The sequence below is a fragment of the Streptomyces sp. NPDC001415 genome (assembly GCF_053597395.1).
Window position 1 is genome coordinate 1 of record NZ_JBSFIE010000003.1, and the last position, 113,312, is coordinate 113,312.

Genomic DNA, 113,312 nt, shown 5'->3' on the forward strand with positions numbered 1-113,312 from the left:
GGGGGTACCCCCATCGAGGACCTTCCGGCGCCTTGCGATCGCACGCACCAGACGCCCCGGCCTGATCCGGACGGGGTTTAGACACAGGCTCTCAGTCCAGATCGCGGACTGTGCCTTGCGCACGCCGGGACGTGTGGCAGGATGCTGTTCAAGGTCATGAGTGACAGCGATTTAGGCCCCGGCTCGCTGTCCGGCAACCCTCCGTCCGTGGCGGGGTGCCCCGGGTGAAGACCAGGTCGTAGGCAGCAAGGCCTACGGCAAGCGCGGACCCCTGGACATCGTTGGATGTCACAGCCCTGGGGTCCTGGTCCTCAAGGGAGCAGTCTCGTGAGCAAGCGAATGCGATAGGGCGTACCGCCCCTTCTTCACACCCTCCGCGCACCCTTCTTCGGGCTGCGTGATCGAGGTCAACACCCGTACACGGCAAGGCAGTCGAACCCTCTCGCTCGATGCAGGGTCGCGCCGCCGTACCCGGGGTCCGAAGTCAACTCGCCTTTTCCTGCCGGGAGATACCGCCATGTCCGCACGCCCTGCCGCCACCGCCACCGCCACTGCTTCCGTCGCCGTCGAGTCCGCCGACCCCTGCTGTGCGGCGCCGCTGCCGGTGCTCGGCCGCGACGTCACCGTGCCGCTCGTCACCGGCGGCGAGGTGACCTACGCCGCCCTCGACTACGCCGCGAGCGCGCCCGCCCTCCAGCGGGTCTGGGACGACGTCGCCGCGTACGCCCCCTACTACGGCAGCGTGCACCGCGGGGCCGGCTACCTCTCGCAGCTCTCCACCGACCTGTTCGAGAACAGCCGCGTCACGGTGGCCGAATTCCTCGACTGCCGCCCCGGCGACCAGGTCGTCTTCACCCGCTCCACCACCGACTCGCTGAACCTGCTCGCCCAGGTGATTCCAGCCGACTGCCAGGTCTTCGTCTTCGAGACCGAGCACCACGCCTCACTGCTGCCCTGGCAGGGCGCCCACGTGACGTACCTGAACGCGCCGCGCACCCCCCGGCAGGCCGTCGAGACGCTGGAGCGCGCCCTCGCCGACCGCGACCCCTACGGCCCCGCGCTCGTGTGCGTCACCGGCGCGTCCAACGTCACCGGCGAGCTGTGGCCGGTGAAGGAACTCGCCGCCGCGGCGCACGCCCACGGCGCCCGCATCGTCCTGGACGCGGCCCAGCTCGCGCCCCATCACCCCGTCTCCGTAAGGGAGTTGGACGTCGACTGGATCGCCTTCTCCGGGCACAAGCTGTACGCGCCGTTCGGCTCGGGAGTGCTCGCCGGGCGCGCGGACTGGCTCCAGGAATCCGAGCCCTACCTGGCCGGCGGCGGTGCCTCCAAGAAGGTCGCGCGACGCGCCGACGGTGGCGTGGACGTGGAGTGGCACACCACGGCCGCGCGTCACGAGGCCGGTTCGCCCAACGTCATCGGCGTCTACTCCATCGCCTCCGCCTGCAAGGCGCTGACCGAGGCCGGGTTCGACTCGCTGGTCGAGCGGGAGCGGCACCTGATCGCGAAGGTCCGCGAAGGCCTCGCGGAGGTGCCCGAAGTCCGGGTGCTTTCGCTGTTCGGCGACGACGCGCCCCGGGTCGGCGTCATCTCGTTCGTCGTCGACGGCTGGAACAGCTCGCATTTCGCGGCGGCGCTGTCGGCCGAGTACGGCATCGGGGTGCGCGACGGCCTCTTCTGCGCCCACCCGCTGGTGCGCACGCTGCTCGGCAGCGACCCGCAGGACCCGGGGGAGTGCGGCGCCCCCGAGGCGGAGCCGGGTGAGCGGTCCCTGAACGCGATCCGGGTCAGCTTCGGGGCGGGGACGCCGGACGAGCACGTGGACCGCTTCGTGCGGGCGGTTCGTGAGCTGGTCACGCAGGGGGCGAAGTGGCAGTACCGCACGGAGGCCGGGCGCTGCGTCCCGGCGGTGTAAACCCCGCCGGGCCACGCCTTACCGGGGGCTGTCGCCCACGGAACCCCCGGGGCTTCGCCCCGGACCCCGCTCATCGGTTGCCTGCGGGCTGTCGGTGGCTGGTCGCGCAGTTCCCCGCGCCCCTGTAGGGCACCCAGCGCCGCTGGTCGCGCCCCCAAGACGGGCTGAAGTGCCGGTGCCGGCCCGATCGATGCTGCTAGGGGCGCGGGGAACTGCGCGACCAGCCGGCCACGGTCCGCGGCCGAAAGACGTCAGGGCGGGGGTTCGGGGCAGCGCCCCCGAGCGAAGAAGAGGGTCGTTACGAGTCCAGGCCGATCGCGAAGGCCGCTTCCAGGTCGTGTTGGGAGTACGTGCGGAACGCGACATGCGTATCCGTCCCCTCGACGCCGGGGATCTTGCTGATGCTGCCCGGGATGATGTCCGCGAGGTCGTCGTGGCGAGCCACCCTGACCAGCGCGATCAAGTCGTACGTACCGGTCACCGAGTACACCTCGCTGACGCTGTCGAGCGCCGCGATGGACTCCGCGATCTCGGGAATCCGGTCCACGCTGGTCTTGATGAGCACGATCGCGGTGATCACGGCTGGCTTTCTCCCTCGGTGGCGGCCGGACCCGCGGGCTTCACGGGCTTTCGGCGTTTCACTCTAGCCGCCCCGCGGAAACGGGCCCACGCGTAGAGGAAGCCGAGGCCGAAGCCGACGAGATGGGCCAGGTAGGCCACCCCGGGCCCGGCCGGCGCGCTCCGGATCGCCAGCCACTGCAGGGCGAACCAGAAGACCAGCACGATCCACGCGGGAAGGCGCAGCGGCAGGAACAGCAGGAACGGGAAGATGCTGGTCACCCTGGCTCTGGGGAAGAGGCAGAGGAAGGCGCCGAGCACGGCCGAGATGGCCCCGGACGCCCCCACGAGCGTCTGGTCCGACTCCGCGTGCGCCGCCGCGTACCCGAGCAGCGCCAGATAGCCGGCCGCCAGGTAAAACAGGGCGAACTCCAGCCGGCCCATGCGTTCCTCGGTCATCGCGCCGAAGACGTAGAGGAACAGCATGTTGCCGAGCAGATGCAGCCAGCTGCCGTGCACGAACAGGGCGGTGAACGGGGTGAGCAGGGCGTCCGGCCGCCCCGCCGTCAGCTCGTTCGGGAGGACCCCCCAGCGGGCGAAGTAGTCGCTCTGGGCGCTCAGGATCGCGTCGCCGGTCCCGTAGCCCGGGTTCAGGCCGGACGCCGGGCTGATGACGAAGAGCAGGCAGCAGGCGGTGATCAGCCCGTACGTCATGATCGGGCCGAATACCGCCCCCTTGAGGATCGCCGCCCCCCGCCGCCTGATCATGGGGAGAGAATGGCCTAAAGGGAGCTTTCGGTACAGACCGCCTCGCCGTGCCGGTGGCCGACGGGTAGGCCGTAGGGTTGCGGGCAGTACTCCCGCAGTTCGACGGCGCACCGCGAGATCCTGGACCATGGAAGTGGAAAGAGGACGGCACCACATGACCACCGTTCCCCAGCCGACCGCCGAGACCCGGTGGCGCTGCACGCTCTGCGGAAACCTCACCCGTTTCGATGTCACCCGCTCGTCGAAAGTGATCGAGTACGTGCATCTGGACCTCGCCGGAGAGCCCAAGGTGGAGGAACGCGAGGTGGTCAGTGAGACCATCGAGTCGGTCCGCTGCCGCTGGTGCAACGCGGTGGACCAGATCGAGCTAGTGGACCGGCCGGGTACCGACGCCGCGACCGCCTCCTGAGGGCGGCCGCCCAAGCGGTACGGATGACAGTTGGGGTGACGGATTGTGGAGCATGCAAGCGGTGCTGAACCGGCCGCTTCGGCCGGTGACGGCCCCGCCGAGGTGCTCGACCGCCCGCTGCCCGAAGGGGTGCGGCGCCGGGTCGTCGCCTTCGTCTCGGAGGCGTTCGGCGGCCTGACCGTCGCCGAACTGCCCGGACAACTGCGGCAGTACGCCCGTTTCACCCCGACCCGGCGTGCCAAGTTCGCGGGCAACGCGATGGCCGCCGCGCTGGAGAGCGACCCCGTCTTCCGCCAGCGGATCGGCGAGCGGCTCAAGGAGTCGCAGCCCGAGCTCGCCGGCGCCGTGGAGGCGGGCTCGCCGCCCGCGGCCGCCGACCCCGTGGACGTGGCGGCCGCCGCCTACGTGCTGCGACCCACCGGATGGGTGAAGTTGGTCGCCGCGGCCGGCGAGGAGGCCCAGCGGGCGTTCGCCGAGCGGGCCGACGAGGAGAGCCGGCGCGAGCTGGAGCGGCTGCGCCAGGAACTCGCCGAAGCGCGCGCCCTGGTCAAGTCCGAGAACGAGGCGCTGCGCCTCGAACTGCTCGCGGCCCGCAAGGAAGCGGAATCGCTCCAGCGCAAGCTGCGCAGCGCCCAGAGCGATGTGAAGCGCGGCGAGGCCGCCCTGCGCCGGATCACCTCCGAGATCGACGGCATCAAGTCCGAGGCGGCCGCCCAGGTGGCCGCCGCCGAGAGCGAGACCCGGCGCCTCAAGACACGGCTCGGTGAGGCAGAGGCGGGCCTTGAGGCGAGCCGGCGCGCGGTCCGCGAGGGGCGTTCCGTCGAGGACATGCGGCTGCGGCTGCTGCTCGACACGGTCCTGGAGGGCGCCCAGGGGCTGCGCCGCGAACTGGCGCTGCCGCCCGCCGCGGTGCGCCCCGCCGACACCGTGGACGCGGTCGCGCCGGGCAACATGACGCCCAAGGACATCGCGGCCCGGGCGCTCTCGGAGACCGACCCGGCGCTGCTCGACCAGCTGCTCGCGCTGCCACAGGTGCACCTGGTCGTGGACGGCTACAACGTCACCAAGACCGGCTATCCGACGATGCCGTTGGAGAAGCAGCGCCTGCGGCTGCTCGGCGGTCTGTCCGTGCTCGCCGCGCAGACGGGCGCCGAGGTCACCTGTGTCTTCGACGGCGCGGAGCTGGCGGCCCCGGTGCTGCTCGCGCCGCCCAGGGGCGTACGGGTCCTGTTCTCGAAGCCCGGGGTGACCGCGGACGAGCTGATCCGCCAGCTGGTGCGGGCCGAGCCGTCGGGGCGGGCCGTGGTGGTCGTCTCCACGGACAAGGAAGTCGCGGACGGCGTCGCGAAGGCGGGCGCCCGCCCGGTCGCCTCGCTGCTGCTCCTGAAGCGTCTGTCACGCGTCTGATGTCACGCGTCCGACGCATTCAGGCCGTTTGGCAACTCCTGTGTTCAATGCCCGAATTCGGGTGATGGTCGGCCAGCACTCCGTCAAGTGCCAACTACTGCGCGTGGGATGACAGTAAAGAATCGCCTCGGTCGCGGAGTTTTTTACTATCAGGATTTGAACTGATCACAGGAAGGTCACTAGGGTCGGGCCTCGTACCTTCACGCGGTTGATCACTCGTCCCGGGGTGACCGTGAAGGTCCCGCCGAGTGTGCGCTGTTCGGCGGCTGAGGAAGAAGGAGCTCGCCTTCGTGGGGTCCCACCGTCGTCCCAAGCCCGCGAGCCGCACCCGTGTGACCGTGCTCAGCGCGACCGCCGCCGCTGTCGTCGCCCTCACCTCGCAGGCCGCCCAGGCGGACCCGAAGCCCTCCAAGGACGAGGTCAAGAGCAAGGTCGACAAGCTCTACGACGAGGCCGAGCAGGCGACCGAGGCGGCCAACGGCGCCAAGGAGAAGCAGGCCACGCTGGAGAAGGAGATCGGGCAGATCCAGGACAAGGTCGCCCGCGGCCAGCAGGAGCTCAACACCCTGCGCAGTGGCCTCGGTTCGATGGCCTCGGCGCAGTACCGCTCGGGCGGCATCGACCCCTCGCTCGCGCTCTTCCTCTCCTCCAACCCGGACGACTTCCTGGACAAGGCCTCCGCCCTCGACCAGCTGAGCGCCAATCAGGCCGAGGCGCTGCGGAAGATCCAGGGCAAGCAGCGCACCCTCGCGCAGGAGCGCAAGGAAGCCCAGGACAAGCTGAAGGACCTCGCCGACACCCGCAAGGTGCTCGACGACAAGAAGAAGGAAGTCCAGGGCAAGCTCAGCGACGCGCAGACGCTGCTCAACTCGCTGACCGCGCAGGAGAAGGCCGCGCTCGCCGCCGACGAGGCGCGCGCCAGCCGCTCCACCGAGCGCCCGGAACTCGGCAAGGACGTGCCCGCCTCGCAGGTCGGTGCCGCCGCCCTGAGCGCGGCCCAGACCCAGCTCGGCAAGCCGTACAGCTACGGCGCGACCGGCATGGCGACCTTCGACTGCTCGGGCCTGACGGGCTACGCCTACCGCCAGGCGGGCGTCTCCCTGCCGCGCACCTCGCAGGAGCAGGCCAACGCGGGCACCCGGATCGGCCGCGGTGAACTCAAGCCCGGCGACCTCGTGCTCTTCTTCGGCGACCTGCACCACATCGGTCTGTACGCCGGCAACAACATGGTGCTGCACGCCCCGAGGACGGGCACCGTCGTGCGCTACGAGTCGATGGACAACATGCCGTTCCAGTTCGGCGTGCGCATAGGCTGACACCCCTTTCTCTCCGTCAGCCGCCCACACCGCCCAAACGGGCGAATTACGGCAACTCGCGCTGACGCCACGCCCCGCCGGTGACCTGTGTTCTCCGGTGGGGCGTCACTTTGCGTAGGCGGCGGGGACGTTGGCCGCCCGGTGTGTGCCCGGCTACTGTCCGGCGTGCGGTTCCCCCGGTGACTCGCCGCCCGCCCGGGCGGCAGGGGCCGCACGCAGTGCAAGGGAGTGCGGCATACGTGGCGTCCCATCGCCGGCCTTCGCAGTCGGGCCTGACCCAGAGCGCCCGCGTCACCGTCCTTTCGGCCGCGGCGGCGACGGCCGCGGCAGCCCTCGCGGCACCCGCGGCGAGCGCCGATCCGCGCCCGCCGGCCTCCTCGGGACAGGCCAGGGTCGACCGCCTCTTCGAGGAGGCCGAGCAGGCCACCGAGCGGTACGACAAGGCCGACGAGCACGCCAAGGAGATGCGTGACGAGGTCAAGCGGGCGCAGGACGGCGTCGCACGCGGCCAGGACAGGATCAACCGCATGCGGGGCGCGCTCGGCGCGATCGCCGGGGCGCAGTACCGCTCGGGCGGCATCGACCCCGCGCTCGTGCTGCTCCTCTCCTCGAACCCGGACACGTATCTCGACCGGGCCGCCACCCTCGACCGGCTGAGCGAGCGTCAGACCGGAGCGCTCCAGGACCTCCAGCGCGAGCAGCGGCGCCTGTCGCAGCAGCGCGCCGAGGCCCGCCGCAAGCTGGCCGAGCTGGAGCGCAGCCGCACCGAGGTGGCCCGGCACAAGCGGACCGTCGAGTCGAAGCTGGCCGAGGCGCGCCGGGCCCTGAACGCGCTGCCGGCCGCCGACCGGGCCGCCTTCGACCGGGCCTCCCGTCCCGGCCGCACCGAACTGCCCGCGCTCTCCGACTCGGCGCCCGCCTCCGCGCAGGCCGCGGCGGCGGTGATGGCGGCCCGCGAGGCGATCGGCAAGCCGTACATCTGGGGCGGCAACGGGCCCGCCGGGTTCGACTGTTCGGGCCTGATGCAGTGGTCGTACGCCCAGGCCGGCCTCGGTCTGCCGCGCACCTCGCAGGAGCAGCGGTACGCCGGCCACCACGTGCCGCTCTCCGAGGCGAAGCCCGGCGACCTGATCACGTACCGGCACGACGCCAGCCACATCGCCATGTACATGGGGAACGGCCAGGTGGTGCACGCGCCGTATCCCGGGGCGCCGGTGCGCTACGACCCCGTGGGGATGATGCCCATTTCCTCGGTGACGCGCCTGTGACCGTACGATCGGCGGCGTGGCAGGTCAGGGACGCGGTCGAGGGGTGTGGCGCGGGAGAGCGGCGGGATGCGCGCTCGCCGCGCTGCTGCTCGTGGCCGGCTGCTCGGCGCCCCGGCCGGCGCCCGACGCCACCGCGAGCCGGCTGCAGCAGGTCCTCGACCGGCGCGCCGCCGCGGTCCTGAAGCACGACGAGGCCGGCTACCTGGCCGCCGTCGACCCCGCGGCGACCGGCCTGCGGGTCGCCCAGCGCACCGAGTTCGGCAACCTGGCGCAGATGCCGCTCAGCTCATGGACGTACAAGGTCACCGGGGTGGAGCGGCACGGCGCGACGGCGACCGCCCGGGTGGAGCTGCGCTACCGGATCGAGGGCTACGACACCGCCCCCGTGACCGCCGCCCGCACCCTCACCCTCGACCGGCGCGGCGAGAGCTGGTACGTCACCGGTGACCGGCCCGCACAAGGCGCCGCCCCGCTGCTGTGGCAGCAGGGCCCGGTCACGGTCGTACGGGGCACCCACTGCCTGATCCTCGGGGTGGGCCAGGATGCGGCGAAGCTGCGCGAGATCGCCGCCGTGGAGGACGCGGCGGTGCCCGCGGTGTCGGCGGCGTGGCCGGGAAAATGGGCGGGCCGGGTGGTGGTCATGGTCCCCTCTTCGCTGGACGGCATGGCCGCGCTGCTCGGCGCGCCCGCCGCCTCCTACCGGGGCATCGCGGCGGTGACCACCGGCGAGGCGGGCGGCGCCGCGGCGGCCCCGGCGGACCGGGTGATCGTCAACCCGGAGGCGTACGCGATCCTCGGTGACCTGGGCCGCCGGGTCGTCCTCACCCACGAGACCACCCACGTCGCCACCCGCGCGCACACCTCGCCCGCCACCCCGATGTGGCTCTCGGAGGGCTACGCGGACTGGGTCGGCTACCGCGACACCGGCCGCACCGCCCCCCAGGCCGCCCCCGAACTCCAAAAAGCCGTCCGCGCGGGCGGCCTCCCCGCCGACCTCCCCTCGGACGCCGACTTCGGCTTCGACGGCGGCGCGGACCGCCTGGCGCGAGCGTACGAAGGCGGCTGGCTGGCCTGCCGCCTGATCGCCACCCACTGGGGCGAGGCCGCCCTGGCCCGCTTCTACACGAAGGCCGGCGACCAGCCCCACCGCGAGGGGGCGCCGGAAAAGGCGATGAACGAGGAACTGGGCTTGTCTCCAAGGGAGTTCACGGCGCAGTGGCGGGAGTACGTGCGGGCGCAGCTGGCTTGATCAGGGCTTTTCCAACTGGGTGATCGCCTCGGCCAGCCACTTCTTCTCCTCCGTGCCGGTGGCGCGCGCGATCCGCAGCATGCCCTGGCGGAACAGGTCCGGCGCCTGCTCGGCCGCGACGGGCTCGCCGTCCCGGTAGAAGAAACTCGCCGGCGTTTCGAGGAAGGCCTGCCGCCGCCTGAGGACGGCCGCCTGTTCGGCGGGGTCGGGGAGGTGGCGCAGGAAGGCGAGCAGGGTGAAGAACCGCTGCCCGTCGGTGATTTCGACGTCCTTGGGGTTCCGCAGCCGCTCCAGGAGTCCGGCGCGGCCCGCGTCCGTGAGGGAGAGGATGCGCCGGGGCGCGGCCCCGCTGCCCGGCTCGGTGCGCTGCTCCAAGGCGCCCGCCTTCACCAGGCGGGTGATCGCCGGGTAGAGCGCCCCGTCGCTGACCGGCCGGATGTGTCCGCTGAGTCCCTTGATGCGCTCCTTGAGCTCGTAGCCGTGGAGGGGTTCCTCGTACAGGAATCCCAGGATCGACAGCTCCAGCATGAGCGCCCCTCGTCTTGTCCGGTTGCCGAGCCTCATGGTACCTCTTATCGAGTTACCTCGAATCGAGGTAATGCGATCGGGGTATCGCGAACCGGGGGAGTGGGCAATGGCTGCGACGGGTCCGGCTGTTCATCGGGGAGCGCTGGTGTCGCTCGCGTATCCGGTCTACTTCGAGCTCCTGGCCGGGGTCGCGGCCGGAATCATCAACATGGTCTGGGTGGCCCGGCTCGGCGGGGATCGTGTGGCCGCGGTCGCCGTGGCCACCAACGTCGAGAACGTGCTGCTCGGGGTCATCCTGATGGCCGGGTCGGGCACGACCGTGCTGCTCGCCCGGGCCAGGGGCGCCGGCGATCCGGGCGGGGTGCGGGCGGCGGTGCGGGGCGGGTGGGCGCTGTGGGCGCTGCTCACCCCGGTCGTCGCGGTGGGCGGGTTCCTGTGCCGGGAGCCGCTGGCCCGCCTGATGCTCGGCGCCGACGGCGGCGCTGCCCCGGCCCTGGCCACCGGCTACTTCTCCATCGCGCTGCCCGGCACGGCGGTCTTCTTCGCCACCAACGTCGTGGACGGCATCCTCAAGGGCGCGGGCGACACCCGCACCCCGATGCGCCTCGCGCTGCTCGCCAACGGGCTGATCCTGATCCTCGACCCGCTGCTCATCCTGGGCTGCGGCCTCGGCGTGCGGGGCGCGGCCATCGCGACCGTGGCCGGGCGGGCGGTCGCCCTGGGGTGGGGGCTCGTGGCGCTGCGGCGCAGCGCCGTGCTGCGCGCCGCCGGGCCCTCGCCGCGCACCCTGTCCGCCGATCTGCGTCGCACGGTCCGCACCGGGCTCCCCATGTCCGCCGACTTCGTCGTGCGGATGGGCGGGGCGCTCGCGCTGGTCGCCGTCGTCGCGCGGATCGGCGTCGCCGAGGTTGCCGCGTACGGCATCGCGACCAAGGCGATGTACGGGGCGACCATGGCGTTCTACTCCGTACGCCAAGCCGCCGCGATCCACACCGCGCGGCTGCTCGGGGCCGGGCGGGACGAGCGGCGGGCCGTCGGGCGGGCCGCGGTGGGCGTCTCGGGGGCGGTGGGGGTCGCCGCGCTCCTCGGGCTGGTCGCCGCCGCGCCCTGGATCATGGCGGGGTTCGGCGCGCACGGAGAGGTGGCCGTCGCCGGGGCGCTGTACCTGCGCTGCCTGGGGCCCTACCTGGTGCTGCTCGCCTGCTTCATCGCGCTGGGCGGGGTCTTCGAGGGCAGCGGCGGCAGCCCGTTCCTGGCCAGGATCACCGGATGCGGAGTGGTGCTCCAACTGGCGCTCTGCTACGGCCTGTCGGGTCTCGGCCTGCCCGGCATCTGCCTGGCGATGGCGCTGGCCACAGGCGCCCAGTGCGCGGCTCTGGCAAGGCTCTACCGGCGCATCCCGGAGCGTCAGCGGGTGGGGGACGGCTCGGTGCTGCGGGTGGGCTGAAGGGGGAGCGGCGGGAGGTTGCGGGTGGGGGAGGTCGACCGCCACAGGCGACGGCAGGCGAGGACGGACGCGGTCACCAGGAGGCCGTTGCGCAGGACCAGGAGGAGCACGCCCAGCCAGTCGCTCGCCATCACGTGGGAGAACCAGACCGGGAACTCCAGGAGGGTCACGCCTGTCGCGGCCAGGACCAGCAGGGCCGGGCGGGTCATCGGGGTGCGGCGGAAGGTCACGCACACCGCGGCCAGGCCCACCAGCCACAGCAGGTACTGCGGGCTGATCACCCGGCTCGTGGTCGTGAAGAGCAGTACGGCGGTGAAGGCCGCGTCCGCCAGGGTGCTCGGGCGCAGCGGGCCCGGGGACCTCAGGCGCCACAGCAGCAGCCAGCCGAAGGCGAGCGCGGTCAGGGCGATCGCGAGGGTGGACACCAGCGGCACGTACGGACCCAGGAATTCCACCGAGCCGTAGTTCAGCTGCACCCGCCCCCGCCAGCCGAACTGCCGGGCCGCATGGAAGACAAGCCCGCCGAGCGACTCGACCTCCGTGCCCCGCTCCCGCTGGAAGGTGAGGAAGGCGAGCGCGCCCGGCGCCGCCGCGAGACACGCCCCCAGGATCGCGGCCGCGGCCACCACCGCGGTCGTCCAGGACCGGCGCGGCGCGCGGATCAGCAGGAGCACCGGCCACACCTTCAGCAGCGCCCCGAACGCGGTGAGCGCGCCCAGGATCCGAGGGTGGCGGGCGCCCGCGAGCAGCGCCGCGACCGCGACCGCGGTCACCATCAGGTCGTAGCGGGCGTACGCGGTGGGGCCGAGCAGCGGCACGCCGACCGCCCACATCCAGGCGCCGTTCAGGGACTTGCCGGGGCGGCCCGCCGCGTGCATCAGGAGGGCGAAGACCAGCGCGTCCGCGAGGAAGACGAGCAGGAAGAACGCCGCCGCGTAGTCGAGGAAGGGCAGCGCCAGGGGGGAGAGGACCGCGAGCGCGGCGGCCGGCGGGTACTGCCAGGTCACGTCGTCCAGCGGATACGTGCCGCCGGCGAGGACCTGCGACCAGCCCTGGTAGATGACGTGGACGTCGCTGGTGACGTCCGGGCCCGGCAGGACCAGCACCCCGAAGACGCAGAGCAGCAGCAGATAGCGGGTCGCGACCCAGGCGGCCGCCGCCGCGAACGGGTGCCGGAGGATGCTCATGGTGTCCGTCTCGTCCTCATATAGGGGGCCGGGCCCAGCCATGATGCCGCGCACAGGGGCGCCTCGGCCGTCAGGCGGGGCCGGGTCCTTTCAGGGCCCAAACCCCGCCCGGGCCCGCGCCGCCGCCCAGCGGGCTCCCTTCGGCTCCGCGGCCCGGGTTCGGTACTGTCGGCGGCGATGCACAAGACCTTGATCGTGACCAATGACTTCCCGCCGCGCCCCGGCGGGATCCAGGCGTTCCTTCACAACATGGCGCTGCGCCTCGATCCCGAGCAGATCGTCGTCTACGCCTCGACGTGGAAGCGGAGCCGGGAGGGCATCGAGGCGACCGCCGCGTTCGACGCCGAGCAGCCGTTCACCGTCGTACGCGACCGCACCACGATGCTGCTCCCCACACCCCGGGTCACCCGGCGGGCCGTCTCGCTGCTGCGCGAACACGACTGTTCCTCCGTGTGGTTCGGGGCGGCGGCGCCGCTCGGCCTCATGGGGCCCGCGCTGCGCAGGGCCGGCGCGGAGCGACTGGTCGCGACCACGCACGGGCACGAGGCCGGGTGGGCCCAACTGCCCGCCGCGCGGCGGCTGTTGAGGCGGATCGGCGAGGGCACGGACACCATCACCTATCTCGGTGAATACACCCGCTCCCGGATCGCGAGCGCACTCACCCCGCAGGCCGCGGCCCGCATGGTCCAACTCCCGCCCGGCGTCGACGAGAAGACCTTCCACCCAGGCTCCGGCGGCGACGCCGTACGCGAACGGCTCGGGCTCGCCGACCGGCCCGTCGTGGTCTGCGTCTCGCGGCTCGTCCCGCGCAAGGGCCAGGACACGCTGATCCTCGCCATGCCGGCGATCCTCGCGCAGGTGCCGGAGGCGGTCCTGCTCATCGTCGGCGGCGGGCCTTACGAGGCCGACCTGCGCAAACTAGCCCTGGACACCGGGGTCTCGGCCTCCGTCCGCTTCACCGGAGCGGTGCCCTGGGAGGAACTTCCCGCGCACTACGGGGCGGGCGACGTCTTCGCGATGCCGTGCCGCACCCGGCGCGGCGGCCTGGACGTCGAGGGCCTCGGCATCGTCTACCTGGAGGCCTCGGCGACCGGCCTGCCCGTGGTCGCGGGCGACTCGGGCGGCGCGCCCGACGCGGTCCTCGACGGCGAGACGGGCTGGGTCGTGCGGGGCGGTGTCCCCGAGGACTCGGCGGACCGCATCGTGACCCTGCTCCAGGACGCGGAGCTGCGGCGCAGCATGGGGGAGCGGGGGCGGGAGTGGGTCGAGGAGAGGTGGCGCTGGGATCTCCTGGCGGAGAAGCTGCGGGGGTTGCTTTAGCGGGTACGGCTCCGCCTATTCGACGCTGGGGCCGGTCGGGGGCTGTTTGCGCAGCTCCCCGCGCCCCTGGGCTGTTTTCGGCCTCGGGCCGTGCGTGGTTGCTCGCTCCCCCAAGTTCTCGGCTCCGCTCGAACAGGGGGGACCCCCATCGCGGCGCAGCCGCACATGTCACAGCCCCGCGCCCCTAGCGGGACGGTGCTGGCCGGCACCAGCATCTTTAGCCTGTCCGGCGATTGAGGACGAGCGCCCTTCAGGCGCGAACGGGGTCCGGGGCGGAGCCCCGGGGTCGGGTTCGCCGCGGTCGGCCGTGCGCGGAAGGGGCCACCAGCGGGGCCGGGGGCCCAGCCCCCGAAACCCCGAGGCCGCTGCGGGCTCAGCGGGTGTAGATCGCCTCGATCTCGTCCGCGAAGTCCTTGGCCACAACATTCCGCTTCAGCTTCAGCGAAGGCGTGATGTGCCCCGCCTCCTCGGTGAACTGCGCCCCGAGCACCCGGAACTTCCGTACCGACTCCGCCTTGGAGACCGCCGCGTTGCCGTCGTCCACGGCCCGCTGCACCTCCGCGAGCAGGTCGGCGTCGTCGCGCAGCGCGGCCACCGTCGCCACGGACTTGCCGTGCTCCTCGGCCCAGCGGCCCAGGAACTCCTCGTCCAGGGTGACGAGCGCGCCGACGAACGGCCGTCCGTCGCCGACCACCATGCACTCCGCGACCAGGGCGTGCGCGCGGATGCGGTCCTCGATGACGGCGGGGGCGACGTTCTTGCCGCCCGCCGTCACGATGATCTCCTTCTTGCGGCCGGTGATCGCGAGGTAGCCGTCCTCGTCGAGGGTGCCGATGTCGCCGGTGTGGAACCAGCCGTCGGCCAGCGCCTCGGCGGTCGCGGCCTCGTTGTTCCAGTAGCCCTGGAAGAGGTGCTCGCCGTGCAGCAGCACCTCGCCGTCGTCCGCGATCCGCACGACCGACCCCGGCAGCGGCTGCCCGACCGTGCCGATCTTCGGGCGGTCCCACGGGTTGAACGCGGTCGCGGCACAGGACTCGGTCAGGCCGTAGCCCTCCAGGACCGTGAAGCCGATGCCGCGGAAGAAGTGGCCGAGCCGCTCGCCCAGCGGCGCGCCGCCGGAGATCGCGTACTCGCCGCGCCCGCCGAGCACCGCCCGCAGCTTGCTGAAGACGAGCTTGTCGAAGACCTTGTGCTTGATCTTCAGGCCGACCGAGGGCCCCGCGTCCGTGCTGAGCGCCTTGCTGTAGGCGATCGCGGTGTGCGCGGCCTTGTCGAAGATCTTGCCCTTGCCGTCGGCCTGCGCCTTGGCGCGCGCCGAGTTGTAGACCTTCTCGAAGACGCGCGGCACGCCGAGGATCAGCGTCGGCCGGAACGAGGCGAGTTCATCGGTCAGGTTCTTGATGTCCGGTACGCAGCCGAGCTTGATCGGCGCCATCACCGAGGCCACCTCGACCAGGCGCCCGAAGACGTGGGCCGCGGGCAGGAAGAGCAGCACCGAGCACTCGCCCGTACGGAACAGCGGCTTGAGGCGCTCCACCACGTTGCCGCACTCCGCGAAGAAGGCACGGTGGGTCAGCACGCAGCCCTTGGGGCGGCCGGTGGTGCCGGAGGTGTAGACGATGGTCGCCGGGTCGTCGGCGTGCGCCGAGGACATCCGCTGGTCGAGCAGCTCGTCGGAGACGTCCGCGCCGAGCGCGGTGAGCCGGCCCACCGCGTCCTTGTCGAACTGCCAGCTGCCCTTGAGGGCCGGTAGGGCGCTCTGGACCGAGGCCACCGAGGCCTGGTGCGCCTCGGACTCGACGATGGCGAGCGTCGCGCCGGAGTCGCCGAGGATCCACTGGATCTGCTCGGGCGAACTGGTCTCGTACACCGGGACGGTGACGGCGCCCGCGCTCCAGATCGCGAAGTCGAGCAGCACCCACTCGTACCGCGTCCGGGAGAGCAGGGCCACCCGGTCGCCGGCCTCGACGCCCGAGGCGATCAGGCCTTTGGCGACGGCGCGAACCTCGGTGAGGAACTGGCGGGCGGTGACATCGGCCCAGGCACCCGCGATCTTACGGCCCATGACCGCGACATCGGGATGCTGAGCGGCATTGCGGCGGATCAGATCCGTCAGGTTGCCGTCCGAAGGGACCTCGTACAGGGCCGGAAGGCTGAACTCGCGCAAGACTGCTGCTCCTCATCGGGCGCCGGTGCCACGGCTCTGTGTGACGCACCGGCTGCGGTCCAAGATCGGGCAGGTGCCCGGAGGCTTCCGTGGGGGGCGGAACTCCGAGCACGACTGGACTGCCCGGACGTTACCCATGGGTAGTGGGTTCCCGATAGGGGGTTCTGGCCAGATGTTCGGTGCGTCACACATGTTTGACACTGCTTCGCGCACAGTAGTCCACACCCTTGGGCACCCGGAAGTAACCGCAGGTCCGACGGCCTAAGGTGGCCCTCATGCGAGTTCATGTGGTCAGTGACGTGCACGGGAACACCGAGGGCCTGGCCAAGGCGGGCCATGGGGCGGACGCCCTCGTCTGCCTCGGTGACCTGGTCCTCTTCCTCGACTACGCCGACCACTCGCGCGGCATCTTCCCCGACCTCTTCGGCGTCGAGAACGCCGACCGGATCGTCGCCCTGCGCACCGCCCGGCGCTTCGAGGAGGCCCGCGAGCTGGGACGATCGCTGTGGGCCGGACTCGACCGGGAGGCCGCGATCGAGGCCGCGGTCCGGCGCCAGTACGCCGAGATGTTCGCCGCCTTCCCCACCCCGACGTACGCCACGTACGGCAATGTCGACATGCCGGACCTCTGGCCGCAGTACGCGGGACCGGGCACCACCGTCCTGGACGGCCAGCGGGTCGAGATAGCCGGGCGCGTCTTCGGCTTCGTCGGCGGCGGGCTGCGGACCGCGATGCGAACGCCCTATGAAATCTCCGACGAGGAGTACGCCGCCAAGGTCGAGGCGCTCGGCGAGGTCGACGTGCTCTGCTCGCACATCCCGCCCGAGGTCCCGGAGCTCGTGTACGACACGGTCGCCCGCCGCTTCGAACGCGGCTCGCGCGCCCTGCTCGCGGCCATCCACAGGACCCGGCCCCGCTACTCCCTGTTCGGCCACGTCCACCAGCCGCTGGCCCGGCGGATGCGGATCGGCCGCACCGAGTGCGTGAACGTCGGCCACTTCGCGGCCACCTCCCGGCCGTTCGCCCTGGAGTGGTGATCCGGCCACTGGACCGGGGCCCGGCCCGTACGCGATAGCCTGCACGCACACCTCCCCACCGTCGCCGGCCCTGCCGGGCGGGGGAGACCCACCCACCGGACCGCGCACTGGAGGAGCCACGACGATGGCGGAACACACCAGCTCGTCTATCACCATCGAGGCGGCCCCCGCCGACGTCATGGGAGTGATCGCGGACTTCGCCCGCTATCCCGAGTGGACCGGCGAGGTGAAGGAGGCCGAGGTGCTCTCCACCGACACCGCGGGCCACGCCGAGAAGGTGCGGCTGCTCCTCGACGCGGGCGCCATCAAGGACGACCACACCCTCGCCTACACCTGGAACGGCAACCAGGTCAGCTGGACGCTGGTCAAGTCCCAGATGCTGCGCACCCTCGACGGCTCGTACACCCTGGCCGACGCCCCCGGCGGACGGACCGAGGTCACCTACCAGCTGACCGTCGACGTCAAGATCCCGATGCTCGGCATGATCAAGCGCAAGGCCGAGAAGGTCATCATCGACCGCGCGCTCGCCGGTCTGAAGAAGCGTGTCGAGAGCGGCCCGGGCGAAGCCGAGGCCGGTTCCGCCGACGGGGCCAAGAAGCTCTAGACGTGCGTACGGTCCTCGTCACCGGCCCCGGCGGCGCGGGCCGCACCACCGTCGCGGCGGCGACCGCACTCGCCGCCGCCCGCAGCGGCACCCGGGTCACGCTGCTGACCGCGGACCGGCTCCCCGGCGAACTCGCCGGAGTCACCGTCCGGCGAATCGATTCGGCCGCGCACTTCCGCGCCGAACTCCTCGCCTTCCAGGACCGCGCGGGCGTCGCCCTCGACCTCCTCGGCGCCTCCCGCCTGGACGCCGAGGAACTCACCGAACTCCCCGGCGCCGAACAGCTCGCCCTGCTCAGCGCCCTGCGCGAGGCCGCCGCCGACGGGCCGGACCTGCTCGTCGTCGACCTCCCCCCGACCGAACGAGCACTCGCCGCCCTCGCACTGCCCGAGCAACTGCGCCGCTATCTGCGCCGGCTCCTGCCGCCCGAGCGCCAGGCCGCCCGCTCGCTGCGCCCGGTCCTCGCCCAGCTCGCCGGGGTCCCCATGCCCGCGCAGTGGCTGTACGAGACCGCGGCCCGCTGGGACCTCGAACTGGCCGCCGTCCAGGCCGTGATCGAAGACCCGGGCACGACCGTACGGCTCGTCGCGGAACCCGGCCCGGCCGCAGCCGCTGCCCTGCACACCGCCCGGCTCGGCATCGCCGTCCAGCGCCTCGCGCTCGACGCGGTGGTCGCCAACAGGCTGCTGCCCGCCGAGACCCCCGACCCCTGGCTCGCCGGCCTGGTCGCCCAGCAGCGCAAACACCTGGACGAGCTGGCCGGGGAGTTCCCCGTCGTACGCGAGGTGGCGCACCTCGGGCGCGATCCGCGCGGCGACGACGACCTGGAGCGGCTCGACGCCGGACCCGGGCCGGACGAGCCCGCGGCCGCGGTCCCGCAGTGGAGCATCGAGGACCGGCTCGCCGAGGACAACGTCCTGGTGTGGCGCCTGCCGCTGCCCGGCGCCGTCAAGGACGGCCTCGCGCTGGTGCGGCGCGGCGACGAACTCCTGCTCACCGTCGGCCCGTTCCGGCGCATCGCGGCGCTGCCGTCCGCGCTGCGCCGCTGCACTGTCACCGGGGCCGGGCTGCACGACGGCGTCCTGGAGATCCGGTTCGCGCCCGATCCCGAGCTGTGGCCCCGCGGTCGCTGAACGCGTACCCCCGTTCGGGTAACGTCGAGGGAAACAGCCCTGTAGGAAAACCAGCCGCTGGAGTCCGCCATGAGCGAAGCCACCGAGCGCCCCGCCCCCGACGCGGATGCCTGGGCCGACGCCTGCGCCGAGGACCTGGCCGCCGAGAAGGCGCGCCGCCGCGCCCAGTACGGCCCCCCGCCGGGATCCGCCGCCGAGGAGCTGCGCAAGCTGCTCGACGCGGTCACCGACAAGGTCGCCGGCATCTTCGAAGGCCCCTCCTCGCTGTCCGGCCTGGCGACCCAGGGCGCCGTGCAGCAGCTGATCAGCCAGGCGAAGTCCGCCGTCGAGCCCGTCATCGAGCGCAACCCCGAGGTCTTCGACCACCTCGCCGCGGCGGGCAACGAACTGCTCGCCGCCTACCGCTCGGCCGTCGAGGGCCACGAACGCCGCTGGACGTCGGCCGACGACAGGAAGCGGGACGAGGGCACGGGCCCCACCGAGCACATCGACCTCGACTGAGAGCCTCTGCCCGAACCCATACCGGGACCAGGTGTCAGCAAGGCCCCGGCTCATACCGGGACCAGGCGTCAGCAAGGCACCGGGCCCGCCCTCACACCCGGCGCCAACACGGGCTCGGCACGCTGAGCGGCGCCCCGGCTCGGGTACGGTTGGCCGTAGCGGGGCTCGACCGAACTGAGGGATTCATGGGACTCACCATCGGTGTCGATATCGGCGGCACGAAGATCGCGGCGGGCGTGGTCGACGAGGACGGCAACATCCTCTCCACCCACAAGGTGCCGACTCCCGGCACGCCCGATGCCATCGTGGACGCGATCGCCTCGGCCGTCGACGGCGCGCGCGCCGGACACGAGATCGTGGGCGTGGGGATCGGGGCCGCAGGTTACGTCAACCGCCAGCGGTCCACCGTCTACTTCGCGCCCAATATCGACTGGCGCCAGGAACCGCTGAAGGAGAAGGTCGAGCTGCGTGTCGGCCTCCCGGTCGTCGTCGAGAACGACGCCAACGCGGCCGCCTGGGGCGAGTACCGCTTCGGAGCCGGCAAGGGCCACCGGAACGTCATCTGCATCACGCTCGGCACGGGCCTGGGCGGCGGCATCATCATCGGCAACAAGCTGCGCCGCGGCCACTTCGGCGTGGCCGCCGAGTTCGGCCACATCCGGATGGTTCCGGACGGTCTGCTGTGCGGCTGCGGCAGCCAGGGCTGCTGGGAGCAGTACGCCTCCGGCCGCGCCCTGGTCCGCTACGCCAAGCAGCGCGCCAACGCCACCCCCGAGAACGCCGAGTTCCTGCTCGGGCTCGGCGACGGCACCCCCGAGGGCATCGAGGGCAAGCACATCTCGATGGCCGCCCGCCAGGGCGACCCGGTCGCGGTCGACTCGTACCGCGAACTGGCGCGCTGGGCGGGCGCGGGCCTGGCCGATCTGGCCTCGCTCTTCGACCCGTCGGCGTTCATCGTCGGCGGCGGGCTCTCGGACGAGGGCGAGCTGGTGCTCGACCCGATCCGCAAGTCCTACAAGCGCTGGCTGGTCGGCGGTAACTGGCGCCCGGTCGCCGAGGTGATCGCGGCCCAGCTCGGCAACAAGGCCGGTCTGGTCGGCGCGGCCGACCTCGCGAGGCAGCCCGACCCGATCATGTAAGGCCCGTACCGCCGGTCATGTAAGGCCCGTACCGCCGGTCATGCAAGGCCCGTACCGCCTGCCATGTAAGGCCCGTACCGCCGGTCATGTAAGGCCCGTATCACCGACAGCGCCCGCCGAGTCCGCCCCGGACCGGTGGGCGCTGTCATACGTTGTGGACCATGACGACCCCTGTCGGCCAACTGCCCGCGTCCGCAACGGAGAACGGCTCGGCCGTGATCCGCGTCCTCAGCTACAACATCCGCTCGATGCGCGACGACAACGCGGCGCTTGCCCGGGTGATCCGCGCCTGCGAGCCCGATCTCGTCCTCATCCAGGAGGCGCCCAGATTCTTCCGCTGGCGCAAGGCCGCGGCCCGCCTCGCGGCGGCGACCGACCTGGTGATCCTGAGCGGCGGCGCCACGGCCGCGGGCCCGATGCTGCTCTGCTCGCTGCGGGCCACCGTGGAACGCACCGAGGACGTACTCCTTCCGCTCACTCCCGGCCTTCACCGGCGCGGCTTCGCGACCGCGGTGGTACGGATCGGCGGGGCCAGGATCGGCGTCCTGAGCGCCCACCTCAGCCTTCAGGCGGCCGAACGGTACGAGCAGGCGGGGGCGCTGCTCGACCGGCTCGCCGGGATGGGCGTGGACCACGCGGTCGCGGGCGGCGACCTGAACGAGAGGCCCGGCGGGCCCAGCTTCCGCCGCCTTGCCGGGACTCTCCAGGACTGCTGGGAAGTGGCGCCGTGGGGCGGGGAGCCGACCTTCTCGCCGAAGGACCCGCACCAGCGGATCGACGCGATCTTCGCGACCCGGGGCGTCGAAGTCCTGGGCTGCGGCGTGCCGTGGGGGCTGGCGTCCCCGGCCGACCTGACGGCGGCCACGGACCATCTGCCGGTCCTTGCGGCGCTGCGGGTGCGGGCGGGTTAGAGCTCCCGGGGGCGCTGTCTTCCGAGCGCCCCCATGCCCCGCGCCGCGGATGAGGTCAGACCACCGCGCCGCGCCCCGGATCGTCGTCGTCCTCGTCGTGCTGCATGCGGGCGAAGAGCGTGCCGATGCCGCCCAGGAAGCCGCCCACGCCGAGCGTGGTGAGCCACCACGTCATGTCCCAGCCGAAGATCGCCGCGAGGATCAGCAGCAGCGGGCCGCCCACCACGCCCAGCCAGGCGAACTTCGCCGTGACGTCGGCCTCCGGCAGCGGAGGCGGCTCCGGCGGCACGAAGTGGCCCTCGTCCGAGGCGTCCAGGTCGTCGTCGGACGGCTCGGGCGCCGTGAAGTCGCGCGGGCCGCCCACGCCGGGCGCGAACACCACCGAGCTGCCGAGCGTCGGCTTGTCGGTGCCTTTGCCGGCGCCCTTGTCCAGGCCCTTGTCGGGGCTTTTGCCGGCTCCGGGCGCCGCGCCGCTCTCGTCGCTCGTGCCGCCCTCATCGACCTCGTCCTCGATCAGGGCGAGGTCCTCCACCGATCTGAACGGCCTGCTGCCCGGCGGGTCGGCCGGCTCCTCGCCGTACCCCGCCACGATCGCCGCCCAGGCAGCCTCTTCGTCGATCGGCTGCGGTTCGCGGTCCGCGTCGTGCTCAGCCACCGGTCGTGCTCCCCTTCTTCCCGACGCTAGGAGCGAGGCGGCCGATGAACGAGTAGCTCTCCTCGAAGATCCGCTCCGCATCGTGGTCCAACGTCGCCACGTGGTAGCTCTGTTCCAGCAGGATCTCCTGGACGTCCGTGGAGGACACCCGGCTGAGGATCCGCGCCGAGTCGACCGGCGGCACCACATGGTCCTGCGGGCTGTGCAGGACCACCAACGGCTGTGTCACCTGGGGGAGTTCACCGTCCACGATACGGAAGAAGTCGCGCAGCGAGTTGGCCGCGTGCAGCGGCACCCGGTCGTAGCCGACCTCCTCGGAGCCCTCCTTGGCGATGTCGCTGGCGATGCCCTTCGTGGACCGTACGAAGTGGCGCACGACGGGCAGCGCCCGGGCGGCCGCGCCGTGGACCTTGTTGCCCGGGTTGACGAGCACCAGGCCGCTGATCGCGTCGCCGTGCTTCGCGGCGAGGCGCAGCGACAGGGCGCCGCCCATCGAGAGCCCGAAGACGAACACCTGGGTGCAGCGCTCGGTGAGCTCGCGCAGGGCGCGGTCCACCTCCGCGTACCAGTCCTGCCAGCCCGTGAGCTGCATGTCCTGCCAGCGGGTGCCGTGCCCCGGAAGGAGCGGCAGCGAGACCGTGAGGTCGCGCTCGGCGAGGTAGTCGGCCCAGGGGCGCAGCGACTGCGGGGAACCGGTGAAACCGTGACAGAGGAGGACGCCGACCTCTCCGCCCTCGTGGCGGAACGGCTCGGCTCCAGGGAGGACCGGCACCAGGGGTCTCCTGTTCATGAGCAGGGGCGGGGTTGTGCGGGGGAGTCGTACTTCACGGTACGCGACCGGACCGACACCGACCAGGGCCGTCGCGCGGGAGGCCGGGCCCGGCACGGGTTAAGGTCTGTTCGACAAGCACAGGAAGGCATCCGAGTTGATCTACGGCGCAATGAAGTTCTCCATCGGCGGGTCGCTGAAGCTCGCCTTCAGGCCGTGGGTGGAGGGCCTGGAGAACATTCCCGCCGAGGGTCCGGCGATCCTCGCGAGCAACCACCTCTCCTTCTCGGACTCCTTCTTCCTGCCGGCCGTCCTCGACCGCAAGGTCACCTTCATCGCGAAGTCCGAGTACTTCACCTCCCCCGGGGTCAAGGGCAAGCTGACGGCCGCCTTCTTCAAGGGCGTCGGCCAGCTCCCGGTGGACCGCTCGGGCGCCCGCGGGGCCGGTGAGGCCGCGATCAACGCCGGCATCGACGTCATCAAGAGCGGCGGCCTCTTCGGCATCTACCCGGAGGGCACCCGCTCGCCCGACGGCCGCCTCTACCGCGGCAAGCCGGGCGGTCTTGCCCGGGTCGCCCTTGCCACCGGCGCTCCCGTGATCCCGGTCGCGATGATCGACACCGAGAAGATCCAGCCGCCGGGGAAGGTCGTCCCCAAGCTGATGCGCCCCGGCATCCGGATCGGCAAGCCGCTCGACTTCAGCCGCTACCAGGGCATGGAGGGCGACCGCTTCATCCTGCGCTCGGTGACCGACGAGGTCATGTACGAGATCATGAAGCTCTCCGGCCAGGAGTACGTCGACATCTACGCGACGGCCGCCAAGCGGCAGATCGCGGACGAGGCCAAGCGGATCGCCGACGAGCAGAAGGCCGCCGAGAAGGCGGAGCGGGCCCGCGAGGTGGAGCAGGCCAAGCGGGCGGAACGGCCCGGCGACTAGCCGCGCCCCTCGGAGGGGCCAGGGGTGGGGAACATGGCGAAACGCGAACGAGTCGTACGGATGTCGGTGGAACTGCCCCTGTGGCGGGCCCTGACCGGCTACCGGGTACTCACGACGCTGTACGCGGTGGCGATCTTCGCCAACGGCTACCACAAATTCGAACGGCCTTGGGTGGGCATCGGGTACCTGTCGGTGCTCACCGTGTGGAACTTCGCGACCCTGCCGAGGGTGGCCAACGCGGCCGCCTGCACCAAGCGCTTCCTCGCCGTCGACCTCACCGTGGTGCTCACCGGCATCCTGCTCACGCCCGTCGCCGACGTGGACGCCCAGCATGTCGACGGGCCGACGCTGCCCACGATCGCGGCGGCCGGGGCGGTGCTCGCTTTCGCGATCAAGGGCGGCTGGCGCTGGGCGGGGTTCGCCTCCTCGCTGGTGGCCGTCGCCAACATCGTGGAGCGGGCCCATCCCACCCGGGACACCTTTCACAACGTGATCCTGGTGTGGATCGCCTCCATCGCGATCGGCTACATCGTCGAGGTGGCCCGGGCCAGTGAGGCAACGCTCGCCCGCGCCCTGGAGATCGAGGCGGCCACCCGCGAGCGCGAGCGCCTCGCCCGCGACATCCACGACAGCGTGCTCCAGGTGCTCGCCATGGTGCAGCGCCGCGGCAGCGCCCTGGGCGGCGAGGCCGCCGAGCTCGGCCGGCTGGCCGGCGAGCAGGAAGTCGCCCTGCGCACCCTGGTCTCCAGCGGCCTCGTGCCGCCCACCCGGGCCTCCGAGGACTTCGCGAACGGCGCCGTCGTACGGGCGGTCGAGGTCGACGACGAGCCCGGCGACCCGGGTGAGATCGACCTGCGCGCGCTGCTCGCCCGGCACGCCGGATCGAAGGTCTCCTTCGCGGAACCGGGTGCTCCGGTGCTGCTCGAACCCCCCGCCGCCAGGGAGCTCGCGGCCGCTGTCAGTGCCGCACTGGACAATGTCCGTATGCACGCGGGGGAATCCGCCCAGGCCTGGATCCTGGTCGAGGACTGGGGGGACGAAGTGATCGTGACGGTACGTGACGACGGGCCCGGAATCCCGGCGGGCCGGCTGGAGACGGCCGAGGGGGAGGGACGCATGGGCGTCGCCCTCTCGATCCGGGGCCGGCTGCGCGACCTGGGGGGCACGGCGGAGCTGATCTCCGTGCCGGGCCAGGGTACGGAAGTTGAACTGAAGGTCCCACGGGGGAAGGCAGGACGGCACGGATGACGCAGCAGCAGACGGAGCAGCAGACGGCGCGGGCGGATGCGACGGTGAAGGTGATGGTGGTCGACGACCACCCGATGTGGCGCGACGCGGTCGCCCGCGACCTGGCCGCCGCCGGCTTCGACGTGGTCGCCACGGCCGGCGACGGGCCGCAGGCGGTCCGCAGGGCCCAGGCCGCGGCGCCCGACGTCCTGGTCCTGGACCTCAACCTGCCGGGCATGCCCGGCGCCCAGGTCTGCAAGGAACTCGTCGCCGCCAACCCGGCGTTGAGGGTCCTGGTCCTGTCCGCGTCGGGCGAGCACGCGGACGTACTGGAAGCCGTGAAGTCCGGCGCGCTCGGCTACCTCCTCAAGTCGGCCAGCACCGAGGAACTGACCGACGCGGTGCGCCGCACGGCCGTCGGCGACCCGGTGTTCACCCCGGGCCTGGCCGGCCTCGTCCTCGGCGAGTACCGCAGGCTCGCCAAGGACCCGGCGCCCGCCACCTCCGACGAGCCCAAGGCCCCGCAGCTCACCGAGCGCGAGACCGAGGTGCTGCGCCTGGTCGCCAAGGGCCTGAGCTACAAGCAGATAGCCGAGCGCCTGGTCATCTCGCACCGCACGGTGCAGAACCACGTCCAGAACACCCTGGGCAAGCTCCAGCTGCACAACAGGGTGGAGCTCGTGCGGTACGCGATAGAGCGCGGCCTCGACGACGCCTGAGCGGGCCATCCCCCGTGCGGGTGAACGACGGACCGTCAACTCCCTTACGGATCAAGCGAATTGACCCGTCACCCCATCCCGGGGTGACGTACGTCACCACTAGCGTGGACCGCGTACGTCACTCCCAGGTGAAGGGACCATTCCATGCGGGTCGGAGTACTGACCGGAGGCGGTGACTGCCCCGGACTCAACGCCGTCATCCGGGGCATCGTCCGCAAGGGTGTGCAGGAGTACGGATACGAGTTCACCGGGTTCAAGGACGGCTGGCGCGGCCCCCTGGAGGGCGACACCGTCAAGCTGGACATCCCGGCGGTGCGCGGCATCCTGCCGCGCGGCGGCACCATCCTCGGCTCCTCGCGCACCAACCCCCTCAAGGCGGACAACGGCGTCCGCCGCATCAAGGAGAACCTCGCCAAGTACGAGATCGACGCGGTGATCGCGATCGGCGGCGAGGACACCCTGGGTGTCGCGGCCCGCCTCAGCGACGAGTACGGCATCAACTGCGTCGGCGTGCCCAAGACGATCGACAACGACCTGTCCGCCACCGACTACACCTTCGGCTTCAACACCGCCGTCGGCATCGCGACCGAGGCCATCGACCGGCTGCACACCACGGCCGAATCCCACATGCGGGTCCTGGTCGTCGAGGTCATGGGCCGGCACGCGGGCTGGATCGCCCTGCACTCGGGGCTGGCCGGCGGTGCCAACGTCATCCTCATCCCCGAGCAGCGCTTCGACGTCGACCAGGTCTGTGAGTGGGTCACCTCCCGCTTCAAGGCCTCCTACGCCCCGATCGTCTGCATCGCCGAGGGCGCCATGCCGAAGGACGGCGAAATGGTGCTCAAAGACGGCACGCTCGACTCCTTCGGGCACGTGCGGCTCTCCGGCGTCGGCGAGTGGCTGGCCAAGGAGATCGAGAAGCGCACCGGCAAGGAGGCCAGGACCACCGTCCTCGGCCACGTCCAGCGCGGCGGCACCCCGAGCGCCTTCGACCGGTGGCTCGCGACCCGTTTCGGGCTGCACGCCATCGAGGCCGTGCGCGACGGCGACTTCGGCAAGATGGTCGCGCTGCGCGGCACCGACATCGTGCGGGTGCCGATCTCGGAGGCCACCTCGAAGCTGAAGACCGTGGACCCCGCGCTCTACGCCGAGGTGGGCGTCTTCTTCGGCTGACCCCGGTTGACCCCTCGGCCGACCCCGGCCGGGCGGGTCCGGGCTGTGGGCCGTATATTCGCGATATCCGGCCCATAGCCCTCATAACTGGCCTGAAGCTCATGGAGCGCCCATAAGGGGAACGTCGTGGAAATCCTGGCATTCGGCGTGCAGGCCGACGAGAAGCCGCTGATCGAGAAGGCTTTCGCGGGGCTCCATGGCATCCGCTGTCTGGACGTCTTCCTCACCGAGGACACCGTGCCGATCGCCGCCGGGCACGAAGTGATCTCCACCAGCGTCAACGCCAACCTCAACGCCCAGGTGCTGCAGAGCCTGGCCGTCGGCGGGACGCGGATGATCGCCCAGCGCTCCACGGGCTTCAACAACATCGACCTGGACGTGGCCGCCCGCCTGGGCCTCACCATCGCCCGGGTCTCCTACTACTCGCCGTACTCCGTCGCCGAATTCGCCTGGACCCTGGCGATGGCCGTGAACCGCCGCATCGTGCGGGCCTCCAACCGCACCCGCGACTTCGACTTCCGCCTGGACGGGCTGCTCGGCCGCGACATGCGGGGCCGCACCGTCGGGGTCCTCGGCACCGGCAAGATCGGCGAGGCGTTCACCCGGATCGCCCACGGCTTCGGCATGAACCTGCTCGGCTGGGACGCGGTGCAGAACCAGGCCTGCGTCGAGCTCGGCATGAAGTACGTCGACAAGGAAGAGCTTCTCGCGAACGCGGACCTGATCAGCCTGCACGTGCCGCTGCTGCCCTCGACCCAGCACATCATCGGGCGCAGGGAACTCGCGGCGATGAAGGACGACGCGATCCTGGTCAACTCCAGCCGTGGCGGGCTCATCGACACGGACGCGCTGGTGGGCGAGCTGCGCAAGGGGCGCTTCGCCGGCGTCGGCCTCGATGTGTACGAGGCCGAGGCGGGGCTCTTCTTCCTCGACAAGTCGCTTGAGGCGGTCCAGGACGACATCCTGGCCCGCCTCATGACCTTCCCGAACGTGGTGGTCACCTCGCACCAGGCGTACTACACCCAGGACGCGGTGGGCCAGATCATCGCGGCGACGGTGGACAACGTGGCGGCCTACGTGGCAGGCCGCCACACCGAGAACGTCCTGGTCCCGTCGGCGCCGTAGCCCCGGCTCAGCGCACCGCCGCCACCCCCGCGAGCAGGTCCCGGACCACCTCCGGGCCGCGCAGGGTCAGCACCGACTCCGGGTGGAACTGGATGCCCGCGTACCCGGGGCCGCGCAGCGCGTGGACCTCGTGGGTCACCGGGTCGCGCGAGATCTCCACGCCCGGCAGCTCCCCCTCGCAGCGCGCCGCGAAGCTGTTGTAGAAGCCCACCGTCTCCTCGCGGCCGAACAGGTCGATCCGCACCTGCGCGCCCTGGTGGGGCTCCCGCTTGCGTACGATCTCCAGGCCGAGTTCGGCCGCGATCAGCTCGTGGCCCAGGCACACGCCGAGCAGCCCGTGCCGGTGCGAGCGCACGAGCTCCGCAGCCAGCGGGCGCAGGAGCGCCATCTTCGGGTCGTCCGCGTCCGAGGGGTCGCCCGGACCCGGGCCGAGGATCACCGGACCCTGGTGCCCCAGCACCCGCGCGTGCAGCTCGGGGACGTCGTAGCGCAGCACCGAGACCGCGAGGCCCGCCGAGCGCAGTACGTGCGCGAGCATCGCCGTGAACGTGTCCTCCCCGTCCACCACCAGCGCCGATCCGCTCGGCTCGGCCGGCCGGTCCTGCATCCGCAGCCAGAACGGCGCGAGGTCGGCCCGCCGGGCGTCGAGGGCGGCCCGCACCCGGGGATCGTCGGCGAGCCGGGGCCGTACGGCTTCGGCGGCCGGCCGGCCGGGGCGCACCCCGAGCGCCGCCAGGACCCCGGCCGCCTTCGCGTGCGTCTCGGCGACCTCGCTCGCCGGGTCCGAGTGGCGTACGAGCGTGGCGCCGACCGGGACCCTGAGCCGGCCGTCGGGGGAGATGTCCGCGGTGCGGATCAGGATGGGCGAGTCGAGGGTCTGGGAGCCGCCCGCGTCCCGGCCGAGCAGGGCGAGCGCGCCCGCGTAGTAGCCGCGCCCGCCGTCCTCGTACCGCTCGATGACCCGGCAGGCGTTCTGCACCGGCGAGCCGGTGACCGTCGCCGCGAACATCGTCTCCTTCAGGACCTCGCGGACGTCGAGCGAGGACCGGCCCCTCAACTCGTACTCGGTGTGCGCGAGATGGGCCATCTCCTTCAGGCGGGGGCCGATCACGACGCCGCCCATGTCGCCGACCGTGCACATCATCTTGAGCTCCTCGTCGACGACCATCGACAGCTCGTCGGTCTCCTTGCGGTCGGCGAGGAAGGTCAGCAGGTCCTCGGGCGTGGGGCCGCCCGCCGGATAGCGGTAGGTCCCGCTGATCGGGTTCATGACGACCGTGCCACCGGACATCCGCACATGCACCTCGGGGCTGGCGCCGACCAGCGTCCGGTCGCCCGTGTGCACCACATACGTCCAGTACGCGCCCTGCTCGCCGACGAGAAGACGGCGGAACAGGGCAAGGGCGTCGGCCCGCCCGAAGCCGGGGATCTCACCGGTGAAGGTGCGCCGGATGACGAAGTTGGCGCCCTCGCCGCGGCCGATCTCGTCGTCGATCACCCGCCGCACGATCCCCGCGTACTCCTCGTCGCCGACGTCGAAGCCGCCGCCCTCGACCCGCACCTCGTGCGCGGGCAGCCCGGCGAGGACGTCCGCGAGGGGGAGTTCGTGACTCTCGTCCGCGACAAGCACCGACAGCGGCGTCCCGTCGTCGCGGACGTCGAAGCCGCGTTCCCTGATCTGCCGGAACGGCACCAGGGCGAGGGCCGGCCGGTCGCCGACGGGCAGGTCGGCGAGGTGCTCGGCCTCGTGGACCTCGCCGATCAACAGCTCGACGACGTCGTGGTCGCGGCCCGGGGTGCGCCTGCGCAGCAGCGCGAACGGCGGGCAGTTCTCGTCCAACAGCCTCTGGATGAGCATGAGTTGAGTGGTTCCTTCCGGTGGTGAGCGGGAGGAACAGCCCGGGAAACACTGAAGGCCGCCCCTCGGGGCGGCCTTCGCGAGTCTGTGTAAGCGCAGAAATCAGCGGGCCGCCGGATGAGCGGTCCACCACCAGTTCTGGGTCGAGTGCGCGAACATGCCGGGCACTCTACCCGATGGCACCGCCGAGTAGCGGCGCCATCGGGATCTCCCGATCGGAAGGTCAGAGCAGGGTGTTGTAGATGTTCCAGCCGGTGCCGATCTGGCGGCGGTCGCCGAACGGCTGCACCGAGCCGCCGTTGCCCGGGTAGAACCACAGCTTGCCGTCGGCGTCGCGGCCGGTCAGGTCCGGCTTGCCGTCCCCGTCCAGGTCGCCCGAGCTGACGATCGCGTTGTAGATGTTCCAGCCGGTGCCGATCTGGTGGCGGTCGCCGAACGGCTGCACCGCACTGCCCGTGCCCGGGTAGAACCACAGCTTCCCGGACGGCTCGCGGGCCACGAAGTCGCCCTTGCCGTCGCGGTCGAGGTCGCCGGTGCTCAGGATCTGGTCGTAGATCTGCCAGCTGGTGCCGATCTGCGTGCGGTTGCCGAAGGCGGGGCCGCCCGTGCCCGGGTAGAGCCAGAGCTTGCCGTCGCCGTCCCGGGCGATCAGGTCGGCCCGGCCGTCACCGGTGAGGTCGCCCGCGCCCACCAGGGAGGTGAAGACGCCCCAGCCCGCGCCGAGCCGGACCCGGTCGCCGAACGGGGCCGCCGGGTTGCCGCTGCCCTTGTAGTACCAGGCCACCCCGGATGTGTCGCGGGCGATCAGGTCGCCCTGGCCGTCGGCACGGAAGTCCGACAGGTCCGTCATGGCGTTGTAGATGCCCCAGCCGGTGCCGATCTTGAACCGGGTCAGGAAGGGCTGTGCGATGTCGCCCGAGCCCTGGTACTGCCAGAACCCGCCGTTCGCGTCCCGCGCCAGCAGGTTGTAGCGGTTGTCGGCGCGCACCGGGCCCGCCGGGGTGACCTGCTCGACATCGGCCGTCCTCACCCAGGCGATCCGGTGGTTGTACCGGATCGGGTAGAAGGTCTGGGTGCCCTTGACCAGGGTGCCAAGGGTGGTGCCGCCGAGGTAGTAGTCACCGGCGACCGGGGGACCCGCCGCGACGTAGGCCTGGTCGGCCGGGATGCTGTACTTCGTCAGCGAGGCGGAGTTGTTGTTCTGCACCGGCACCCCGGTGCCCGTGTACGCCGCGTCCTCGGGGTAGGCGCGCCCGTAGACCTGGACCGCGGCGGTGCCCTTGGCCTTCAGGACGACCGGGGTCGAGGGGGCCACGACGGAGGTGTACTGGCCGCCCGGGTTGTAGAACCAGGCCTTCTGGCCGCCGTACCAGATCGCCGTCCAGTCGCCCTGCCAGTCCGCGACGACGTACTGGCCGCCCGCGACGACCTTGTTGGCCCAGTTCGGGCCCTCGGTCGCGACCTGCGTACCCAGGTACGGGTCGGCCAGCGGGGCGCCGCCGGTCGACGGGGTCGCGTACAGGTAGCCGAAGTCGACCGGCTGGTCGAAGGTGGTGCGGATCTTGGTGTCGGGGTCGTAGTACGTCGACGTCTGGGCGCTGAACGGCGGGACGACCTTGACGACCTGGCCGGCCGTGAGCGGCTGGCCCGCACCGCCGACGCCGGTCGGGGCGCCGAGCAGGGACATGTAGTGGTTCCAGTCCCAGAACGGACCCGGGTCCCAGTGCTGCGTGGTGACGTAGTTGTCCAGCGGACCGGGCACCTCGTCGTGGCCGATGATGTGCTCGCGGTCCAGCGGAATGCCGAACCTGCCGGCCAGGTACTTCACCAGCGTCGCGGACGAGTCGTAGAGCGGCTCGCCGTACCAGCTGCCCGTCTTCATGGCGAAGCCCACGTGCTCGATGCCGAGCGCGTGCATGTTCACCGTCTTGTTGCCCGCGTGGTACGACTCGTCCTTCGTCGCCACCATCTGCGTGACGAGGCTGCCGTCGTCCTTGACGATGTAGTGCGCGCTGGCGCTGCTCTTCGGGTCCCTGAAGTGGTCGACGGCGGCCTGGTAGGGGGACTCCGTGTCGTGGATCACGATCTGCCGGATGTCGAAGCCGTTGTCCGGCCGCGTCGCCACGTTGTAGTTGTTCACGTCGGCCGCGATGAAGTCGCAGTTGAGGCCCGACGGGCACTCGGGCGTCGTCGCGTCCGCGGCGACCGCGCTCGTTCCGGCCGCCGGCGGCATCCGCGGCGGACCGACGGGCTTCACCGCCGGGTCCGCGGGCAGCGCCAGGCGCTGGCCGTCCGTGGTGAGCCGGCTCTCGCCGGAGCGCATCGACGCGAAGACGCGGTCGGCGAAGGCGGCGGCGCCCTTGAGGTCGGAGGCCTGGCTGTAGCGAGCCACCGCCGCGTACCAGCCGCCCGGGTCGGCCGGCAGCGAGCCGGTGGCCGCGCGCTGGTACCGGGCGAGCAGCGCCGCGCCCGCCCGGATGCTCTGGGCGGTGTCGGTACGGACCGCGTCCACCGGCTCGCCGATGAGCTTCGCGGCCTCGTCGAGCGTGTGCAGCGCCGGGTCGTCGGTGTCGACGGCGGCCTCGGACGTCGGCGCGTTCTTGGCGTCGAACTTCTTCATGACCGCCGGGTCGCCGCTCATGTTGAGGTGGGCGAGCAGCTCCCGGGCGCTGGGCCGCTCCACGTCACCGGGCATGACCCGGGTCAGGCCCATGACGTTGTACGCGCCCGACGTGCTGGGCTTCCCGTCGTGGTCCTCCCAGCGCGTCTGGCGGTAGGAGACCGCCATCAGGACGCTCTGCGGAACCTTGAACTCCTTGGCCGCTTCGGCGAATTGGGCCTGCAGGGCCGAGCCCGGCCGCCCCTCGCCGTCCTGCGCCGCCCCCACGACGCGCGGCGCCGCCACCGCCGCGGGCCCGAACGCGGTGACGGCCACGGCCCCGGCCACCGAGTACGCGAGGAACTTCTTCGCTACGTGTCTCTGCTGCCTTCTGCTCACGCTTCGGCTCACACCCACCCCTGGTCACTTTGCCCTGTATTCAGTAAGTGGCGTGACATTAACAGGGGGTGACTGGATGAGGGAGGGGCAGGAGCGGCTTCGAGGCGGCCCGCTTCCGGCCGGATCCGCGTGGCCGGTGTCTCATTTGGTGGTCGCTGGGGTGGACGGCTGGGTGGACCCCGTAATGTGGGTCCGGTGACCGTGAACGTAAACACCTGGCGTGACCTTCCCGCGGCGCAGCAGCCCGAGTACCCCGATGCCGAGGCTCTGCGCGATGTGATCGCGGACCTCCAGTCGTATCCGCCGCTCGTCTTCGCGGGCGAGTGCGACCAGCTGCGTGCCCGTCTGGGAGCCGTCGCCCAGGGCGAGGCGTTCCTGCTCCAGGGTGGCGACTGCGCCGAGGCCTTCGACGGCGTCTCGGCCGATCACATCCGGGCCAAGCTCAAGACCCTCCTCCAGATGAGCGCCGTCCTCACCTACGCGGCCTCCGTGCCCGTGGTGAAGGTCGGCCGCATCGCCGGCCAGTACTCCAAGCCCCGCTCCAAGGGCACCGAGACCCGCGACGGCGTGACCCTGCCGACCTACCGCGGCGACTCCGTGAACGGCTTCGCCTTCACGGAGAAGGACCGCGTCCCGGACCCCGAGCGCCTGAAGCGGATGTACAACGCGTCCGCCTCCACGCTCAACCTGGTCCGCGCCTTCACCACCGGCGGCTACGCCGACCTGCGCCAGGTGCACGCCTGGAACCAGGACTTCGTGAAGTCGTCCCCCTCCGGCCAGCGCTACGAGCAGCTCGCCCGCGAGATCGACAACGCGCTGAACTTCATGAAGGCCTGCGGCACCGACCCCGCCGAGTTCAAGGCCGTCGAGTTCTACGCCTCGCACGAGGCGCTGCTGCTCGACTACGAGTCGGCGCTGACCCGCACCGACTCGCGCACCGGCCACCTGTACGACACCTCCGGCCACATGGTCTGGATCGGTGAGCGCACCCGGCAGCTGGACGGCGCGCACATCGAGTTCGCCTCCCGGATCCGCAACCCGATCGGCATCAAGCTCGGCCCGACGACCTCCGTCGACGAGGCGCTCACCTACGTGGACCGCCTCGACCCGGACCGCGAGCCGGGCCGGCTGACCTTCGTCGTCCGCATGGGCGCCGACAAGGTCCGCGACAAGCTGCCCGACCTGGTCGAGAAGGTCACCGCGTCCGGTGCGGTCGTCGCCTGGGTCACCGACCCGATGCACGGCAACACCTTCGAGGCTGCCTCCGGCCACAAGACGCGCCGCTTCGACGACGTCCTGGACGAGGTCAAGGGCTTCTTCGAGGTCCACAAGGCGCTCGGCACGCACCCGGGCGGCATCCACGTCGAGCTCACCGGTGACGACGTCACCGAGTGCGTGGGCGGCGGCGACGAGATCTTCGTCGACGACCTGCACCAGCGCTACGAGACGGCCTGCGACCCGCGCCTGAACCGCAGCCAGTCCCTGGACCTGGCGTTCCTGGTCGCCGAGATGTACCGCGACCAGTAGTTCTTCCCGTAAGCGGAGCAGTGGGGCGCGGATCCGTGTGATCCGCGCCCCACTGGCGTATCCGGGGCTTTTGCGCAACCGGGGCGCCGGGTAAGGTTAGGTTAGCCTCACCGAGGAATCGGGAATCGATCGATCGGGACGGGCCATACCCATCGACCCCGCTCGATCGCTCCGGGAGGTGAACCGCGTGTACGTATGCAACTGCTTCGGTGTCACCGAGGAGCAGGTCAAGAAGCACGCGGACGGCGGTGCCTGCACCCCCCGCCAGATAGCTTCCGCCTGCAAGGCGGGCACCGACTGCGGTTCGTGCGTACGCCGCATCCAGGCGCTGCTCGGACGTGGCTCCTGCCCCCGACGGGAGCTGGTGGAGCAGGGAAAGCCCGCGCTCACAGCCGTCGCCCCGGAGCTCGCCCCAGTCCTGGACGAGGCCGCCTAGCTCTCCGGCTGCTCGATGAGCTGCGCGATGTAGAGCGCCTCGCCGAGCTTGTCGACCAGCTCCAGCTGGGTGTCGAGATAGTCGATGTGGTGCTCCTCGTCGGCCAGGATCGACTCGAAGATGTTCGCGGACGTGATGTCGCCCTTCGCCCGCATGACCTCGATGCCGCGCTTGAGACGGTCGATCGCCTCGACCTCGATCTGCCGGTCCGCCTGGAACATCTCGGTGACCGTCTGCCCGATGCGCACATGGAAGAGGCGCTGGAAGTTCGGCAGGCCGTCCAGGAAGAGGATCCGGTCGGTCAGCACCTCCGCGTGCTTCATCTCGTCGATCGACTCGTGACGCGTGTACTTGGCCAGCTTCGTCCAGCCGAAGTTGGCCTGCATCGCGCTGTGCAGCCAGTACTGGTTGATCGCCGTCAGCTCGGCACTCAGCTGCTCATTCAGGAATTCGATGACCTCGGGGTCGCCCTGCATCGCAGAGGCTCCTTCCAAGCGGTAACTGGGCAGGTTTCGCGCATCCTTGCACCGTGATCAGAGGGCGTCCAGTAAGTGCATGCTTAGTAGGAGTTGCCCGAATCGGGACGTCCCTGGTCATCACCACCCCTCGGGGTCTGTCACCATGGAGTCATGGGTCAGCCGGAGAGCCGGGAGCGGCAGGAAGCAGCGCAGACGGAGCTTCCGCCGGGGCAGCGGCTCCAGCGCGGCTGGCCGGTCACCCACTACGGCCCGGTGCCCAAGTTCAAGCCGGAGCGCTGGGAGTTCCGGGTCTTCGGGGCCACCGCCGACGGCGACAAGCACTGCTGGAACCACGAGGAGTTCTCGGCGCTGCCGTTCGAGACCGTGGTCGCCGACCTGCACTGCGTCACCAAGTTCTCGATGGTCGGGGCCGAATGGGGCGGGGTCAGCACCCGCACGATCGCCGAACTCGCGCCGCCCGCACCCGATGTCACCCATGTGATGGTCTGGGCCGAGTACGGCTTCAGCTCCAACCTGCGCCTGGCCGACTTCCTCAGCGACCGTACGCTCTTCGCCACCCACAACGGCGGCGAGCTGCTCACCGCCGAACACGGCTTCCCGCTGCGCCTGGTCGTCCCGCACCTCTACGCCTGGAAGGGCCCCAAGTGGGTCCGCGGCATCGAGTACATGACGGCGGACCGCCGGGGCTTCTGGGAGGAGCGGGGCTACCACAACATCGGCGACCCCTGGCGCGAGCAGCGCTACTCCTACCAGGAGGAGCCCGGGGACGGCCCCGAGCTCTGAGGCTGAGCGTTACGGCCGCAGGGATTTCAGCAGGGCCACGTCCGCCGCGTGCCCCTCCTTGCCGCCCGGGGTCTCGATGATCAGCGGTACGCCCTCGGTCGCCGGGTGCCCGAGCAGCTCGCGGAACGGCTCCTCGCCGATGTGTCCGGAGCCGATGTTCTCGTGGCGGTCCTTGTGCGCGCCGGCCACGTCCTTGGAGTCATTGGCGTGGATCAGCTTGAGCCGGCCCTCGCCGACGGTGTCCACCAGGAGGTCCAGGGTCTGCTTCATCCCGCCGGGCCCGGCCAGGTCGTGCCCCGCCGCGTAGATGTGGCAGGTGTCCAGGCAGACGCCCAGCCTGGGGTGGGAGTCCAGGGCCTCGAAGTACGGGCCGAAGTCCCAGGTGAGCGAGCACAATGAGGACCCCTGCCCGGCGGTCGACTCCAGGAGCAGGAACGGGTCGTCGTCGTGGGTCAGTTCGTCGAGCAGCGGCAGCAGATGCGTACGGACCTGCGCGAGAGCCTCCGCGCGCGGGCGCCCACCGGTCGCCGAGCCGGTGTGCACGACCACGCCGAGCGCGCCGATCTCACGGCCCCGGCGCAGCGAGTGCCGCAGCGACTCCACCGACTTCTCCACCGTCGCCTCGGTGTGCGAGCCGAAGTTGATCAGGTACGGGGCGTGGACGTACGCCGGGATCGAGGCCTCGGCGCACTCGGCCCGGAACAGCTCGTCCTGGGCCGGGTTCCCGGTGGGGGTGGCCCAGCCGCGCGGGTTGGCGGCGAAGACCTGCACGGTCTCGGCGCCGATGTCGCGCGCGTAGGAGAGCCCGATCGTGGCGAGGCCGCCGGCCACGGGGACGTGGCCGCCGATGGGGTTGCGCATGGGGTGACTACCTACAGTCCCTTGGTGGTGATGGTGATGGTGGAGCCCTCGGGCGCCTGGGACCCGGCCGCGACGGACTGGCCCGACACCTCGTCGCTGAGGAACGGGAACCCGCGGTCGACCTTCACCTTGAAGCCGGCCTTCTCCAGGTCCTTCTGGGCGTCGGCGGCCTTCTCGCCGGTCACCTTCGGGACGGGGACCATCCGGGGCCCCTTGGACACGGTCAGCGTAACGCTGTCGCCCTTGGCGAGCTGTGCGTGCTCGGCGGCAGACTGGGCGGCGACCTTGCCCGCGTCCTGCGGCGAGTTGACCTGGTCGGGCGCGACGGTGACCTTGAGCCCGGCGCCCTGGAGGGCCGCGGTGGCATCGGCCACCGAGTCGCCGACCACGCCCGGTACGTCCACGGGGGCGCCCTTGCTGACGACCATCGAGACGGCCGCGTCCGTGTGGCGCTTGACGCCCGCGGGCGGGTCGGTACGGATCACCGAGCCCTGCGGGACGCTCTCGTTGAACTCGCTGGAGGTGTCCCCGGGCGCGAAGCCCGCCTTCCGCAGCTCGCTCTTCGCCTGGTCGAGCGGCATCCCGTCCAGCGTCGGCACCTGAGCCGTCTCGGGGCCGCGCGAGACGACCAGCGTCACCGAGCCGTTGCCGCGGATGCGGGCGCCGGTGGCCGGATCGGTCGAGATGACCTGGCCCCGCTCCACGGTGTCGCTGAACTGCCGGTCGATCTTCTTGACGCCGAGCCCGGCGCCCGAAAGCTTCTTCTTGGCCGCGTCCTCGCCCTGCCCGATGAGCGCGGGAACCCGGGTGAACTGGCCGGAGTTGATGTACCAGACGCCCGCGCCGACGCCGAGGACCAGCAGCAGCGCGGCCACGAGGGCGATCAGACCGCGCCGGTTGTTCAGGCGCCCGCGCCGCCTGTGGGGGGCGGGCTCCGGCTCGTCCTCGATGCGCTGCGGCATGATCAGCCGGCTGGTGCGGTTGACGGGATCCTCGCGGACGGACTCCGCGGGCAGCGGCCGGGCGGCCGGGGTGACCGGTGTTGTCACGGCCCGCGGGATCACGCTCGTACGGTCGTCGGCGCCGGCGGTCTCCCCGGCCGAGGAGCGCGCGCCCGGCGGGACCGCGTCCAACTGCTCGTCGCCGAGGGCCGCGCGGGCCGTGCGGGCCTGCGCGAGCAGGGCGACCGCGTCGTGCGGGCGGACGTCGGGGTTGCGGGCGGTCGCCGAGGCGACCAGCTCGTCCAGCTCCAGGGCGAGACCGGGCACGGTCGCGGACGGCGCGGGCACCCCCTCGTGGATGTGGGCGTACAGGATCTGGGCGGGGGTGTCCCCGCTGTGCGGCTTGGCGCCGGTGAGCATCTCGTACAGGACGACACCGGACGCGTACACGTCGGCGCGGGTGTCGGCCGTGCCCTGCTCGATCTGCTCGGGGGCGAGGTACGAGACGGTGCCGAGGACGGAGCCGGTGGTGCTGGTGACCGAGTCGACGGCCCTGACCAGGCCGAAGTCGGCGACCTTGACCCGGCCGTCGTCCCCGATCAGGACGTTCTCGGGCTTCATGTCCCGGTGGACGAACCCGGCCCGGTGGGCGGCGCCGAGGGCCGCGAGCACCGGCTCCAGGATGTCGAGGGCCGCCCGCGGCTGGAGCGCGCCGCGCTCGCGCAGCACGTCGCGCAGGGTGCAGCCCGCGATGTACTCCATCGCGAGATAGACGTACTGGCCCTGCGCGCCCTGGTCGAAGACGCCGACCACATTGGGGTGCGCGAGCCGGGCCACCGACTTGGCCTCGCGGATGAAGCGCTCCACGAAGGAGGCGTCCGCGGCGAGGCTCGGATGCATCACCTTGAGGGCGAGGACCCGGTCGAGGCGGGTGTCGACGGCCCGGTAGACCGTGGCCATACCGCCGACGGCGATACGCGCGTCGACGCGGTAGCGGCCGTCGAGCACCTGCCCGACGAGGGGGTCATGAAGGGTCGTATCCACGGGGGAGAGTTTACGAGCGCCTCGCGACCCCCTTGACGCCGCGTACGTACAAGAGCCCGGACTGAAGCCGAGCTGTGACGCGGACGGTCTAATCCGTTGTGAAGGGCGTTCCGGCGGGCAGGCCCTGGAACGCGGGCCGCTCCGGGTCCAGCGCGGCCCGCCCCGCCATCGTCGAGGACGCCTCGGCGAAGTGGCGGCGGGGGATGCGGCCCGCGCGGTGGGCGAGGCGGCCCGCCTCCACCGCGTGCCGCATCGCCTCCGCCATCAGGACCGGCTCCTGGGCCCTGGTCACCGCCGAGGCCAGCATCACCGCCGCACAGCCCAGCTCCATCGCCAGCGCGACGTCGGAGGCGGTGCCCGCGCCCGCGTCGAGGATCACCGGTACGGTCGCCCGGTCCACGATCAGCTCGAAGTTGTGCGGGTTGCGGATACCGAGCCCGGAGCCGATGGGGGAGCCGAGCGGCATGATCGCCGCGCATCCGACGTCCTCCAGCTTGTGCGCGAGGACCGGGTCGTCGTTGGTGTACGGCAGCACCGTGAACCCGTCGTCGACCAGCACCTCGGCGGCGTCGAGCAGTTCGATCGGGTCGGGCAGCAGGGTGCGCTCGTCGGCGACGACCTCCAGCTTCACCCAGTGCGTGCCGAGCGCCTCGCGGGCCAGGCGCGCGGTCAGTACGGCCTCGCCCGCGGTGAAGCAGCCCGCGGTGTTGGGCAGCACCCGGATGCCGAGCCGGTCGAGGACGGACAGGACCGAGCCCTGCACGGTCGGGTCGAGGCGGCGCATCGCGACCGTGGTGAGCTCGGTGCCGGAGACGGCGAGCGCCCGCTCCAGCGTGTCGAGGCTGGGCGCCCCGCCGGTGCCCATGATCAGGCGGGAGTCGAAGGTGGTGTCGGCGATGGTCAGCAGGTCGTCGGCCATGGTTCAGCCCCCCTGTACGGCGGTGAGGACCTCGACGCGGTCGCCGTCGCCGAGCGTGGTCGTGGGCCAGGCGCTGCGCGGCACGACCGCCTCGTTGACGGCGGCGGCGACCCCGGAGCGGCTCGGGGTGAGGGTGGCGACGAGGGCGTCGAGGGTGGTCCCGGAGGCGAGCGCGCGGGGCTCGCCGTTGACGGAGATGGTCATGCGGTCGTCAGCTCCTGCGGTGCGGAGGTGAAGCGTCGGGGGGTGAACGGGCGTGCCTCGTCGGGCAGTTCACCGGTGGTCAGGACGTGCGCCATGACATCGCCGGTGACCGCGGTGAGCAGCACGCCGTTGCGGTAGTGCCCGGTCGCGAGCAGCAGCCCGGGCAGCGCGGTCGGCCCGAGCAGGGGCGCGTTGTCGGGGGAGGCGGGGCGAAGGCCCGCCCGGGTCTCGGTGAGCGGAAGCTCGGTGATCCCCGGCACCAACTCGTGTGCGTCGCGCAGCAGTTGGTAGACGCCGCCCGCGGTGACCGTGGTGTCCCAGCCGAGTTCCTCGCTGGTGGCGCCGACGACGAGCTCGCCGTTCTCACGCGGTACGAGATAGACCTCGCTGCCCCGCACCACCGCCCGCACGGTCCTGGACAGGAAGGGCGCGTAGGCGGGCGGCACGGTCAGTCGCAGCACCTGGCCCTTGACGGGGCGTACGGGAGGCAGGAGCTCTTCCGGTACCCCCGCGAGGCGGCCGCTGAGGCTGCCCGCGGCGAGCACGACCTGGTCGGCGGCCAGCTCGGTGCCGTCCGCCAGGACGACTCCCGCGGCCCGCTCCCGTACGACCGAGAGCCGCTCGGCCCAGCCGTGCGCGAACCGTACCCCGGCCTGTGAGCACGCGCCGACCAGCGCCTTCGCCAGCCTTCTCGGGTCGATCTGGTGGTCGCCGTCGACCCGCAGCCCGCCGCGCACGCCGGGCGCCAGCATGGGTTCCAGACGGCGGCAGTCGCGCCCGGACAGCCACTCGGACTCCAGGCCGCAGCGGACCTGGAGCGCGTGCAGGTCGCGCAGGTGGGCGCGGTCGTCGGAGTCGAGCGCCACGGCGAGGGTGCCGCAGGCGCGGTAGCCGGTGCCGAGGCCGGTGACCTCCGTCAGCTCGGCCGCGAAGGCCGGGTAGCGGCGGGCGGATTCGACGTTGAGGGCGAGCAGGGTCTGCTCGCCGTAGTGGAGTTCGGTGACGGCGGCGAGCATTCCGGCCGCGACCTGGGCGGCCCCGCCGCCCGGCTCGGGGTCGGCGAGCACGACACCGAGGCCGCGCTGGGCGGCCCGCCAGGCGGTGACGAGCCCGATGATGCCGCCCCCGACCACGAGGACGTCGGACCCGTTCCCGGACCCGATTCGTGAAGAACGCATGGGCGTCCAGCCCCTCCCTTCGCCGGCATGACCCGGATCAGGTTCGTACGGTCGGAGGCCGCCAGCCTCCCTCTCAGCCCGGTGCGTCCGGGCTCCCGCGAGTGCTTTACGCCAGCCACCATAGCCCGAGCCCCTGGCCCCGAGTAAGGGAGCGTCCGGGCGACCGGGGGGTGCCCGCGTCGACCGGGCCCCTTACCTGACGAATAGTCAGCTGCTTATGGTGATCGGGTGAGCGAAAAGCAGACGCATTCCGAAGCACGGCACGTGGTCGTCGTCGGCGCGGGCATGGCCGGCGTGCAGACCGCCGTGGCCCTGCGCGAACAGGGCTTCGCCGGAGCCATCACCCTCATCGGCGCCGAACCCCACCAGCCCTACGACCGGCCCCCGCTCTCCAAGGCGGTCCTGCTCGGCAAGGCCGAGGGCTCGGCCTTCGAGGTGGACTTCGAGGCGCTCGGCGTGGACCTGCGCCTGGGCCTCGAAGTCACCGGGGTGCGGCCCGCCGAGCACGTGGTCGTGACCGAGGCGGGCGAGGTCGGCTACGACACCCTCGTCATCGCCACCGGCGCCGAACCGCTCACCCTGCCCGGCAGCGCGGGCGTCCCCGGCGTCCATCTGCTGCGCACCCTCGACGACGCGCGGCGGCTGCGCCCGGTCCTCGACCAGCGGCACCGGATCGTGGTGGTGGGCGCCGGGTGGATCGGCGCGGAGTTCGCGACGGCCGCACGCGAGGCGGGCTGCGAGGTCACCGTCGTGGAGGCCGCCGACCGCCCGCTGGCCGGAGTGCTCCCCGCCGAGGTCGCCGCCTCCATGGCCGACTGGTACGCCGAGTCCGGCGCCGAACTCCTCACCGGCGCCCGGGTCCAGGCGGTCGTGCCGGGCGAGGTGCTGCTCGCCGACGGCCGCCGGCTGCCCGCCGACGCCGTAGTCATCGGCATCGGCGCCCGCCCCGCGACCGGCTGGCTGACCGGCTCGGACATCGCGCTCGGCCCCGAGGGCGCGATCACAGCGGACGCCCGCCTGCGCACCTCGCTCCCCGACGTGTACGCGGTGGGCGACTGCGCCTCGTTCCCCTCGGCCCGCTTCGGCGAACGCCTGCTGGTCCACCACTGGGACAACGCGCTGCAGGGCCCGCGCACGGTGGCCGCCGAGATCGTGGGCGAGGCCGCCGCCGACTACGACCCGGTTCCGTACTTCTGGTCCGAACAGTTCGGCCGCTTCGTCCAGTACGCGGGCCACCACACCGATGCCGATGAACTGGTCTGGCGCGGCGACCCGTCCTCGTCCCCGTGGTCGGTCTGCTGGATCCGGGACGGGGCGCTGGTGGCGGTCCTGGCAGTGGGCCGCCCCAGGGACCTGGCCCAGGGCCGCAAACTGATCGAATCGGCGAAACCCCTGGACAGGGCGAAGGTGGAGGACCCGTCGACCCCGCTGAAAGCGGCAGTGAGCTAAGCGCTCGGCGGAAGCGGAGTGCTTCATCTGCGGCCCGGTGGGGGCTGGTCGCGCAGTTCCCCGCGCCCCTTTGGGGCGCTGGGCCGTGACATCGTGCGGCTCCGCCGCGTGGGCGCGACCAGCCACGAACGGCCCGCAGCCGAACTCAAATCAAGCCCCTCCGGCGTTTGAGGAGAGGGGAGGTCCGGGGCAGGAGCAAGCGCCGACACGCCGCGGAGGGGGCCGGGGGCACAGCCCCCGAGGGACCACCCCGGTACCGACTGTCAGTGCGAGGTGGCACGCTTGTCACCGTGACCGAGATTGACGCAAAGATTGATGCTCTCGTCCCCGCCTGGCTCTACCTCCCCGACATCGCGGAGATGCTGGACGTGGAGGTGACGCGCGTACGGCAGCTGGTCAAGGAGGGCCAGCTCATCGCCGTACGCCGCGGTGAGAACAGGGCGCTGCAGGTGCCGGCCGCCTTCATCGACACCGACAAGGTGGTCAAGGGGCTGGTCGGGACGCTGACGCTCCTGAGGGACGACGGCTTCTCCGACGAAGAGATGCTGGAGTGGCTCTTCACCCCCGACCCGAGCCTGCCCGGCACCCCCGCGCAGGCCCTCAGTGAGAATCGCGGCACGGAGGTGAAGCGCCGCGCCCAGGCGCTCGCCCTCTGAGCCGAGAGCCCACCCGACAGCGCCGACAAGCCCGCGGTGTACGGTCCGGTCCACCCGGCCCGTACACCGCGCGGCCCGGCCGAAGACGAACACAACGGGGGACCTTCCATGCCCACGGCCCGTGAGCAGCTCGCCGACGCCCGCCTCTACCTGTGCACCGACGCGCGCAAGCGCCAGGGCGATCTGCCCGAGTTCCTGGACGCCGTCCTCACGTCGGGTGTGGACATCGTGCAGCTGCGGGACAAGGGCATGGAGGCCGCCGAGGAGCTGGAGCACCTGGCCGTCTTCGCCGACGCCTGCCGCCGGCACGGCAAGCTGCTCGCCGTCAACGACCGGGCCGACGTGGCGCACGCCATCGGCGCCGGCGTGCTGCACCTGGGCCAGGGCGACCTGCCGGTGCCCGCCGCCCGGGCGATCCTGGGCGACGAGGTGCTGATCGGCCGCTCCACGCACGCGGACACGGAGGCCGCCGCGGCCGCCGCCGAGCCGGGCGTGGACTACTTCTGCACGGGCCCCTGCTGGCCCACCCCCACCAAGCCGGGCCGGTACGCGCCGGGCCTCGACCTGGTGCGCTACACCGCCTCGCTCCGCACCGACCGGCCCTGGTTCGCGATCGGCGGCATCGACGCGGGCAACCTGGACGAGGTCCTCGACGCGGGCGCCGACCGGGTCGTCGTCGTACGGGCGATCACCGAGGCCGCCGACCCGGCCGCGGCCACCGCCGACCTCGCCAAGCGGGTCAGGGAGCGGCTCGCGTAGCGCCGGCCGATCGACGGGCTGATCAACAGGCCTCTGGGCCCGGCGTGATCAAAAACCCCGGGTGAGAGGCACGCTGTCCGAGGGGTGGACAGAAGTCCGACAATCGAGACATTTAACCCCCGTTTGGTTGGGGTGCCGACCACCCCTGGCTAACCTGCGACTATGGCCCTTGGCACAGCTTCCACCAGGACTGATCGCGCACGAACGGTGCGCGACATGCTCGCGACCGGCGAGACCACGTACTCCTTCGAGTTCTACGCGCCCAAGACCGAGAAGGGTGAGCGGAACCTCTGGAACGCGCTGCGCCGGGTCGAAGCGGTCGCCCCCGACTTCGTCTCCGTGACGTACGGGGCCGGCGGCTCCACCCGTACCGGAACCGTCGAGGCCACCCAGCAGATCACCGAGGACACCACCCTCACCCCGGTCGCCCACCTCACCGCCGTCGGCCACTCGGTCGCCGAGCTGCGGCACACGGTCGGCCAGTACGCCGACGCGGGGATCCGCAACATCCTCGCCGTGCGCGGCGACCCCAAGGGCGACCCCATGGGCGAATGGGTCAAGCACCCCCAGGGTGTGACATACGCGGCCGAACTCGTCGCGCTCATCCGGGAGTCGGGCGACTTCTGCGTCGGCGTCGCGGCCTTCCCCGAGATGCACCCCCGCTCCACGGACTGGGATTCCGACATCCGGAACTTCGTGGACAAGTGCCGCGCGGGCGCCGACTATGCCATCACCCAGATGTTCTTCGAGCCCGAGAACTATTCGCGGCTGCGCGACCGGGTCTCGGCGGCCGGCTGCGAGACCCCGATCATCCCCGAAGTCATGCCCGTGACCAGCGTGAAGCAGCTGGAACGACTGCCCCAGCTCAGCACCGCGGCCTTCCCGGAAGACCTGCGGGACCGGATGCTTGCCGTCAAGGACGATCCGGCCGCTGTACGCTCCATTGGCATCGAGTTCGCCACGGAGTTCTGCTCGCGGCTGCTCGCCGATGGCGTACCCGGGTTGCACTTCATTACCCTCAACAACTCCACGGCGACGCTCGAAATCTACGAGAATCTCGGCCTGCACCAGCAGGCGTAGCCGGAAACCGGCCCGGGTCAGGGGACAGCTGCACCCGGGACAGGAGAATGAGGGGCGTACATGGGCTGGACGGTCCTCTACATCGCGTTCGGAATCGTCGCACTGTGGCTGCTCGGCGAGGTGCTGCTGCAGTACAAGGCGCGGCTGCGCTGGCGGTTGCTCGCGTTCACCGGATTCCTGGGTGTGGTCCTGGGCGTCCTCATCCCGTCCGTCTTCGTGATCATCCTGGGTGCGCTCGCCTTCGCCGTCGGCCAGGTGTACGTCACGCTCTCCTTCCGGCGCGGCTTCTCCACCGGCTGGGCGCTCGGCGGCAGGCCGGGCGCGAGCCGCCGCCGCAAGTCGAGCCGCGGCAAGAGCACCCCCGCCCCGGAACCGGTCCTCGAAGTCTCGGACCTCCAGTACGAGGACGCGGCCGGCGTCGGCTCCCCGGACGTGAACGGCGAGACGCTGCACGCCGGTTCGGGCCACGCCGATTCGGTGTACGAGCCGCAGCCGATGCCCGACGAGACCGGCCAGTACGGCATCTACAGCCCCGCCGAGCAGTCCGAGGCGCAGCCCCAGTACGGCGCGTACGACCCGCAGCAGCCGTACGCCGACCCCTACGCCCCGCAGTACGACGACGCGGGCGCCGGGCAGCAGCAGTACGCCGCCTACTCGGACCCGTACATCGGCAACGGCAGCCAGGCATACGGCACGTACAGCGGCTACGACAGCTTCGGTGGGCAGCAGTCCTACCCCGACCCGCTCACCGCGCAGTACGCGACGGACACCCCGCCGGGCGGCGTCTGGGTGCCCCAGCAGCGCGACGGGGAGTACGCGCCCTACGAGCAGCAGGGGCCGCAGCAGGGTCAGCAGCCGTACGACCCGAACCACCCGGATCTGCCGAACCACCCCGAGCAGCAGCCCTACCGCTACTGACCGGCCTCCGGGCGGACCACCGGGCCGGGGCTCACTGCGAGCCCCGGAAGTCGTCCCCCTCCACGATCAGCCCGGCCACCAGTGCGCCCGACATCCCGGCGTGCGCGAGCCCGCCGCCGGGGTGCGCCCAGCCGCCCGCCAGGTGGAGCCCCGGCAGAACGGTGGTGTTGGACGGGTGCAGCAGGGTGGCCTCGGCGCCGGCGAGCGAGGGCGCGGGTACTGAACCGCCCCCGGCGCCGGTCGCCTCCGCTATGTGCACCGGTGTGCGGGACTCGTGCCACAGGAGCCGTTCCCGCAGGTCGGGCACGGCCCGCACGGCGGCCGCGATCAGCTCGTCCGTGTACCGCTGGACCAGCTTCGTGTCCGTCCAGTCGACCGGGCCGTGCGGTGCGACCGTCGCCGTCAGCGTCACCGCCTCGTGGTCTTCGTCGGGCCGCACCGCCGGATCGTCGGGGCGCAGCACCGTGACCGTCGGCGGCCCGTCGTGCGTTCCCGTGAAGGCCGCGCGGGCCTCGGCCATGGCGCTGGGGGAGTGGACCACCGTGCGGTGCCCGGCGTTCGAGGGGCGGGCGCCGCGCAGGGCGAGCAGCACCGTGAAGCGGCTCGGCCGGGCCGTGGCGGCGGGCCGGACCGTGCCGGGCACCCACAACTCCCGGCCGGGCAGCATCCGTTCGAGGCCGCGCGGGTCCGCGCCGCACACCACGTGGTCCGCCTCCACGGCCGTACCGCCGGCCAGCTCGACTCCGGCCGCCCGGCCGTCCTTCTCGCGGACCCGCGTCACCTCGGCGTCGAAGACGAACTCGACCTTCCTCGCCCGACAGCGCTCGTACACCGCGCGCGCCAGCTCCCGCATGCCACCGCGGACGTACCAACTGCCGAAGGTCTGCTCCATGTACGGCAGCACGGCCGCCGAGGCGGGCGCCGTGCTCGGGTCCAGGCCGTACTCCAGGGCGTAGCTCTCCAGGAGCGCGCCGAGGTGGCCGCCGCCCAGCTCCCACTCGGCGACCTCGCCGAGCGTGGCCGCCGTCCGGGGCGCGCGGAGCAGCCGGCGCTGCTTCGTCGCGGGATACGGCTCGCGGGCGAGCACCTGCCAGTTGGGCCACAGAGGCTCCTCAAGGAGCGGCCGGCGCGTGCGGTCCCAGGCCTCCCGGGCCCGGATCAGGAAACCGCCCCAGCGCTCACCCGCGCCCGCCCCCAGAGCCGCGTCGAGCGCCGACATCACGCCCGCGCGCGAGGCATTGGGCAGCGACAGTTCCGTACCGTCGGCGAAGAGATGGCGCGAGGCCGGATCCACCGGGGCGAGCTCCACACAGCTCTCCAGGGGCTCCTTGCCGGTCTTCACGAACAGGTCGCGGTAGACGGCGGGCAGCCGCAGCAGACCGGGGCCGGTGTCGAAGACGAACCCGTCCCGCTCGAACCGCCCCAGTGCGCCGCCGTATGTCGACGAGCGCTCGTACACCGTCACCCGGTGGCCTGCCACAGCCAGCCGGGCAGCAGCCGCCATGGCGCCCACACCGGCGCCGATCACCGCAATCCGTGCCATGTCTGCGACTGTATCCGCCGCCACTGACAACTCACTCCGGCGGCCGCTGAACCCCCGCCGCGGCCAGCCGCTTCTCCTCCCGGCGCTGTGCCCTGCGCCGCCGGAAGCGGCGGATCTTCCGCCACAGCACGACCAGTATCACGATGCCGATGAGCAGAAGCGTGCCCGCGATCAAGGCCGCCGCGAGCGGGTGGAAGATCGCGAAACTTATGATCCCGGCGACGCCCAGATCCTCCGCCGTGCTCAGCGCGATGTTGCTGAACGGCTCGGGCGAGGTGTTCACCGCCATCCGCGTCCCGGCCTTCACCAGATGGCTCATCAGCGCCGTCGAACCGCCCACCGCGCCCGCCGCGAGATCCGGCAGCGAACCGTTCTGCCCGGCAAGCAGCGCCCCGACGACCGCGCCCGCGATCGGCCGGATCACCGTGTGCGCGGAGTCCCAGACCGAGTCGACGTACGGGATCTTGTCCGCGACCGCCTCGCAGAGGAACAGGATGCCGGCGGCGATCAGGACGTCGGGCCGCTGGAGCGCGTCGGGCACGTCGTCGGTGAGGCCGGTGGCGCCGAAGATGCCGAGCAGCAGGACCACCGCGTACGCGTTGACCCCGCTCGCCCAGCCGCTGGTGAACACGAGGGGGAGTACGGACACGGTCGCGATGTTAACCAGATTCGGCCGTTCGCGACTGAGGTTGAGCACGGACGTCTGAGTATCCGTACCTAGGGGGTGAGATGAGTACCCGCACGGATGGGCTCCTACCTGCGGGGACGGGAAGGTGGAGCCACGGAAGGGGCGCGGCGCCGGCACCGCCGACACGGGGCGGCGGAACCGGCGCGGCTCCCTGGACGCAACGGGGTACGGGGGATACCCGGGGGGACGTTCGGGGGAAGCGCCGGGCCGGTGCGGTTCATGGGGGATTGAACCGCACCGGCCCGGCGTATTTCCGTTTCCGGAGCAGGGGCTAACGCCCGCTGACTCTGCCGTGCAACAGCCTTGACAGCGCCGCGTGGACGTCGTCCAGGGAGCGCTCGCTCTGGAAGGCCTGCCAGTCGAGCGCGGCCACCAGGACCATGCCGACCAGGGCCGCGGCCGTGAGCGGGATGTCGATCTCCTCGCTCAGCTCGCCCTGCGCCACCGCGTCCCGCAGCACCGTCTCGACGACGGCCACCGCCTCCCGGCGCACCACCAGGAGGGTCGACTGCCAGGCGCGGTTGGTGCGCCACAACTCGGCGACGTACAGCTGGGTGAAGGCCGGGTAGCGGTGGATGAAGTCCAGGCCGGCCCGGATCATCGCGTCAAGCGCCTCGACCTTGGTTCCACCCCGCTCGGCGGTTTCGTCCGCGGCCGCCTGCAAAGACGCGGTCAGCAGACCCACGCCGTGCCGCAGCAGCTCCTCGAAGAGCTCGGTCTTGCTCTTGAAGTTGTAGTAGACCGTGCCCTTGGCGACGCCGGCCCGCTCGGCGATCTCGTCGACCGTGGTGGCCGAGAACCCCTGTTCGGCGATGAGCGTCACGGCGGCCTCGTAGAGCTTCTGCCGGGTCGCCTGCCGTCTGGTGCTGCTGCTGTCCATGGCGTCGATTCTCACAGGCTCAGCTCGGGGTGCAGCCGGTCGAGCGACCACACCTGCTTCTGCCGGGCGGACAGCGCCGTCAGCGCGAGGGCGCCCACGGTGAAGGCAGCCAGGACCGCACAGCCCTGCCACACCACGCCCAGGTCGCCGCCGGTGATCAGCCGGCGCAGCCCGTCCACGACGTAACTCATGGGCAGGTAGGGGTGGATGGCGTTGAAGAACGCCGGGCTCGTCTGGACGGGGTAGGTGCCGCCCGCCGAGGTCAGCTGGAGCATCAGGACGGCGAGCACCAGGATGCGCCCGGCCGCCCCGAACTTGGCGTTCAGCCACTGCACGATCGCCGCGAAGCAGCAGGAGGTCAGCACCAGATAGCCCAGCGTCCCCGCGGTCCGCTGCATTTCGAGGCCGAGCCCGAAGTGCAGCACCGACATCAGCGCGGCGATCTGCAGCACCCCGACGGCCGCCACCGGCAGCCAGCCCGCGAACGCGATCCGCCAGGCCGAGGCTCCGGCGGCCAGGGCGCGCCGGTTGAGCGGCTGGATCAGCATGTACGCGACCATCGCGCCCACCCACAGGGAGAGCGGGATGAAGTACGGCGCGAACCCGGTGCCGTAGTTGGGCGCCTTGTGCATCGCCTGCGAGGCCAGCTTGACCGGGTCGGCCATCACGTCGGTGCGCTGGTCGCGCTGCTGCTTGTCGTAGTCCGGGATCTTGCCGACGCCGTCGTGCAGGCCGGTCGCGAGCTGGACGGAGCCGTCGGAGAGCTTCACGACGCCGCCGTTCAGCTCGCTCGCGCCCTTCTTCAGCTTGCCGACGCCCGTGTCGAGGTCGGTGGAACCCGTCTTGGCGGTGCCCAGACCGGCGTGGATGCCGGCCGCGCCCTTGGCGACGTCGTGCGCGCCCTTGTTGAGCTTGTTGATGTCGGCGATCTTCGTCTCCAGATCGCTGGAGAGGTGCGGCGCCTTCGCGGCCAGGTCCCGGGCCTTGGTCTGGAGGTCTCCGAGGTCCTTGTCGAGCTTCTTGAAGTCACCGCCCTGGTCCTTGACGAGGTTGTTGACGTCCTCGGTAAGGGTCGCGCCGGTGGCCATCGCCTTCTTGGCCTTGTCCAGCGTCGGGCAGACCTGTCCCTCGGTGGACTTGTCCACGCAGAGCCGCTGGTAGAGGGCGTTGAGGTCCTGGGAGGCCCTGCGGGTGCCGGCCGCCGCCTCGGGGGCGCGCTCGATGATCTTCGTGAGGTTGTCGCGCACCGGCGTGATCGAGTCGGCGAGGAGCTTGGCCGAGTCCCCGACGGTCTTGCCGTTGTCCTTGAGGTACGGCCGCGCCTGGCCGGCCACGCCGTTGGCCTCGTCCGCGAGCCGCTGGGTGCCGTCGGCGACCTTCTGGGCGCCGTCGGCCAGGGTGCCCGCACCCGTGTCGAGCTTCGATATGCCGCCGGCCAGCTTGCCGCTGCCGTCCTTGGCGTTGTCGAGCCCGTCGGCCAGCGCCTTGGAGCCGTCCTTGGCCTTGCCGAGCCCGTCCTTGAGGTCGCCCGCTCCCTTGGCCGCCTTCTCGGTGGCGTCGTGGAGATCGCCGAACGAGATGAAGATCTTGTCGAGGAAGGACCGCGAGGCCTTGGTGGAGGCGGCGGCGCGCACCTCGGAGAACACCGTCTTGGAGATCGACCCGACGATGTAGTTGTTCGCGTCGTTGGTCCGCACCTGGAGCGCGCCCGTCTCCGGGGCGTCCCCGGAGCTCGACGCGATCCTCTTACTGAAGTCGGCGGGCACCGTCAGCGACAGGTAGTAGGTGCCCTTCTCCAGGCCCTTGCTCGCCTCGGCGGCGCTGACCTCGTGCCACTCGAAGGTCTTGCTGTCGAGCAGCTTCTCGCTGAGGTCGTCGCCCACGTGGAGCTTCTGCCCGGCGGCGTCGGCCCCCTTGTCGTCGTTGACGAGCGCCACAGGAATCCGGTCGAGCCGGCTGTACGGGTCCCAGAACGAGCACAGGTAGAGCGCGCCGTAGAGCAGCGGCAGCAGGAGCAGCGCGACCAGTGCGGCCCGCGGCAGCTTCCCCCTGCCGAACCGCTTCAGCTCAAGCGCTGCCAGCCGTGGCGAACGCATCCGCCGCCCCCTCCTCGCTCGTGGCCCCGTCCTTGGCGCCAACTTCTGTCGTCACTACGGTGATGTCCGCCTCGGCGGGCGCCTCGCTGCACACCGCGAGCACGGTGGTGCCGGAGTCCGCGACCGAGCGCAACAGCGCCCAGGCGGCGGCGCGTTCGGCGTCCGACAGCTTCAGGTCGGTGTCGTCGACCGCGAGGAGCCGGGGCCGCTGGATCAGCGCCAGCGCGACCGTGAGCCGCAGCGCCTCAAGGCGCTCCACATCGCGTACGGAGGTCTGGTCGCGCTTGGGCAGCGAGGCGAGGTCGAGGCCCGCCGCGGCCAGCGCCGCCTCGATCCGGGCGCCGGACTCGGCCCGGCGCCGGGCGGGGGAGCGCAGCAGCGCCCGCACCGAACCGTCGTAGCGGCGCTGCAGCATCACACGCTCGCGCAGGTGCTCGGCGACGGTGAACGCCGGGTCGAGTTCGCTGACGCCGGGCACATGGCCGAGCGCGCTGATCCGACGTACGGCGGCCATTTTGCGGGGCAGTTGTTCACCGGCCACCCGCGCCCAGCCCTCGGCCGGCTTCATGCGGCCGGTGAGGGCGAGCAGCAGGCAGGTCCGGCCGGAACCGGAGGGCCCGGCTATCGCGACGAGCGAGCCGGGGGCCGCGTCGATGCCGACCCCCCTGAAGGCCCAGCCGCGCGGCCCCTTGAGCCCGAAGCCCTCGGCACGGATCGCCGCGCCGGTCACTTCCGAGTGCGGGCTGTCCACATTCCCCCCTGCTCTGCGCGTCCCCCGGAGCCGTAACAGCGGCCCCATTCTTTTGAACTGACTGGTCAGTACAAAAGATAGCCCGAACCTGTATGCGAGGCAAAGTGCCAGGTCAGCCGGGCATTCGGGTCGATTGTCAGTGGTGGGCCTCACGATGGACACATACGGCCACAGTGCCGTCACACGACGACAGGAGGTTCGTCATGGCCAGCTCACCCGCAGCAGCCGCACCCCGGCGCCGCGCCAGCAGCCCTGCCCCCTCACTGAACGGCGCCCCCAACGACGTCCACCCCGTCCTGCGCCGGGCCGGTGCGCCGCCCGCCGCCCTCGACCTGCTCGCCCAGGCCCGCGGCGGCCTGGACGAGGCCGCCGTCCTCGACGCCCCCAACGAGCGGTACGCGACGGCCCATCTGGCCGCCCTGCGCACCGCGGCCGCCGTCCTCGCCGCGCGCGGCCGGCCCGAGACCAACCCGCGCCGCCGGCAGCGGATCCGCAGCGCCTGGGAAGTGCTGCCGGAAATAGCGCCCGAACTGACCGAGTGGAGCGCCCTGTTCGCCTCGGGGGCGGACCGGCGGGCTCGCGCCGAGGCCGGCATCCAGGGCGCCGCCACTTCCCGGGACGCCGACGACCTGCTCCGTGACGCGGCGATGTTCCTGCGCCTGGTCGAGCGTCTGCTCGTCCTCCAGCCCGTGCTGCCCCAGCCCAGGACCCGAGAGGCGGAGGCGGAGCCGGAACGAGGGACGGGCTGAGGGCGCCCACCCCGGCCGCGGCGGCCGGAGGCCGATCCGGAGCGGCCCGGGGACGCGACGACGGATGACGGGGCGCCCCGCCGCCTCCCGTCAGGCCCGCCACCTCCCATTAGGGTGGACGCGTCGCACCCCCTTCCCACGCCGCGTCCGCGGCGGCACCGCGCCGAGGAGTCAACTGCCGTGTCGGACCCCATGCGCCCCCGCGCCTCTCTCCGTACCGCCGTGGTCTGGGAGGTCCTCAAGGAAGCGCTCGACCGCCGGGTCAAGGCGACCGGGCGCGAGGCCCTGGACGTACTGGACACAGGTGGCGGATCCGGCAACTTCGCGGTGCCGCTGGCCGCCCTCGGCCACCGGGTCACCGTCGTCGACCCCAGCCCCAACGCGCTCTTCGCGCTGGAGCGCAGGGCCGCCGAGGCGGGGGTGGCCGAGCGGGTCCAGGGCGTCCAGGGCGACGTGCTCGGCCTCTTCGACGTGGTCGAGCGCGGCGGCTACGACGCGGTGCTGTGCCACGGGGTCCTGGAGTACGTCGAGGACCCGGCGGAAGGCGTACGCAACGCGGTGGACGCGCTGCGTCCCGAAGGCGCGCTCAGCCTGCTCGCCGCGGGCCTCGGCGGCGCCGTGCTCTCCCGTGCGCTCGCCGGACACTTCACCGAGGCCCGCCACGCGCTCTCCGACCCGGCGGGCCGCTGGGGCGCGGGCGACCCGGTCCCGCACCGGTTCACCGCCGAGCAGCTCACCCAGCTCGTCGACGGCGCCGGAGCCACCGCCGGGGCGGTCCACGGCGTGCGGGTCTTCGCCGACCTCGTCCCCGGCGTCCTGGTGGACACCGAGCCGGGCGCCCTGGACGCGCTCCTCAAGCTGGAGGCCGCGGCCGCCGAGCTGCCCGCCTTCCACGCCGTCGCCACCCAGCTGCACGTACTGGGCGAGAAGCGCGGCTGACCCCGCTCCGGCCGTCCCCGGCGGGCTGATCAGCGGCGCTGTGCCGCATGGAGTACGCCACAGGCCCCCCGATCGGCGGCTTCGCCCCGTATGATCGGGGGACACCGTCCGGCATGACGGATCGGCACATGGGGAATTGAATCTCCACAGCCGAGCCGCCGTGGCGGCCCGGCTGGCGATTTGGCGTAGAGGGCGGGTTTCACGGGGGCGATTCCCTGCCTATCCTGAAGGGGCCGCATCCGGTCGCCCCCCGCGACCGACGAGTAGGAGGACTCCGTGCCGCTCTCGGAGCACGAGCAGCGCATGCTCGAGCAGATGGAGCGAGCGCTGTACGCCGAAGATCCCAAGTTCGCGACAGCGCTTGAGGGAAGCGGGCTGCGTACGTACACCCGGCGACGGGTCTACCAGGCGATCGCTGGCTTCCTGGTGGGTATCGCGCTCCTCATGACCGGTGTCATGACCCAGATCTGGATCAGTGTGGTGGGATTCCTCGTCATGCTCGGATGTGCGGTGCTCGCGGTCACCGGTTGGCGCAAGGCGCCGCGTCCCGGTGAACAGGCGCGTGCGGGCGGTTCCGCCGCGCCGCGGCAGGCCCGGCAGCGGCGCTCGATGATGGACCGGATCGAGCAGCGCTGGCAGCGGCGCCGCGATGAGGGGCGCTAGCCCCGCCCCGTTCTGACCTGTACCGAGGGGCGGTCACCTTCTTGAGGTGGCCGCCCCTTTGGCGTGCTCCCGCTTCCTGGGGCTCAGCCCCGGACCCCGGTCGCGCCGCGAACTCGCCTTCGTCCCTTCGTCTGCGGACGTCCCGCCCCCTGGCGGGATGCACCCTGCAAGGGTGCATCCCCAGCCCCTCCGGCGTTCGAGGCGGAGCCCCAGGGGGGCTCAGGTTCCGGACGCGGGTTCCGGCGGGGCCTCCTTGCGGTGGCGGGGGCGCAAACGCTCGGCCAGGCCTCGCGTGCGTACCGCCACCGCACCCTTGGCCCGTTCCCAGCGGAGCGACACCGCCCAGATCACCCTGACGGCTGAGCGCGGGGCGAGAATCGCTCGCAGGGTCTGCCGGCGGCCCGCTTCGGCTCGCAGGCCGGCCGCCACCCGCGTCACATCGTCCGCGAGACCCGGCGTGGGCCGGGGTTCAGGCGCGTACAGGACCTGTTCCACCGCACCCGCCGCGCGGTGGACGGACTCGGCCGCCGGGCCGTCGAGGCGGCCGAGGCGCACCACCCGGGCCGCCGCCTTGCGGGGCGTCTGCGAGTCGTCGGGCGGGATGCCGTAGTCCCAGGCCGTGTCGGTGATCTCCTGCCAGACCGCGAGCGTACGGGCCACCGCGTCGGCCGGGGTGCGCCCGCCTGAGCCGAGCCGCCGGGCCCGCACCCGCCCGCGCCACAGCAGGGGCAGCAGCGGAAGGACGAGCAGCGCGGCCACTCCCAGGGCCGTACCGATCAGGGCGGAGGCCGAGGGGCCGCTGTCCGTGGGGCCCGCGACGCCCGCCGCGGCCGAGGGGCCGCAGTCGCCGAGGCGTCGTGCCGTGGGCGGGCAGGAATCCGTGGCGGACGGCGCCGCCGAGGGCTGCGTCGAGGCGTTCCTGGACGGCTCGGCCGGGCTGGCCGGGCTGCCCACCGGGGCCTGCCGTCGGGTGTAGTCGGGGACGGAGCCCCGCGTCGGCGTCGGCTCGAAGCGGGTCCAGCCCACACCCTCGAAGTACAGCTCGGGCCAGGCGTGCGCGTCGCGCAGGCCCACCGACATCGTGCCGTCCGGACGCGCCGCGCCCGGCGTGAAGCCCACCGCGACCCGGGCCGGGATGCCCAGCGTGCGGGCCATCGCGGCCATCGAGAAGGAGAAGTGGACGCAGAACCCCTCCTTTTCCTTGAGGAAATTGGCGATCGCCTCGGTGCCGCTGCCCGACTGGACATGGGTGTTGTACGTGAAGCCGCCGCTGGAGGAGAACCAGTCCTGGAGCTTGACGGCCCTCTCGTAGTTGTTCGCCGCGCCGCCGGTGACCTCCCGCGCGGTCTCGCCCACCACGGGAGGCAGCGAGTCCGGGACCCGGGTGTACTCCTTCACGACGTTCGCCGGCGGGGCCGGGGCGCTAGCCATCTGGGCCGCCGTCGGCCGCAGAATGAGACTGGAGACCGTGTACTGCGCGCCCTGCGTCGTCTGCTTGCGGTCGCCCACCAGGGTCCGCCCGACCGGCTCGAACCGCCAGTCGCCCTTGATCTTCACCTGGGTCGCGGGGAACGGCATCGGCAGCCAGCTCTGCGCGTACCAGCCGGCCGCCGAGATGCTGGTCTGCACCTCGCTGGTGGCGACCGCCGGGCTCAGCCCGTCCGGATTCGGCAGCCGATCCGGTACGTCCTTGATGTGCCGCTCCGAGGACTTCCAGGAAGCCCCGTCGAACTCGTCGAGCGCGACGATCCGCAGGTACATCTCCTTGGTGTCCGGGGCGTTGGTGTTGTACCGCATCACCTCGCGGTCCTCGGGCTGGTTCAGGCTGTTCTGCAGCGACACCAGCGGGTTCACCGCGGAGATGGTTCCGCCGGCCCCGTCCCCTCCACCGCCGCCGCCCGTACCGCCGAGCAGCCCGCTGTCGAGCGCGGGCAGCATCGCCGGGATCACCAGCGCGATGCCCAGCGCGAGCACTCCGATGCGCCGTCCGGTACGGACCGGGGCCAGCGGCGCGTTGTTCTCGAACACGCTCTGCTGAGGCCGGCCGGGCGCCCGTGCGGCGCCGCCGAAGACCCGACCCCACTGCGAGAGCCGGTCACGGCCCTCGGCGAGCAGGAGCAGCAGATAGCCGGCGGCGGCGAGTACGAACCAGAGCCAGCTCGCGCCGCCCGGGGAGAGCCCCGCGGCCACCGAGTACAGCGCGAGCAGCGGCAGGCCCGCCGGGGCCGCGCTGCGGAACGTCACCGCGAGCGCGTCCACCGCGAGGCCGATGATCAGCACCCCGCCGACCATCATCAGCCGGATGCCCGGGGTGGCCGGAGCCGGGATCGCGTACTGCCCGACGTCCGAAGCACCTTGCTGGAGAAGGGAGTTGAGCTGCTCGAACGCTTCGGGGCCGGGCAGCACCCCGCCGATCGCCTGCTGGCGCGCGAACGCCAGGGTCAGCATGAGCAAGGCCACCATGGCCTGGGCGAGCACGGTCAGCGGCCGCGCCAGCGGTACCCGCCGGGCCAGCGCGCCGACCCCGGTCAGGATCGCGAGCAGGAAGGCGGCCTGCAGGATCCAGCTCGCCGGGTCGACCAGCGGCAGCATCGAGCACGCCGCCATCACCGTGGCCGCGTAGGCGCACAGCGCCAGCCGTCCGCGCCCGCTCATGACCATCCCCCTGCCGTAGCGGCCGCGCCGCCGGGCGCCGCTCCCGCGTTCGTACGTTCCTGGCCCGCCAGGCGCCACAGCTCGGGCAGGGCCGCGCCCGGCCGCACCGCGAGCGCCGTCCACCCCGCCTCGCGCAGCAGCCGCAGCCGCTCCTCGACCGGGCCGCGCGCCTCGGAGCCGGGCATCCACAGACCGCTGTCGAGCACGAAGGCGACCGCCGCGCCGCTGCGCCGCCGCATCTTGGCCGCGACCGCGGCCTGCTCCTCGTCGAGGTCGCCGAAGAACCCGATGAGCAGCCCCTCGTTGCCGCCGCGCAGCACGTCGTACGCGCGCGAGAGGCCGCCGCCGTCGGAGTGGTCGACGACCGCGAGGGTGTCCATCATCAGCCCGGCCGAGTCCGAGGAGTCCTGCGTGGAGCCCGCGAACCCGCCCGCGCCCTCGCCGGGCACCGAACTGCCGGTGTCGGTCAAAAGCCGTACGGAGAAGCCCCGTTCCAGCATGTGCACCAAGGCGGAGGCCGCGCCCGCGACCGCCCACTCGAAGGCCGAGTCGGGGCCCGCGCCCGCGTACGCGATGTCCCGGGTGTCGAGCAGCACCGTGCAGCGGGCCCGCTGCGGCTGCTCCTCGCGGCGCACCATCAGCTCGCCGTAGCGCGCGGTGGAGCGCCAGTGCACCCGGCGCAGGTCGTCGCCGTGCCGGTACTCGCGCGGAATGACGTCGTCCTCACCGGCGAGCGCGAGCGAGCGGTGCCGCCCGTCGCCGTACCCGGCGGCCTCGCCGGACAGCCGCACCGGCGGCAGCGGTTCGGTCCGGGGAATCACGGTCAGCGTGTCGTACGCGCTGAAGGCGCGGGTCAGCTCGCACATCCCGAAGGGGTCGGTGAGCCGCAGCTGCAACGGCCCGAGGGGATACCGCCCGCGGAGGTCGGAGCGCACCCGGTAGGACACCTCGCGCTTGCCGCCCGCCTCGACCCGGTCGAGTACGAAGCGGGGGCGCGGGCCGAGCACGTACGGCACCCGGTCCTGGAGCATGAGCAGGCCGGTGGGCAGCCGCGAGACGTTGTCGATCCGCAGCTGGACCCTGGCCTCGGAGCCGGCCGGGACCCGGCCGGGGGCGAGCCTGCGACTGCCCGCGACGCGGTAGCGGGTGCGGTAGAGCACGACCGTGCAGACCAGCGGCAGCACGGCGAGCAGCAGCCCGACCCGCAGCAGGTCCTCCTGGCCGAGCACGAAGGCGCAGATCGCGGCCGCGATGCCGGCCGCGAGGAAGGACCGGCCGCGGGTGGTCAGGCCGGCCAGGGAGGCCCACAGCCCGCCCCTGGGCTGCTCCTCGGCGGACTCGGCGGGGAGCCCCCCGGCCGCCATCACAGCCGCCGGGCGCCGGGCGGCTGCTGGCCGTACAGCGGATTCCCGGCCTGCGGAACGGGCGTGTGCTGGAGGATCTCCAGGACGACCTGCTCGGCGGTGCGCCGGTTGAGCTGGGCCTGTGCGGTGGGCAGCAGCCGGTGTGCGAGGACGGCGACGGCCAGGGCCTGGACATCGTCGGGGAGCGCGTACTCCCGGCCGCTGAGGGCGGCGGACGCCTTCGCCGCGCGCAGCAGATGGAGCGTGGCGCGCGGCGAGGCGCCGAGTCTGAGATCCGGGTGGTTGCGGGTCGCGCCGACCAGCTGCACCGCGTACCGCCGCACCGAGTCCGCGACGTGCACCTTGCGGACCGCGTCGATCAGCTTGGCGATGTCGTGGGCGTGCGCCACCGGCTGGAGGTCGTCGAGCGGGGAGACCGCGCCGTGCACATCGAGCATCTGGAGCTCGGCCTCGGGCGTCGGGTACCCCATCGATACGCGGACCATGAACCGGTCGCGCTGGGCCTCGGGCAGCGGGTAGGTGCCCTCCATCTCGACCGGGTTCTGGGTGGCCACGACCATGAAGGGGCTGGGCAGTTCGTAGGTCTGCCCGTCGATGGTGACCTGCCGCTCCTCCATGGACTCCAGGAGCGCGGACTGGGTCTTGGGCGAGGCGCGGTTGATCTCGTCGCCGATCACGATCTGGGCGAAGATCGCGCCGGGCTTGAACTCGAAGTCCCGCCGCTGCTGGTCGTAGATCGACACACCGGTGATGTCCGAGGGCAGCAGGTCCGGTGTGAACTGGATGCGCCGGACCGAGCAGTCGATGGACCTGGCCAGTGCCTTGGCCAGCATGGTCTTGCCCACGCCGGGCACGTCCTCGATCAGGAGGTGCCCTTCCGCCAGCAGTACGGTCAGCGAAAGCCGTACGACCTCGGGCTTGCCCTCGATCACACTCTCCACCGACCTGCGGATTCGCTCCGCTGTGGCGGTCAGATCTGTGAGGCTCGCTCGATCGTCATAGGTCGTCACCCGGCCCTCCTCGGCCCTTTCATACGGGCCGATGCACTGCGAACGGCCCGGCCCACCCCGGAATACGGACAGCGCGGCCGAACGGTTCGACCGGTGTCACTTCCGCATTCTTGTTGCCGTTACCGCGTCGTGTCACTCGCCTGTGGACAACTGCGGGGGATTGATTGTGAGTTGTCCCCCTATTTCCGTTCCTGCGGTCCTCATTTCCGCTCCCGCGGACCTCAGACCGCCGGATCGATTTCCCGCAGCAGGCCCGTCGTCACATCGAAGACGAATCCGCGGACGTCCTCGGTGTGCGGCAGGAACGGCGAGGTCCGCACCCGCTGCATGGACTGGCGTACGTCCTGGTCCACGTCGCGGAACGACTCGACGGCCCAGGCCGGCCGCTGCCCGACCTCGTCCTCCAGCTCGTGCCGGAAGTCCTCGGTGAGCGCTTCGAGACCGCAGCCGGTGTGGTGCACCAGCATGATGCTCGTCGTGCCGAGCGCCCGCTGGCTGATGGTGAGGGAGCGGATCACGTCATCGGTGACCACACCGCCCGCGTTGCGGATCGTGTGGCAGTCGCCGAGTTCGAGGCCGAGGGCCGCGTGCAGGTCGAGCCGGGCGTCCATGCAGGCCACGACGGCGACGTGAAGGACAGGGCGGGCGTCCATGCCGGGGTCGCCGAACGCGGCGGCGTACCGGCGGTTCGCCTCGACCAGCCGGTCGGTCACCGTCCCTCCGCTCTGGACGGTCAGGTGCGGACGGCGGGCGGGAGGCTCCGCGGGTATGTGCGCAGGAGTCGACATGTATATGAAGGTAGCCGCCACTGATCGTCCGGTCGCGTCATGGGGGTGGAAAAAGACTGTCAACTCGGGCGTCTGTGAGGTAACCCACAGACCTCACAGCGCCTCACCCGAACGAGTGAAAAAAGTGCCCGGCGGCGCGCTGGAGGGTTGATTGACCCAAAGGACGGGTGGACTAAAGTGGCGCGAAGTGGGAGGCGTGACACACGTTCTTCCCCTTTACGGAATCCCAAGCTTCCGGGAAGCACCATCTCCCGGACCTACGTTTACCCGCGTGCGCGGCGCACGTACGGCTCGGCCTCCTCCCGCCCTCCGGTCGGCTGACGCCCCTTCCCCGGCGCCAGCCGTTCGTACCCCTCACCCGGGGGAGCGGGGATCCGGTACGTACGCGCGACGCTGCGCCGGATCCTTGAGAGGGCGGCTTTGAGCCAGCGACACGTCCCGGTGATGCTCCAGCGATGCTTGGACATGTTGGCCCCGGCCCTGACCCAGCCGGGTGCGGTCGTCGTCGACTGCACCCTCGGCCTCGGCGGCCACAGCGAGGCGCTTCTGACCCGGTTCCCCGAGGCGCGCCTGATCGGCCTCGACCGGGACAAGGAGGCGCTGCGCCTGTCCGGCGAGCGCCTCGCCCCCTTCGGAGAGCGCGCCACCTTGGTGCACGCCGTCTACGACGAGCTGCCCGACGTGCTGGAACGTCTGGGCACCCCCCGCGTCCAGGGCGTCCTGTTCGACCTCGGCGTCTCCTCCATGCAGCTGGACGAGGCCGACCGCGGCTTCGCCTACGCCCAGGACGCGCCCCTGGACATGCGCATGGACCAGTCGACCGGGATGAGCGCCGCCGAGGTGCTCAACACCTACCCGGCCGGTGAACTCGTACGGATCCTGCGGGCGTACGGCGAGGAGAAGCAGGCCAAGCGGATCGTCTCGGCGATCGTCCGCGAGCGCGAGAAAGAGCCGTTCAGCAACAGCGCCCGGCTCGTCGAGCTGATCCGCGACTCGCTGCCGCAGGCCGCCAAGCGCACCGGCGGCAACCCGTCCAAGCGCACCTTCCAGGCCCTGCGCATCGAGGTCAACGGCGAACTCGCCAGCGTCGAGCGGGCGATCCCCGCCGCCGTCGAGGCCATCGCGGTCGGCGGCCGGGTCGTGGTGCTCTCCTACCAGTCCCTTGAGGACCGCATCGTCAAGCAGGTGTTCGCGGCCGGGGCCGCCAACACCGCGCCGCCCGGGCTTCCGGTCGTGCCCGAGCGCTACCAGCCGCGGCTCAAGCTCCTCACCCGCGGTGCCGAACTCCCCACGGAGGAGGAGGTCGCCGAGAACCGGCGCGCGGCCCCCGCCCGGCTCCGAGGGGTCCAGCGGATCAGGGAGGACGTGTGAGCAAACCGGCCAGGCAGCTGCGTCGCGGCACGGCCGCGCGGCTCGGCAGGCTGATGCCTTCGCAGGGATCGAACGACGCCGCCCGCACCCCGTTCGTGTTCCTTGTCGTCACCCTCCTCGGCGGCGGGCTCATCGCCCTCCTGGTGCTGAACTCGGCGCTGAACGCGGGCTCGTTCAAACTCAGCGAGTACCGCAGACAGACCACCGAACGCACCGACCAACAGCAGGCGCTGCAACGGGACGTGGATGACCTGTCCGCCCCCGACGCGCTGTCCCGCCGGGCCGCCGACCTCGGCATGATCCCCGGCGGCAACCCCGTCTTCCTCGGCCCCGACGGCACCGTCAAGGGCATCCCGGCGACCGCGGGCGACCCCTCCCCGGCCGAGGCCGCCGAGCCCACCCCGCTGCCCGGGGGGCAGAGCCCGTCCTCCGTACGCCCCAAGCACCACACCCCGGCCTCCCGGCAGCCCGCGAAGACCTCCCCGACCCCCGGCAGGTGACGCAGTGAGCCCCAAGGAACCCCCGCGCCGCCGGGTCCCCCCGCCCGCGCGCTCCCGTCCGCCGGCCCGCCGCCCCGCGGCCGCCAAGAAGATCAAGCTCGGCAGCCATCGGCCCCGGCTGCGCCTGGTCAGCCTCGGGCTCACCCTGGTCATGGTGGCCTTCGTCGTACGGCTGCTCCAGGTGCAGGCCATCGACGCCAGCGCTTACGCCGCCAAGGCCGACAAGAACCGGTACGCCAGCTACGCGCTGCCCGCCGAGCGCGGCCGTATCACCGACCGGGCCGGCATCGCGCTCGCCACCAGCGTCGACGCGTACGACATCACCGCCGACCCCACGCTCTTCACCCCCGAGGCCGCCAAGATCCCCGACGCCGCCGAGCAGGCGGCCGCGCTGCTCGCGCCGCTGATCGGCAAGAGCCAGTCGGGCCTCGCCAAGCAGCTCAGGACGCCCAAGTCCCGCTACGTGGTGCTCGCCCGCCGGCAGACCCCGCAGGTCTGGAACCAGATCAAGGACCTGAAGAAGGTCCTCGGCGAGAAGGCGGCCGCCGACCGCGCCAAGGGCGGCCCCGGCGCCAACGTGCTGGCCGGCATCCTCAACGAGTCCAGCACCAAGCGCGTGTACCCCAACGGCGACCTCGCCGCCGGGCTACTGGGGTACGTCAACGCCGACGGCAAGGGCGGCGGCGGCCTGGAGTCGTCCCTGAACAAGGAGCTGGCCGGCACCGACGGCAAGATCACCTACGCCCAGTCCGGCGGCCGCCGGGTGCCCACCGCCGGTACCCACGAGACCCCGGCCGTGCCCGGCTCCGACGTCGAGCTGACCATCGACCGGGACATCCAGTGGATGGCGCAGAAGGCGATCGCCGACCAGGTCGCCACGTCCGGCGCCGACCGCGGCTACGTCATAGTGCAGCGGTCCGACACCGGCGAGGTCCTGGCCATGGCGAACGCGCCCGGCTTCGACCCCAACAACATCGCCCAGGCCAACGCGGCCGCCATGGGCAACGCCGCGCTCCAGGACGCCTTCGAGCCCGGCTCCACCGCCAAGGTCATGTCCATGGCCGCGGTCCTGGAGGAGGGCGTCGCGACGCCCGGGACGCACGTGGTGGTGCCCAACCGCCTCCAGCGCGGCGACCGCCTCTTCAAGGACGACATCGACCACCCCACCTGGAACCTGACGCTCAACGGCGTGCTCGCCAAGTCCAGCAACATCGGCACCATCCTCGCCGTCGAGCAGCTGGGCAAGACCGACGCCCAGGCCGACAACGTCCTGTACTCCTACCTGCGCAAGTTCGGCATCGGCGCGCCCAGCGGCCTGGGCTTCCCCGGCGAGACCCCGGGCATCCTCGCCCCCGTGAACAAGTGGTCGACCTCGCAGCAGTACACCGTCCGGTTCGGCCAGGGCCTCTCGCTCAACGCCATGCAGGCCGCCTCGGTGTACTCGACCATCGCCAACGGCGGCGTACGCGTCGAGCCGACCCTGGTGCGCGGCACCAAGGGCCCGGACGGACGGTTCACCCCCGCTCCCGCGCCCAAGCAGACCCGGGTGGTCAGCGAGAAGACCGCCAAGACGCTGGCCCAGATGCTCGAATCGGTCGTCGGTGACTCCGAGGGCACCGGAACCAAGGCCGCCATCCCCGGCTACCAGGTCGCGGGCAAGACCGGCACCGCCAACCGCATCGACCCGAAGACCGGCACGTACCGGGGCTACACCGCGTCCTTCGCGGGCTTCGCCCCCGCCGACAACCCCAAGATCACCGTCTACTGCGCCATCCAGAACCCCACCAAGGGCAGCTACTTCGGCGGCCAGATCTGCGGACCGATCTACAAGAAGGTCATGGAGTTCGCCCTCAAGACCCTCCAGATCCCGCCGACCGGAGCCCAGCCTGCCAACCTGCCCGTCACCTTCGGCGGCAACGACTGAATCCGGAAGCCTCAGTGACAACCATCACCCAGGGCCCTGGGAACCAGGACGGGACCCAGGACGCCGTGCCCCCCTCTTTTGGCGACCCGGCGGGTGCGCCCGGTACGCTCACCGCCGTGCCACACGCTGATCAGTACCGAACCGCCCAGCAGGACGCCCCCGCGAAACAGCAGGGAGCGCCCCGACCGGAACAGGCCCGTCCGACCCCGCTCGGCGAGCTGGCCGAGCGTCTGGGGACGAGCAACCCCGGACCGGGAGAGGTCACCGGCATCACGCACGACTCCCGGGCGGTACGCCCCGGAGACCTGTACGCCGCTCTGCCGGGCGCCCATCTGCACGGCGCCGACTTCGCCGCCCAGGCCGCGAGCCTGGGGGCCGTCGCGATCCTCACCGACCCGGCAGGACGCGACCGCGCCGCCGCGACCGGGCTTCCCGTCCTGGTCGCGGGGGACCCGCGCGGCCGGATGGGCGAGCTCGCCGCCGAGATCTACGGACACCCCGGGCGCGAGCTGCTCCAGCTCGGCATCACCGGAACCTCCGGCAAGACCACGACCGCCTACCTCGTAGAGGGCGGCCTGCGCGGCGCCGGGCACGCGACCGGCCTGATCGGCACGGTCGAGATGCGGATCGGCGACGAGCGCATCAAGTCGGAGCGCACCACCCCCGAAGCCACCGACCTCCAGGCGCTGTTCGCGGTCATGCGCGAGCGCGGCGTCGACTCGGTCGCCATGGAGGTCTCCAGCCACGCCCTCGTGCTCGGCCGGGTCGACGGCTGCGTCTTCGACGTCGCCGTCTTCAACAACCTCAGCCCGGAACACATGGAGTTCCACTCCGACATGGAGGACTACTTCCGGGCCAAGGCGCAGCTGTTCACCCCCCGGCGGGCCAAGCGCGGCGTCGTCAACTTCGACGACGAGTACGGCCGCCGCCTCGTGCACGAGGCGCCCATCGAGATCACCACGTTCTCCGCCGAGGGCCACCCCGACGCCGACTGGCGGGCCGAGGACGTCCAGATCCGCCAGGACAGCAGCACCTTCACCGTGGTCGGCCCCAAGGGCGAGCGGATCTCGGCCACCGCCCCGCTGCCGGGCCCGTTCAACGTGGCGAACACCCTCGCCGCCATCGTGACGCTCGCCACCGCGGGCCTCGACCCGCAGACCGCCGCCGACGGAGTGGCCGCCGTACCCGGCGTGCCCGGCCGCCTGGAGCGCGTGGACGCGGGCCAGCCCTACCTCGCCGTCGTCGACTACGCCCACAAGACGGACGCCGTCGAATCGGTGCTCCGCTCGCTGCGCAAGGTCACCGAGGGCAAGCTGCACATCGTGCTCGGCTGCGGCGGCGACCGCGACCAGACCAAGCGGGCCCCTATGGGGGCCGCCGCCGCCCGGCTCGCCGACACCGCCGTACTGACCTCCGACAACCCCCGCTCCGAGGACCCCCTCGCGATCCTCGCCGCGATGCTGGCCGGCGCCGCCGAGGTGCCGGCCCACGAGCGCGGCGAGGTCCAGGTCTTCGAGGACCGTGCCGCCGCCATCGCGTCGGCCGTCGCCCGGGCGGAACCCGGTGACACCGTGCTCGTCGCGGGCAAGGGCCATGAACAGGGCCAGGACATCCACGGAGTGGTCCGCCCCTTCGACGACCGCCTGGTGCTCCTCGCCGCCATCCAGAAAAGTCAGGGATGAAGTAGTGATCGCCCTCTCCCTCGCCGAGATCGCCGAAATCGTCGGCGGGCAGCCGCACGACATACCGGATCCGTCCGTCCCGGTCACCGGCCCGGTCGTCATCGACTCCCGCCAGGTGGCGGCCGGTTCGCTCTTCGTGGCGTTCGCCGGCGAACACGTCGACGGCCACGACTACGCGCGGCGGGCCTTCGAGGCGGGCGCCGCGGCCGTCCTGGCGGCCCGCCCGGTCGGGGTGCCCGCGATCGTCGTCGACGACGTACAGGCCGCCCTCGGCGCCCTCGCCCGCGACGTCGTACGCCGCCTCGGCACCGAAGTCGTCGCCCTCACCGGCTCGTCCGGCAAGACGTCCACCAAGGACCTGATCGCGCAGGTGCTCCAGCGCCACGCGCCGACGGTCTTCACGCCGGGCTCCCTCAACAACGAGATCGGCCTGCCGCTGACCGCGCTCACCGCCTCCGCGGAAACCAGGCACCTGGTCCTGGAGATGGGCGCGCGCGGCGTCGGACACATCCGCTACCTCACCGGCCTGACCCCGCCCAGGATCGGCCTCGTCCTCAACGTCGGGACCGCCCACATCGGCGAGTTCGGCGGCCGGGACCAGATCGCCCTGGCCAAGGGCGAGTTGGTGGAGTCGCTGCCGGAGAACGGCTGCGCCGTCCTGAACGCGGACGACCCTCTCGTACGGGCCATGGCGTCCCGGACCAAGGCGCGCGTGCTGCTCTTCGGCGAGGCCGAGGACGCGGACGTACGTGCCGAGAACGTCCGGCTCACAGCGGCCGGACAGCCCTCCTTCAGCCTTCACACACCCTCCGGGTGCAGCGACGTGACGCTGCGCCTGTACGGTGAGCACCACGTGTCGAACGCGCTCGCCGCGGCCGCCGTCGCCCATGAGCTGGGCATGTCCGCAGACGAGATCGCCCGCGCGCTCTCCGAGGCGGGCACCCTCTCCCGCTGGCGTATGGAGGTCACCGAGCGTCCGGACGGTGTGACGGTCGTCAACGACGCCTACAACGCGAACCCCGAATCCATGCGAGCCGCCCTTCGCGCGCTCGCGGCCATGGGCAGGGAGCGCAGGACGTGGGCGGTGCTCGGTCCGATGGCCGAGCTGGGCGACGACTCGCTCGCCGAGCACGACGCGGTCGGACGGCTCGCCGTCCGGCTCAACGTCAGCAAGCTCGTGGCAGTCGGGGGCCGGGAAGCGTCCTGGCTGCAACTGGGCGCATATAACGAGGGTTCGTGGGGTGAGGAGTCGGTGCACGTGTCCGACGCACAGGCGGCCGTCGACCTGCTGCGCAGTGAACTGCGGCCGGGAGACGTCGTGCTGGTGAAGGCATCCAGGTCGATCGGCCTGGAGCGGGTGGCACTGGCGCTGCTCGACAACGCCGTCGAGGGTGAGGTCGCCGCCCGATGAGGCAGATCCTCTTCGCGGGAGCCATCGGTCTGTTCCTGACCCTGGTCGGTACCCCGCTGCTCATCAAGCTGCTCGCCCGCAAGGGCTACGGCCAGTTCATCCGTGACGACGGCCCGCGCGGCCACGCCGGGAAGAAGGGCACGCCCACCATGGGTGGCATCGCCTTCATCCTGGCCACGCTGATCGCGTACGCGCTGACCAAGGTGATCACCAGCGAGTCCCCGACCTTCTCGGGTCTGCTCGTGCTCTTCCTGACCGCCGGCATGGGCATGGTCGGCTTCCTCGACGACTACATCAAGATCGTCAAGCAGCGTTCGCTGGGCCTGCGGGCCAAGGCGAAGATGGCCGGACAGCTGATCGTCGGCATCGCCTTCGCGGTGCTCGCCCTCCAGTTCGCGGACGCCCGGGGCAACACCCCGGCCTCCACCAAGCTGTCGTTCATCAACGACTTCGGCTGGTCGGTCGGCCCGGTCATCTTCGTGGTCTGGGCGCTGTTCATGATCCTCGCGATGTCGAACGGCGTGAACCTGACGGACGGTCTCGACGGCCTGGCCACCGGCGCCTCCGTGATGGTCTTCGGCGCGTACACCTTCATCGGGCTCTGGCAGTTCCAGGAGTCCTGCGCCAACGCGCAGACCCTCACCAACCCCAACGCCTGCTTCGAGGTGCGAGATCCGCTCGACCTCGCGGTCGTCGCCTCAGCCCTGATGGGCTCCTGCTTCGGCTTCCTGTGGTGGAACACCTCGCCCGCCAAGATCTTCATGGGTGACACCGGTTCGCTCGCGCTCGGCGGCGCCCTCGCGGGCCTCGCGATCTGCTCCCGCACGGAGTTCCTGATCGCCCTGCTCGGCGGCCTGTTCGTACTGATCACGATGTCCGTGGTCATCCAGGTCGGCTCGTTCAAGATGACCGGCAAGCGGGTCTTCCGGATGGCGCCGCTCCAGCACCACTTCGAACTCAAGGGGTGGTCCGAAGTCCTTGTCGTGGTCCGGTTCTGGATCATCCAGGGCATGTGCGTGATCGTGGGTCTGGGACTCTTCTACGCGGGATGGGCAGCCGACAAGTGAGCACCACCTGGCAGGGCAAGCGCGTGACGGTGGCCGGTCTCGGCGTCTCCGGGATGCCGGTCGCGCGGGTCCTGAACGGGCTCGGCGCCGTCGTCACGGCCGTCAACGAGGGCGCCGACGAGCGCTCCCGCACGCAGGCCGCGGAGCTTGAGGCGCAGGGCATCACCGTGCGCCTCGGCGACGGGGCCACCCTGCCCGAGGGCACCGAACTCGTCGTCACCACGCCCGGTTGGCGGCCCGACAAACCGCTGTTCGCGGCCGCCGCCGAGGCGGGCGTGCCGGTGTGGGGCGACGTGGAACTGGCCTGGCGGCTCCGCGACCTGGACGGCCGCACGCCGGCCCCCTGGCTCGCGATCACCGGCACCAACGGCAAGACCACCACCACCCAGATGCTGGCCTCGATCCTGCGCGCCGCGGGGCTTCGTACCGCCGCCGTCGGCAACATCGGCGTCTCGCTGCTCGACGTGGTCCTCGGCGACGAGCAGTACGACGTCCTGGCCGTCGAGCTCTCCAGCTACCAGCTGCACTGGGCGCCCTCGCTGCGCGCCCACTCGGCCGCCGTCCTCAACCTGGCGCCGGACCACCTCGACTGGCACGGCTCCATGGAGGCGTACGCCGCCGACAAGGGCCGTATCTACGAGGGCAACACGGTGGCCTGCGTCTACAACGCGCAGGACAAAGCCACCGAGCACCTCGTGCGCGAGGCCGACGTGGAGGAGGGCTGCCGGGCGATCGGCTTCACCCTCGCCACACCGGGCCCCTCGCAGCTCGGCGTGGTCGACGGCATCCTCGTCGACCGGGCCTTCGTGCAGAACCGGCAGAAGAACGCCCAGGAGCTCGGCGAGGTCGCCGACGTCTTCCCGCCGGCCCCGCACAACATCGCGAACGCCCTGGCGGCCGCCGCCCTCGCGCGCGCCTTCGGCGTCGAGCCCAAGGCGGTACGCGACGGCCTCAAGGCCTTCCGCCCCGACGCGCACCGCATCGAGCACATCGCGGACGTCGCGGACGTCGCCTACGTCGACGACTCCAAGGCCACCAACACCCATGCCGCCGAGGCCTCCTTGGCGGCGTACGACCCGATCGTCTGGATCGCCGGGGGCCTGGCCAAGGGGGCTTCCTTCGACGAGCTCGTCCAGCGCTCGGCCAAGCGGCTGCGTGGGGTCGTCCTGATCGGCGCCGAGCGCCACCTGATCGCCGAAGCCCTGGCGCGACACGCGCCCGAGGTCCCGGTGGTGGACCTCGACCGGACCGACACTGGGGCGATGCTGGCGGCGGTCCGCGAGGCGGCCGGGCTCGCCCGGCCGGGCGACACCGTCCTGTTGGCCCCGGCCTGCGCCTCGATGGACATGTTCGCGAACTACAACAAGCGCGGCGAGGCCTTCGCGGAAGCGGTCCGCGAACTCGCCGCAGGGCACGCCTAGCCGGACCACCCGTTCCACGGACCGGCGGCGCCGGGCACGACTGGAGGGGACAGCACACATGGCGGCCGATGTTCTTGGCGGTTCCGGGGACGCCCCGCGCACCTTCCCCGCGCTCGCCGGTCTTCTCCTGCGCAGCCGCACCGCCGGGCCCGTGCGCGGCCCGGCGGTCCGCCGGGGCGGAGCCGGCACTCCCCGGCCGCCCGGACCGCGCGGGCGCGGGCTCAGACGCCTGGTCGACCAGGCCAAGAAGGCCTGGGACCGCCCCCTGACCGCGTACTACCTGATCATGGGCAGCGCCCTGCTCATCACCGTGCTCGGCCTGGTGATGGTCTACTCCGCCTCGATGATCAAGGCCCTCGAACTGGCGCTGCCGGGCTCGTACTTCTTCCGCAAGCAGTTCCTCGCGGCCCTCATCGGCGGCGCACTGATGATCGCCGCGGCCCGGATGCCCGCCAAGCTCCACCGGGCCCTTGCCTACCCGATACTGGCCGGCACGGTATTCCTGCTGATCCTCGTGCAGATCCCGGGGATAGGGAAATCCGTCAACGGCAACCAGAACTGGATCTACCTCGGCGGCCCCTTCCAGCTCCAGCCCAGCGAGTTCGCCAAGCTGGCGCTGCTCCTGTGGGGCGCCGACCTGCTCGCCCGCAAGCAGGACAAGCGGCTCCTGACCGAGTGGAAGCACATGCTGGTGCCGCTCGTGCCGGTGGCCCTCCTGCTGCTCGGGCTCATCATGCTCGGCGGCGACATGGGCACGACGATCGTCCTGACCGCGATCCTGTTCGGCCTGCTCTGGCTGGCCGGCGCCCCCACCCGGCTCTTCTCGGGCGTGCTCGCCGTCGCGGGCACGCTGGCCGCCCTCTTCATCAAGATCAGCCCGCACCGGATGGGCCGGCTCAACTGCATCGGCGCCACCGACCCGGGCCCGCAGGACCAGTGCTGGCAGGCGGTGCACGGAATCTACGCGCTCGCCTCCGGCGGATGGTTCGGATCCGGCCTGGGTGCAAGTGTGGAGAAATGGGGTCAACTCCCTGAGCCCCACACCGACTTCATCTTCGCCATCACAGGCGAGGAACTGGGTCTGGCGGGGACGCTGTCGGTCGTCGCCCTCTTCGCGGCTCTAGGCTATGCGGGTATCCGCGTGGCCGGACGCACGGAGGACCCCTTCGTGAGGTACGCCGCGGGAGGTGTGACCACCTGGATCGTGGCGCAGGCCGTGATCAACATCGGTGCGGTGCTCGGCCTGTTGCCGATCGCCGGTGTCCCGCTCCCGCTGTTCTCCTACGGAGGGTCCGCGTTGCTGCCGACCATGTTCGCCGTGGGGCTCCTGATCGCGTTCGCGCGGGACGACCCCGCTGCGCGGGCGGCGCTGGCCATGCGGCAGCCTCGGGTGAGTTGGAAGTCGATGAGACGGCGCGTCAAGAAGCGTCCGTCCGGAGAGCGGTGAATTTCGGTGCATGTCGTACTCGCCGGTGGGGGGACCGCCGGCCACATCGAGCCCGCGCTCGCCCTCGCGGACGCCCTGCGCAGGCAGGACCCCACCGTGGGGATCACGGCACTCGGTACGGAGAAGGGCCTGGAGACCCGGCTCGTGCCCGAGCGCGGCTACGAGCTCGCGCTCATCCCGGCCGTCCCGCTGCCCCGCAGGCCCACCCCTGAGCTGATCACGGTGCCCGGGCGGCTGCGCGGCACCATCAAGGCCGCCGAGCAGATCCTGGAGCGCACCAAGGCCGACTGCGTCGTCGGCTTCGGCGGCTACGTGGCGCTGCCCGGCTACCTCGCCGCCAAGCGGCTCGGGGTACCGATCGTGGTCCACGAGGCCAACGCCCGCCCGGGCCTCGCCAACAAGATCGGCTCGCGGTACGCGGCCTCGGTGGCCGTCGCCACCCCGGACAGCAAGCTGCGCAACTCCCGCTACATCGGCATCCCGCTGCGCTACTCGATCGCGACCCTCGACCGGGCCCGGGTCCGCCCCGAGGCGCGCGCCGCGTTCGGGCTCGACCCGGGGCTGCCGACGCTGCTCGTCTCCGGCGGCTCGCAGGGCGCCCGGCGCCTCAACGAGGTGATCCAGCAGATCGCCCCGGTGCTCCAGCGCTCCGGTATCCAGATCCTGCACGCGGTCGGCCCGAAGAACGAACTGCCGCGTGTCGACAACATGCCCGGGATGCCGCCGTATGTCCCGGTACCGTACGTGGACCGGATGGATCTCGCGTACGCCGCGGCCGACATGATGCTCTGCCGCGCGGGCGCGATGACCGTCGCCGAACTCTCCGCCGTCGGGCTGCCCGCCGCCTACGTACCGTTGCCGATCGGCAACGGCGAACAGCGGCTGAACGCCCAGCCGGTGGTGAAGGCCGGCGGCGGCCTCCTCGTCGACGACGCCGAACTCACTCCCGAGTGGGTGCAGGGCAACGTCCTTCCGGTGCTGGCCGACCCGCACCGGCTGTACGAGATGTCGCGCTCCGCCGCCGAGTTCGGGCGGCGCGACGCCGACCAACTCCTCGTACAGATGGTGTACGAGGCCATCGCAGGACGCTGATCAACTGACGGAAGGCAGGGACCGTGGCCGGACAGGCGACCGCTCAGCGCGGTGGCGGACAGACCAAGAAGTCCGCGAAGTCCGGCCGGTCCGGCCCCCGTCCCCAGCGGAGCCGCCGCTTCCGGCTGCCCCGCCCACGGGCCCGGATCGTCCTCGTCATCGCCGCCCTCCTGCTCGGCGCGGGCGCCATCTGGGTGCTCTACGGCTCCACCTGGCTGCGCGTCGAGCATGTGAAGACCACCGGGACGGAGGTTCTGACGCCCGGTGAGGTCGAGGAGGCGGCCGCGGTGCCGATCGGTTCGCCGCTGATTTCCGTCGATACGGGCGCGATTGAGGCGCGATTGCGCCAGAAGCTGCCGCGCATCGACTCCGTCGCGGTCGTCCGTTCATGGCCGCACCGGATCGGTCTGGAAGTGACCGAACGCAAGCCCGTCCTGGTCATGAAGAACGGCGCGAAGTTCGACGAAGTGGACGCGAAGGGTGTGCGTTTCGCCACCATCCAACAGCCCCTGAACGGCGTCGCGCTGCTCGAATTGACCCCCTCGCGATCGCCGAGTCAACGACGGTTCGGCACCGACCGGCTCGTCCTCGAAGCGGTCCACATCATGGGCGAACTCCCGCCCGCCGTCGCCAAGGAGACGCGTTCCGTCAAGATTTCCTCGTACGACTCCGTCACGCTGGAGTTGACCGGCGACCGCAGCGTGCTGTGGGGAAGCGACGAGGAGGGTGAGCTGAAGGGACGTACCCTCAGTGCACTGATGAAAGCGCGGCCGAAGTCGGCCCGCTTCGATGTGAGCGCCCCCACCGCCCCAGCGGTATCGGGCAGTTGACGGACAAATGCGCTGGCCAGCACCCTGGTTGGTCATCGACACGGGTGATCACATAGGGTGAAAAGAAAAACGGGAGGTTCGGCGTGTTCGTTGAACGCGCGCCACTTGTCGACTTAGTGTCCTGTTCGGAAGAGTCCAGCGAACAGACACACTGGTAACCCTAAACTTCAACGTTAGGGTTCGGGTCGGCGATACGGACCGACCCAATCGGCATTCGTCGTCACCTCGCGGCAACCGCGAAGTGACGACCCGTAACTCGAGGCGAGAGGCCTTCGACGTGGCAGCACCGCAGAACTACCTCGCAGTCATCAAGGTCATCGGTGTCGGCGGCGGTGGTGTCAATGCCATCAACCGAATGATCGAGGTCGGTCTCAAGGGCGTCGAGTTCATCGCGATCAACACTGACGCACAAGCACTGTTGATGAGCGACGCCGACGTCAAGCTCGACGTCGGCCGTGAACTCACCCGCGGCCTCGGGGCCGGAGCCAACCCGGCAGTCGGACGCAAGGCGGCAGAGGACCACCGTGAGGAGATCGAGGAGGTCCTCAAGGGGGCCGACATGGTCTTCGTCACCGCCGGCGAAGGCGGCGGCACCGGCACCGGCGGCGCCCCCGTCGTCGCCAACATCGCGCGCTCCCTCGGCGCCCTGACGATCGGCGTGGTCACCCGCCCGTTCACCTTCGAGGGTCGGCGCCGGGCGAACCAGGCGGAGGACGGCATCGCCGAGCTCCGCGAAGAGGTCGACACCCTCATCGTCATCCCGAACGACCGGCTGCTCTCCATCTCCGACCGCCAGGTCAGCGTCCTGGACGCGTTCAAGTCCGCCGACCAGGTGCTGCTCAGCGGTGTCCAGGGCATCACGGACCTGATCACCACGCCGGGTCTCATCAACCTCGACTTCGCCGACGTCAAGTCGGTCATGTCCGAGGCCGGTTCGGCCCTCATGGGCATCGGCTCGGCCCGCGGCGACGACCGCGCGGTGGCCGCCGCCGAGATGGCGATCTCCTCGCCGCTCCTGGAAGCGTCCATCGACGGCGCCCGCGGCGTGCTCCTCTCCATCTCCGGCGGCTCGGACCTCGGCCTCTTCGAGATCAACGAGGCGGCCCAGCTGGTCAGCGAGGCCGCCCACCCCGAGGCCAACATCATCTTCGGCGCGGTCATCGACGACGCCCTCGGCGACGAGGTGCGCGTCACGGTCATCGCGGCCGGCTTCGACGGCGGACAGCCGCCGGCCCGCCGGGAGAACGTCCTCAGCGCCTCCAACAAGCGCGACGAGCCCGCTCCTTCGCGCCCGTCCGAGGTGTCCCGGCCGCTCGGCGGACTGGGCACGGTCGGCACGCGCGAGGAGCCGCCGGCCCCGGCCCCGGTCGAGCCCGCCCCGGTCAACGAGACCCCGGCCACCTCGGCCATCCCGACGGCCCGTCCCTACCCGGACAGCCAGGCCGAAGAGCTGGACGTCCCGGACTTCCTCAAGTGACCGAAGTGACGTTTCGAAGCGGTCTCTTGAAGTGATACGAGAGCAGGGCACCGTGAGCGGCGCGCATTTCGCCTTCACCGACCGGTGGGGCGGGGTGAGCGCCGTTCCGTACGAGGAGCTCAACCTCGGCGGCGCGGTCGGCGACGACCCCGCCTCGGTCCGCACCAACCGCGAGCTCGCCGCCAAGTCGCTCGGGCTCGACCCGGCCCGGGTGGTCTGGATGAACCAGGTGCACGGCCGCGAGGTCGCCGTCGTCGACGGCCCCTTCGGGCCGGGCGACGCGACCGCGGTGGACGCGGTGGTGACGGGCCGTCGCGGAACCGCGCTCGCGGTGCTCACCGCGGACTGCACCCCGGTCCTCCTCGCCGACCCGGTGGCCGGCGTCGCGGGCGCGGCCCACGCGGGGCGGCCCGGCATGGTCGCGGGCGTCGTGCCCGCCGCCGTCGAGGCGATGGTCTCGCTCGGCGCCGACCCGGCCCGGATCGTCGCCCGCACCGGCCCCGCCGTCTGCGGACGCTGTTACGAGGTGCCCGAGCGGATGCGGGCCGAGGTCGCCGGGGCCGAGCCCGCCGCCTGGTCCGAGACCAGCTGGGGCACGCCCGCCGTGGACGTCACGGCCGGGGTGCACGCGCAACTGGCCGCCCTCGGCGTCACCGACCTCGAAGCCTCGCCGGTCTGCACGCTCGAATCGCGCGACCACTTCTCGTACCGCCGCGACCGCACCACTGGGCGGCTCGCCGGATATGTCTGGCTGGACTGACGACTCATGACGGATCGCAAGACCGAACTCGCCGCCAACCTGGCACAGGTGGAGGAACGTATCGCTTCCGCCTGCGCCGCGGCCGGGCGCAAGCGGGCGGACGTGACCCTCATCGTGGTCACCAAGACCTACCCGGCGAGCGATGTGCGCCTGCTGCACGAACTGGGCGTGCGCCATGTCGCGGAGAACCGGGACCAGGACGCGGCCCCCAAGGCGGCGGCCTGCGCGGACCTCGATCTGACCTGGCACTTCGTGGGCCAGTTGCAGACGAACAAAGTTCGTTCCGTTGCGAGTTATGCCCATATGGTGCAGTCGATCGACCGGCCCAGGCTGGTCGGCTCGCTCTCCGCCGCGGCCGTACGGGCCGGGCGCGAGCTGGGCTGCCTGATCCAGGTGGCCCTGGACGCGGAGTCCGGCGCGCGGGGCGAGCGCGGGGGTGTCGCTCCCGACGGAATCGAGGAGTTGGCCGCGCTGGTCGACGAGGCGCCCGGGCTGAGGCTCGACGGTCTGATGACGGTCGCGCCGCTGGCCGGGGAGTACGCGGGACGGCAACGGGCCGCTTTCGAGCGACTGGTGGAATTCTCATCCCGCCTGCGCGCGGACCATCCGGCTGCGAACATGGTGTCAGCAGGGATGAGTGCGGACCTCGAAGAGGCCGTTGCGGCCGGAGCGACACATGTACGCGTCGGAACGGCGGTACTCGGAGTCCGACCCCGGCTCGGGTAACGTCGCGAAGCAAGTCGGACCACAGCAGAAAATATGGTCATTCCCACTCTTCGGTGGGCAGACCGCGTGGATCGTGGGCACTTGTTGACGCTGCCACTTGGCGACAGAAGCGATCCACCACAGAGCGGAGGAATCTGAGCATGGCCGGCGCGATGCGCAAGATGGCGGTCTACCTCGGCCTCGTGGAGGACGATGGGTACGACGGCCGGGGGTTCGACCCCGACGACGATTTCGAACCCGAGCCCGAACCGGAGCGCGACCGTCGGCGGCACCAGCAGCCCCCGCACTCGTCCTCGCTCCAGGACGAACGGGATGAATCGGTACGAGTGACGCAGCCTCCGGCGCCGAGAGAACCGGTTCGGCTACCGGTAGAAAGCGGGCGTCCGGCGCGAATCGCACCCGTGGCGTCCATCACACCTGAACGTCCGAGCCTGGAGAAGAACGCACCGGTGATCATGCCCAAGGTCGTGTCCGAGCGGGAGCCGTACCGCATCACCACGCTGCACCCGCGGACCTACAACGAGGCCCGTACCATCGGGGAACACTTCCGCGAGGGCACTCCCGTGATCATGAATCTCACGGAGATGGACGACACCGACGCGAAGCGACTTGTCGACTTTGCCGCTGGACTCGTCTTCGGCCTGCACGGCAGCATTGAACGGGTGACGCAGAAGGTGTTCCTGCTGTCTCCTGCTAACGTCGATGTCACGGCGGAGGACAAGGCCCGCATCGCAGAGGGCGGATTCTTCAACCAGAGCTGAGAACACGACACCGGGAACGAACCGGCCGGGAACGGGCCGGGGCTTGTGAAGCAAGGGGAGAGGGAAGCGCGAGATGGGCGTCGCACTGCAGGTGGTCTACATCGCGCTGATGTGCTTCCTCATCGTGCTGATCTTCCGGCTCGTCATGGACTACGTCTTCCAGTTCGCCCGTTCATGGCAACCCGGTAAGGCGATGGTGGTCGTTCTTGAGGCCACCTACACTGTCACCGATCCACCGCTCAAGCTTCTGCGGCGGTTCATTCCGCCGCTGCGTCTCGGGGGCGTGGCACTCGACCTGTCCTTCTTCGTTCTGATGATCATCGTCTACATCCTGATCAGCATCGTGGTCAGGTTGTGAACGATACGGTCCTGCCGACTGCCGACGACTACGTAGAGGTGAAGAAGAGATGCCGCTGACCCCCGAGGACGTGCGGAACAAGCAGTTCACGACGGTCCGCCTCCGAGAAGGCTATGACGAGGACGAGGTTGATGCCTTCCTCGACGAGGTCGAGTCGGAGCTGACGCGACTGCTCCGCGAGAACGAGGATCTGCGCGCCAAGCTGGCCGCCGCCACCCGCGCCGCCGCGCAGAACCAGCAGCAGGGCATGCGCAAGCAGGAGCCGCAGGACGGCCGAGGCCCGGGTGCGCCCGTACCCGCCGCCATATCCGGTCCGCCGCAGGTCCAGCAGCAGCCGCAGATGGGTCCGCCCCAGCTGCCCAGCGGTGCGCCGCAGCTGCCCGCCGGACCTGGCGGCCACGGCCAGGGCCAGCACGGCCAGGGCCAGATGGGCCAGGGCCCCATGGGTCAGGGTCCGATGGGCCAGAACCAGCTGGGTCAGGGTCCCATGGGCCAGAACCAGCTCGGTCAGGGCCCCATGGGCCAGCAGATGGGCGGCCCCATGGGTGGCCACGGCCCGCAGATGGGACAGCCGGCCCAGTCTCCCGGTGGTGACAGCGCCGCGCGCGTGCTCTCCCTCGCGCAGCAGACCGCCGACCAGGCGATCGCGGAGGCCCGTTCCGAGGCCAACAAGATCGTCGGTGAGGCCCGCAGCCGCGCCGAGGGTCTGGAGCGCGACGCCCGTGCCAAGGCGGACGCCCTGGAGCGGGACGCGCAGGAGAAGCACCGCGTCGCGATGGGCTCCCTGGAGTCCGCCCGCGCCACGCTGGAGCGCAAGGTCGAGGACCTGCGCGGCTTCGAGCGCGAGTACCGCACGCGGCTGAAGTCCTACCTGGAGTCCCAGCTGCGTCAGCTGGAGACCCAGGCCGACGACTCGCTCGCGCCGCCGCGTACCCCGGCGACCGCGTCGCTGCCGCCGGCTCCGCAGATGAGCGGGTCCATGGCGTCGGCCGGTGCCGGTGCGATGGGGCACCCGATGGGTGGTCAGCCGTCCATGGGCGGCCAGCAGTCCATGCCGAGTGCGCCGTCCTACGGTGGCCAGCAGCAGATGTCGCCGGCGATGACCCAGCCGATGGCGCCGGTGCGGCCGCAGGGGCCTTCGCCCATGCAGCAGGCTCCTTCGCCGATGCGCGGCTTCCTGATCGACGAGGACGACAACTGACGGGCCCTGCGCGCGTGACCCGCGCGTAGCCGTCGGCAGGCTGCGAGGGCCGGTACCGGGGTTTCCCCCTGGTACCGGCCCTTTGCCGTGCCTCTGGTCGGGCCGGCCGACCGCGGGGGGTGGGCGCCTGCGGCGGGCTTCGTCCCCTCCCCGCGCCTCCCCGCTGTGACACTCTGCGGCTCCGCCGCGTGGCCTCCGGGGGCGGGGTGCGCTGCGGCTCTGCCCCAGACCCTGTTGGCCCCTCCCCGCCCCTTCCCGCTGTGACACTCTGCGGCTCCGCCGCGTGGCCTCCGGGGGCGTGGGGCGGGCTGAGGTCCGTTGTCGGGGGCGCTGCCCCCAGGCCCCCGCTCCTCAAACGCCGGAGGGGCTGAATGTGCCGGTGGTCGGGTGCGGACCGTGCGTGGCTGGTCGCTCCCCCAAGTTCTCGGCTTCTCCCCCAAGTTCTCGGCTTCGCTCGAACAGGGGGGACCCCCATGAACAGGGGGGACCCCCATCGCGGCGGAGCCGCATATGTCGCAGCCCTGCACCCCTGGCAGGGTTGGTGCTGGCCCGCACCGGGCATTTCAGCCTGTCATGGGGGTCCCCCCTGGCCCTTAATGCCTTGGGGGAGTTTGAGGACGAGCGCCCTTCAGGCGCGAGCGGGGGTCTGGGGGCGCAGAGCCCCCGGGAAACAACTTTCCCTCTCCCCATCCCACCCCCGGAGGGTCTCGGGAAGGGGCGGGGTGGGGGAGGAAACGCGACGGCCCGCCCCCGGGATCCCAGGGGCGGGCCGTCGGCGCGAGGGGGCTGTTACACCTTGCGGAGGCGGAACGTCAGGGACAGGGCCTCGTCCGTGAAGGCGGGGCCGTACGTGGCGTCGGCCTCGCCCGCCGCGTAGTCCGTCGCCAGGACCTCGTCCGCGATCAGCTCCGCGTGGGCGGTCAGGGCCGAGGCGACCTCCGGGTCCGTGGCGATCCAGCGCACCGCGATCCGGTCCGCCACGTCCAGGCCGCTGTTCTTGCGGGCCTCCTGGACCAGCCGGATCGCGTCACGGGCCAGGCCCGCGAGGCGCAGCTCCGGGGTGATCTCCAGGTCGAGGGCGACCGTCGCGCCGGAGTCCGAGGCCACCGACCAGCCCTCGCGCGGGGTCTCGGTGATGATGACCTCGTCGGGGGCCAGCGACACGGGCTCGCCGTTGACCTCGACCGACGCCGTGCCGGTGTCGCGCAACGCCGCCGACAGGGCCGCCGCGTCGGCCGCCGCCACCGCCTTCGCCACGTCCTGCACGCCCTTGCCGAACCGCTTGCCGAGGGCTCGGAAGTTGGCCTTCGCCGTGGTGTCGACCAGCGAGCCCCCCACCTCGGAGAGGGACGCCAGCGAGCTGACGTTCAGCTCTTCGGTGATCTGCGCGTGCAGTTCGGGGGAGAGGGTCTCGAAGCCCGCCACCGCGACCAGCGCGCGCGACAGCGGCTGGCGCGTCTTGACGCCCGACTCCGCGCGCGTGGCCCGGCCCAGCTCCACCAGGCGGCGTACCAGCGCCATCTGCCGCGACAGCGTCGGGTCGATCGCCGCCGTGTCCGCCTTCGGCCAGGACGTGAGGTGGACGGACTCCGGGGCGTCCGGGGTCACCGGCACCACCATGTCCTGCCAGACGCGCTCGGTGATGAACGGCGTCAGCGGGGCCATCAGACGGGTCACCGTCTCGACCACGTCGTGCAGGGTGCGCAGCGCCGCCTTGTCGCCCTGCCAGAAGCGGCGGCGCGAGCGGCGTACGTACCAGTTGGAGAGGTCGTCGACGAAGGAGGAGAGCAGCTTGCCCGCCTTCTGGGTGTCGTACGACTCCAGGGCCGAAGTGACGCCCTCCACAAGGGAGTTGAGCTCGGAGAGCAGCCAGCGGTCCAGGACCGTGCGGTCGGCCGGGGCCGGGTCCGCCGCGCTGGGCGCCCAGTTGGACGTACGGGCGTACAGGGCCTGGAAGGCGATCGTGTTCCAGTAGGTCAGGAGGGTCTTGCGCACGACCTCCTGGATGGTGCCGTGGCCCACCCGGCGCGCGGCCCACGGGGAGCCGCCGGCCGCCATGAACCAGCGCACCGCGTCGGCGCCGTGCTGGTCCATCAGCGGGATCGGCTGGAGGGTGTTGCCGAGGTGCTTGGACATCTTGCGGCCGTCCTCGGCCAGGATGTGGCCCAGGCACACGACGTTCTCGTAACTGGACTTGTCGAAGACCAGGGTGCCGACCGCCATCAGCGTGTAGAACCAGCCACGGGTCTGGTCGATGGCCTCGCTGATGAACTGCGCCGGGTAGCGGGACTCGAAGAGCTCCTTGTTCCGGTGCGGGTAGCCGTACTGCGCGAACGGCATCGAACCCGAGTCGTACCAGGCGTCGATGACCTCCGGGACGCGTACCGCGGTCAGGGCGCAGCCCTCGGCGGTGCAGGTGAAGGTCACGTCGTCGATGTACGGGCGGTGCGGGTCCAGGGACGACTGGTCCGTGCCCGTCAGCTCGGTCAGCTCCGCGCGCGAGCCGACGCACGTGAGGTGGCCCTCCTCGCAGCGCCAGATGGGCAGCGGGGTGCCCCAGTAGCGGTTGCGGGACAGCGCCCAGTCGATGTTGTTCTTCAGCCAGTCGCCGAAGCGGCCTTCCTTGACCGACTCGGGGAACCAGTTGGTCTTCTCGTTCTCCCGCAGCATCGCGTCCTTGACGGCGCTGGTGCGGATGTACCAGGACGGCTGCGCGTAGTAGAGCAGCGCGGTGTGGCAGCGCCAGCAGTGCGGGTAGCTGTGCTCGTACGGGACGTGGCGGAAGAGTAGGCCGCGCTCCTTGAGGTCCTCCGTCAGCTTCTCGTCGGCCTTCTTGAAGAAGACGCCGCCGACCAGCGGGACGTCCTCCTCGAAGGTGCCGTCGGGGCGGACCGGGTTCACGACCGGCAGTCCGTACGCCTTGCAGACCAGGAGGTCGTCGGCGCCGAAGGCGGGGGACTGGTGGACCAGACCCGTACCGTCCTCGGTCGTGACGTAGTCGGCGTTCACCACGTAGTGCGCGGGCTCGGGGAACTCCACCAGCTCGAAGGGGCGCTGGTAGGTCCAGCGCTCCATCTCGGCGCCGGTGAACGACTGGCCGGTGACCTCCCAGCCCTCGCCCAGGGCCTTCTCCAGGAGGGGCTCGGCCACGACGAGCTTCTCCTCGCCGTTCGTCGCGACGACGTACGTCACCTCGGGGTGGGCCGCGACCGCCGTGTTGGACACCAGGGTCCACGGGGTCGTCGTCCACACCAGGAGGGCCGCCTCGCCGGCGAGCGGGCCGCCGGTGAGGGGGAAGCGGACGAAGACCGAGGGGTCGACGACCGTCTCGTAGCCCTGCGCCAGCTCGTGGTCGGACAGGCCCGTGCCGCAGCGCGGGCACCAGGGGGCGACGCGGTGGTCCTGGGTGAGCAGGCCCTTGTTGAAGATCTCCTTCAGGGACCACCACACGGACTCGACGTACTGCGGGTCCATGGTGCGGTAGGCGTCGTCCAGGTCGACCCAGTAGCCCATCCGGGTCGTGAGGTCGGCGAAGGCGTCGGTGTGGCGGGTCACGGACTCGCGGCACTTGGCGTTGAACTCGGCGATGCCGTACGCCTCGATGTCCTTCTTGCCGTTGAAGCCGAGTTCCTTCTCGACCGCCAGCTCGACGGGCAGGCCGTGGCAGTCCCAGCCGGCCTTGCGGGCCACGTGGTAGCCCTGCATCGTGCGGAAGCGGGGGAAGACGTCCTTGAAGACGCGGGCCTCGATGTGGTGGGCGCCCGGCATGCCGTTGGCGGTGGGCGGGCCCTCGTAGAAGACCCACTCGGGGCGGCCCTCGGACTGTTCGAGGCTCTTGGCGAAGACCTTGGACTGCTCCCAGAAGTCGAGCACGGCGTGCTCAAGGGCGGGCAGGTCTACCTGGGCGGGCACCTGGCGGTACTGCGACATCCGTTCATCCTCCGGCGGATCGTCGTGCGGTTCCGTCGGAGGGACGAGAGCCTGCCCTCGTGGGGCGCTCCCGCGGTACCACCCTCCTTGGCGGTGTGCGGAACACCGCCCCCTCATTGGGGTCGCGAAGCCGGTTCTACCGGACCCCCGGGGAGGGGGTCTTTCTTCCGGCGGCTCGGGGGTGATCTTCACCGCGCGCTCGCCTCCGGGCTCACACCGTCCCCGGATCGCTCTTGGCTGCGTACGCCGCTACTCGTCCCGTCCACGCCTCTCGCTGCGGTCAGTGTACGGGGCCCGGCGCGGAGCGGCCGACCGGTTTTCGGCGGGCCGTGGCGAAGGGTGCGTCCATGACCCGAATGGCCATACGGGCTCCGGCGGAGTCCGGCTCCGCCCGTCCGGCGGATTACCGGGCCGGGAGCTGGGCACAACGGATGCAGGTTCGTCTTGCCGCCGGTCCGGGGCGGGGCGAACCGGCGGCTGCCCCGTTGCCGCGGGCCTGGGGTCGATTTATCGTCCCAGCACGATTCGCGAGCAAGATCACAATATGTGAAGGGGCCGCGGCCATGGTGGCGAAGAAGACCGCCGTAGAGACCACAACGGCGTCCAAGAGAACCAGTGCCACACGTGCTGCCGCAGGCGCCACCACGGGCTCGGCGGCCAAGGACACGAACGGGAAGAAGAGCACCACCGCCAAGAAGACGACGGCCAAGAAGGCGACGACCAAGGCGGCGACGGCCAAGAAGACCGCCAAGAAGGCCGCCAAGAAGACGACAGCGAAGAAGGCGGTGGCGAAGGAGACCGCTCCGGCCAGGTCCGACGAGTCCGCCAAGGCCGTCGAGACCTCTTCGACGAAGTCCGCGGAGGCAGAGAGGACGACGGCCGAGGAGGCCGCCGCCCAGGAGACAGCCACGCGGACGGGCGCTGCCGAACAGGCGGCGCCCGCCAAGAAGACCGCCAAGAAGGCCGCGAAAAAGGCCGTCGCCAAGAAGGCGTCGGCCGGCAAGGCAACCGGGACGGCGCGGGCCGCGTCCGACAAGGCGACCGACAAGACGGCGCCGGTGAAGTCGGCCGGGGCGGGCGCCAGGAAGGCCGCGACCGCGGCCCAGGGGGCGGCTGCGGCCGCGGAAGAGACGGGAGCCAAAAAGGTGGTTGCGAAGAAGACTGCGGGAGGGGCAACGGCGGCCAGGGCCGCCGCGGCGTCGGCGGTGCCGGCGGCCCGTGCCGTCGCCACGGCCGTCCCGGGGGAGCTTCCGGTCCGGCCGGGCGAGGACCCATGGACCCCGGCGGAGGTCGCCGAGGCCCGTAACGAGCTGTCCAGCGAGGTGCTGCGGCTGCGCAGCGAGATCGAGGCCTCGGAGGCTGCGCTCACGGGCCTCATGCGCGACTCCGGCGACGGCGCGGGCGACGACGACGCCGACACCGGCACCAAGAACATCACCCGTGAGCACGAGATGGCGCTCGCCGCCAACGCCCGCGAGACACTTGAGCAGACCGAGCACGCCCTGGAGCGCCTGGACGCCGGGACGTACGGCTACTGCGAGGTCTGTGGGAAGCCGATCGGCAAGGCCCGGATGCAGGCGTTCCCGCGCGCGACCCTCTGCGTGGAGGACAAGCAGAAGCAGGAACGGCGGGGCTGACTCCGTACAGGTGTGCCGTACTCTCGTGCTCAGTCAGGCACCTAGTCGGTTGAGGGACTCACGTGGCAGAGGCGGAGAGCGTCATCGGTACGCCGGATGTGGAAGGGGCCGACGAGCAGGCGGCCCCCGCCGAGCAGCCGAAGGGCAAGCGGAGGGTCGCCGTGCTGTTCGCGGTGGCGCTCTTCGCCTACCTTCTCGACCTCGGCAGCAAGATGCTCGTGGTGGCCAGGCTGGAGCACCACGAGCCGATCAAGGTCATCGGTGATCTGCTCCAGCTGAACGCGATCAGGAACGCGGGCGCCGCTTTCGGGATCGGCGAGGCGTTCACGGTGATCTTCACGATCATCGCGGCGACCGTGATCGTGGTGATCGCGCGGCTCGCGCGCAAGCTCTACAGCCTGCCGTGGGCGATCGCGCTCGGCCTGCTGCTCGGCGGCGCGCTCGGCAACCTCACCGACCGGATCTTCCGCTCGCCCGGCGTCTTCGAGGGCGCGGTCGTCGACTTCATCGCGCCCAAGGGCTTCGCGGTCTTCAACCTCGCCGACTCCGCGATCGTGTGCGGCGGCATCCTGATCGTGATCCTCTCGTTCCGCGGCCTCGACCCGGACGGCACCGTCCACAAGGACTGAGGGCCCGAGTCCGAACGCCCGCGTCCGGAGCCCCCGCGCCGGACGCGCGGCGGGGGATGTCGGTGGGGCAAGGCATACTCGACGGGTGAGCACGATTCCCGAGATCCGCACCCTGCCCGTTCCCGACGGCCTCGAAGGCGAGCGCGTCGACGCCGCCATCTCCCGCATGTTCGGGTTTTCCCGTACCAAGGCGGCCGAGCTTGCCGCGGCGGGGAAGGTCCAGGTCGACGGCGCCGTGGTCGGCAAGTCCGAGCGGGTGCACGGCGGGGCCTGGCTGGAGGTCGAGATGCCGCAGGCGGCCGCCCCCGTCCAGATCGTCGCCGAGCCCGTCGAGGGCATGGAGATCGTCCACGACGACGACGACATTGTCGTGATCATGAAGCCGGTGGGCGTCGCCGCCCACCCGAGCCCGGGCTGGACGGGCACCACGGTCATCGGCGGCCTCGCCGCGGCCGGTTACCGCATCTCCACCTCCGGCGCCGCCGAGCGCCAGGGCATCGTGCACCGCCTCGACGTCGGCACCTCCGGCCTGATGGTCGTCGCCAAGTCCGAGCGGGCCTACACCTCGCTCAAGTCGCAGTTCCGCGAGCGGGTCGTCGACAAGCGCTACCACGCGCTCGTCCAGGGCCACCCGGACCCGATGAGCGGCACCATCGACGCCCCGATCGGGCGCCACCCCAACCACGACTACAAGTGGGCCGTGACCGCCGAGGGCAAGCCGTCGGTCACGCACTACGACCTGATCGAGGCCTTCCGCGCCGCCTCGCTGCTCGACATCAAGCTGGAGACGGGGCGTACGCACCAGATCCGCGTGCACATGTCGGCCCACCGCCACCCCTGCGTCGGCGACCTCACCTACGGCGCCGACCCCACCATCGCCAAGCGCCTCAAGCTGACGCGCCAGTGGCTGCACGCGGTGCGGCTCGGCTTCGAGCACCCCTCCGACGGCCAGTGGGTCGAGTTCGAGAGCCAGTACCCGCAGGACCTGCAGTACGCCCTCGACGCGATCCGGGCCGAGAGCGAGTGACGGGCTGATCCCGCACCGGGCGATGCGGGCGGGGGCTCCCGTAGCCCCTGCCTGAGCCCTTTGCCCCCGATGGGCGGTTCGGGCGGGTTGCGTGGCACGCTGGAGGCCTTGATCGTCCAGGCCGTCCAGGCCCGCACCGCCCCGGAGGGCATCCGTGGATCAGCTGGCCCTGCTGCTCGTGCTCCTCCTCGGCGCGGTGGTCACGGTCCCGTTGGGCGACCGCCTCGGCCTTCCCGCGCCGGTGCTCATGACGATCGGCGGGATCGTGATGGCGCTGCTGCCGTTCGTGCCGAACGTGGACATCCCGCCGGAGTTCATCCTTCCGCTCGTGCTGCCGCCGCTGCTCTACGCCTCCGTGCAGCGCACCTCCTGGCGGCAGTTCACCGCCAACCTCCGGCCGATCCTCCTGCTGGCCGTCGCGCTCGTCTTCGTGACCACGGCCGCCGTCGCGGCCGTCGCCGGCTCCATCGTGCCGGGGCTGCCGATCGCCGCGGCCGTCGCGCTCGGCGCGCTCGTCGCCCCGCCCGACCCGGTCGCGGCGACGGCGGTGGCGGGCTCGCTCGGGCTTCCGCGCCGCCTGGTGTCGATCCTGGAGGGCGAGGGCCTGTTCAACGACGTCACCGCGATCGTGCTCTACCACGTGGCGATCGCGGCGACCGTGAGCGGGAGCTTCTCGTGGGCGTCCGCGGCGGGTGAGCTCGTGCTGTCCGCCGTGGTCGCCGTCGTCGTCGGGCTCGCGCTCGGCTGGGCCGCGAACAAGCTGATGGGCCTGCTCGGCGACCCCACCCTCCAGATCGGCCTGACCCTCCTGGTCCCGTTCGTCGGCTACGTACTGGCCGAGGAGTTCCGCGGCTCCGGGGTCCTCGCCGTGCTGACCGTGGCCCTCTTCCTCGCCGAGCACACGATGGACGCCGACGACGTACAGGGCCGTCTCGCCGGAGCCACGTTCTGGCAGATCGTCGACACCCTGGTCACCGGGGTCGCGTTCGGCCTCATCGGGCTCGAACTCCACAACGTGTTCGGCACCGCGACCGGCCGTGAACTGCACATGTTCGGCTGGGCGGCGGCCGTGGTCGGCGTCGTCGTGGGCGTACGGCTGCTGTGGCTGCTCCCGGCGACCTGGCTCGCCAAACGGCTGCACACCAAGCGCGACTACGACGAGGAGATCCCCACCTCCTGGCGGGAGACCATCGTCATGTGGTGGGCCGGGATGCGGGGCGTGGCCTCGGTGGCCCTCGCGCTCGCCATCCCGCTCAAGACCGACGACGGCGCGCCCTTCCCCGGCCGCGACGAGATCGTCTTCATCGCCTTCGCCGTGATCATGACCACTCTGGTCTTCCAGGGGCTCACCCTGCCCTGGCTGGTCAGGAGGCTGGGCGTACGGGCCGACACGGATGCCGAGCGCGGCCTGGAGCGCGACCTGGCCATCCGGGCCGCGAAGGCCGCGAAGCGGCGCCTGAAGGAGATCGAGGACGTCGAGGAACTGCCCGAGGACGTCATGGAGCAGTTGCAGCGGCGGGCCTACGACGTGGGGGCGCGGATCAGCCCCGACATGATCGACGAAGAGCGGCGCGAGGCGTACGCCAAGCGGGTGGAGCGGCTTCGGGCCGTTCAGCGCATCCAGCGCGAGATGATGTCCGCGGCTCGGCACGAGGTGCTGTCCGCGCGCAGCGAGCCGGGTGCCGACCCGGAGATCGTCGACAGGGTGCTGCGGCAGCTGGACGTGCGCAGCCTGCGGTGAGCGGCCCGCCCGCCCGCGCGGCCCCGCTTCAGGGGCGCTCGTCCTCGATCTCCCCCGAAGGGCCGCCATGGGCCGGCGGCGTCCCGGTCGTCGTGATCCTCGGCAGCGCGTACGGATGCTCCGCGTACAGCCACGCCACCATCTGCTCCCGGACCGTCACCCGTACCGTCCAGATGTCGTCCGCGTCCTTCGCCGTCACCGTTGCCCGTACCTGGATCGTGGACGGGGTCGTGTCCGTCACCGCCAGGGAGAAGTCCCGGCCGTCCCAGGCCGGGCACTCCTTCAGGATCAGGGCGAGGCGTTCGCGCATCAGGGGGAGCGGGGCCGAGTGGTCCAGGTGGAAGAAGACCGTGCCGGTCATCTGGGCGCCGCCGCGCGACCAGTTCTGGAACGGCTTGCTGGTGAAGTACGACACCGGCATGGTCAGGCGGCGCTCGTCCCAGGTGCGGACGGCGAGGAAGGTCAGCGTGATCTCCTCGACGACGCCCCACTCCCCGTCGACCACCACCGTGTCGCCGATCCGCACCATGTCTCCGAAGGCGATCTGGAGCCCCGCGAAGAGGTTGCCGAGGGTGGACTGCGCCGCGACACCGGCGACGATGCCCAGGATGCCCGCCGAGGCCAGCAGGGAGGTGCCCGCCGTGCGCATCGCGGGGAAGGTGAGCAGCATCGACGCGACGGCCACCACGGCGACGATCGCGCTGACCACCCGCTGGATGAGCGTGACCTGGGTGCGGACCCGGCGGACCCGGGCCGGATCGCGTGTGGAGGCCGCGTAACGGGTGTACGAGGACTCCACGACGGCCGTCGCGATCCGCACCACCAGCCAGGCGCTCGCGCCGATCAGGACCAGCGTCAGGAACTGGCCCAGGCCCGCCTCGTGGTCCTGGACCGGCCGCCACTTGATCTCGTCGTACGAGCCGCGCAGGATCGCGGCGAGCAGGACGAGGCGCAGCGGTATGCGGCACCGGCGCAGCAGGCCCCACAGCGGGGTCTCGCGGTGCCGGGCGTCGGCTCGGCGCAGCAGCCGGTCGGCCAGCCATCCCACCACCAGCGTGAGCACGACCGAGCCGCCGATGACGATCAACGGACGCAGCACGTTCTCCATGCCTTCGACCGTAACTGGCACGATGGCCACATGAACATCATGCTTTTCCATTCCGTCTACGGTCTGCGTCCCGCCGTGCAGGAGGCCGCCGAGCGTCTGCGGGCCGCCGGCCACGAGGTGCACGTCCCCGACCTGTACGAAGGCCGCACCGTGGAGACCGTGGAGGAGGGCAGGGAGGTCAAGGACGAGATCGGCAAGGAAGAGCTCCTGAAACGAGCCATTCTCGCCGCCGCCCCCTACTCGGAGCGTGGTCTCGTCTACGCCGGGTTCTCGCTCGGTGGGTCCATCGCGCAGACCCTGGCGCTCGGCGATGCGAAGGCCCGCGGCCTGCTGCTGCTCCACGGCACCTCGGACATGGCCGAGAACACCGCGGTGGACGAGCTGCCCGTCCAGCTGCACGTCGCCGACCCGGACCCGTTCGAGTCGGGGGACTGGCTCAACTCCTGGTACCTCCAGATGCAGCGGGCCGGCGCGGACGTGGAGATCTACCGCTACCCGGGCGCCGGCCACCTCTACACCGACCCGCAGCTCCCGGACTACGACGAGGCGGCCGCCGAGCTGACCTGGCGCACCGCGCTGGGATTCCTCGACAGCCTCGGCACCGACGCGTAGGAACGCCGAACGGGCCGTGCGGACCCGGAGGTTCGCACGGCCCGTTCAACGGCCCTTCAGAGGGTCAGCCCTTGAGCGCCTTGTCGATCGCGGCCGTGAAGGAGGCCGCGTCCGTCGGAGCGTTCTCCGAGCCCTCCGCGGTGACCTTCTTGCCGTCCATCTTCAGCGTGGGCGTGCCGGTGACGCCGCTGCTGTTGAACTTGTCCGACATGACCAGCGCCCACTTGTCGTAGGTGCCGTCCTTGACCGCCTTGTCGAAGGCCGCGTTGCCCTTGAGCGCCGGAACGGTGTCGGCGATCTCGATCAGGTAGTCGCGGCTCTTGAACTTGTCGGTGGTCTCCTCAGGGTGGAACTTGGCCGAGTAGAGCGCCGACTTGTACTCCAGGAACGCCTCGGGGCTGACGTTCAGCGCCGCGCCGAGCGCGCTCAGCGCGGTCTTCGAGCCGGTGCCCGGGCTGCCGTTGTCGATGAACGTGGCACCGATGAACTGGATCTTGTACTTGCCCGCGTCGACGTCCTTCTTGATCGTCGGGCCGACGGCCTGCTCGAACTGCGAGCAGATCGGGCAGCGCGGGTCCTCGTACAGTTCGAGGGTCTTCTTCGCGTCGGCCTTGCCGATGACGACGGTCGTGCCGTCGCTCCCCGAGTTGGCGGGCTTCACCAGCGTCTTGTCCTTGGCGGCCTCCCACGCGCTGGGCTTCATGGCCTGCATGATCGCGTAGCCGGCGCCGCCCGCGAGGGCGAGGACGCCGACGACGGACGCGGCCACGATGATCTGGCGACGGGTCTTGGCCTTCTTGGCCTCGCGCTCGCGCTCCGCTCGCAGCCGCTCGCGGGCGGCAGCCTTGTTGGCCTGGCTGTTGCGGGAACTCATGATCTTTTTCTCCGGATGGCAGGTGAGGAAAGTGACGGGGGCTGCTGTGCTCAGACGAGGCCGAGCGACGGGCAGGGAGGTCCCCTTCGTGCCACGGAGTGCACCAGGAGGCGGGTGCGCGAGGGGCCGGGCTTCCCGTGCGCCGGGCGCGCGAGCGGGCGGGCGGCGCCGTCGGATGCGCGCACCACGGCCGCCGCGACGAGCAGCGGCCGGAACGCGAACGCGGCGACCGCGCGCAACAGCCGGGCCAGCGCCGCCTCGCCCCGGCGCAGCCACAGAGCGGCGAGCAGGCCTACGGCCAGGTGGGCCGCGAGCAGCAGCCAGGGCACGGCCGGGCCCGGGTGGGTCAGCAAGGTGGCCGCGTTCTCCGGGGTGCGCACCGCTCCGAGCGCGCCGCCGCCGCACAGCACGTCGAAGCCGACCGCGCGCAGGGCACCCGCGACGGGCCCGCCGGCCGGGCCGTAACAGACGTGTTGGCCGGTGGTGAACAGGGTGTCGGCGGCCAGCTCCAGCGGGACCAGGGCCCCGGCGATCGCCCAGTAGCCGCGCTCGCGGCCGGCCAGCGCGTAGGCGATGACGAACACCGCGCCGGCCGCCGACGCCACCAGCGTGAGCGGCAGCGGCACCCGGGAGAGCAGCACGTGGGACGCGGCGGAGAGCGTCACGACGAGCGCCGTGAAAAGCGCCGCGCGTGCCGCTCTGAGCTGCGTCCCGGATATGTCCATCGCGGGTGAGTGTGCCATGTCCGGCCGTCTGGCGTGCCTAAGAGTTCGGTGAGACCGGGGACTCGGCCTTCGGTGGGGCTAGAGACCCGGTATCCGGCCGTTGCGGAACAGGTCGACGAAGATCTGGTGGTCGGCCCGCGCCCGCGCTCCGTAGGAGTGCGCGAAGTCGACGAGCAGGCCCGCGAAGCCCTCCTCGTCGGCGGCGATCGCCGCGTCGATGGCGCGCTCGGTGGAGAACGGCACCAGCTCGGAGTGGCCGCTCTCGTCGTCCGCCGCCGCGTGCATCGTGGCCGTGGCCCGGCCGAGGTCGGCGACGACCGCCGCGATCTCGTCGGGGTCGTCGATGTCCGACCAGTCCAGGTCCACCGCGTACGGCGAGACCTCCGCGACCAGCTGGCCCGCGCCGTCCAGCTCGGTCCAGCCCAGCCACGGGTCGGCGGCGGCCTGAAGCGCGCGCTGCGAGATCACCGTGCGGTGCCCCTCGTGCTCGAAGTAGCCGCGCACCGCCGGGTCCGTGATGTGCCGGGACACCGCCGGGGTCTGCGCCTGCTTGATGTAGATCACCACATCGTTCTCCAGGGCGTCGCTGTGCCCCTCCAGAAGGATGTTGTACGAGGGCAGACCGGCCGAGCCGATCCCGATGCCGCGGCGCCCCACCACGTCCTTGACGCGGTAGGAGTCCGGGCGCACCAGGCTCTCCTCGGGCAGCGTCTCCAGGTAGCCGTCGAAGGCCGCGAGCACCTTGTAGCGGGTCGCCGCGTCCAGCTCGATCGAGCCGTCGCCCTCGGTGAACCGGCGTTCGTACTCCCGGATCTCGGTCATCGAGTCGAGCAGCGCGAACCGGGTCCGGGCGCGGGCGTCGCGCAGCGCGCCGAGCAGCGGGCCCTCGGCCGTGTCCAGGGTGAAGGGCGGCACCTCGTCGTCCTTGGCGCCGGAGGCGAGGGCGTGGACGCGCTCGCGATAGGCGGCGGCGTAGGTGCGTACCAGCGCGGTGATCTGCTCGTCGCTGAACGCCTTGGTGTAGCCGATCAGCGCGAGGGAGGCGGCGAGGCGCTTGAGGTCCCAGGTGAAGGGGCCCACGTACGCCTCGTCGAAGTCGTTGACGTTGAAGATCAGGCGGCCGTTGGCGTCCATGTACGTGCCGAAGTTCTCGGCGTGCAGGTCGCCGTGGATCCAGACCCGGCCGGTGCGCTCGTCCAGGTAGGGGCCGCCGTGCCGCTCCTTCTCCAGGTCGGCGTAGAACAGGCAGGCCGTGCCCCGGTAGAAGGCGAACGCGGAGGCCGCCATCTTGCGGAACTTGACCCGGAAAGCGGCCGGGTCGGCGGCCAGGAGCTCGCCGAACGCGGTCTCGAAAACGGCGAGTATCTCTTCGCCGCGCGTCTCCGCGCTGGGCTGCGGGACCGACATCGCTGGGTGCCTCCTGGTGCGTACTGCCTGCGTCACGATCGGGACGGGTTGTGTCCCTTCCAACGCGCGACCGTACCTCCAAGTGCCCGCCCGTCGCCCGGCCACCGCCTCTCGTCGGGGCGCTTCGGGCCGCGGATCCCCCCTCGGCTGTCAGTGGGGCGACGTAGACTCCAAGGCTGTCCCCCCGCTCCGCGAACCCCCCTTTGCCGTTGGAGGCCCCAACCGTGACTGGCACGTCCAAGACACCGTTCACGCACCTTCACGTCCACACCCAGTACTCGCTGCTGGACGGTGCCGCGCGGCTCAAGGACATGTTCAACGCCTGCAATGAGATGGGCATGACGCATATCGCCATGTCCGACCACGGCAACCTCCACGGTGCCTACGACTTCTTCCATTCGGCGAAGAAGGCGGGCGTCACGCCGATCATCGGCATCGAGGCGTACGTGGCCCCCGAGTCGAGGCGCAACAAGCGCAAGATCCAGTGGGGCCAGCCGCACCAGAAGCGCGACGACGTGTCCGGTTCGGGTGGTTACACGCACAAAACGATCTGGGCGCACAACAAGACCGGTCTGCACAACCTCTTCCGGCTCTCCTCGGACGCGTACGCCGAGGGCTGGCTGCAGAAGTGGCCGCGGATGGACAAGGAGACGATCTCGCAGTGGTCGGAGGGCCTCATCGCCTCCACCGGCTGCCCCTCCGGCGAGGTCCAGACCCGGCTGCGGCTCGGCCAGTTCGACGAGGCGGTGCAGGCGGCCTCCGACTACAAGGACATCTTCGGCGAGGGCAAGTACTTCCTGGAGCTGATGGACCACGGCATCGAGATCGAGCGCCGGGTCCGCGACGGCCTCCTGGAGATCGGCAAGAAGCTCGGCATCCCCCCGCTGGTCACCAACGACTCGCACTACACGTACGCGCACGAGGCGACCGCGCACGACGCCCTGCTCTGCATCCAGACCGGCAAGAACCTCTCGGACCCGGACCGCTTCCGCTTCGACGGCACCGGCTACTACCTCAAGTCCACCGACGAGATGTACGCCATCGACTCCTCGGACGCCTGGCAGGAGGGGTGCCGCAACACGCTGCTCGTCGCGGAGCAGATCGACACGACCGGCATGTTCGAGGCCAAGAACCTCATGCCGAAGTTCGACATCCCCGACGGCTACACCGAGGTCACCTGGTTCCAGGAGGAGGTCCGGGCCGGCATGGAGCGCCGCTACCCGGGCGGTGTCCCCGAGGACCGCCAGAAGCAGGCGGAGTACGAGATGGACATCATCATCCAGATGGGGTTCCCGGGGTACTTCCTCGTCGTCGCCGACTTCATCATGTGGGCCAAGAACAACGGCATCGCGGTCGGCCCCGGCCGAGGCTCCGCGGCCGGTTCGATCGTCGCGTACGCCATGGGCATCACCGACCTCGACCCGATCACGCACGGCCTGATCTTCGAGCGGTTCCTCAACCCCGAGCGCGTCTCCATGCCCGATGTCGACATCGACTTCGACGAGCGCAGGCGCGTCGAGGTGATCCGGTACGTCACGGAGAAGTACGGCTCCGACAAGGTCGCCATGATCGGCACCTACGGAAAGATCAAGGCGAAGAACGCCATCAAGGACTCCGCGCGCGTCCTCGGCTACCCGTACGCCATGGGCGACCGCCTCACCAAGGCGATGCCCGCCGACGTCCTCGGCAAGGGCATCGACCTCTCCGGCATCACCGACCCCAAGCACCCGCGCTACAGCGAGGCGGGCGAGATCCGGGGGATGTACGAGAACGAGCCGGACGTGAAGAAGGTCATCGACACCGCCAAGGGCGTCGAGGGCCTGGTCCGGCAGATGGGCGTGCACGCCGCCGGCGTCATCATGTCCAGCGAGCCGATCGTCGACCACGCGCCGATCTGGGTGCGGCACACCGACGGCGTGACCATCACGCAGTGGGACTACCCGCAGTGCGAGTCGCTCGGCCTGCTGAAGATGGACTTCCTGGGCCTGCGAAACCTGACCATCATGGACGACGCCGTCAAGATGGTGAAGGCCAACAAGGGCATCGACCTTGAGATGCTCTCGCTCCCGCTGGACGACCCGAAGACCTTCGAACTGCTCTGCCGAGGCGACACCCTCGGCGTCTTCCAGTTCGACGGCGGCCCCATGCGCTCGCTGCTGCGCCAGATGCAGCCCGACAACTTCGAGGACATTTCCGCAGTCTCGGCCCTGTACCGGCCGGGCCCGATGGGCATGAACTCGCACACGAACTACGCCGAGCGCAAGAACGGCCGCCAGGAGATCACCCCGATCCACCCGGAGCTGGAGGAGCCGCTCAAGGAGACGCTGGGCCTGACCTACGGCCTCATCGTGTACCAGGAGCAGGTCCAGAAGGCCGCCCAGATCATCGCCGGCTACTCGCTCGGCGAGGCCGACATCCTGCGCCGCGTGATGGGCAAGAAGAAGCCCGAGGAGCTGGCGAAGAACTTCGTCCTCTTCCAGGCGGGCGCCAAGGAGAAGGGCTACTCGGACGCGGCGATCCAGGCACTGTGGGACGTTCTGGTCCCGTTCGCCGGATACGCGTTCAACAAGGCGCACTCCTCGGCGTACGGCCTGGTCACCTACTGGACCGCGTACCTGAAGGCGAACTACCCGGCCGAGTACATGGCGGCGCTGCTCACCTCGGTGAAGGACGACAAGGACAAGTCGGCCGTCTACCTCAACGAGTGCCGGCGCATGGGCATCAAGGTGCTGCCGCCGAACGTCAACGAGTCGGTGCACAACTTCGCGGCCCAGGGCGACGACGTGATCCTGTTCGGCCTGGAGGCCGTCCGCAACGTCGGTACGAACGTCGTGGACTCGATCATCCGCTCCCGCAAGGCGAAGGGGAAGTTCTCCTCCTTCCCCGACTACCTGGACAAGGTCGAGGCCGCCGCCTGCAACAAGCGCACCACGGAATCGCTCATCAAGGCGGGCGCCTTCGACACGATGGGTCACACCCGCAAGGGCCTGACCGCCCAGTTCGAGCCCATGATCGACAACGTGGTGCAGGTCAAGCGCAAGGAGGCCGAGGGCCAGTTCGACCTCTTCGGCGGCATGGACGAGGACAGCAGCGAGCCGGGCTTCGGCCTCGACGTCGAGTTCGGCGACGTGGAGTGGGAGAAGTCCTACCTGCTCGCCCAGGAGCGCGAGATGCTCGGCCTGTACGTCTCCGACCACCCGCTCTTCGGCCTGGAGCACGTCCTGTCCGACAAGGCGGACGCGGGCATCGGCCAGCTCACCGGCGGCGACTACTCGGACGGCTCGATCGTCACCATCGGCGGCATCATCTCCGGCCTCCAGCGCAAGATGACCAAGCAGGGCAACGCCTGGGCGATCGCCACCGTCGAGGACCTGGCCGGCTCCATCGAGTGCATGTTCTTCCCGGCGACGTACCAACTGGTCTCGACCCAACTCGTCGAGGACGCCGTGGTGTTCGTCAAGGGACGCCTCGACAAGCGCGAGGACATCCCGCGCCTGGTCGCGATGGAGCTGATGGTCCCCGACCTGTCGTCGGCGGGCACCAACGCGCCGGTCGTCCTGACCATCCCCACCGTGAAGGTGACCCCGCCGATGGTCAGCCGACTCGGCGAGATCCTGGGGCACCACAAGGGCAACACCGAGGTGCGGATCAAGCTCCAGGGGCCGCGCTCGACGACCGTGCTGCGGCTCGACCGGCACCGCGTCCAGCCTGATCCGGCCCTTTTCGGTGACCTGAAGGTGCTGCTCGGCCCGTCCTGCCTGGCCGGCTGACCTCCACCGTTTCCGGTAGGACGTTTCCGGTACGAGAAAGGGGCGCACCCATCGGGTGCGCCCCTTTCCGCTCGCAATGACGGCTAGTTATGACCGAAGCGCCGCTGGTGCTTACGGGCAACATCTGCCGGGCTGCCCTGGGCCTGCGACTGGGTCACGGCCTGGGACTCGAAGGCGGCGGACTTCGACTGCTGCTGACCGCGCTCGGCGGCCTGCGAGCGGTCCTGCTGACTGCCCGACTTGCGGTTCTTGTTCTTGGCCATAGTGCTGCCTCCTGTGGGGGAACTCGGGGCCAGGGCCGCTGCCAGACTCACACAGATGGACAAAGCGCGCATTTCGGATCATTACCGTGCGTGACGGAGAAGTGACCCCCCAATCCGCCACGCCGATGATCGAGTTCCGGTGCTCAACCCTTGCGCGGTCGGGCAGACTCGAAGGAAACCCGAAGTTCACTGGGTGATCTCCCGTACCCCCGCTCCTGATTTCTTTTTCTTCGGCTTTTCCGTTCCCGAAAGAGGGTGGAACGCATGGACCGCTGCGTCGTCCTGGTGGACGCCGGTTACCTGCTCGGTGCCGCCGCGAGTCTGCTCGCCGGAGAGCCGGCCCGTTCCCGCATCACCGTCGACCATGCCGCCCTGATCCTGGGGCTCCGCGAGCTCGCCGAGGCCGATACCCAGCAGCCGCTGCTCCGCATCTACTGGTTCGACGGCGCCCCCGACCGGGTGCCGCAGCCCGAGCACCGCCGGCTGCGCGTGATGCCCAGGGTGACGGTCCGGCTCGGCGCGTTGACCCGCAGCGACGGCCGGTGGGCACAGAAGGGCGTGGACGCCGCGATGCACGCCGAGCTGACCGAACTCGCCCGCAACCGCGCCTGCTCGGACGTGGTCCTGGTGACCGGCGACGGCGACCTGCTGCCCGGCCTGATGTCCGCCAAGGAACACGGCGTCGCCGTCCACCTGTGGGCCGTGCAGGCCGCCGACGGCGACTACAACCAGTCCGAGGACCTCGTCGCCGAGGCCGACGAGCGCCGGGTCCTCGACCGCGCCTGGATCACCCAGGCCGTCCGCGCCAAGGACCTCACCGGGATCTGCGCCCCGGCCCCCGCCCCCCGCCCCGAGATCGCCGCGATCCTCTCCGCGCCGCTGCCCGAATCCGCCCTCGCCGCCTCCGCCGAGCGGGCCGCCGAGGCCCAGGCCGCCGCGGTACGCAACGGCGCCGCGCCCCCCGAGGCCCCCGGCGAGAACGGCACCTCTGTGCCCGCCCCGAGCGGCGCCAAGGGCGTACCGACACCGAAGGACTTGGCCTCGCTGCGCGGGCCCGGCAGCGCTCCGGCCGCCCCCGCGCCCGCCTCGGCGACCCTGCGCTGGTCTTCGGACAAAGGCTGGGTCGAGCGTCCCGGCGCGGCGCTAGGCGAGTCCCCCGAGACCGCCTCCCTGCCGACGCTGGCCCAGCTGACCAGCGCCGAGCAGCGCTGGGCCGACCGCGAGGAGGACATCACCACCGTCGGCGGCGACCCCTACGAAGTGGGCCAGGTCTTCGCCCGGCGCTGGATGGAACGCCTCCCCGAGCCTTCGCACGTACAGAAGCTGTCCACCATGTACCCGCGCATCCCGCACCGCATCGACGGTGAACTCCTGCGCTACGCCGCCCGGTTCGGCCTCCTCGCCCACAAGGACGACCAGATCGACGAGCACGACCGGTACGCGATCCGGGCCGGCTTCTGGCGCGAGATCGACGTCAGGGCGGCCGCCGAACGCCAGCCGGCCGGCGAGTAGCGCGGCGACCGGGGGCCGGCTTAGCACCGCCCCCGGGCCCGGGCGGGTCCTTCGACCCCTTAGGCTCGTTCCCCGTGAGTACCGGCACAGCAGCGGCGCGGGCCGGCACCGTTTGCACGGTGCGGGGCCTGGTCAAGACGTACCCCGCGACACGGGGCCGACGAGGTGCGCCCGGTACGCCCGAGGTCCGGGCCACCGACGGAATCAGCCTCGACGTGGAGCGTGGCGAGATCTTCGGACTGCTCGGGCCCAACGGCGCCGGCAAGTCCACCCTCGTACGCCAGCTGACCGGGCTCATGCGGCCCGACTCCGGCACGGTCGACGTGCTCGGCCACGACCTGGTGCGCCACCCCGAACGGGCCGCCCGCCTCATCGCCTACCTCGGCCAGGAATCCACCGCGCTCGACGAGCTGACCGTCGCGCTCGCCGCCGAGACCACCGGCCGGCTGCGCGGACTCACCCTGCGCGACGCCCGCGCCGAACGTGACGCGGTTCTGGCCGAACTCGGTCTTGACGAGATCGCCGGGCGGCCGCTCAAGAAGCTCTCCGGCGGCCAGCGGCGCCTGGCCTGTCTCGCCGCCGCCCTCGTCGGCGAGCGCCCCGTCCTCGTGCTCGACGAGCCCACCACCGGCATGGACCCGGTGGCCCGGCGCGCGGTGTGGGCCGCCGTCGACCGGCGGCGGGCCGAGCGCGGCGCGACCGTCCTGCTCGTCACCCACAACGTCATCGAGGCCGAGACCGTGCTCGACCGGGTCGCCGTGATCGAACGCGGCAAGGTCATCGCCTGCGACACCCCCGCCGGGCTCAAGGCGCGGGTCGCCGACGAGGTGCGGGTCGAGCTCGTGTGGCGCGACCGGGCCCCCGTCGAGGTCCCCGAGGTCGCGGCGCTGCGCGCCTCGGCCCAGGAGTCGGGACGGCGCTGGACGCTGCGGCTCAGCCCCGAGCGGGCCCGCGCCGCCGTCGCCACCGTCACCGGCGGCCCCGCCTTCGCCGCCCTCGACGACTTCACCCTGGCCACGCCGAGCCTCGAAGACGTCTACCTCGCCCTCGGCGGCCGCACGGAAGGGCTGGTGAAGGCGTGAGCGCCATTCCTCTGGAGAGCGGCGTGGGCAGCCGGGCCCCGGCCGACAGCGGCGCCACCCGGCGCCCCGACGCCGCGCACGCCGCCCCGCTCGCGCCCCGCGCCCGGCTGCTGCCCGCGCTCGCCGCCGTCTACCGCGCCCAGCTCTCGCGGGCCCGCGTCGCGCGGATCCCGCTGCTGTTCGTCGCGACGTTCCAGTCCGTCGGCATCATGATCCTCATGCGCGGGGTGGTGGACGGCGGGAGCGAGGCCCGCGCGGTGGTCGCCGGATCGAGCGTGCTCGTCGTCGCCTTCGTCGCGCTCAACCTGCTCGCCCAGTACTTCGGCCAGCTGCGGGCCGGCGGCGGCCTCGACCACTATGCGACGCTGCCCGTGCCGCCCGCGTCCGTGGTGCTCGGCACGGCCGCCGCGTACGCCTCCTTCACCGTGCCCGGCACCGCCGTCACGGCAGTCTTCGGCTGCGTCCTGTTCGGGCTTCCGATGGGGCACCTGTGGATCCTCGCCGCGGTCATTCCGCTCGCCGGAGCCGCGCTCTCCGGACTCGGCGCGGCCCTCGGGCTCCTCGCGCCCCGGCAGGAACTCGCCACGCTGTTCGGCCAGTTGGGGATGTCCGCGGCGCTGCTGCTCGGCGTGCTCCCGGCCGGGCGGATGCCGGGGCCCATCGCGTACGCACGTGATCTGCTGCCCTCCACGTACGGCGTGGAGGCGTTCGCGCACAGCTTCGACGCGCACCCCGACTGGTCGCTCGTCGGGCTCGATCTCGGGGTGTGCGGGGCCGTCGGCGTCGTCTCGCTGGCCGTGGCGGCGTGGGCCTACCGCCGGGCGGCGGTCCGGTGAGGCAGCGCACGGGCACGCCTGGCACGATGTCAGGGTGACCGCACCTCTGACACCGCCCCATCAGCAGCCCCCGGGCAACGACCCGTGGCAGACGCACACCGGGGGATCGCACCCCGGGCCCGTCGAGGAGGCGCCCGCGATGAAGAAGGACCTGCGGGACGCGGTGCTCGTCGCCCTCGCCGTGACGCTGGCCGGGGTCGCGCTCGGGCTGCTGTGGCTGTGGCTGGCCCCGAAGGTGCCGCTGATCGCCGACGACAAGGCCGTCTTCCTCAAGGACACCGAGGGTGAGGAGGCGATCGGCGGCGACGGAACGTTCATCTTGCTCGCGCTCGGACTCGGCGCGCTCAGCGCGGCCGCGGTCTTCCTGCTCCGCAAGAACGGCGGCATCGCCCTGGTCGTCGGCCTCGCGGTCGGCGCGCTGCTCGGCTCGGTGCTGGCCTGGCGCCTCGGCATCTGGCTCGGCCCCAACCAGGACGTGGTGGCCGCGGCGAAGGCGGCCGGCAAGGGCGTCACGTTCGACGCCCCGCTGAAGCTCGACGCGAAGGGCGCGCTGCTGGCCTGGCCGATCGCCGCCATGGCCGTCCACCTGGGCCTCACGGCGCTGTTCGGGCCCCGGGACCCGGATCCGGAGTGGCCGGTGTCGCCGCTGGAGGACCCGGGGCCGGGGAAGCCGGAGTCGGCCGGCCTCTGACGGCGCGGGTCAGGCCGGGCGCCTCCCGTGGTTGGCCCGGCCCTTCTTGATGCGCCACTTCCGCTTGCGGGTCCGCTTCGACATGGGCGTACCTCCCGCCCTCGGGTTCTAGTCGAGGACCGGAGGTACGTCGAGACCCTGGGGCCCGTCCGGCGGACGTTGTCCGGAACGCGGGGTCCCGGGAGGCTCTGTCTAAACCCGTCCGATCGGCGCCAGCAGGGCCCCGGTGAGGGCCGCCAGGTCGGTGGGGGACAGCTCGACCTCCAGGCCGCGGCGGCCCGCCGACACGCAGATCGTGACGTGCGCGGACGCCGAGTCGTCCAGGACCGTCCGCAGCTTTTTGCGCTGGCCGAGCGGTGAGATGCCGCCGCGCACGTAGCCGGTGGTGCGCTCGGCGGCCGCCGGGTCGGCCATCGCGGCCCGCTTGCCGCCGACCGCCGAGGCCAGCGCCTTGAGGTCGAGCGAGCCCGCCACCGGGACCACCGCGACCGTCAGCTCGCCGTCCACATCGGCGACCAGCGTCTTGAACACCCGCTCCGGGGTGACCCCGAGGGCCTGCGCCGCCTCCTCCCCGTACGAGGCCGAGGCCGGGTCGTGCTCGTAGGCGTGCACCGTGAACGCGGTGCCCGCCGCCGTCAGGGCCACCGTCGCCGGGGTGCCCCCGCTCTGCTGCTTCTTCTTGGCCAACTCGGCTCTCCAGTACGTCAGTTGGGGCTGGTCGGGGCGCGCGTCAGGTCCACCGCCGGGAGCGAGGGCAGATGGCGGATGACCGCCGTCTCCGCGCGCAGCAGCTGGAGCTCCTCGCGCAGCCGGGTCGCCGTGTCGGGGGCCTGGAGCAGACGCTGCTTGGCCGGCACGTCCAGGACCGCGGCCGCGGCGACCAGATAGGACACCACCGAGGGCTCGTCGGGCAGGTCCGCGGTGCCGGCAAGGGAGCGCTCCCGCGCCCCCGCGAGCCGCTTCTGGTACGAGCGGAAGGCGCGCAGAACGCCCTCGGCGAGCGCGCCGGCCTCCTCGCCCGGCTCCTCCGGGATCTCTTCGAACTCGGCCGTCAGATACGGCCCGCTCGCATCCACCGACAGGATGCGGATCCGGGTCGTGCCGGTGGCGAGCACCTCGAAGCTGCCGTCCGAGCGCTCCCGGATGGTGGCCGCGTCCGCGACGCAGCCCACCCGGTGGAAGGCCTGGATCGGGTCGGCACCGAAGCCGGCCGCGGGGCCCTTCTCGGGCTGCGCGGTCTGGTCGGGCAGCCCGGGGGCGGTCGGCGCGACCTCCCGGCCGTCGCGGATCGCCACGACGGCGAAGCGGCGCGGCTCGTCGCCGGCCTCGTCGCCGGAGCCGGAGGGGCCCGAAGCGTCGGTGCCGGTCTTCAGCAGATCGCGCATCATGGCGCGATAACGCTCCTCGAAGATGTTCAGCGGCAGGACGAGCCCGGGGAACAGGACCGAGTTGAGCGGGAAGAGCGGAAGGCGTGCGGTGGTCACAACGCTCAAGCGTAATGGCCGTCGGACCGGGCTCGTCCGGGCTTCTGGCGGTCCCGTCCCCACGGCATGCCCGCGGCGACCTCCGTTCGTACGAACTCGCGCAGTTCGAGGAACTGCCCCAGCGGATCGGCGGCGAGATGCAGCCACGGGAAAGACGTGGCATACGGACCGATACGCCGGAATTCCTCCAGCGTCTCCGGCCAGCGTCTGCGCACGACCAGCACATAGGCGAGCAGATTGCGGACCTCGGCCGGCCACGGGTCGCCCGGCTCGTAGGCGGCGGACAGCTCGATGCCGAGGTCGGCCGCCGCGTCGATCCGCTCGTACGGGACGGCGCGGCCCGCGCCGCCCGCCAGGTAGGCGAAGGCCGCCCGGGCCGGGAGCGCGCGGATCAGAGAGCCGGGCAGGGAGTCCTCGGCGGCCCGCTCGGCGAAGTCGAAGCACTCGCGGTGCGAGCCGTACCACTGGGCGGAGAGGTACTGGAGTGCCGCCACATGACAGCCGTAGTGGTGCGAGGAACGGCGTATGGCCTCGCCCCACAGTTCCTCGAAAACAGTGTGCGGCGCATGGGTGCCGCGGGCGTGGTCGAGCGCGATCCGCCAGGGCACCGGGTCGGACGGGTCGCCGTCGGCCGCCGAGTGGATCAGCGGCGCCACCTCGCGCAGCCGCTCGGCCCGGGCGGGCGAGCCCCAGGCCTGGACGATCGCGAGCTCCGCCTTGACGAGCAGCGCGTCCGGGTCGCGGGGCGCATCCGCCAGCCAGTTGGCGAGCCAGTCCGGTCTGCCGACCGCGAAGGCCGCGAGCCGGACCGTGTAGCGGTCGCGGTTCTCCCACTCGGCCAGCTCGCGGGTGGTGGCGAGGAGTTTCGCCGCCGCCTCGTACTCGCCGAGCGCGGCCGAGACCAGCGCGGGAGCGAGCCGGGCGTCGGGGGCGTCGAGCAGCACTTCCCGGCCATCGGGCATACCCGTGGCAAGAAGAGGCGTGTGCCTGGCCCGCCGTGCGGTGCGGATCAGCGCGGATACGAAAGTCATGGTGCGGACCATTGAAATCCGCAGGTGGGGACGGCGCCAGGGGGGTCACTGTGAAGCTTCTGTATCGGTGGTGAGGGTTGTACGGCAGGGGGTCAAGGCCCGGCAAATTCAGTCACACGGGCCTCGCGCGGAGCGCGTGAAGACCTAGCGCGGGCCCCGCGAAAACCCTGCGGACCGCGTACGGAGGACTTCGGTTCACCCCGCCTTGGACAAGCCCCGAGAACTCACCCCCTCCGCAGCAGCCGGGAGGCGCCCGCCGCCACCGTCGTCGCCAGGATCCAGCCCAGCAGGGTCCCGGCCGCCGCCGCCCACTGCCAGAGGCCGGTCAGCTTCCAGTAGCTGTCCTGGCCCAGGTTGACCACCGGGATGAGGAGGTCGAGCGCGAAGAGCGCCGCGTTCCACTCGGGGTGCTCATCGGCCTTGATCGGCTGCGGGTCGTAGTGCGAGAAGGCGAGGGTGCCCGCCGCCCACAGGACGGCCATCCACAGCGCGGCCCGGCCCGGCCGGTAGCCGTACGCCACGGTCAGGTCCTGGAGCACGCCCCACGCCTTGGCGGCCAGCGGCAGCGTCTCGCGGCGCCTGCGCTGCTTGGCCAGCAGCACCTCGCGGGCGTCCGCGTCCTCGCCGCTGCCCCGCAGCACGGCCGCGAGCCGCTCATACGGTTCGGGCGCGTACTCGGGGGTCGCCGCGGTCACCCAGTCCAGGCGCTCGGCCAGCGTGAAGGTGCCGATCGGGATGAGGTTCTCGTAGGCGAAACCGTTCATCGTCAGATGCCCGGGGCCTGGCCAGCTGTCCGCCATGTCGACCAGGTTGCCGACCCGGGCCCCGGAGAGCACGACCTTGCCGCGCTCGGCACGCTGCCCGGTGAAGCGCAGCTCCGGCGTCTGGATGCGGCGCAGCGACAGCTCCTGCGCGTCGGTCATGACGACCCGGGACTGCGCCAGGTCCACCGCGTCCCCGAACCGCCCGTCGTCCAGGCGCAGCCCGCCCCGGCATTCGAACGGCTGGATCAGGGTGCCCCGCACGGGCGTGTTGGTGTAGTTCGTCCCGTACGGCGGAGTGGTGCCCGCCTGGTTGCCGCTCGGGTAGACGGCCGCCGAGGTCAGATACAGGGTGCGCTCGACGATCAACTGCGGGGCGTTCAGCGCGCGGTGGCCGTCCGGGTTGATCAGCCTGCTGCCGCGCAGGCTGAGCGTCACGCCGACCTTCGCGGCGCGCAGGCTCAGCTCCCCGTAGCACTCGATCAGATCGGCCTGGAGGTCCTGCGCGACCGAGAGTCCGTCGGCCGCGATCGAGCGGCCGTTGCGGTCGCTGTGCACCACGGCCTGGCTGAGGAGGAGGTCGGTGCCGATGTGCGCGTCGGTCAGGCGGATGCCGCCCGCGACCCGGCAGCGCGGCAGGTGCAGATCGCCCTCGGTGGTCAGCCGGGCCGCCTCGATCCGCGGAATCGAGCAGCTCACCATGCGTACGGTGGTGAAGTGGGCCTCGGGGAGCAGGAGTTCGTTCTCGAACCGGCAGTTGTTCAGCTCGACGTACGGGGTGATCATGCCGCCGGACAGGTTGAGCGTGCCGGTGATCTGCACCCCGTTGAGCTTCAGCGCGGCGACCCGCCCGGGCAGCGCGGGCGGCCCGCTGAGCAGCAGCAGGGCCACCACCCGGGCCCGCACGCTGCGCTCGGGCCCCCAGGGCCGCGCCGCGAACGGATCGTCGCGCACCGGATTGCGGGTGCGCAGATCGTAGGTACTGCCGTTGCGGAATGCCTGCCACATGCCCAGCTCCGCCGGGCTGAGCCAGTCCGGAGCCTCACCAAGATCGGGCGCCTCGGTCAATGCCGTCCCCCTCGCCGTCCACCCTGACAGGAGGAACGCTAGTGGTCACGGGTGACAGCGGGTGACGCCCGCGTTGCGTATCAGCCACTGATACAGGCGTCCAGTGCTCCGGAGCCGTCTGAGAGAATTGGATACGTGATCTCCCGAATCGATCTGCGCGGCAACACCCTCCCCGAGGGTGGCGCCCTGCGCGACCTGCTGCCCCGTGCCGAGTTCGACGTGGAAGCCGCCCTGGAGAAGGTGCGGCCCATCTGCGAGGACGTGCATCATCGCGGAACGGCGGCGCTGATCGAGTACGCGGAGAAGTTCGACGGTGTGAAGCTGGACCGGGTGCGGGTGCCGGCCGAGGCGCTCAAGGAAGCCCTGTCGGAGCTCGACCCGCAGGTCAGGGCCGCGCTGGAGGAGTCCGTCCGGCGGGCCCGCATCGTTCACCGCGCCCAGCGCCGCGCCGCCCACACCACCCAGGTCGTGCGCGGCGGCTCGGTCACCGAGAAGTGGGTGCCGGTGGAGCGCGTTGGTCTGTACGCGCCCGGCGGCCGCTCGGTCTACCCGTCCTCCGTGATCATGAACGTCGTCCCGGCGCAGGAGGCCGGCGTCGGCTCCATCGCGCTTGCCTCGCCGCCGCAGGCGGACTTCGGCGGCCTGCCGCACCCGACGATCCTGGCGGCCTGCGCGCTGCTCGGCATCGACGAGGTGTACGCGGTCGGCGGCGCCCAGGCCGTCGCGATGTTCGCGTACGGCACCTCGGGTCCCGACGGGTGTGCGCCCGCGAACATGGTGACCGGCCCCGGCAACATCTGGGTCGCCGCCGCCAAGCGGTACTTCACCGGCCGCATCGGCATCGACACCGAGGCGGGTCCGACCGAGATCGCCGTCCTCGCCGACGACACCGCCGACCCGGTCCACGTCGCGGCCGACCTGATCAGTCAGGCCGAGCACGACCCGCTCGCGGCCGCCGTCCTGGTCACCGACTCCCTCGCGCTCGCCGAGGCGGTCGAGAGGGAGCTGGAGCCGCAGGTCGCGGCCACCAAGCACATCGAGGACCGGATCAAGCCGGCGCTCGGCGGGCGCCAGTCCGCGATCGTCCTGGTCGACTCGCTCGAAGCCGGCCTCAAGGTCGTCGACGCGTACGGCGCCGAGCACCTGGAGATCCAGACCGCCGACGCCGCGGCCGTGGCCGACCGGGTCCGCAACGCGGGCGCGATCTTCGTCGGCCCCTGGGCCCCGGTCTCGCTCGGCGACTACTGCGCGGGTTCCAACCACGTGCTGCCCACCGGCGGCTGCGCCTGCCACTCCTCGGGCCTGTCCGTCCAGTCCTTCCTGCGCGGCATCCACATCGTCGACTACACGCGCGACGCGCTCGCCGAGGTCGCCCACCACGTGGTGACGCTGGCGGAGGCGGAGGACCTGCCCGCGCACGGGGCCGCGCTCAAGGCCCGCTTCGGTTGGAAGGTGCCGCAGAAGTGACCACGTTCGGAATCGACGACCTCCCCGTACGGGAGGAGCTGCGCGGCAAGTCCCCTTACGGCGCGCCCCAGTTGGACACTCCCGTACAGCTGAACACCAACGAGAACCCGTACCCGCTGCCCGAGCCGCTCGTCGAGCGGATCGCCGAGCGGGTCGCCGAGGCGGCCCGGGGCCTCAACCGCTACCCCGACCGCGACGCGGTGGAGCTGCGCACCGAGCTGGCGAAGTACCTCACCCGCACCGGCAAGCACCCGGTCGCGGTCGAGAACGTGTGGGCGGCCAACGGGTCCAACGAGGTCATCCAGCAACTGCTCCAGACCTTCGGCGGCCCCGGCCGCACCGCGATCGGCTTCGAGCCCTCGTACTCGATGCACGCCCTGATCGCCCGCGGCACCGGCACCGGCTGGATCTCGGGGCCACGCGACGAGGACTTCACCATCGACCTCGCCGCCGCCGAGCAGGCCATCGCCGAGAACGCGCCGGACGTCGTCTTCATCACCTCGCCCAACAACCCCACGGGCACCGCGGTCGCCGCCGAGACGGTCCTCGCACTGTACGAGGCCGCCCAGACGGTCAAGCCGACGATGGTGATCGTGGACGAGGCGTACGTCGAGTTCAGCCACCGCGACTCGCTGCTCCCGCTCATCGAGGGCCGCCCGCACCTGGTCGTCTCGCGGACCATGTCGAAGGCATTCGGCGCGGCCGGGCTGCGCCTGGGCTACCTCGCCGCGCACCCCGCAGTCGTCGACGCCGTCCAGCTGGTCCGCCTGCCCTACCACCTGTCCGCCGTCACCCAGGCGACCGCGCTCGCGGCTCTGGAGCACACGGACACCCTGCTCGGCTACGTCGAGCAGCTCAAGGCCGAGCGGGACCGGCTGGTCGCCGAGCTGCGCGCGATCGGCTACGAAGTGACCGAATCGGACGCCAACTTCGTCCAGTTCGGCCGCTTCGACGACAGCCACACCGTCTGGCAGCAGATCCTCGACCGGGGCGTCCTGGTCCGGGACAACGGGGTACCGGGATGGCTGCGGGTCACCGCGGGCACCCCGGCCGAGAACGACGCGTTCCTCGACGCGGTCCGTCAACTCAAGAAGGAGCAGAGCGCATGAGCCGCGTCGGCAGAGTGGAACGCACCACCAAGGAGACGTCCGTCCTCGTCGAGATCGACCTCGACGGCAGCGGAAAGGTCGATGTGTCGACAGGCGTCGGCTTCTACGACCACATGCTCGACCAGCTCGGCCGGCACGGCCTGTTCGACCTCACGGTCAAGACCGACGGCGATCTGCACATCGACAGCCACCACACCATCGAGGACACCGCGCTCGCGCTCGGCGCCGCCTTCAAGCAGGCGCTCGGCGACAAGGTCGGCATCTACCGCTTCGGCAACTGCACCGTCCCGCTCGACGAGTCGCTCGCCCAGGTGACCGTCGACCTGTCGGGCCGCCCCTACCTCGTGCACACCGAGCCCGAGAACATGGCGCCGATGATCGGCGAGTACGACACGACGATGACCCGGCACATCTTCGAGTCCTTCGTCGCCCAGGCCCAGGTCGCGCTGCACATCCACGTACCGTACGGGCGCAACGCGCACCACATCGTGGAGTGCCAGTTCAAGGCGCTCGCCCGGGCGCTGCGCTATGCCTCCGAGCGTGACCCGCGCGCTGCCGGAATCCTTCCTTCCACCAAGGGTGCCCTGTAAGCATGAACGGTCTCAACACCATCCTGATCGTGGTCGGCCTCTTCCTGGTCGGCGGAATCATCTCCTTCGTCAAGCAGGGGATGCCGAAGAGCCTGATCGTGCTCCTGTCGATCGGCGCCGCGATGTGCCTGACCGCCGGCATTCTGCGACTGGACGTCTGGTCATGAGCGCGGCCGCCAAGAAGGTCGTCGTCTTCGACTACGGCTTCGGCAACGTACGGTCCGCCGAGCGGGCGCTCGCCCACGTCGGCGCCGACGTCGAGATCACCCGCGACTACGACCGGGCCATGAACGCCGACGGGCTGCTCGTCCCCGGCGTCGGCGCCTTCTCCGCCTGCATGAAGGGGCTGCGCGACGCCCGCGGCGACTGGATCGTCGGGCGCCGGCTCTCCGGCGGCCGCCCGGTCATGGGCATCTGCGTCGGCATGCAGATCCTCTTCGAGCGCGGCATCGAGCACGGCGTCGAGACCGAGGGCCTCGACGAGTGGCCCGGCGTGGTCGAGCCGCTGAACGCGCCGATCGTGCCGCACATGGGCTGGAACACCGTGAAGGCCCCCGAGGGCAGCGAGCTGTTCGCGGGCTTGGACGCCGAGGCCCGCTTCTACTTCGTGCACTCCTACGCCGTGCGCGACTGGAGCCTCGAAGTCACCAACCCCAAGATCCGTGCCCCCAGGGTCACTTGGGCCACCCACGGCGAGCCGTTCGTCGCCGCGGTGGAGAACGGTGCGTTGTGGGCCACCCAGTTCCACCCCGAGAAGTCCGGCGACGCCGGAGCCCAGCTGCTCACCAACTGGATCGGAACCCTGTGATGGCTGCCAAGCTCGAACTCCTCCCCGCCGTCGACGTCCGCGACGGCCAGGCCGTACGCCTCGTGCACGGCGAGTCCGGCTCCGAGACCTCCTACGGCTCGCCCCTGGAGGCGGCTCTCGCCTGGCAGCGCTCCGGCGCGGAGTGGCTGCACCTGGTCGACCTGGACGCCGCGTTCGGCACCGGCGACAACCGCGGGCTGATCGCCGAGGTCGCGGGCGCCATGGACATCAAGGTCGAGCTGTCCGGCGGCATCCGCGACGACGCCTCCCTGGCCGCCGCCCTCGCCACCGGCTGCACCCGCGTCAACCTCGGCACGGCGGCCCTGGAGACCCCGGAGTGGGTCGCCAAGGTCATCGCCGAGTACGGCGACCAGATCGCGGTCGGCCTGGACGTGCGCGGCACGACGCTGCGCGGCCGCGGCTGGACCCGCGACGGCGGCGACCTGTACGAGACCCTGGCGCGCCTGGACGCCGAGGGCTGCGCGCGCTATGTCGTCACCGACATCGCCAAGGACGGCACGCTGCAGGGCCCGAACCTGGAGCTCCTGCGCAACGTGTGCGCGGCCACGGACAAGCCGGTGGTGGCGTCCGGCGGGGTGTCTTCGCTCGACGACCTGCGAGCGATCTCCGAACTGGTCCCGCTCGGCGTCGAGGGCGCGATCGTCGGCAAGGCCCTGTACGCGAAGGCCTTCACGCTGGAAGAGGCGCTCAAGGCGGTCGCCGCATGAGCGACGAGATCCGCAAGATCTCCTCAGGCGCTCCCTGGGAGGAGCGCTTCGGCTACTCCCGCGCCGTGGAGCTCCCCAACGGCCTTGTCCTGGTTGCCGGTTGTACGTCGGTGACCAACGGCCGCATCGACGAGGGCGGCCCGTACGAGCAGGCGGTCGCCGCGTTCGGCGTGGCCGTCAAGGCGCTGGAGGCCCTGGGCCTCGGCCGCACCGATGTGGTCCGCACCCGTATGTACATCACCCATGCCCGGGATGTGGACGATGTGGGCCGGGCCCACAAGGAACTTTTCGACGACGTACGCCCGGCGTCCTCGATGCTGATCGTGTCGGGCTTCGTGGACCCGAGCCTGGTGGTCGAGGTCGAGGTAGAGGCGTACCGCCGGACGACGGAGACATCATGACCCTCGCCGTACGAGTGATCCCCTGCCTGGACGTGGACAACGGCCGGGTCGTGAAGGGCGTCAACTTCCAGAACCTGCGCGATGCCGGCGACCCGGTCGAGATGGCCAAGCTGTACGACGCCGAGGGCGCGGACGAACTGACGTTCCTGGACATCACGGCGTCCTCCGGCAACCGCGAGACCACGTACGACGTGGTGCGCCGCACGGCGGAGCAGGTCTTCATCCCGCTCACGGTGGGTGGCGGCGTCCGCAGCACCGACGACGTGGACAAGCTCCTTCGGGCCGGCGCGGACAAGGTGGGCGTGAACACGGCCGCCATCGCCCGCCCCGACCTGATCCGCGAGATCGCGGAACGCTTCGGCCGCCAGGTCCTGGTCCTCTCGGTGGACGCCCGCCGAACCGCATCGGGCACCTTCGAGGTGACCACCCACGGCGGCCGCAAGGGCACCGGCATCGACGCGGTCGAATGGGCGCACCGGGCGGCCGAGTTGGGGGCGGGGGAGATCCTGCTCAACTCGATGGACGCGGACGGCACGAAGGACGGCTACGACACGGAGATGATCGCGGCGGTCCGCCGCCACGTGACGGTTCCGGTCATCGCGTCGGGCGGCGCGGGCGCCCTGGCCCACTTCCCGCCGGCGATCGAGGCGGGCGCGGACGCGGTGCTGGCCGCGTCGGTCTTCCACTTCGGCGACCTGCGCATCGCGGAGGTCAAGAACACGCTGAGGCTGGCGGGCCACCCGGTCCGCTGACCCCTGCCCCACCCTGCCCCTTCCCGCCTGTGACATTCTGCGGCTCCGCCGCGTGCCCTCCGGGGGTGGATGGGCGTGCTGAGACCGTTTTCTGCGGCTCCGCCCCAGACCCGTTCGCGCCTGAAGGGCGCTCGTCCTCAAACGCCGGACAGGCTGGAGTGGGGCTGACGTCCGTTGTCGCCGGACGGCTGAAGGTGCTCGCCCTTGCCGGCATCGATCCTGCCAGGGGCGCGGGGAACTGCGCGAGCAACCACCCACTGCCCGCAGTCGAACGAACTCCCCCGGCGGGTTTCGGGAAGGGGCGGGGCGGGGCCTCAACGGGGTCGGGGGCGGAGCCCCAGCGGTGCTGGCCCGCGACCACCCCGCCCAGATGCGCAGCACTTCTTGCGCAACTTTTATTGCGCAACATTTCTTTTCTATCTACGGTGGACGCCATGGCACCCCAGGGCAACCGAAGAATCACCGACGTCGACACCCTCAAGGCATTCGGCCACCCCTTGCGCATGAAGCTCTACCGCGCCCTTTACAACGCCCGCTCCGCCACCGCCTCCCAGCTCGCCGACCAGGTCGACGAGGCCGTCTCCCTAGTCAGCTATCACCTGCGCAAGCTCGCCGACCACGGCCTCATCAAGGAGGCCGAGCCGCGAGGCAAGGACGGGCGGGAGCGGTGGTGGCAGCCCGCTTCGGACGGGATCAGCTACCGCCACGAGGACTTCAAGGACGCCCCCGAGAAGGTCGCCGTGCACACCTCGGTGACCCGGCTCCTCCTGGAGCAGCGGATCGAGCTCTACCGCGCCTTCCTCGACGCCATGTCCGCCTGGCGCGAGGAGTGGGTCACCGCCTCGTTCAGCAGCGAGTACATGGCCCACCTCACACCGGATGAACTCACCGCGCTGGACGAGGAGTTGGACGCCGTGCTGGGCAAGTACAAGCAGCGCGGCGAGGCCGCCGTCGCGGCGGGCGACACCGAGGGGCGCGAAAAGGTCGCGGTCCACCTGTACGGCTTCCCCTTCCGCGCCTGAGAGGACCCCCGTGCCTGAGAGGACCCCCGTGTCCGGGACAACCCCGGCCACGCCGGACGTCACCACCCTCGCCCCGGCCGCCCCCGCCCGCCCCGCCCACCGGGACGGCAACGTGCTGCGGTGGCTCGCGGCGTACACCTCGTCCCTCGTCGGCGACAGCGTGTACTACATGGCGCTCGCCTGGGCCGCGGCCCGTTCCGGGAGCCCGGGGCAGGCCGGACTCGTACTGGCCGTCGGGGCCGTGCCCCGGGCGCTGCTCATGCTCGGCGGCGGCGTGGTCGCCGACCGGTTCGGGCCGCGCCGGGTCGTCATCGGCAGCGACGCCGCGCGCAGCCTGATCATCCTGGGCATGGCCGCGACCCTGCTGGTCACGGGCCCCGAACTGTGGCTGCTGATCGTCCTCGCCCTGGTCTTCGGCGCCGTGGACGCGGTGCTGCTGCCCGCGCTCGGCGCGCTGCCGCCCAGGCTCACCGGCCCCGGCGAACTCGCCCGGGTGCAGGGGCTCAAGGGGATCGGCGCGCGGGTCGCCAACATCGCCGGGGCCCCGCTCGGGGGGCTCGCCGTGGCGCTCGGCGGGACCGCGGCCACCTTCGCCGTGGCGGGCGCCCTGTTCGCCGTCTCGACCGCCCTGCTCATGCGCGTACGCATCGCCCGCCTCCCCGGCGATGACCAGAAGGTCGAGGAGCCCCCGCTGAGGGAACTCACCGACGGGCTGCGCTACATCCGCCGCCACGCCCTGCTCGGCCCGCTGATGCTGGTCATAGCCGTCGGCGAGCTGGGTTTCGCCGCCCCGTTCAACATCGGGCTCACCCTGCTCGCGAAGGAGCGGGGCTGGGGCGCGGCCGGCATGGGATGGATCGTCGCGGCGTTCGGGGCGGGCGCGGGGGCCGCCTCACTGCTGCTGTCGGTACGCGGCCGGATCCCCCGCGCCGGGCTCGTCCTGCCGACGTCCCTGTTCGGCGGCGCGACGGCGATCGGCGCCCTGGCGTACACCCCCTCGGTGGCCCTCGCCGCCGTCGCCGGGGTGGCCATCGGGCTGCTCGCCGGGCTGAGCGGCGCCCTGTGCGGGGCGCTGGTGCAGACCGCGACGGAGCCCGCCTACCTCGGCCGGGTCACCGCCGTGTCGTCGCTGTTCACGATGGGCATCGCACCGCTCGGCTATCCCCTGGCGGGCGCCGCCATCGGCGCCTGGGGCACCACGCCGGTGTTCCTGGCCAGCGCGGCGGTGTGCGCGACGGGCGCGGTGATCGGACTGGCCTCCGGCCAGCTGCGCCGCGCCGAGCTGCCGAAGGCCAGGGCCTAGATCCCCAGCTTCGCCTCCAGCGCCCGCGTGGACGCCTCCTTGTCGCCCTCCAACTCGACCTGCGCCGCCTCCTGGCGCCCGTGCGCGAACAGCGTCAGCTCGCCCGGCTCGCCGGTGACCGTCACCACCGGGGTGCCCTTGTGCGCCACCGCCGTCTGGCCGTCCGGGCGGCGCAGCACGATGCCCACCGGCGACTTGCGGCCCATCAGTCGGGCCGCCTTCTCCAGGCGGGACCACAGGGCGTCCGAGAACACCGGGTCGAGCTCGCGGGGCGTCCAGTCCGGCTGAGCCCGCCGGACGTCCTCGGCGTGCACGTAGAACTCCACCGCGTTGGCGCCCTCGTCGACCTGCTTGAGGCTGTACGGGGAGAACTTCGGCGGGCCGGTGCGGATGAGCTGGATCAGTTCCTCGTACGGCTTCGCGGCGAATTCCGCCTGGACCCGGTCGAGGCGGTTCTTCAGGGCCGGGATCACGATCCCGCCGGCCGCGTCGAGGCGCCGCTCGCGCACCACGACATGGGCCGCGAGTTCGCGGGCCGTCCAGCCCTCGCAGAGGGTCGGTGCCTCGGGGCCCGCCGCCTCCAACAGGTCGGCGAGCAGAAGCCGTTCACGCTTGGCATGGGTCGACATGTCCGCCAGCGTACGGCCGAGACCGTCGTCCGGACAGTGGACGCACCCCCGGAAGCCTCACCGGCCACGGCAGAATGGGGGCATGACCAGCAATCTCGACCCCGCCATCGCCGCCCGCCTCAAGCGCAGCGCCGACGGTCTGGTCCCGGCCATCGCCCAGCAGTACGACACCGGCGAGGTGCTCATGCTCGGCTGGATGGACGACGAGGCCCTGCACCGCACCCTGACCACCGGCCGCTGCACGTACTGGTCGCGCAGCCGTCAGGAGTACTGGGTCAAGGGCGACACCTCCGGGCACGTCCAGCACGTGAAGTCGGTCGCTCTGGACTGCGACGCGGACACCGTCCTGGTCAAGGTCGACCAGGTGGGCGCGGCCTGCCACACAGGGGACCGCACCTGCTTCGACGCCGACGTGCTCGACCTGGGGAAGTAGTCATGGACCTCGACACCTTCCGCAAGCTCGCCGTCGACCGCCGCGTCATCCCCGTACACCGGCGCCTGCTCGCCGACGGCGACACGCCGGTCGGCCTCTACCGCAAGCTCGCCGCCGAGCGGCCCGGCACCTTCCTGCTGGAATCCGCCGAGAACGGCCGCTCCTGGTC

104 protein-coding genes and 2 riboswitches (1 of these 106 running past the window's edge) are annotated in these 113,312 nt (G+C 71.5%); of the genes, 68 read left to right on the plus strand and 36 right to left on the minus strand.

The genetic code is table 11. The features are described from left to right. Positions 1–152: 152 nt before the first annotated feature. Positions 153–270: riboswitch (SAM riboswitch) on the plus strand. 247 nt (positions 271–517) lie between these two features. After that, positions 518–1,915, plus strand: a complete 1,398-nt coding sequence (locus ACWC2B_RS04230; RefSeq protein WP_450714897.1) for an aminotransferase class V-fold PLP-dependent enzyme — start codon at positions 518–520, stop codon at positions 1,913–1,915. Between the two features lie 298 nt (positions 1,916–2,213). Here the strand turns inward: ACWC2B_RS04230 and ACWC2B_RS04235 are convergent, their stop codons facing one another. Both ACWC2B_RS04235 and ACWC2B_RS04240 read right to left on the minus strand, forming a co-directional pair. Beyond that, positions 2,214–2,495: an Lrp/AsnC family transcriptional regulator gene (locus tag ACWC2B_RS04235; protein WP_053727718.1), complete on the minus strand. Its 282-nt coding sequence runs from the start codon at positions 2,493–2,495 to the stop codon at positions 2,214–2,216. Further along, complete coding sequence (locus ACWC2B_RS04240; protein ID WP_450714898.1) at positions 2,492–3,241, minus strand: rhomboid family intramembrane serine protease; 750 nt, start codon at positions 3,239–3,241, stop codon at positions 2,492–2,494. The genes ACWC2B_RS04235 and ACWC2B_RS04240 overlap by 4 nt, the downstream gene beginning before the upstream one ends. 154 nt (positions 3,242–3,395) lie before the next feature. Here ACWC2B_RS04240 and ACWC2B_RS04245 point away from each other — a divergent pair, with 154 nt between their 5' ends. The 5 genes from ACWC2B_RS04245 (at position 3,396) to ACWC2B_RS04265 (ending at position 8,890) form a co-directional block, all read left to right on the plus strand. Further along, complete coding sequence (locus ACWC2B_RS04245; protein WP_386100543.1) at positions 3,396–3,650, plus strand: hypothetical protein; 255 nt, start codon at positions 3,396–3,398, stop codon at positions 3,648–3,650. A 45-nt stretch (positions 3,651–3,695) separates the two neighbouring features. Next, positions 3,696–5,057 carry an NYN domain-containing protein gene (locus ACWC2B_RS04250; protein WP_450714899.1) on the plus strand — a complete coding sequence of 454 codons (1,362 nt, stop codon included), beginning with the start codon at positions 3,696–3,698 and terminating at the stop codon, positions 5,055–5,057. 290 nt (positions 5,058–5,347) lie between these two features. Continuing rightward, positions 5,348–6,373 (plus strand): NlpC/P60 family protein, encoded by a 1,026-nt coding sequence (locus ACWC2B_RS04255; protein ID WP_450714900.1) that lies wholly within the window; start codon positions 5,348–5,350, stop codon positions 6,371–6,373. Positions 6,374–6,612: 239 nt separating this feature from the next. Then, a complete protein-coding gene (locus ACWC2B_RS04260) occupies positions 6,613–7,641 on the plus strand; it encodes an NlpC/P60 family protein (RefSeq protein ID WP_450714901.1) in 1,029 nt (342 codons plus the stop codon). A gap of 16 nt (positions 7,642–7,657) precedes the next feature. After that, the gene (locus ACWC2B_RS04265) at positions 7,658–8,890 is read left to right on the plus strand and encodes a hypothetical protein (protein WP_450714902.1); all 1,233 of its coding nucleotides are present in this window, start codon (positions 7,658–7,660) and stop codon (positions 8,888–8,890) included. Here the strand turns inward: ACWC2B_RS04265 and ACWC2B_RS04270 are convergent, their stop codons facing one another. Further along, positions 8,891–9,418 carry a PadR family transcriptional regulator gene (locus ACWC2B_RS04270; RefSeq protein ID WP_450714903.1) on the minus strand — a complete coding sequence of 176 codons (528 nt, stop codon included), beginning with the start codon at positions 9,416–9,418 and terminating at the stop codon, positions 8,891–8,893. A 106-nt stretch (positions 9,419–9,524) separates the two neighbouring features. Between ACWC2B_RS04270 and ACWC2B_RS04275 the strand changes: the two genes are divergently transcribed. Next, positions 9,525–10,865, plus strand: coding sequence for an MATE family efflux transporter (locus ACWC2B_RS04275; protein ID WP_450714904.1), 1,341 nt, complete (start codon positions 9,525–9,527; stop codon positions 10,863–10,865). On the opposite strand, the gene ACWC2B_RS04280 is transcribed toward ACWC2B_RS04275, so the two are convergent. Continuing rightward, entirely contained in the window at positions 10,826–12,052 is a 1,227-nt protein-coding gene (locus ACWC2B_RS04280; RefSeq protein ID WP_450714905.1) for a glycosyltransferase 87 family protein, read from the minus strand. The genes ACWC2B_RS04275 and ACWC2B_RS04280 overlap by 40 nt on opposite strands. 177 nt (positions 12,053–12,229) lie before the next feature. On the opposite strand from ACWC2B_RS04280, the gene ACWC2B_RS04285 reads away from it, so the two are divergent. Next, positions 12,230–13,372: a glycosyltransferase family 4 protein gene (locus ACWC2B_RS04285; RefSeq protein WP_450714906.1), complete on the plus strand. Its 1,143-nt coding sequence runs from the start codon at positions 12,230–12,232 to the stop codon at positions 13,370–13,372. A gap of 373 nt (positions 13,373–13,745) precedes the next feature. Here the strand turns inward: ACWC2B_RS04285 and ACWC2B_RS04290 are convergent, their stop codons facing one another. Further along, a complete protein-coding gene (locus ACWC2B_RS04290; protein WP_450714907.1) occupies positions 13,746–15,539 on the minus strand; it encodes an AMP-dependent synthetase/ligase in 1,794 nt (597 codons plus the stop codon). A 275-nt stretch (positions 15,540–15,814) separates the two neighbouring features. On the opposite strand from ACWC2B_RS04290, the gene ACWC2B_RS04295 reads away from it, so the two are divergent. The 6 genes from ACWC2B_RS04295 to ACWC2B_RS04320 all read left to right on the plus strand — a co-directional run bounded on the left by ACWC2B_RS04295 (position 15,815) and on the right by ACWC2B_RS04320 (position 20,864). After that, positions 15,815–16,576: a metallophosphoesterase family protein gene (locus ACWC2B_RS04295; protein ID WP_398870948.1), complete on the plus strand. Its 762-nt coding sequence runs from the start codon at positions 15,815–15,817 to the stop codon at positions 16,574–16,576. A 124-nt stretch (positions 16,577–16,700) separates the two neighbouring features. Next, a complete protein-coding gene (locus tag ACWC2B_RS04300; protein ID WP_450714908.1) occupies positions 16,701–17,180 on the plus strand; it encodes an SRPBCC family protein in 480 nt (159 codons plus the stop codon). 2 nt (positions 17,181–17,182) lie between these two features. Beyond that, positions 17,183–18,313 (plus strand): ArsA family ATPase, encoded by a 1,131-nt coding sequence (locus ACWC2B_RS04305; protein ID WP_450714909.1) that lies wholly within the window; start codon positions 17,183–17,185, stop codon positions 18,311–18,313. 69 nt (positions 18,314–18,382) lie between these two features. Beyond that, on the plus strand, positions 18,383–18,814 hold the full coding sequence (locus ACWC2B_RS04310) for a DUF5304 domain-containing protein (protein ID WP_450714910.1): 432 nt from the start codon (positions 18,383–18,385) through the stop codon (positions 18,812–18,814). A gap of 185 nt (positions 18,815–18,999) precedes the next feature. Next, positions 19,000–19,953 (plus strand): ROK family glucokinase, encoded by a 954-nt coding sequence (locus ACWC2B_RS04315; protein ID WP_450714911.1) that lies wholly within the window; start codon positions 19,000–19,002, stop codon positions 19,951–19,953. Positions 19,954–20,114: 161 nt separating this feature from the next. Continuing rightward, complete coding sequence (locus ACWC2B_RS04320; protein ID WP_450714912.1) at positions 20,115–20,864, plus strand: endonuclease/exonuclease/phosphatase family protein; 750 nt, start codon at positions 20,115–20,117, stop codon at positions 20,862–20,864. Positions 20,865–20,919: 55 nt separating this feature from the next. Here ACWC2B_RS04320 and ACWC2B_RS04325 read toward each other — a convergent pair whose 3' ends face one another. Continuing rightward, positions 20,920–21,519, minus strand: a complete 600-nt coding sequence (locus tag ACWC2B_RS04325) for a hypothetical protein (protein ID WP_450714913.1) — start codon at positions 21,517–21,519, stop codon at positions 20,920–20,922. Further along, a complete protein-coding gene (locus ACWC2B_RS04330; RefSeq protein ID WP_450714914.1) occupies positions 21,512–22,291 on the minus strand; it encodes an alpha/beta hydrolase in 780 nt (259 codons plus the stop codon). The genes ACWC2B_RS04325 and ACWC2B_RS04330 overlap by 8 nt, the downstream gene beginning before the upstream one ends. Positions 22,292–22,445: 154 nt before the next feature. On the opposite strand from ACWC2B_RS04330, the gene ACWC2B_RS04335 reads away from it, so the two are divergent. From ACWC2B_RS04335 to ACWC2B_RS04355, 5 genes are all read left to right on the plus strand, one after another. Next, a complete protein-coding gene (locus ACWC2B_RS04335) occupies positions 22,446–23,225 on the plus strand; it encodes a lysophospholipid acyltransferase family protein (RefSeq protein WP_450714915.1) in 780 nt (259 codons plus the stop codon). A 33-nt stretch (positions 23,226–23,258) separates the two neighbouring features. Further along, complete coding sequence (macS, locus tag ACWC2B_RS04340; protein ID WP_450714916.1) at positions 23,259–24,473, plus strand: MacS family sensor histidine kinase; 1,215 nt, start codon at positions 23,259–23,261, stop codon at positions 24,471–24,473. Continuing rightward, positions 24,470–25,171 carry a response regulator gene (locus tag ACWC2B_RS04345; protein ID WP_450714917.1) on the plus strand — a complete coding sequence of 234 codons (702 nt, stop codon included), beginning with the start codon at positions 24,470–24,472 and terminating at the stop codon, positions 25,169–25,171. Before macS ends, ACWC2B_RS04345 begins: the two co-directional genes overlap by 4 nt. Positions 25,172–25,315: 144 nt before the next feature. After that, on the plus strand, positions 25,316–26,344 hold the full coding sequence (locus ACWC2B_RS04350) for a 6-phosphofructokinase (RefSeq protein WP_450714918.1): 1,029 nt from the start codon (positions 25,316–25,318) through the stop codon (positions 26,342–26,344). A 126-nt stretch (positions 26,345–26,470) separates the two neighbouring features. Next, the gene (locus ACWC2B_RS04355) at positions 26,471–27,469 is read left to right on the plus strand and encodes a 2-hydroxyacid dehydrogenase (protein WP_450714919.1); all 999 of its coding nucleotides are present in this window, start codon (positions 26,471–26,473) and stop codon (positions 27,467–27,469) included. A 7-nt stretch (positions 27,470–27,476) separates the two neighbouring features. Here the strand turns inward: ACWC2B_RS04355 and ACWC2B_RS04360 are convergent, their stop codons facing one another. From ACWC2B_RS04360 to ACWC2B_RS04370, 3 genes are all read right to left on the minus strand, one after another. After that, positions 27,477–29,327: an anthranilate synthase family protein gene (locus ACWC2B_RS04360; protein ID WP_450714920.1), complete on the minus strand. Its 1,851-nt coding sequence runs from the start codon at positions 29,325–29,327 to the stop codon at positions 27,477–27,479. 102 nt (positions 29,328–29,429) lie between these two features. Next, positions 29,430–29,486: a trp operon leader peptide gene (locus ACWC2B_RS04365; protein WP_078516689.1), complete on the minus strand. Its 57-nt coding sequence runs from the start codon at positions 29,484–29,486 to the stop codon at positions 29,430–29,432. A gap of 64 nt (positions 29,487–29,550) precedes the next feature. After that, positions 29,551–32,325, minus strand: coding sequence for an N-acetylmuramoyl-L-alanine amidase (locus tag ACWC2B_RS04370; RefSeq protein ID WP_450714921.1), 2,775 nt, complete (start codon positions 32,323–32,325; stop codon positions 29,551–29,553). Positions 32,326–32,511: 186 nt separating this feature from the next. On the opposite strand from ACWC2B_RS04370, the gene ACWC2B_RS04375 reads away from it, so the two are divergent. Further along, positions 32,512–33,852 carry a class II 3-deoxy-7-phosphoheptulonate synthase gene (locus ACWC2B_RS04375; RefSeq protein ID WP_450714922.1) on the plus strand — a complete coding sequence of 447 codons (1,341 nt, stop codon included), beginning with the start codon at positions 32,512–32,514 and terminating at the stop codon, positions 33,850–33,852. 178 nt (positions 33,853–34,030) lie between these two features. Further along, positions 34,031–34,288, plus strand: a complete 258-nt coding sequence (locus tag ACWC2B_RS04380; protein WP_450714923.1) for a (2Fe-2S)-binding protein — start codon at positions 34,031–34,033, stop codon at positions 34,286–34,288. Here ACWC2B_RS04380 and bfr read toward each other — a convergent pair. Next, positions 34,285–34,764 (minus strand): bacterioferritin, encoded by a 480-nt coding sequence (gene bfr, locus ACWC2B_RS04385; protein ID WP_053727747.1) that lies wholly within the window; start codon positions 34,762–34,764, stop codon positions 34,285–34,287. The two genes, ACWC2B_RS04380 and bfr, sit on opposite strands and share 4 nt — an antisense overlap. Positions 34,765–34,917: 153 nt before the next feature. Here bfr and ACWC2B_RS04390 point away from each other — a divergent pair, with 153 nt between their 5' ends. After that, complete coding sequence (locus tag ACWC2B_RS04390; protein WP_450714924.1) at positions 34,918–35,550, plus strand: sulfite oxidase-like oxidoreductase; 633 nt, start codon at positions 34,918–34,920, stop codon at positions 35,548–35,550. Positions 35,551–35,559: 9 nt separating this feature from the next. Here ACWC2B_RS04390 and ACWC2B_RS04395 read toward each other — a convergent pair whose 3' ends face one another. The 5 genes from ACWC2B_RS04395 to thiO all read right to left on the minus strand — a co-directional run bounded on the left by ACWC2B_RS04395 (position 35,560) and on the right by thiO (position 40,697). After that, positions 35,560–36,411 (minus strand): deoxyribonuclease IV, encoded by an 852-nt coding sequence (locus ACWC2B_RS04395; protein WP_450714925.1) that lies wholly within the window; start codon positions 36,409–36,411, stop codon positions 35,560–35,562. An 11-nt stretch (positions 36,412–36,422) separates the two neighbouring features. Further along, positions 36,423–38,396, minus strand: coding sequence for a Stk1 family PASTA domain-containing Ser/Thr kinase (gene pknB, locus ACWC2B_RS04400; RefSeq protein ID WP_450714926.1), 1,974 nt, complete (start codon positions 38,394–38,396; stop codon positions 36,423–36,425). An 88-nt stretch (positions 38,397–38,484) separates the two neighbouring features. After that, on the minus strand, positions 38,485–39,315 hold the full coding sequence (locus tag ACWC2B_RS04405; protein WP_450714927.1) for a thiazole synthase: 831 nt from the start codon (positions 39,313–39,315) through the stop codon (positions 38,485–38,487). Positions 39,316–39,318: 3 nt separating this feature from the next. After that, positions 39,319–39,519 (minus strand): sulfur carrier protein ThiS, encoded by a 201-nt coding sequence (thiS, locus tag ACWC2B_RS04410; RefSeq protein WP_053727752.1) that lies wholly within the window; start codon positions 39,517–39,519, stop codon positions 39,319–39,321. Continuing rightward, on the minus strand, positions 39,516–40,697 hold the full coding sequence (gene thiO / locus ACWC2B_RS04415) for a glycine oxidase ThiO (RefSeq protein ID WP_450714928.1): 1,182 nt from the start codon (positions 40,695–40,697) through the stop codon (positions 39,516–39,518). Before thiO ends, thiS begins: the two co-directional genes overlap by 4 nt. Further along, a riboswitch (TPP riboswitch) is annotated at positions 40,695–40,806 on the minus strand. Its footprint overlaps the gene before it by 3 nt. A 176-nt stretch (positions 40,807–40,982) precedes the next feature. Here thiO and ACWC2B_RS04420 point away from each other — a divergent pair. The 5 genes from ACWC2B_RS04420 to ACWC2B_RS04440 all read left to right on the plus strand — a co-directional run bounded on the left by ACWC2B_RS04420 (position 40,983) and on the right by ACWC2B_RS04440 (position 45,559). After that, the gene (locus ACWC2B_RS04420; RefSeq protein WP_450715223.1) at positions 40,983–42,146 is read left to right on the plus strand and encodes an NAD(P)/FAD-dependent oxidoreductase; all 1,164 of its coding nucleotides are present in this window, start codon (positions 40,983–40,985) and stop codon (positions 42,144–42,146) included. A gap of 290 nt (positions 42,147–42,436) precedes the next feature. Next, positions 42,437–42,802, plus strand: coding sequence for an Rv2175c family DNA-binding protein (locus tag ACWC2B_RS04425; RefSeq protein WP_053727812.1), 366 nt, complete (start codon positions 42,437–42,439; stop codon positions 42,800–42,802). 108 nt (positions 42,803–42,910) lie between these two features. Next, positions 42,911–43,561 carry a thiamine phosphate synthase gene (gene thiE, locus ACWC2B_RS04430; RefSeq protein ID WP_450714929.1) on the plus strand — a complete coding sequence of 217 codons (651 nt, stop codon included), beginning with the start codon at positions 42,911–42,913 and terminating at the stop codon, positions 43,559–43,561. A gap of 162 nt (positions 43,562–43,723) precedes the next feature. Continuing rightward, positions 43,724–44,641, plus strand: a complete 918-nt coding sequence (gene metF, locus ACWC2B_RS04435) for a methylenetetrahydrofolate reductase [NAD(P)H] (RefSeq protein WP_450714930.1) — start codon at positions 43,724–43,726, stop codon at positions 44,639–44,641. A 60-nt stretch (positions 44,642–44,701) separates the two neighbouring features. After that, positions 44,702–45,559 (plus strand): hypothetical protein, encoded by an 858-nt coding sequence (locus ACWC2B_RS04440; protein ID WP_450714931.1) that lies wholly within the window; start codon positions 44,702–44,704, stop codon positions 45,557–45,559. Between the two features lie 31 nt (positions 45,560–45,590). Here ACWC2B_RS04440 and ACWC2B_RS04445 read toward each other — a convergent pair whose 3' ends face one another. From ACWC2B_RS04445 to ACWC2B_RS04465, 5 genes are all read right to left on the minus strand, one after another. Then, positions 45,591–47,102 carry a phytoene desaturase family protein gene (locus ACWC2B_RS04445; protein ID WP_450714932.1) on the minus strand — a complete coding sequence of 504 codons (1,512 nt, stop codon included), beginning with the start codon at positions 47,100–47,102 and terminating at the stop codon, positions 45,591–45,593. A 31-nt stretch (positions 47,103–47,133) separates the two neighbouring features. Beyond that, positions 47,134–47,751 carry a DUF4126 domain-containing protein gene (locus ACWC2B_RS04450; protein ID WP_450714933.1) on the minus strand — a complete coding sequence of 206 codons (618 nt, stop codon included), beginning with the start codon at positions 47,749–47,751 and terminating at the stop codon, positions 47,134–47,136. 310 nt (positions 47,752–48,061) lie between these two features. Further along, complete coding sequence (locus ACWC2B_RS04455) at positions 48,062–48,670, minus strand: TetR/AcrR family transcriptional regulator (protein WP_450714934.1); 609 nt, start codon at positions 48,668–48,670, stop codon at positions 48,062–48,064. 11 nt (positions 48,671–48,681) lie between these two features. Beyond that, on the minus strand, positions 48,682–50,766 hold the full coding sequence (locus tag ACWC2B_RS04460) for a YhgE/Pip family protein (RefSeq protein ID WP_450714935.1): 2,085 nt from the start codon (positions 50,764–50,766) through the stop codon (positions 48,682–48,684). Further along, positions 50,738–51,517 (minus strand): ATP-binding cassette domain-containing protein, encoded by a 780-nt coding sequence (locus ACWC2B_RS04465; RefSeq protein ID WP_450714936.1) that lies wholly within the window; start codon positions 51,515–51,517, stop codon positions 50,738–50,740. The genes ACWC2B_RS04460 and ACWC2B_RS04465 overlap by 29 nt, the downstream gene beginning before the upstream one ends. Positions 51,518–51,720: 203 nt before the next feature. Between ACWC2B_RS04465 and ACWC2B_RS04470 the strand changes: the two genes are divergently transcribed. The 3 genes from ACWC2B_RS04470 to ACWC2B_RS04480 all read left to right on the plus strand — a co-directional run bounded on the left by ACWC2B_RS04470 (position 51,721) and on the right by ACWC2B_RS04480 (position 53,868). Then, positions 51,721–52,266, plus strand: coding sequence for an SAV_6107 family HEPN domain-containing protein (locus ACWC2B_RS04470; RefSeq protein WP_450714937.1), 546 nt, complete (start codon positions 51,721–51,723; stop codon positions 52,264–52,266). Positions 52,267–52,446: 180 nt separating this feature from the next. Further along, positions 52,447–53,205 (plus strand): methyltransferase, encoded by a 759-nt coding sequence (locus ACWC2B_RS04475; RefSeq protein ID WP_450714938.1) that lies wholly within the window; start codon positions 52,447–52,449, stop codon positions 53,203–53,205. Between the two features lie 276 nt (positions 53,206–53,481). Beyond that, positions 53,482–53,868 (plus strand): DUF3040 domain-containing protein, encoded by a 387-nt coding sequence (locus ACWC2B_RS04480; RefSeq protein WP_450714939.1) that lies wholly within the window; start codon positions 53,482–53,484, stop codon positions 53,866–53,868. A 219-nt stretch (positions 53,869–54,087) separates the two neighbouring features. Here the strand turns inward: ACWC2B_RS04480 and ACWC2B_RS04485 are convergent, their stop codons facing one another. From ACWC2B_RS04485 to ACWC2B_RS04500, 4 genes are all read right to left on the minus strand, one after another. Further along, positions 54,088–56,523: a transglutaminaseTgpA domain-containing protein gene (locus tag ACWC2B_RS04485; RefSeq protein ID WP_450714940.1), complete on the minus strand. Its 2,436-nt coding sequence runs from the start codon at positions 56,521–56,523 to the stop codon at positions 54,088–54,090. Then, on the minus strand, positions 56,520–57,887 hold the full coding sequence (locus ACWC2B_RS04490) for a DUF58 domain-containing protein (protein WP_450714941.1): 1,368 nt from the start codon (positions 57,885–57,887) through the stop codon (positions 56,520–56,522). The genes ACWC2B_RS04485 and ACWC2B_RS04490 overlap by 4 nt, the downstream gene beginning before the upstream one ends. Further along, the gene (locus ACWC2B_RS04495) at positions 57,887–58,897 is read right to left on the minus strand and encodes an AAA family ATPase (protein WP_450714942.1); all 1,011 of its coding nucleotides are present in this window, start codon (positions 58,895–58,897) and stop codon (positions 57,887–57,889) included. Before ACWC2B_RS04495 ends, ACWC2B_RS04490 begins: the two co-directional genes overlap by 1 nt. 221 nt (positions 58,898–59,118) lie before the next feature. Further along, positions 59,119–59,685 (minus strand): beta-class carbonic anhydrase, encoded by a 567-nt coding sequence (locus ACWC2B_RS04500; RefSeq protein WP_450714943.1) that lies wholly within the window; start codon positions 59,683–59,685, stop codon positions 59,119–59,121. 465 nt (positions 59,686–60,150) lie between these two features. Here ACWC2B_RS04500 and rsmH point away from each other — a divergent pair, with 465 nt between their 5' ends. The 16 genes from rsmH (at position 60,151) to ACWC2B_RS04580 (ending at position 77,713) form a co-directional block, all read left to right on the plus strand. Next, positions 60,151–61,056 carry a 16S rRNA (cytosine(1402)-N(4))-methyltransferase RsmH gene (rsmH, locus tag ACWC2B_RS04505; RefSeq protein WP_450715224.1) on the plus strand — a complete coding sequence of 302 codons (906 nt, stop codon included), beginning with the start codon at positions 60,151–60,153 and terminating at the stop codon, positions 61,054–61,056. Next, positions 61,053–61,556, plus strand: coding sequence for a septum formation initiator (locus ACWC2B_RS04510; protein ID WP_450714944.1), 504 nt, complete (start codon positions 61,053–61,055; stop codon positions 61,554–61,556). Before rsmH ends, ACWC2B_RS04510 begins: the two co-directional genes overlap by 4 nt. 4 nt (positions 61,557–61,560) lie before the next feature. Continuing rightward, complete coding sequence (locus ACWC2B_RS04515; RefSeq protein WP_450714945.1) at positions 61,561–63,480, plus strand: peptidoglycan D,D-transpeptidase FtsI family protein; 1,920 nt, start codon at positions 61,561–61,563, stop codon at positions 63,478–63,480. 14 nt (positions 63,481–63,494) lie between these two features. After that, entirely contained in the window at positions 63,495–65,162 is a 1,668-nt protein-coding gene (locus tag ACWC2B_RS04520; protein WP_450714946.1) for a UDP-N-acetylmuramoyl-L-alanyl-D-glutamate--2,6-diaminopimelate ligase, read from the plus strand. Positions 65,163–65,166: 4 nt separating this feature from the next. Further along, entirely contained in the window at positions 65,167–66,573 is a 1,407-nt protein-coding gene (locus tag ACWC2B_RS04525; RefSeq protein ID WP_450714947.1) for a UDP-N-acetylmuramoyl-tripeptide--D-alanyl-D-alanine ligase, read from the plus strand. After that, a complete protein-coding gene (mraY, locus tag ACWC2B_RS04530; RefSeq protein ID WP_399049794.1) occupies positions 66,570–67,640 on the plus strand; it encodes a phospho-N-acetylmuramoyl-pentapeptide-transferase in 1,071 nt (356 codons plus the stop codon). The genes ACWC2B_RS04525 and mraY overlap by 4 nt, the downstream gene beginning before the upstream one ends. Continuing rightward, positions 67,622–69,061 (plus strand): UDP-N-acetylmuramoyl-L-alanine--D-glutamate ligase, encoded by a 1,440-nt coding sequence (gene murD / locus ACWC2B_RS04535; protein WP_450714948.1) that lies wholly within the window; start codon positions 67,622–67,624, stop codon positions 69,059–69,061. The genes mraY and murD overlap by 19 nt, the downstream gene beginning before the upstream one ends. Before the next feature lie 58 nt (positions 69,062–69,119). Continuing rightward, positions 69,120–70,508, plus strand: a complete 1,389-nt coding sequence (ftsW, locus tag ACWC2B_RS04540) for a putative lipid II flippase FtsW (protein WP_450714949.1) — start codon at positions 69,120–69,122, stop codon at positions 70,506–70,508. 6 nt (positions 70,509–70,514) lie between these two features. After that, entirely contained in the window at positions 70,515–71,600 is a 1,086-nt protein-coding gene (gene murG, locus ACWC2B_RS04545; RefSeq protein WP_053727775.1) for an undecaprenyldiphospho-muramoylpentapeptide beta-N-acetylglucosaminyltransferase, read from the plus strand. Positions 71,601–71,623: 23 nt separating this feature from the next. After that, positions 71,624–72,430, plus strand: coding sequence for a cell division protein FtsQ/DivIB (locus ACWC2B_RS04550; RefSeq protein ID WP_450714950.1), 807 nt, complete (start codon positions 71,624–71,626; stop codon positions 72,428–72,430). A gap of 277 nt (positions 72,431–72,707) precedes the next feature. Next, positions 72,708–73,907, plus strand: a complete 1,200-nt coding sequence (gene ftsZ, locus ACWC2B_RS04555) for a cell division protein FtsZ (protein WP_450714951.1) — start codon at positions 72,708–72,710, stop codon at positions 73,905–73,907. Positions 73,908–73,959: 52 nt separating this feature from the next. Then, entirely contained in the window at positions 73,960–74,667 is a 708-nt protein-coding gene (pgeF, locus tag ACWC2B_RS04560) for a peptidoglycan editing factor PgeF (RefSeq protein WP_450714952.1), read from the plus strand. Positions 74,668–74,673: 6 nt separating this feature from the next. Beyond that, a complete protein-coding gene (locus ACWC2B_RS04565; protein WP_450714953.1) occupies positions 74,674–75,393 on the plus strand; it encodes a YggS family pyridoxal phosphate-dependent enzyme in 720 nt (239 codons plus the stop codon). A 140-nt stretch (positions 75,394–75,533) separates the two neighbouring features. Further along, positions 75,534–76,154, plus strand: a complete 621-nt coding sequence (locus ACWC2B_RS04570; RefSeq protein ID WP_450714954.1) for a cell division protein SepF — start codon at positions 75,534–75,536, stop codon at positions 76,152–76,154. A 73-nt stretch (positions 76,155–76,227) separates the two neighbouring features. Continuing rightward, on the plus strand, positions 76,228–76,512 hold the full coding sequence (locus tag ACWC2B_RS04575; protein ID WP_114035728.1) for a YggT family protein: 285 nt from the start codon (positions 76,228–76,230) through the stop codon (positions 76,510–76,512). Between the two features lie 49 nt (positions 76,513–76,561). Continuing rightward, complete coding sequence (locus ACWC2B_RS04580) at positions 76,562–77,713, plus strand: DivIVA domain-containing protein (protein WP_450714955.1); 1,152 nt, start codon at positions 76,562–76,564, stop codon at positions 77,711–77,713. A gap of 789 nt (positions 77,714–78,502) precedes the next feature. Here ACWC2B_RS04580 and ileS read toward each other — a convergent pair. Next, positions 78,503–81,643, minus strand: a complete 3,141-nt coding sequence (ileS, locus tag ACWC2B_RS04585; RefSeq protein WP_450714956.1) for an isoleucine--tRNA ligase — start codon at positions 81,641–81,643, stop codon at positions 78,503–78,505. A gap of 563 nt (positions 81,644–82,206) precedes the next feature. Between ileS and ACWC2B_RS04590 the strand changes: the two genes are divergently transcribed. The 4 genes from ACWC2B_RS04590 to ACWC2B_RS04605 all read left to right on the plus strand — a co-directional run bounded on the left by ACWC2B_RS04590 (position 82,207) and on the right by ACWC2B_RS04605 (position 86,677). Then, a complete protein-coding gene (locus ACWC2B_RS04590; protein WP_450714957.1) occupies positions 82,207–83,280 on the plus strand; it encodes a TraR/DksA family transcriptional regulator in 1,074 nt (357 codons plus the stop codon). 62 nt (positions 83,281–83,342) lie between these two features. After that, entirely contained in the window at positions 83,343–83,909 is a 567-nt protein-coding gene (gene lspA, locus ACWC2B_RS04595) for a signal peptidase II (protein ID WP_450714958.1), read from the plus strand. 85 nt (positions 83,910–83,994) lie between these two features. After that, positions 83,995–84,936, plus strand: coding sequence for an RluA family pseudouridine synthase (locus ACWC2B_RS04600; protein ID WP_450714959.1), 942 nt, complete (start codon positions 83,995–83,997; stop codon positions 84,934–84,936). A gap of 154 nt (positions 84,937–85,090) precedes the next feature. After that, positions 85,091–86,677 (plus strand): Na+/H+ antiporter, encoded by a 1,587-nt coding sequence (locus tag ACWC2B_RS04605; RefSeq protein WP_450714960.1) that lies wholly within the window; start codon positions 85,091–85,093, stop codon positions 86,675–86,677. A gap of 28 nt (positions 86,678–86,705) precedes the next feature. Here the strand turns inward: ACWC2B_RS04605 and ACWC2B_RS04610 are convergent, their stop codons facing one another. After that, entirely contained in the window at positions 86,706–87,785 is a 1,080-nt protein-coding gene (locus tag ACWC2B_RS04610; protein ID WP_450714961.1) for a mechanosensitive ion channel family protein, read from the minus strand. A 30-nt stretch (positions 87,786–87,815) separates the two neighbouring features. Between ACWC2B_RS04610 and ACWC2B_RS04615 the strand changes: the two genes are divergently transcribed. Continuing rightward, positions 87,816–88,397, plus strand: coding sequence for a dienelactone hydrolase family protein (locus tag ACWC2B_RS04615; protein ID WP_450714962.1), 582 nt, complete (start codon positions 87,816–87,818; stop codon positions 88,395–88,397). Positions 88,398–88,461: 64 nt separating this feature from the next. On the opposite strand, the gene ACWC2B_RS04620 is transcribed toward ACWC2B_RS04615, so the two are convergent. The 3 genes from ACWC2B_RS04620 to ACWC2B_RS04630 all read right to left on the minus strand — a co-directional run bounded on the left by ACWC2B_RS04620 (position 88,462) and on the right by ACWC2B_RS04630 (position 91,403). Continuing rightward, positions 88,462–89,271 carry a thioredoxin domain-containing protein gene (locus tag ACWC2B_RS04620; protein ID WP_450714963.1) on the minus strand — a complete coding sequence of 270 codons (810 nt, stop codon included), beginning with the start codon at positions 89,269–89,271 and terminating at the stop codon, positions 88,462–88,464. A 50-nt stretch (positions 89,272–89,321) separates the two neighbouring features. Beyond that, a complete protein-coding gene (locus ACWC2B_RS04625) occupies positions 89,322–89,996 on the minus strand; it encodes a hypothetical protein (protein WP_450714964.1) in 675 nt (224 codons plus the stop codon). Between the two features lie 78 nt (positions 89,997–90,074). Continuing rightward, a complete protein-coding gene (locus tag ACWC2B_RS04630) occupies positions 90,075–91,403 on the minus strand; it encodes a DUF2252 domain-containing protein (protein ID WP_450714965.1) in 1,329 nt (442 codons plus the stop codon). Between the two features lie 224 nt (positions 91,404–91,627). Between ACWC2B_RS04630 and dnaE the strand changes: the two genes are divergently transcribed. Continuing rightward, positions 91,628–95,173 carry a DNA polymerase III subunit alpha gene (gene dnaE, locus ACWC2B_RS04635; protein WP_450714966.1) on the plus strand — a complete coding sequence of 1,182 codons (3,546 nt, stop codon included), beginning with the start codon at positions 91,628–91,630 and terminating at the stop codon, positions 95,171–95,173. An 83-nt stretch (positions 95,174–95,256) separates the two neighbouring features. Here dnaE and ACWC2B_RS04640 read toward each other — a convergent pair whose 3' ends face one another. Next, positions 95,257–95,436 carry a hypothetical protein gene (locus tag ACWC2B_RS04640; RefSeq protein ID WP_450714967.1) on the minus strand — a complete coding sequence of 60 codons (180 nt, stop codon included), beginning with the start codon at positions 95,434–95,436 and terminating at the stop codon, positions 95,257–95,259. 264 nt (positions 95,437–95,700) lie between these two features. On the opposite strand from ACWC2B_RS04640, the gene ACWC2B_RS04645 reads away from it, so the two are divergent. The 4 genes from ACWC2B_RS04645 to ACWC2B_RS04660 all read left to right on the plus strand — a co-directional run bounded on the left by ACWC2B_RS04645 (position 95,701) and on the right by ACWC2B_RS04660 (position 99,557). Next, complete coding sequence (locus tag ACWC2B_RS04645) at positions 95,701–96,948, plus strand: NYN domain-containing protein (protein WP_450714968.1); 1,248 nt, start codon at positions 95,701–95,703, stop codon at positions 96,946–96,948. Between the two features lie 74 nt (positions 96,949–97,022). After that, positions 97,023–98,030 (plus strand): ABC transporter ATP-binding protein, encoded by a 1,008-nt coding sequence (locus tag ACWC2B_RS04650; RefSeq protein ID WP_450714969.1) that lies wholly within the window; start codon positions 97,023–97,025, stop codon positions 98,028–98,030. Between the two features lie 23 nt (positions 98,031–98,053). Then, positions 98,054–98,866 carry an ABC transporter permease gene (locus ACWC2B_RS04655; protein WP_450715225.1) on the plus strand — a complete coding sequence of 271 codons (813 nt, stop codon included), beginning with the start codon at positions 98,054–98,056 and terminating at the stop codon, positions 98,864–98,866. Between the two features lie 34 nt (positions 98,867–98,900). Continuing rightward, positions 98,901–99,557, plus strand: a complete 657-nt coding sequence (locus ACWC2B_RS04660; protein WP_450714970.1) for an ABC transporter permease — start codon at positions 98,901–98,903, stop codon at positions 99,555–99,557. Positions 99,558–99,749: 192 nt separating this feature from the next. Here ACWC2B_RS04660 and ybaK read toward each other — a convergent pair whose 3' ends face one another. The 4 genes from ybaK to ACWC2B_RS04680 all read right to left on the minus strand — a co-directional run bounded on the left by ybaK (position 99,750) and on the right by ACWC2B_RS04680 (position 103,901). Beyond that, on the minus strand, positions 99,750–100,244 hold the full coding sequence (gene ybaK / locus ACWC2B_RS04665) for a Cys-tRNA(Pro) deacylase (RefSeq protein WP_450714971.1): 495 nt from the start codon (positions 100,242–100,244) through the stop codon (positions 99,750–99,752). 17 nt (positions 100,245–100,261) lie between these two features. Next, positions 100,262–101,041, minus strand: a complete 780-nt coding sequence (locus tag ACWC2B_RS04670) for an LON peptidase substrate-binding domain-containing protein (RefSeq protein WP_450714972.1) — start codon at positions 101,039–101,041, stop codon at positions 100,262–100,264. Between the two features lie 5 nt (positions 101,042–101,046). After that, entirely contained in the window at positions 101,047–102,084 is a 1,038-nt protein-coding gene (locus ACWC2B_RS04675) for a hypothetical protein (protein ID WP_450714973.1), read from the minus strand. A 212-nt stretch (positions 102,085–102,296) separates the two neighbouring features. After that, positions 102,297–103,901: an oxidoreductase gene (locus ACWC2B_RS04680; RefSeq protein ID WP_450714974.1), complete on the minus strand. Its 1,605-nt coding sequence runs from the start codon at positions 103,899–103,901 to the stop codon at positions 102,297–102,299. 135 nt (positions 103,902–104,036) lie between these two features. On the opposite strand from ACWC2B_RS04680, the gene hisD reads away from it, so the two are divergent. From hisD to ACWC2B_RS04730, 10 genes are all read left to right on the plus strand, one after another. Next, the gene (gene hisD, locus ACWC2B_RS04685; protein ID WP_450714975.1) at positions 104,037–105,368 is read left to right on the plus strand and encodes a histidinol dehydrogenase; all 1,332 of its coding nucleotides are present in this window, start codon (positions 104,037–104,039) and stop codon (positions 105,366–105,368) included. Further along, on the plus strand, positions 105,365–106,477 hold the full coding sequence (locus ACWC2B_RS04690; RefSeq protein ID WP_450714976.1) for a histidinol-phosphate transaminase: 1,113 nt from the start codon (positions 105,365–105,367) through the stop codon (positions 106,475–106,477). The genes hisD and ACWC2B_RS04690 overlap by 4 nt, the downstream gene beginning before the upstream one ends. Beyond that, positions 106,474–107,067, plus strand: a complete 594-nt coding sequence (gene hisB / locus ACWC2B_RS04695) for an imidazoleglycerol-phosphate dehydratase HisB (RefSeq protein ID WP_114035753.1) — start codon at positions 106,474–106,476, stop codon at positions 107,065–107,067. Before ACWC2B_RS04690 ends, hisB begins: the two co-directional genes overlap by 4 nt. Before the next feature lie 2 nt (positions 107,068–107,069). Then, positions 107,070–107,234 (plus strand): hypothetical protein, encoded by a 165-nt coding sequence (locus ACWC2B_RS04700; protein ID WP_450714977.1) that lies wholly within the window; start codon positions 107,070–107,072, stop codon positions 107,232–107,234. Then, entirely contained in the window at positions 107,231–107,875 is a 645-nt protein-coding gene (gene hisH, locus ACWC2B_RS04705) for an imidazole glycerol phosphate synthase subunit HisH (RefSeq protein ID WP_450714978.1), read from the plus strand. The genes ACWC2B_RS04700 and hisH overlap by 4 nt, the downstream gene beginning before the upstream one ends. Next, positions 107,875–108,603 carry a bifunctional 1-(5-phosphoribosyl)-5-((5-phosphoribosylamino)methylideneamino)imidazole-4-carboxamide isomerase/phosphoribosylanthranilate isomerase PriA gene (gene priA, locus ACWC2B_RS04710; RefSeq protein ID WP_450714979.1) on the plus strand — a complete coding sequence of 243 codons (729 nt, stop codon included), beginning with the start codon at positions 107,875–107,877 and terminating at the stop codon, positions 108,601–108,603. Before hisH ends, priA begins: the two co-directional genes overlap by 1 nt. Then, on the plus strand, positions 108,600–109,004 hold the full coding sequence (locus tag ACWC2B_RS04715; RefSeq protein WP_450714980.1) for a RidA family protein: 405 nt from the start codon (positions 108,600–108,602) through the stop codon (positions 109,002–109,004). The genes priA and ACWC2B_RS04715 overlap by 4 nt, the downstream gene beginning before the upstream one ends. Further along, positions 109,001–109,756: an imidazole glycerol phosphate synthase subunit HisF gene (gene hisF / locus ACWC2B_RS04720; RefSeq protein WP_450714981.1), complete on the plus strand. Its 756-nt coding sequence runs from the start codon at positions 109,001–109,003 to the stop codon at positions 109,754–109,756. The genes ACWC2B_RS04715 and hisF overlap by 4 nt, the downstream gene beginning before the upstream one ends. A 434-nt stretch (positions 109,757–110,190) precedes the next feature. Next, a complete protein-coding gene (locus ACWC2B_RS04725; RefSeq protein ID WP_450714982.1) occupies positions 110,191–110,778 on the plus strand; it encodes an ArsR/SmtB family transcription factor in 588 nt (195 codons plus the stop codon). 28 nt (positions 110,779–110,806) lie between these two features. Further along, entirely contained in the window at positions 110,807–112,081 is a 1,275-nt protein-coding gene (locus ACWC2B_RS04730) for an MFS transporter (protein WP_450714983.1), read from the plus strand. Here ACWC2B_RS04730 and ACWC2B_RS04735 read toward each other — a convergent pair. Next, the gene (locus tag ACWC2B_RS04735; RefSeq protein ID WP_450714984.1) at positions 112,078–112,710 is read right to left on the minus strand and encodes a TIGR03085 family metal-binding protein; all 633 of its coding nucleotides are present in this window, start codon (positions 112,708–112,710) and stop codon (positions 112,078–112,080) included. The two genes, ACWC2B_RS04730 and ACWC2B_RS04735, sit on opposite strands and share 4 nt — an antisense overlap. An 82-nt stretch (positions 112,711–112,792) precedes the next feature. Here ACWC2B_RS04735 and hisI point away from each other — a divergent pair, with 82 nt between their 5' ends. Then, positions 112,793–113,143: a phosphoribosyl-AMP cyclohydrolase gene (hisI, locus tag ACWC2B_RS04740; RefSeq protein ID WP_189961144.1), complete on the plus strand. Its 351-nt coding sequence runs from the start codon at positions 112,793–112,795 to the stop codon at positions 113,141–113,143. Positions 113,144–113,145: 2 nt separating this feature from the next. Next, positions 113,146–113,312, plus strand: the start of a protein-coding gene (locus ACWC2B_RS04745) for an anthranilate synthase component I (protein ID WP_450714985.1). Its footprint extends 1,333 nt past the window's final position; the window shows 167 of its 1,500 coding nt (coding positions 1–167); the start codon lies at positions 113,146–113,148; its stop codon lies off the right edge, out of view.

Excerpts from the sequence above, each read along its gene's own strand:
- ACWC2B_RS04500 (WP_450714943.1), bottom strand. The coding sequence starts at position 59,685 with ATGTCGACTCCTGCGCACATACCCGCGGAGCCTCCCGCCCGCCGTCCG.
- bfr (WP_053727747.1), bottom strand. The coding sequence starts at position 34,764 with ATGCAGGGCGACCCCGAGGTCATCGAATTCCTGAATGAGCAGCTGAGT.
- ACWC2B_RS04440 (WP_450714931.1), top strand. The coding sequence starts at position 44,702 with ATGGGCTGGACGGTCCTCTACATCGCGTTCGGAATCGTCGCACTGTGG.
- ACWC2B_RS04420 (WP_450715223.1), top strand. The coding sequence starts at position 40,983 with ATGGCCGGCGTGCAGACCGCCGTGGCCCTGCGCGAACAGGGCTTCGCC.
- ACWC2B_RS04300 (WP_450714908.1), top strand. The coding sequence starts at position 16,701 with ATGGCGGAACACACCAGCTCGTCTATCACCATCGAGGCGGCCCCCGCC.
- ACWC2B_RS04715 (WP_450714980.1), top strand. The coding sequence starts at position 108,600 with ATGAGCGACGAGATCCGCAAGATCTCCTCAGGCGCTCCCTGGGAGGAG.
- ACWC2B_RS04700 (WP_450714977.1), top strand. The coding sequence starts at position 107,070 with ATGAACGGTCTCAACACCATCCTGATCGTGGTCGGCCTCTTCCTGGTC.
- ACWC2B_RS04580 (WP_450714955.1), top strand. The coding sequence starts at position 76,562 with ATGCCGCTGACCCCCGAGGACGTGCGGAACAAGCAGTTCACGACGGTC.
- ACWC2B_RS04610 (WP_450714961.1), bottom strand. The coding sequence starts at position 87,785 with ATGGAGAACGTGCTGCGTCCGTTGATCGTCATCGGCGGCTCGGTCGTG.
- ACWC2B_RS04675 (WP_450714973.1), bottom strand. The coding sequence starts at position 102,084 with ATGGTCCGCACCATGACTTTCGTATCCGCGCTGATCCGCACCGCACGG.
- murD (WP_450714948.1), top strand. The coding sequence starts at position 67,622 with ATGGGCAGCCGACAAGTGAGCACCACCTGGCAGGGCAAGCGCGTGACG.
- hisH (WP_450714978.1), top strand. The coding sequence starts at position 107,231 with ATGAGCGCGGCCGCCAAGAAGGTCGTCGTCTTCGACTACGGCTTCGGC.
- ACWC2B_RS04245 (WP_386100543.1), top strand. The coding sequence starts at position 3,396 with ATGACCACCGTTCCCCAGCCGACCGCCGAGACCCGGTGGCGCTGCACG.
- ACWC2B_RS04280 (WP_450714905.1), bottom strand. The coding sequence starts at position 12,052 with ATGAGCATCCTCCGGCACCCGTTCGCGGCGGCGGCCGCCTGGGTCGCG.
- ACWC2B_RS04240 (WP_450714898.1), bottom strand. The coding sequence starts at position 3,241 with ATGATCAGGCGGCGGGGGGCGGCGATCCTCAAGGGGGCGGTATTCGGC.
- ACWC2B_RS04640 (WP_450714967.1), bottom strand. The coding sequence starts at position 95,436 with ATGGCCAAGAACAAGAACCGCAAGTCGGGCAGTCAGCAGGACCGCTCG.
- ACWC2B_RS04445 (WP_450714932.1), bottom strand. The coding sequence starts at position 47,102 with ATGGCACGGATTGCGGTGATCGGCGCCGGTGTGGGCGCCATGGCGGCT.
- ACWC2B_RS04455 (WP_450714934.1), bottom strand. The coding sequence starts at position 48,670 with ATGGACAGCAGCAGCACCAGACGGCAGGCGACCCGGCAGAAGCTCTAC.
- ACWC2B_RS04485 (WP_450714940.1), bottom strand. The coding sequence starts at position 56,523 with ATGAGCGGGCGCGGACGGCTGGCGCTGTGCGCCTACGCGGCCACGGTG.
- thiO (WP_450714928.1), bottom strand. The coding sequence starts at position 40,697 with ATGCGTTCTTCACGAATCGGGTCCGGGAACGGGTCCGACGTCCTCGTG.
- ACWC2B_RS04295 (WP_398870948.1), top strand. The coding sequence starts at position 15,815 with ATGCGAGTTCATGTGGTCAGTGACGTGCACGGGAACACCGAGGGCCTG.
- hisF (WP_450714981.1), top strand. The coding sequence starts at position 109,001 with ATGACCCTCGCCGTACGAGTGATCCCCTGCCTGGACGTGGACAACGGC.
- ftsW (WP_450714949.1), top strand. The coding sequence starts at position 69,120 with ATGGCGGCCGATGTTCTTGGCGGTTCCGGGGACGCCCCGCGCACCTTC.
- ACWC2B_RS04285 (WP_450714906.1), top strand. The coding sequence starts at position 12,230 with ATGCACAAGACCTTGATCGTGACCAATGACTTCCCGCCGCGCCCCGGC.
- ACWC2B_RS04230 (WP_450714897.1), top strand. The coding sequence starts at position 518 with ATGTCCGCACGCCCTGCCGCCACCGCCACCGCCACTGCTTCCGTCGCC.
- ACWC2B_RS04395 (WP_450714925.1), bottom strand. The coding sequence starts at position 36,411 with ATGCGCAACCCCATCGGCGGCCACGTCCCCGTGGCCGGCGGCCTCGCC.
- hisI (WP_189961144.1), top strand. The coding sequence starts at position 112,793 with ATGACCAGCAATCTCGACCCCGCCATCGCCGCCCGCCTCAAGCGCAGC.
- ACWC2B_RS04345 (WP_450714917.1), top strand. The coding sequence starts at position 24,470 with ATGACGCAGCAGCAGACGGAGCAGCAGACGGCGCGGGCGGATGCGACG.
- ACWC2B_RS04645 (WP_450714968.1), top strand. The coding sequence starts at position 95,701 with ATGGACCGCTGCGTCGTCCTGGTGGACGCCGGTTACCTGCTCGGTGCC.
- ACWC2B_RS04615 (WP_450714962.1), top strand. The coding sequence starts at position 87,816 with ATGAACATCATGCTTTTCCATTCCGTCTACGGTCTGCGTCCCGCCGTG.
- ACWC2B_RS04590 (WP_450714957.1), top strand. The coding sequence starts at position 82,207 with ATGGTGGCGAAGAAGACCGCCGTAGAGACCACAACGGCGTCCAAGAGA.
- macS (WP_450714916.1), top strand. The coding sequence starts at position 23,259 with ATGGCGAAACGCGAACGAGTCGTACGGATGTCGGTGGAACTGCCCCTG.
- ACWC2B_RS04575 (WP_114035728.1), top strand. The coding sequence starts at position 76,228 with ATGGGCGTCGCACTGCAGGTGGTCTACATCGCGCTGATGTGCTTCCTC.
- ACWC2B_RS04350 (WP_450714918.1), top strand. The coding sequence starts at position 25,316 with ATGCGGGTCGGAGTACTGACCGGAGGCGGTGACTGCCCCGGACTCAAC.
- ACWC2B_RS04625 (WP_450714964.1), bottom strand. The coding sequence starts at position 89,996 with ATGGACATATCCGGGACGCAGCTCAGAGCGGCACGCGCGGCGCTTTTC.
- ACWC2B_RS04320 (WP_450714912.1), top strand. The coding sequence starts at position 20,115 with ATGACGACCCCTGTCGGCCAACTGCCCGCGTCCGCAACGGAGAACGGC.
- ACWC2B_RS04360 (WP_450714920.1), bottom strand. The coding sequence starts at position 29,327 with ATGCTCATCCAGAGGCTGTTGGACGAGAACTGCCCGCCGTTCGCGCTG.
- ACWC2B_RS04490 (WP_450714941.1), bottom strand. The coding sequence starts at position 57,887 with ATGGCGGCCGGGGGGCTCCCCGCCGAGTCCGCCGAGGAGCAGCCCAGG.
- ACWC2B_RS04735 (WP_450714984.1), bottom strand. The coding sequence starts at position 112,710 with ATGTCGACCCATGCCAAGCGTGAACGGCTTCTGCTCGCCGACCTGTTG.
- metF (WP_450714930.1), top strand. The coding sequence starts at position 43,724 with ATGGCCCTTGGCACAGCTTCCACCAGGACTGATCGCGCACGAACGGTG.
- ACWC2B_RS04620 (WP_450714963.1), bottom strand. The coding sequence starts at position 89,271 with ATGAGTTCCCGCAACAGCCAGGCCAACAAGGCTGCCGCCCGCGAGCGG.
- ACWC2B_RS04570 (WP_450714954.1), top strand. The coding sequence starts at position 75,534 with ATGGCCGGCGCGATGCGCAAGATGGCGGTCTACCTCGGCCTCGTGGAG.
- ACWC2B_RS04270 (WP_450714903.1), bottom strand. The coding sequence starts at position 9,418 with ATGCTGGAGCTGTCGATCCTGGGATTCCTGTACGAGGAACCCCTCCAC.
- hisB (WP_114035753.1), top strand. The coding sequence starts at position 106,474 with ATGAGCCGCGTCGGCAGAGTGGAACGCACCACCAAGGAGACGTCCGTC.
- rsmH (WP_450715224.1), top strand. The coding sequence starts at position 60,151 with ATGTTGGCCCCGGCCCTGACCCAGCCGGGTGCGGTCGTCGTCGACTGC.
- ACWC2B_RS04275 (WP_450714904.1), top strand. The coding sequence starts at position 9,525 with ATGGCTGCGACGGGTCCGGCTGTTCATCGGGGAGCGCTGGTGTCGCTC.
- thiE (WP_450714929.1), top strand. The coding sequence starts at position 42,911 with ATGCCCACGGCCCGTGAGCAGCTCGCCGACGCCCGCCTCTACCTGTGC.
- thiS (WP_053727752.1), bottom strand. The coding sequence starts at position 39,519 with ATGACCATCTCCGTCAACGGCGAGCCCCGCGCGCTCGCCTCCGGGACC.
- ACWC2B_RS04315 (WP_450714911.1), top strand. The coding sequence starts at position 19,000 with ATGGGACTCACCATCGGTGTCGATATCGGCGGCACGAAGATCGCGGCG.
- ACWC2B_RS04725 (WP_450714982.1), top strand. The coding sequence starts at position 110,191 with ATGGCACCCCAGGGCAACCGAAGAATCACCGACGTCGACACCCTCAAG.
- ACWC2B_RS04405 (WP_450714927.1), bottom strand. The coding sequence starts at position 39,315 with ATGGCCGACGACCTGCTGACCATCGCCGACACCACCTTCGACTCCCGC.
- ileS (WP_450714956.1), bottom strand. The coding sequence starts at position 81,643 with ATGTCGCAGTACCGCCAGGTGCCCGCCCAGGTAGACCTGCCCGCCCTT.
- ACWC2B_RS04460 (WP_450714935.1), bottom strand. The coding sequence starts at position 50,766 with ATGCGTTCGCCACGGCTGGCAGCGCTTGAGCTGAAGCGGTTCGGCAGG.
- mraY (WP_399049794.1), top strand. The coding sequence starts at position 66,570 with ATGAGGCAGATCCTCTTCGCGGGAGCCATCGGTCTGTTCCTGACCCTG.
- ACWC2B_RS04390 (WP_450714924.1), top strand. The coding sequence starts at position 34,918 with ATGGGTCAGCCGGAGAGCCGGGAGCGGCAGGAAGCAGCGCAGACGGAG.
- ACWC2B_RS04565 (WP_450714953.1), top strand. The coding sequence starts at position 74,674 with ATGACGGATCGCAAGACCGAACTCGCCGCCAACCTGGCACAGGTGGAG.
- ACWC2B_RS04470 (WP_450714937.1), top strand. The coding sequence starts at position 51,721 with ATGGCCAGCTCACCCGCAGCAGCCGCACCCCGGCGCCGCGCCAGCAGC.
- ACWC2B_RS04630 (WP_450714965.1), bottom strand. The coding sequence starts at position 91,403 with ATGTCGGTCCCGCAGCCCAGCGCGGAGACGCGCGGCGAAGAGATACTC.
- ACWC2B_RS04310 (WP_450714910.1), top strand. The coding sequence starts at position 18,383 with ATGAGCGAAGCCACCGAGCGCCCCGCCCCCGACGCGGATGCCTGGGCC.
- priA (WP_450714979.1), top strand. The coding sequence starts at position 107,875 with ATGGCTGCCAAGCTCGAACTCCTCCCCGCCGTCGACGTCCGCGACGGC.